This is a genomic window from Psychrobacter sp. 1Y11, from assembly GCF_052259045.1.
Taxonomy (GTDB): Bacteria; Pseudomonadota; Gammaproteobacteria; order Pseudomonadales; family Moraxellaceae; genus Psychrobacter.
Genome location: NZ_JBQQER010000008.1, coordinates 57,672 through 151,316, shown reverse-complemented (window position 1 = coordinate 151,316; position 93,645 = coordinate 57,672). Strand labels below are relative to the sequence as shown.

The window sequence follows — 93,645 nt, the reverse complement described above, 5'->3', positions numbered from 1 at the left end:
GAGGCGGCGGGCGCAAAATGTTTGGTCCAGTCTTTGCCCCAGTGCTCTAGGCTCTCGCTATCGGTTTTGATTTGGCTAGAATCATAACCATAATTTTCTTGTAGCGATTGTATAAGGACCTCAATGATGGCTTGAGATGGTTTTAAAAGTTTTTTCACTAGACATATTTCCTACTATGATTAACGAATAGAAAAAACTACCCAATTATAAAATATTGAATAGGTAGTTTTCATATTGATGTTATTCTACCTAATGATTTTCAAGCACTGTCCTGTATGATACAAAGTAAGTCCCAACTCGGTAAATCCAGATTTTATACCTGGTAGAGCAACTTTTGATTCTTCTAAGGTTCTAAAAGGTAGCGGAATACTGTTTCTATCTCCAGTAAGAATATAATCAGCAAAGCATTTACCCATTAGTGTTCCAGTGGTAATACCACGCCCATTATAGGCAGTAGCTGTTAAAATACCTTCATCTGGCTCCAGTACCCGAAAGATATGGTCTTGAGTAAAGCCAAAATTACCATACCACTCATACTGCCAGTTAAACTTAGGCAAATAAGGGTAATAGCTTTTTTGCACGCAATTTGCCCATGCTTGATAAAAAGATTTAGGCTTACAAGCACTGCCGCCTACTGTACCAAGTAACAGCCGGTCATCATGATCACGGCGAAAACTGGACAAGGCCAAACGAGTATCCCAAGCACCATTTTTATGAGGTAAGATTCGATCTGCGAGCTCGCCAGTTAAAGGCTCGGAGGCAATTTGATAGTAAGATACCGTGTAGAAAGTCTTAGTAACTTCAGTCCATTCCCCTTTAGTGTAGGCATTGGTAGCGATAATGACACGCTCTGCTTTTACATTAGCCTCAGGTGTTCTTACATACCATTGCCCATCGGATTTCTCTAAACTATCAACAGCAGACTGCTCATAAATACTCACTCCCAGATTAGTTGCTACTTTAGCTAGACCATTTACATAAGCTAAAGGATTCAATGTACCAGTACGGTGATCTAATAGCGCTTTATTAATACTAGTAGTGCCGCAATATTCATGACAGCGACTGCCTGTTAACACTTCAACATTTACCCCACGTCGCTGTAATTGTTCATACCTAATGTCAACGTCAGCTTCTCCTTTAGCGTTATGGGCCATATGAAGGTTACCGGCCTGAGTCGCTTGCGCATCGATATCATAACGCCTGATTAAATCAAACACTAAACTTGGCGCTTGTCCTAACGCCTTTGTTAAACGCTCACCTTCGACATCCCCTAACACCAAATTTAGATCATCAGGTCGTGCCCAAGTTCCTGCATTGACTAGTCCTACGCTTTTCCCTGAGCCTCCACTACCAATAGCTTGGCTCTCAAGGAGGATAACCTTTACACCTTTTTCAGCTAAATGTATTGCCGCTGATAACCCTGTATAGCCACCACCAATAATACAAACACTAGTTTGCATATCACTTGTAAGTTTATTGTAGCGATCGATCTTAGGAGCAGTGAGGCTCCACAAACATTGCTCTTGCAACATCTCATACTCCTTATATATTATAATTGTTGTACAGTAGAGATCATGCGCTCATTATTGATAGCAGTAGGCTCTTCGCGAGGGATAAACTTATTCAAGACGACCCATAACAAGCCAAATAGTGGAGATAGCCAGCAGGCAAAGGCAAATGGGGCGTAAGTTAAAGTCGCAATACCTAAAGTCGCAGCGACAAAGCTACCGCCCATATTCCAAGGAATAAGTGGCGACAAAAGCGTACCAGCATCTTCGATAGAGCGAGTCAAGGTCGTACGCTTATAGCCCATTTCTTTGTACTTATCTTGCAATAAACGTCCTGGTAAAACACAAGTGGTATAGACGTCACCAATAAGTGTACCGACCCCGAGCGTACTGGCATAAGTTGTTGAGACTAACCCCACTCTCGATTTAATCATCTTATTAATTTTAGCCATAATGGCCTTCAATGTACCGTAATGCTCGATTGAGCCAATAAAAGCTAAGGCAAAGATGGTCAAGGTCACAACCCAGGTCATTGACATAACGCCGCCTTTAGACAACAGTTGATCGACGACAGCAAAACCAGTTTCACTAACAAAACCATTTTGTAGAACATTAAATATGTCACTAACCCCTACGCCTTGCATCGTAAAAGCGATCAAACCTGCTACTACGACGCCTGATAGTACGGTTGGTATAGCTGGCATTTTCATAACGGCTGCAATGATTACGACAACAGCAGGTAATAAAGTAAGAATACTCAAATCGTAATTAGCTGCTAGAGAGGTTTGGATTTCTTTAATAGAGGATAAATCAACATTTTCTGCACCGTAGCTCATACCAAGCCAAGCGTAGATAATCAAAGCCGTAACCATGGCCGGTACAGTGGTAGGCAACATACCGCGGATATGATCCCAAAGTTCAATACCGGCAGCGGCTGGAGTCAAGTTAGTAGTGTCAGACAAAGGAGACATTTTATCTCCAAAGAAAGCTCCAGAGACGATAGCTCCACCCGTTAATGATGGTGGAATGCCTAATCCTAGACCAATACCCATCATAGCCAAACCGACCGTGCCAACCGTGCCCCACGAGGTGCCCGTTGCAACAGAAATGATGGCACAAATAATACAAACAGAGACTAAAAATGAAGAAGGAGAAAAGACACTAAAACCATAATATAAAATCGTTGGCACGGTACCTGCAATAATCCAAGCACCGATGAGCATCCCGACACCCATCAAGATGATCATGGCTGGCAGACCGATTTTAATGACCTTCAAGAAACGCTCTTCCATACCATCCCAACTGCGGCCACGCATCTTCATAAATAAACCAGTGATTAAGATGCCACAAGCTAGCGGAATATGCGGAGTAAAATCTTTAAAGACAAAGAATTGCACCATTAGAATAATGGCTGTTAATACAAGCGGAGCAATATCTAGCAGGAAGCTAGAAGAAGGGTCATAACCATCGATATCAGGGTCATGTGGCTTTTTTTGTTTATCTGCAATCATAATATATCTACCTATCCTTAGTAGTTACAACCAAATCCATTGGTATATTTTCATAGCATAGTGTTAATCATCGAACAGTTAAAAAGAACCTGACAAACGAAATCAGTTCTCCAAATGGACTACCTTAAAAATCAATCAAGACAATATCCAATTACTTCGTTAAAAGCACACTATGGCATTAGAAAAAATAGACTTTGAGAAAGGAATGAAATTTAAAAATGAAAGTTGAAAATTAATACTACTTCAGATGGCTATCCGCTATTTTTACAACCTAATTTACGTTCCGCAATTAGATTGCAAAAACGCTTAGATAGTGAACAGTTCAAGCCAAGGACAGTTAAGCGCATTTTAAGTGCGCTTAACCGAATGAAAGTATCCTTTACTCATCAACAATTAAAGTTTGAGTTAACCAAAACTGATACCTTGAGCCAGTGGCAACTCTTTTGAGTAATTAATAGTATTAGTCTGACGGCGCATATAGACTTTCCAAGCATCAGATCCTGACTCACGACCACCGCCAGTTTCTTTTTCACCACCAAACGCTCCACCAATTTCAGCGCCACTGGTACCAATGTTGACGTTAGCGATACCACAATCACTGCCGCGATCACTCAAAAAGGTTTCAGCCTCACGCAGATCATTGGTAAATACGCATGATGATAAGCCTTGAGGCACATCGTTTTGCATCTCAATCGCGTCATCAAATTCTTTGTAAGTCATAACATATAAAATGGGTGCAAAAGTCTCACTTCTAGCAACATCATTTTGCTCATCAAACTCTACAATAGCCGGCGTCACATAGTACGCATTAGGATATTTATCTTCGAGTACCCGCTCGCCGCCGGTGACTTTACCACCTGCTTCTCTTGCCTTCTTTAAGGTCTGTTGCATACTATTGAAGCTATCTTCATCAATAAGCGGACCTACCAGATTGCCTTCTAACGGATGACCAATAGTGACGGTTTCATAAGCGGATTTAATTCGTGGCAAAATCTCGTCTTTAACAGATTCATGCATGAATACACGGCGTAATGTCGTACAACGCTGACCTGCTGTACCAACCGCTGAGAATAAAATTCCACGTAACGCAAGATCCAAATCTGCACTTGGCGCCAAGATCATGGCATTGTTACCACCAAGCTCAAGCAAGCACTTACCAAAACGATTTGCAACTTTTGGTCCTACTTCTTTACCCATACGGGTACTACCCGTTGCACTAACTAAAGCAACATCTTTGCTTTCAACTAAGGCGTTACCAACATCTGTCTTACCTAATAATACTTGTGAGAGATGATCTGGCGCATCACCAAATTTGGCTAAGGCTTTTTCAAACATTGCCTGACAGGCTAAAGCGACTAAAGGGGATTTTTCTGATGGCTTCCAAATTACAGGGTTACCACAAACGATAGCGAGTGCTGTATTCCAAGACCAAACCGCAACTGGGAAGTTAAAGGCGGAGATAACGCCAATCACACCAAGAGGATGCCATGTCTCACGCATATGATGACCTGGACGCTCTGATGCAATCGTTAGACCATAGAGCTGACGTGAAACCCCAACTGCGAAGTCGCAGATATCAATCATTTCTTGTACTTCGCCTAGGCCTTCTTCTTTAATCTTGCCCGCCTCAAAGGACACTAGCATTCCTAAGTCTTCTTTATGCTCACGCAGCACCTCACCCAACAGGCGAACGAGCTCACCACGTCTTGGAGCAGGAACCACACGCCACTCTTTAAAGGCTTTTTTAGCGTTAGCAATCTTGGTATCGACATCACTAACACTGTCTAGGGTAATCTTACCAATAACAGAACCATCTATAGGGCTGTTAACCTCAAAGTCGCCATTTTGGTATTGTTCTTCTTTGACACCCATAGCGGACATATACTGCTTAATCATAACTAATCCTTTTATATTGATTTTACTTCCTTGGAAGACTTATTAAGTTACCTTGCAGCAAACTAAGTTGCAAAATAATTAATCTCCTACTAGCATTCCTTTTTGGAATGATGCTTAAATAACTCTCTTATCAATAGGATACTTCCATCTATTGCCACACTAAGCATGGCTATTTAATGCACTCAGACACTCTTCAAGACTTTGGGCTTGCATCGTTTGATATAGCTCAAGCTCATTATGTACACCTGCCCCCAATGCGCCCTCAAACTCTTGCTGGTTTGAGTTACCCTCATAACTGCTTTGTTTGTCATCATGAAGATTGGACTGAAAAATCCCTGCAGCACTTACTGGCAAAAAATCCTCATAGACGATAGGCTCAAGACGAATAGCGCCTTGTTCGATCAGCTCTATAATGGCGTTATTTGATATAGAATCTGCGTCCAAATTAGAGTCAGTACGACTCGTATCTGAGGTATCAGATACCGCTTGATAATAAAAATAAGCAAGTCTTTCATCATGCAGCGTTTGATAATCATCAGGAAAAGCTTTAAATGATTTTTCTAGCATTTGATAATACTCAGCGGCGTTTTCAGCATTCGGAGTTGCACCTAGCTGACTACGAGCTTGACTAAGTAATTTGTCATACAACTCTCTGCCTTTAGGGGTTAAAGCCACACCGCGCTGTTCAATCTCACCAAAGCGCGCGGTGTGATGACCGGTATCATAGCCGCCTGCTGAGTTCTCAAAACTAACCGCTTCTTCTAGTGCTTTAAAGCTGGTTTGTCTTAATAAAATAGGACAATCTCGTCTTGGTGGCCCCTCTATGATAGCTTTTGGCGGAATGCCTTTTGCCTGCATACCTGCCTGCACCGCATCTATATCTAAGGTTCTAGGGGTCAGATGATTGATATGAGGCCCTTTAAAACCAACGACATCGGCAATTAGTCCATGCTGCGATAATAGTCGTTGATATAGCGCTTTTGAGACTGGAGTCTTATCATGCCAGCGAAAGGTTTCTAGCGCTTCTTTGACGAACTGCTTTGCGTCATCAGCCGTTAGACCCCCCTGCTCCTCAAAGCGTTCAATCAGGCTGACCACATTATCAGTAAAGATACTGCGGTTATCCAAGGCTGCTATTGCTTCTTGCGTTAGGGCTTCATCACCAATCAAATCTAAACGCAAGAGAGAGGTAAACACGCGAAAGGGGCTCTTACTTAATGACTGGCTATCAATTGCTCTAAAAGCAGTAGAGTGCACAGGCACACCAGCGGGTGCCAAATCATAATAGCCAACAGGATGCATGCCCATCACTGCAAAAAGTCTACGCATCATGCTAAGCTCAGCAGCGGTACCTAATCTGATTGCTCCATGGCGCTCCAGATTAAGCCGTTCAATCTCTCCGGTATGTTCAAGCTGCCCTCTAATCTCAGGCTGCTTGCTTAGCACTTCTGTATTGACATCAGTTACTAAATCGATAAGGTCACCATATAATGGCACTTCTTTTTGGTACATCTCTGACATCGCTATAGAGAAATCATGGCGAATATCATCACTGCTTATAAATATATTTTTCACAGATAAGTATCCTTGTTGGGTAAAGCTTGCTTGATAGAGCGTTTTTAGTTGAATATATAATGTACTCGTATACGATGGTAATAATAATCAGGCCGTATTGAAGACTATGACTTCGGTGCTTCATTAGGGATAGCAGCGAGTACTTCTTTCAAAATATCGAGTCCAGAGGTTAAGGTGTCAGGTTCAATCGTCAGCGGTGGTAATAGGCGAATAATATGCCGATGCTTTCCACTTGGCATCAGTAGTAATCCCCGCTCTCTAGCTTGTTTTAGTACATAAGACATAACGCTTGGATGCGTGCCATAAGCAGGATGACGTAGCTCTATACCGCGCATAGCACCCACTCCAGTGAGTCCATGCAACCACGGGGAGATGCCTTGTTGCTGCCACTGACCTACTGTGTCTTCGATAGTCTTTGCATAATGATTAGCAGATTGCCATACCTCATCTTCTTGCATGATATCTATAGTCGCATTCGCAGCAGCACAGGCCACTGGATTACCTGAATAAGTACCACCCAAGCTCCCTTTTGGTAGACCGTTGATTACACTAGCTTTGCCTATCACCGCACCCAATGGCAAGCCTCCAGCAATGCTTTTACCCAGTAATATCATGTCAGGCTCAATCCCTAAATGTATAAAGGCAAAAGGTGTACCAGTGCGGCCGTACCCGGACTGAATCTCATCCATAATGAGTAAGATTCCATTGTCATCACAAAAGGCGCGCAGATATTTGGCAAATGTGGCTGACATTAACTGAAAACCACCCTCGCCTTGTACTGGCTCCACAATAATGGCACCGATGTTGTCAACATCTGTCTCTACAGAAAATAATCGATCCAAGGCATCGATAGCTTGTTGATCACTAATATCATTATCGGAGCTTGGGAAAGGAATATGGTAAACGCCACCCGATAAAGGACCTAACCCTCGCTTATACGGAGCGACCTTACCGTTTAGATTAACCGCTGCAAGCGTACGGCCATGAAAGCCGCCATCAAAAGCAATAACGCCAGTGCGACCTGTCTTCAGGCGAGTGATTTTTATGGCATTTTCGGTAGCTTCTGCACCGCAATTGGTTAGCATGCCTGAAAGCTCACCTTTGATAGGAATAAGCTCGCACAATCTGGGCATAAAGGTTTGGTACGGCATATGCGCCGCTGCATTGTAAGCATAATGAATGAGTGATTGTGCTTGCGTAATAATCGCACTGACAATATGAGGATGGCAATGGCCAAAGTTTAAGACACCGATACCGCCGACAAAATCAATGTAGCAGCGACCTTTATCGTCCCAAACTTTTGCGTTTTTACCTTTGACTAAAGTCAGCGGATGCACCATCGTAAAAGCATCAGTGACATTGTATAGCTGTTCCATGAGCATCTCTTACCTTCCTTGAATTAGACATTCATTTCAGCAAAACTCTATCTCATCAGCAAACGAATAATAGTTGTGACGCCATTCCTTTAATTCATTGCCACAAAAAACCGGCATATAGCCGGCTTGTTTAGGTGTCTATTAGCTGTATTTTCTAAAGTTCTTGATAGACAAAAAGTCAAAATTTAGCTTATATCACAATATAAAATCTAAGTCTTTTTTATGCTCGTTTGACTTTTCGAGATAAGCTGAGACCCATTCCAAAATAACCTTCACTTTATGTGAATTGCCCAAGGATAAGGGATAAGACATATAATACGCGCCCCTACCATTTGCAGCATAGCTCCATGCTGTCACCAGTGCGCCTGATCGCAGTTCTGGGGCTACTAAACGTAATGGTACTAAGGCGATACCATATCCAAGTAATGCCGCCGATATAGTGGTATGAAAAGTATCAAAGCGTGGACCCACAAAGGTACCATCAATGCTGATATCTTGCTGCCTAAAATATTCATACCAAGCGCTAGGACGTGAGCTGAGTTGTAACAAGGTGCAGTTATCTAAATTATGTGTGCATGGTGATTTGTCTGTTAAATACTCAGGGTGACAGACAGCCACACTATATTCGTCAAACAACTTGATAGATTCCATGCCTGCCCATATTCCGTCACCATATAAAAAAGCAACATCGACATTTTGATCTTCAGAAAAAAACGGCCCAGCTAGCTCTTTTATATTCAGGTTAATCAACGGATGCGCTTGGCTAAATCCACTTAATGCAGGCATCAACCAACGCGAGCAGAAGGTAGGGTGTGAGACAATTTTGAGTATTTCTGAGTTGTCACTGTTTGACATCAGGCTAGTAGTTGCCGCTTCGATATGTTTGAGAATGTCTAACACTTCAAGATAATAAGTCTTACCTGCTGGTGTTAACGATATTCGATGCGGTGTACGATAAAAAAGTGAAAGGTTTAACATCTCCTCTAGCTGAGCTACTTGCTTACTAATTGCGCTTTGTGTCATATGCATTTCTTGCGCAGCATTAGTAAAGCTTAAGTGCCTAGCAGCCGTCTCAAAACATTGCAAAGCAGTTGTTGAAGGGTATCTTCTAAAAGCAAGTGGGGTTTTCATTTCATTTTTCATAAATTATTCATTCTATTATGTCATATAAATAATGTTTACCAGTCTCATTAATAATCCTACTCAGCAAATAGCGACTTTGACTAAAAAAGGTAATGACCGACTAAATACTCCGCGCTAATACACTGTTTTTTATCTAGCTCAAAGCTTAAAACTCACATCCACTATTAGCAGAAGATGCATCACATACTTCATCAATGATGACGATGCACGGGTCGCTTCGTTACTAGTAGAGTTAATTATCTCATTCTCTTTTGGATTAACCACAGACAATGAATATCCGCTGTAATAGTCATTATTAGTGATGTTCTTTGATAATTGACGATAGTCAGATTTAAACTCCTTTGTAATTTCTAGCTGACCTCTGCTGTCAATCCCGTAAACATAAACTTGGGAGATTTTGATTACGCAGCCTGACGATAATAATCAAACCACACCTGTCTTGGCGATTTATATCCCAAGCTCTTTTGAATCCTAATCTGATTATAATATAACTCAATATAGCCAATAATATCGCTGATCGCTTCAAGCCTTGTTTTATAGTTTTGGTGATATACTAGCTCATTCTTCAATACGCCCCAGAAGCTCTCTATTGGCGCATTGTCAAATGAGCGAGGAAAAGTAAGTGTCTGGGAGACACTTACCCGAGTGCAAGGCGGAGAGCTATGCCCGTAGTGGTTGCCCTTAACACTCATAGACCCTAAGAGCTGATGCTGCTTGATGATCTTGTGGTAGGCATGGCTACAATACTGGCTACCTCTGTCAGAGTGAACGATTAGCCCTTTATCAGGTTGTTTGTTCTTGATCGCCATATTAAGGGCACGGAAGACCATATCTGCGGTCATACGTTTGTTGATGGCATAGCCGACCAGCTCTTTGGTGTATAAGTCTTTAACGCCTGCTAAGTACAGACAGCCCTCGGTTGTCCAGATATAGATAATATCACTGACCCATGCTTCGTTAGGGCGGTTGACGTCAAACTGCTGATCCAACACATTGTCATAGATGAGCTTATTATGATTAGAGTCAGTGGTGACCTTAAAGCGCTTGTGGCGACGACATTTGATGCCATGCTCTTCTTTGATGCTTCTGACCATGTATCGACTGATATCATAGCCTTGCTCGATCAGCTTTACATGTAGTCGCTCAACACCATAACGCTCTTTACTTTCACTATGAGCGGCTTTAACTAGTAGCTCGCACTGATTGCGGTATACCTGTGCTGTTCGCTGATGTCACAACTCAGCCAGTCGTAGTAGCTTGAGGGCTTAACGCTTAATACACGGCACATAGTGGTAATGCTAAATATCTACTGGTTGTCTTTGATAAAGACATACTTCACTAACTGCTTTTCGCGAAGTACACTGTCGCCTCACTCGAGCATAGCTCTCCCCTTTCGTCGGGGCGAAGCAGTGCTTCGCTTTATCCCTCCTCATTTAGAATTTCTCGTTCCTCCCCGGCAACTTTGAGTTGCCGTTTAAGGCGTTTATTCTCTTCTAGTACTGCTACGAGCTCAGGATCGTATTGCTCAGACCCTTTAAGCTTGCCTTGATTCGCTTTATTTTGCCAGTTAGATAAGGATTACATGGCTATACCGAGCTGTTTTTCAGTAGCTGAAATATTGCCACTGTTATCCGCTATCTTCTTGACGGCTTCAGCTTTAAATTCGTCACTGTAAGTTCTTACTTTCTTGGTTATGGTAAACTCCGGTTAAGACGCTTAGTTTACCAAGTTTAGGTGTACGGTTTCTTCAGCATAGCTCAACACTATCAGATTATAGATTATAAAGTGAAATTAAAAAAACACTCACTCATCTATATCTCCTAGCAGTGTGTTACCTACTACAATGGTTTTAAGCAACTATAGAGACAATGTGTAGTGGCATAATGGATCTGATTAGGCATTAGATAACTAGAAACTATTTGCAGGTCTCTACCATCTCTGATGTCGATATCAGGCGCCTGGTAATGATCCTTTAAAGAGTAGTATCTTACATCATATACCCTTAAAAATTTGCTTATGAACGGCTATAACCATTATCATATCAACGCAGCATTCTAAAACAAAAAGACAATAACCTAAATCGGAGTAAATAATGATTACCCATGTCCCTGATGTGACTTTCAAAACTCGTGTTCGTGATGAATCTATCGGCGGAGACAACCCATTCACATGGTATGACCTAACCACAGATGAGTTGTTTGCCAATAAAAAAGTGGTGGTGTTCTCACTACCGGGCGCTTTTACGCCGACGTGTTCGACCAGCCATCTGCCCCGTTATGAAGAGCTGTATGATGAGTTTAAGGCGCTAGGCGTAGATGAGATCGTTTGCGTTTCTGTCAATGATGCCTTTGTCATGTATCAATGGGGCCTCAAGCAAAACCGTGAACACGTATTCTTGCTCCCTGACGGTAATGGTGAGTTCACGCGTAAAATGGGCATGCTGGTTGATAAGAGCAATCTTGGCTTTGGTATGCGCTCATGGCGTTATTCGATGTATGTCGACAATAAAGCAGTCAAAAAGGTGTTTAAGGAACCTAATTTTGGCGACAACTGCCCAATAGACCCATTTGAAGTATCAGATGCAGACACTATGCTAGAGTATTTGAAGAGTAATGCTTAACTACTTTGACGCTTAACCACTATCATTATATTTTGATAGATGCTCAAATACTTAAAAAGCCTCACTGCTCATATACGAGTGTGAACTGACCCCCATAAGTTGGATACAACTTATGGGGTATTTTTATGCGTTTTCTTAAATTATTTCGTCTTAAATGGTCTGAACAATATACAACCCTTTCTCATTTAGAGGAGCGCCTAGACCCTCGTCCCTTTGCAGGACGCTTGCCATTTGCCGCAGGTTTGCCCTTGCCGCCAGAGCTTTTACCACGTCCAGAAGGACGCCCCACTTTAGAACCCGCTGGATTTTTAGCGCTATCCTTCGAGTATTTATTACTACTTTTTGCACCCTGAGATCTTGACGCTTTTGACTTTGATGAGGGGTTGTTACCAGATTTTTTTCGTCGAGTATTAGTAGATTTCTTGGAGGCGTTACTATCTTGCGAAGAAGAGTCTTCTATCGACTTAAGCAAAACGGACATCTCTTTTTGGGTCAAGTCTCGCCAGTCTCCAGTGGCAAGACCCTTGAGGTTGACATTCATAATCCGCGTACGCTCAAGCTTGACAACTTCATAGCCAAAATGCTCACACATACGGCGAATTTGACGGTTTAGACCTTGCACTAAGGTAATATTAAATACAGTGGGCGCCACTTTAGTCACTGGACATTTTTTTGTCATCTGCCCCAAAATAGGCACACCGCCTGCCATACCCTCAATAAAACTTTCGGTTATCGGTTTATTCACCGTCACTAGATACTCTTTTTCATGGTTATTGCCAGCACGTAACACCTTATTGACCAAATCACCGTTGCTGGTCAAAAAAATCAAACCTTGAGAGTCTTTATCCAAACGGCCAATCGGAAAAATACGCACGCTATGTCTCACAAAATCGACAATGTTGTTTTTCTCAGATTTTTCCGTAGTGCTGACAATACCGACTGGCTTATTGAGTACAATAAATACGAAATCATCAGCGTCTTGCGGCTCAATGAGCTGTCCGTTAACCTTTACCGTATCTCCAGCAACCACTTGATCGCCAACTTGAGCACGCTTACCATTGACGTAAACGTTTCCTTGTTCGATAAAGCGGTCAGCGTCGCGCCGAGAGCAGATGCCACTTTCTCTGATGTATTTATTTAACCGAGTCGAATTGTTAAACATAAAGCACCGTTTTAGCTAATTAAAAGCCCTTTCTTACTAAAAAAAGCTTAAATTGAATGGATTTGCAATAGGATATGTTAAATATTCACAAATGAGATGAGTCCCATTATATAGGAAGTTTAGTACCGGTTTTAAAAGAGATGAGCAGGCACAAGCGTATGCAAAGTCGTATCAATGAGACTAAAACCATCCCTCTTCTAACAGTTGCTCTGTATTACTCACTCTAAAGCCATCACATAGATCATAAAACGCTATCGGGTCTTCTATGTTATCGAGTAGGTCTCGTTTATTTAGCGCCACAAATAATGCTAGCGCATAAGCGGAGCTGTGAATAGATTTTTTAGGATTAAAGGTAATATCGGTAACCGCTTGATACTGCATCACATCGCTATGTAGCTGTGTATTTTGCTTGAGAGCATTGACGTATAGCCAGTCATAAAACATAGTCAACGGCTCTAAATTCCATTCCATACCGAAATCATTGTAGCCAATAAGATGACCTGAGCTGTGCAAGCGCTCATCTTTTTTGGCTTGTCTTGGTGGCGTATCGAGTAGGTCAGTAAAAGGACCGCCGCGCTCAAAAACTTTACTCGCCTGAAAGATATTCTCGACACTATACTGACCGCCACTATGCTCATCAGTGAGCTGTAAACTGAGTGGACTAAGTAAAAAACTGAGCTTATTACCAGATTTACTCGACATCTCCAAGACGTTATTAAAGCCATATTTTTTGCGAATGACTTGATGCAGATCGTTGATAGATTTTTTCTTTTGTCTGCTAGCAAATCCCACATGCCGTTCAAAACGAACCATATCCGTTTTGACCAAGTTGTCACTATTGACTCTGGGCATAAATACCGGTCTTTGTTCTACAGCGTTTTGATTTTGTGGCATAGTTTATAGTCTTTATTCGATTTCGATAGGCATTATAGCAAGAGTTTGCAATGATTAGGCTTTGATAACGACTTGTGTGTCACATAATCTTCAGCATCGCTATTAAGTAGGGTCTATTATTGTTATCGTCAGACTGATACTCTCTCCCAAATATATTTAATGACAGTTACTGAAACTATCGTAAGCCAAATTCCTTATTGAGTTAACGGCGTTTCTGGCTTATGCTTTTTGATGGTTTATTGCTAAGAGAAAGTATTATGTTTGCACATATCGACTATTACGCTGGCGATCCTATCTTAGGTCTTATGGATAAGTTCGTCGCTGATAGTAATCCGCATAAAGTAAATTTAGGTATTGGCATTTATTACGATGAGGCAGGCAAGCTACCGGTGCTTGAATGCGTCAAGACTGCTGAGCACATGATTGCCGACCCTATTACCCCTCGCCCTTACCTACCTATGGCAGGCTTACTTGGGCATCGTGTCGCTTGTCAGAACTTATTATTTGGTCAAGACTCTCAAGTTTTGGCAGAGAAGCGCGTGGCTACTATCGCCACCCTTGGGGGATCTGGCGCTTTAAAAGTAGGGGCAGAATTTATCCATCAGTTCTTTCCAAACTCTAAATGCTATGTCAGTGACCCAACTTGGAGTAATCATATTGCTATTTTTGCCGGTTGTGATATCGAAGTCGGCAGCTACCCTTATTATGATAACGCCACTAGTAGCCTTAAGTTCGAAGAAATGCTCGATTTTATTGATCAGTTAAACCTGTATGACGTGGTACTCTTGCACCCTTGTTGTCATAACCCAACAGGTATGGATCTGACTATTGAGCAATGGGATCAACTGCTGACGGTTATGAAGCAGCGCAAGCTTATTCCCTTTATGGATATTGCTTATCAAGGCTTTGGCGAAGATATGGAGCAAGACGCTTATGCTATACGCAAAGCAGTTGAAATGGGTCTACCCGTATTCGTCAGTAATTCGTTTTCTAAAAATTTATCGCTATATGGCGAGCGCGTTGGCGGTCTCTCTGTGGTCTGTCCAACTAGCGATGAGGCGGAGCGCGTGTTCGGACAGCTCAATTATACCGTGCGCCGTATCTACACGAGTCCGCCCTCTCACGGTGGTCATGTGGTCGATATCGTGATGAATGATGACGCTCTGCAGCAGCAGTGGGTAAGCGAGGTTTATGGGATGCGCGATCGTATCCAAACGATGCGCTTAAAGCTCAAGTCAGTATTGGAAGCTAAGCTGCCTGAGCATGATTTTGACTATTTGACTCGGCAAAAAGGCATGTTTAGCTTTACTGGTCTCACACCTGAGCAGATTGGGCGCCTACAAAGCGAGTTTGGTGTCTATCTAGTGTCCAACTCGCGGATGTGTATGGCGGGTCTCAACGTCAATAATGTAGAGTATGTCGGTGAAGCTATGGCATCAGTGTTGCAGAATTAAAAGGTTGAAGGCGCTTGTGCTTAGACGCACCGTTAGCACTAAAAGAAGGACAGAATATGGATTATTCTGTCCTTTTCTTTGATAATTTATGCATTCAACACTTTAAGTTATAAAAGACATAAAGTTAAGCAAGCATACCACCATCGACAAGCACACAAGCGCCAGTGGTATAGCTTGAAGCGTCTGACACTAGATATAGTACCGTACCTGCCATCTCATCAGGATCGGCGACGCGCCCTAGCGGAATCGCATGTAGCGCCATGTTCAATACTTTATCGTTTGACGTCAGTGCTGAGGCAAACTTAGTATCAGTTAGGCCTGGCAATAAGGCATTGACACGAATATTGAGCGGGCCACATTCTTTAGCAAAGGATTTTGTCATACTAATGACAGCTGCCTTGGTAATGGAGTAAATCCCTTGCTTGTCGCCAGCGACTATGCCGTTGACTGAAGCGGTATTCAAAATAACGCCGCCGCCCTGCTCTTTCATCATCTTACCGGCAGCAATAGACATAAAGAAGTAACCGCGGATATTCACATCGACCGTCTTCTCAAAAGCGCCCAAATCAGTATCCAAGATATGACCGTAATAAGGGTTGGCCGCCGCGTTATTGACTAAGATATCGATTTGACCAAATTCGCTTTTAATATGCGCAAAGATAGCGTCGATCTGATCCATCTCACCGACGTGACAGGCATAAGCGCTGGCTTTGTCGCCGTTCTCTACGATGCTATCGGCTACCGCTTGGCAAGCATCAATCTTACGACTTGACACGATAACATGGGCTCCGCGTGACGCCAGCAAGCGTGCAATAGATTCGCCAATCCCGCGACTAGCACCAGTGACTAAAGCAATCTTGCCTGTTAAATCAAATAAATCTTTCATAAGTTTTCCTTATAGTTATAAATTTTATACACCTAAGCCAACATACCACCATCAAGGGTAAAGGCGTGACCATTCATAAAGCTGCTCTCATCGCTGGCAAGCCAAGCGATAGCGCCTGATACTTCTTCCACTTTACCGAGACGGCGTAACGGACTGGCTTTAATGGTCGCTTGCTGAGCGCGTTCATCCATTTTTGCCATCGTGTTTTGGACCATCGGCGTGTCGATAAAGCTTGGGCAAACCGCATTGAAGCGAATATTAACGCGGGCATACTCGTGAGCCGCTGATTTAGTCAAACCCATCACTCCATGTTTAGCAGCACTATAAGCGGATAATAATGGTGCTGAACGCAAGCCTGCAATAGAAGCCACATTGATCACATGACCGCCGCCATTAGGCGCTAAGCAAGCAACCGCTGCTCGCATACAGTGCCAAACGCCCTTGAGATTCACCGCGATATTGCGATCAAAATCCTCATCAGTCAGCTCATGCATAGGTTTTGGCGCATGGTCAATACCAGCATTATTAATGACCACATCAAGTCCTCCAAGCTCGCTCATAGCGAACTTAAATAGCTCACGAACGTCATCACCATCGGTGACATCGACTCGTCTAAAGGTAATGCTATGATTGGCCTCTAGCGCTTCTTTATAGACACTATCACCAAGCTCTTCATTCATATCGCCGATCACGACTTTAGCGCCGCGACTGGCTAACAACTTAGCACTAGCCGCGCCAATACCAGAGGCGCCGCCGGTGATAAGAATACGTTTGCCCTCAACATTGGAGGCGGGTAAATTACTTAGGGTGTTTGCTGCAAGTCCGTTTGTCGTCATCAGTTATTCCTTTACTTGTAGGATAAGTTTGCCGAAGTTTTCACCTTTAAATAGCATCATTAGAGTCTCTGGGAAAGTCTCAATACCTTTGACAATATGATCTTTTACCGTGATATCCCCTGCCTGAATCCAGCCGGCGATATCTTTCATCGCTACCGGATACTCTTTGATATTATCAAACACGACGATGCCTTCCATCCGCGCGCGATTGACTAGTAATGATAGATAATTAGCAGGGCCTTTGACCGCCGTTGTATTGTTATACTGACTAATGGCGCCGCAAATCACAATACGCGCATGGACATTTATCTGAGTTAAGACATCATCTAAAATCTCGCCGCCGACATTATCAAAGTAAACGTCTACACCGTCTGGACAAGCTTGCTTAAGCGCTTTTTTGACGTTTTCATTTTTGTAGTCTACTGCTGCATCGAAACCTAATTCGTCAACTAAGAACTGACATTTCTCAGGACCACCTGCGATACCGACAACGCGGCAGCCTTTGATTTTGGCGATTTGCCCGACTAGACCACCGACCGCACCCGCCGCTCCTGAGACTACAACGGTCTCGCCAGATTTGGGCTCGCCAGTCTTGAGCAGACCAAAATAACCTGTCATCCCTGGCATGCCTAATACACCAAGATAATAAGGCAGCGGCGCTAGATTAGGGTCGACTTTATGCAGACCTTTGCCATCACTGACCGCATAGGATTGCACGCCATTATGACCAGAAACGAAGTCGCCTACTGCAAATTTGTCGTTGTTACTTTCGATGACTTCACCGACGGTACCAGCGCGCATAACATCGCCCACTTGCACCGGTTCGATGTAGGATTTGGCATCGTTTAACCAGCCACGCATCGCAGGATCGATAGAGATGTAATCGATTCTGATCAACAGCTCGCCATCGCTAATACTGGGGACTTCGGTCTCGGTATAGTCCCAAGTATCGCGGCTAGGCTGACCTGTAGGTCGCTGTTTGAGTCGCCACTGCTTATTGGGCTGTTTATTGTCAGCTATCATCGGTTATTCCTTTAAATTAGTTTTGTGTAAAAGTTATTCAGCGAGTCTAAAACCACTCTGCTTCCATATCGGTACAGACTGAGTTGTCGTTGTTCAATAATTGAATATCACGTTGAATGGTGGGTAATTCCCAATCGATAAAGTACTTCGCCGCTTGAATTTTGCCATGGTAGAAGTTTTGCTTATCGCGCGCTTGTTCTTGAGCCAGCAGCTGCTCGGCTTTACTGGCTTGGCGAATCCACATCCAGCTGACCACGATTGAGGCAAAGATATTCATCAAGGCTTGCGCATTGCCGGTCAAAGTCAGCGCTTTTTCAGTCGGTAGTATCTTACTCAAATGCACAAGTACTTCATGTAAATGTTCTGTATAAGGCATCAGCTTACCCGCAAGCTTTGCGGACTCAGGTGTAGTAATACTTTGCAAATCATTAGTGATTTCGCGCTTAAGAATTTGCATTCCTAAGCCTTTATTTTGCCAAATTTTGCGAAATGACAAATCTAATGCCTGTACGCCATTCGTGCCTTCGTGAATAGGATTAAGACGGTTGTCACGCCAAAACTGCTCAGCATGATACTCGCGCGTATATCCCGCGCCGCCTAACACTTGAATACCTAAATCATTAGCTTTGGGGCCATACTCTGACGGCCAAGCTTTGATCACGGGAGTCAATAAATCTAGCAATTCTGATAGCTCATTCTTAAGCGTCTCATCATCGCTAGTATTGATACGATCGATTAGGTTTGAGCCGTATAAACACAATGCCATACCACCCTCGCTATAAGCTTTTTGCGCAAGCAGCATACGCTTAACGTCGCCATGGTTGATAATAGCAGTAGCGGCATGCTCAGGCTTATTATTCGGGGCGATACGGCCTTGGGTTCTATCTTTGGCATAATCTAAGGAATACTGATAGCCGCGATAACCGATCATCGCCGCGCCAAAGCCCACACCGATACGCGCCTCGTTCATCATCTTAAACATATAACGCAGGCCGAAATGCGGCTCGCCGATTAAGTAGCCGTAACACTCGCCTTTATCACCGAAGCTCAGCGCCGTAGAAGTGGTACCGCGATAACCAAGCTTATGCAGTAGTCCTGTTAAATGCACATCGTTGCGCTCGCCTATTGAACCATCTTCAAGCAAACGATACTTAGGTACCACAAATAGCGAGATACCTTTAACGCCGCCAGGGCCGCCCGGAATTTTGGCAAGTACTAAATGTATAATGTTATCAGACAGTTCATGATCGCCGCCTGAGATGTAGATTTTGCTACCTTTAATGCGATAAGAGCCGTCTTCTTGCTCGGTCGCAGTCGTTTTGATATCCGCAAGTGATGAGCCAGCGTGCGGTTCGGTCAAAGCCATCGTGCCGGTGAATTCACCTGTCAGCATACGCGGCATAAAGGCGTCTTTGACTTCCTCGCTCGCGAAATGAGAGATGACATTAATCGCTGCTGTCGTCAAAAAAGGATAGGCCGTAGTTGAGGGATTGGCCGCCATAAAATAACCAGCCACCGCGGTCATTACCGTCTCAGGTAGCTGCATACCGCCATCTTCAAAGCTATAGCGACCCGCGATAAAGCCAGAGTCTCGAAAAGCATCAAAGGCGACTTTGACATCGTCAATCATGCTGACGGTTTTACCATCGAATTGCGGCTCGTCCTTATCCGCTAAGTGGTTATGCGGTAAAAACAAATCTGTCGCTATCTTATCAGCGGTCTCTAATACCGCATCAAAGGTTTCGCGGTTGTGCTCAGAAAACTTAGTATGCTCGGTTAAACGCTCAACATCTAAGACATTGTAGAGTTGGAAAGGTAATTCATATTCGTTAATCAAAGTATCGGCCGCCATAATATTCCCTTGTTATTAAAGCTCATAAATTAGCATTAGAGTAATCATAAGCTAAATTTTAGCTTTACCGTATTGTCATTTATGACATAATTAAGGTGAAAAACGACACTGATATAAAGAGTGCATGAAAAGTAATAGTCATTAAGGAGAGTAACCAATGCCGCGAACAAAGCCCTATGAAGTGATTATCCTCGGATTTGATGGCGTGCTCGGTAGCGTGCTTTCAGGAGCGCTGGACTTATTTTCCTTTACAGGAGTTAGTTGGCAGCGTTTTTTGAATTTAGAAGTAAAGCCAAAGTTCAAGGTGCAAATTGCGAGCCTTGGCGGCGTCGATATCACTGCCAGTAATCGGCTGGTCATTCAAGCGCATTGCGACATCAACACCGTACGCGAGTGTGATTTACTGCTCATCCCAACCATCGGCGACTCGATAGATAAGGTGCTTAAACAAAACGCAAAGCTGCTACCGCATTTACAGCGCCTGTCAGCAACCGAGGCCGATATCGCAAGTAACTGTAGCGGCGCTTTTTTTCTGGCTGAGGCAGGATTGCTTAATGGTAAAACCGCGACTACCCATTGGGGCTATGCCGATAAATTTAAAAGTGATTATCCCTTAGTTGACTTACAAGACAATCAGTTCGTCACCCAATCAGGGAATATATTTTGCGCCGCAGGTGGCAGCGCTTTTTATGATTTAGCGCTACTGCTCATTGAGCGTTACTGCGGACGTGAAGTCTCAACGCAAGTGGCAAAGACCCAGATTATCGATAGCAAGAGAGGCAGTCAAAACAGCTATACCAATGTCACCCTACATAAGCCGCACGGCGATGCACTAGTCAAGCAAGTACAAGAATATATCGAAAACAACTTCGATCAACCGCTGCAAGTCAGTGATTTGGCTACTATTGTCAATGTGACACCGCGTACGCTAAATAGACGCTTTCAAACCAGTATCGATATGCGCCCTATTGAATATATTCAAGCGGTGCGGATTGAGCAGGCTAAAAGACTACTGGAGTCGCAAGCGGTCACTATCAAGTCGCTTGCCTATCAGGTTGGCTATAGCGATCTATCCTCTTTTACTCGGCTTTTTAAGCGAGCGACCGAGCTGACCCCAAAGGAATATCGTGATAAATTTTCGCGGCTAGCGATTTAAAGACTGGTACTTTAAAGCGTCAAAACTCAATTCTAAAACTTTATTCATTATAATTTGCCGAAAGATTAACGCACTAAAATCACCGGCGAGACCGTGCTCGCTAAAATCTCAGTCGTCGTACTACCTAGGAACATCTGCTGCCATTTAGAATGACCGTAAGCGCCAATCACCATAATATCGATATGATTTTCCAGTTGAAAATTAAGTAGGCCATTGACCGCATCCCCTTGCGGTAAGTGATGACAGTCAATACTATAGCCTGCATTTAGTAACTCTGCAGCTGCCGCGGATAGGCTATTTTTTGAAGTGTTATCATGATTACCCACCATCACTAAATGGCCTTGTAGCTTTTTTAACACTTCGCTCTTCGCAATACGCTTGATGACTTTGATAGCGGTTTTACTAGCATCAAAAGCAATCATATAATTAATTGGCTCTTGAAACGGCTCTGAGCAAATCAGAATGGGTACGTTCGATGCGCGCGCGACGGTTTCGATTTGGCTACCGATATTGATGCGGCTGTTTTTGTGATCTTCACCGCGGCGTCCCATGACGATAGCACGGTTCATATCGCTGAAATGCTCGATAGCAGGCAATAACTTGCTATGACGCTGATAGATGTCAACGGCGACATCGAAGTGGCTATTGATATAGCTTTTTGCATCCTGTACTAATGCGTCGCTATAATTATTAGCAACCTTGGCTCGGCGTTCATCTATTTCCGATAACTCTTGTAATAGAATCTGACGACTATCAACGCCAATGGTTCCTGAGAGATCACGCCTGACTGAGGCAGGCACGTCAATCGTATTCAATAAGGCAACCGGTAAGCTCAGCCGATTAGCATACCATGCCGCGTAACCACAAATGGACTCGGTGACAGTAGAGCCATCGATACAAGCTAAAATATGTTGAGTCGCCATAATTCATCCTTAAATGCGCTAGACGCAATATTGTAGTATCGGTACTCATATTTATAGCAGATTATTGACCTGCGTTGACAGTTTTTATAAAATTTATTGCAAATTTTTATCGACTACTCTATGGCTGTTGCCAGTCTTTTTGGCTCATTTTATAGAGTACGTGCGCTGCAAGCGGGTGATCGGAATTTAACATAGGATGGTCAAAGACCTGATTAGTATTAGTCATACCTAAGCGCTGCATCAGGCGCTGTGACGGCTGATTGCTTACGGCGGTAAAGGCGACTACTTCCTCAAGTGCTAAAACATTAAAAGCATATTTTAGCGCGGCCTGTGCTGCCTCCAGCGCGTAGCCGTTACGCCAATAGTCTTTATGCAAGCGCCATGCAATCTCAATATTAGGGGCAAACGGCATATCTTGATGCACTTGATTTAGACCCACCATACCTATGAAATTATCATTCGTATCCTCTTTAAGACTGACCGCCCAAAAGCCCCAACCGTTATCTTCAATGAGCTGCTGACATTTATGAGCAATGATATCGCTAGTCTTTGCAGTCAAGGTTTTCGGAAAGTAACGCATGACCTCAGTATCAGCATTCATTTGCGCAAATATTGAATAATCGGCTGGTTGCCATTGTCTGAGCGTTAGACGTTGGGTTTCTAATTTAGAGATAGCCATACGTATTGTCATGATTTAAATAGCCTTTAGAATGTAAAAAAGCATCAAACGTTAATCCTATAACTCAAATCACCCGCCTCATCGCCAGTTATTCCGCGAAAGCCCCAACAATGTGCTGGCTGCTCTTTGATAGTAATTTCGATATCTATAGGTTTAATACCAATCTTAGCGTCAATTTGTTGAAATAAGGTTTTAATTAACGTTTTTTGCGTCGCCATCGTCCGCCCTGCCATCATATTAATTTCTATAACCGTATAAGCCGCTGACCTATCGCTAGGATAATAAAAATCCTCCGCATTCAAAGGAATAAACCGCTGTACTTTTTTGCCCTCTGGTAGTCCTAATACCGACTGCATACAACTGTGGATGACCTCCGAGAGCTGCGCCTTGATAGGGTTGAGATTTTCTTTAATACCGTAGATGACGATCATAATTTTTGAGTGTAGCAAAATTCGCTCTCAGAAACCAAAAAAGACTCCATTTAATGAAGTCTTTGATGTTTCTATTAGTTAGCAAGAGTTATCTATTACCAATAGATAATGGCTGCACGCGTGAATACATCAGTAGAGATATGCCGTTAGAGATCAGCTCAACCGCCAATAACACCCCGAGAATATAAGTGGATGATTGTGGATAGCCACTAAATATTAGGACCGCTAAAGCTATGGAGATTAGGCCTGAGAGTAGTACTGGTATAAAAGCAGCGCTTCCTCGTAGCCCAAAAGCAACAACGACTCTAACGATACCGGTCGCCATAAATAAAATAGCGATAACCATCGTTAAAGTCAAAATACCTTGCAGTGGGTTTTGTAATAGCTCAATACCAATCAAAATCCCAAGCACACCGCCGATAGCTGCTAGTAGCTTGCCAGCCGTACTATGAGCACGAAATAACGCTATAAACTGCAGAACACCGACCAAAAGAAAAATAAAGCCCGCTAACTGCTCTGCCGCAAAGCTTGCACTTAAGGGATTAAATAAAGCAAATATACCACCAAGAATACTGATGATACCCACTACTAACCATAGCTTACGACTCATAAAACACCTTTACTTAATACTCAATAAGCAGGAAATTATACGCTAGAAAATAAATTAGCCTGTACCTTAGTAGTAATAGCTTTAAGCAGTCCTGTTACTAGTCAGGTGTTAATATTGTTTTAAGCGCCTAACTCTGCTAACTGTTTGCCAATAAATACAAAGTGGTTTTTAATAAGAAGACTCCTAAAAAATCTACATAAAGCGCGAAGCCAGCTCTTTCATAATCTCATTAGTACCGCCGTAGATTTTCTGCACGCGAGCATCAGCATAAAGGCGTGCGATAGGATATTCCATCATATAGCCATAGCCGCCAAATAGCTGCACGCACTCATCCATGACGATACATTGCTTTTCAGTGACCCAATATTTGATTAAAGCGGCATGCTGAACCGTAAGCTCTTTTTTCAGCAGCGCTTCGATTGCAGCATCGCATAAAGCGCTTGAGGCGATATAATGCGTGTTACATTCAGCAAGTTTAAAGCGAGTATTTTGGAAGCTCCAAACCGACTTACCAAAAGCGGTTCGCTCTTTGGTGTAGTCAATGGTCAAATCTAGCGCTAGCTTCATCGCGCCCACACCAGCTAAGGCGACAATCAGTCGCTCTTGTGGCAGCTCTTGCATCAGTTGCATAAAGCCCATACCCTCGGCTGTACCCAAAAGATTAGCTTGCGGCACGCGCATATTATTAAAAAACAGCTCTGAGGTATCCTGTGACGCCATGCCAAGTTTTTTGAGTTTTTTACCGCGCTCAAACCCCGGCGCATTATCGGTTTCGACCACGATTAACGAGACACCTTTTGCGCCTTGCTCTCTATCGGTCTTACAAGCGACAATAATCAAATTACCCAATTGACCATTAGTAATAAAGGTTTTAGAACCATTTATAACATAATCATCGCCGTCTTTTACTGCATAGGTTTTGATGTTTTGCAGATCTGAGCCAGTGCCCGGCTCGGTCATGGCGATGGCACCAATCATCTCGCCGCTTGCCATCTTAGGTAGCCACTTTTGCTTTTGTTCTTCTGTACCGTGATGCAAAATATAAGGCGCAACTATACCAGAGTGCAAAAAGCCGCCAAAGCCTGCCTGATTGGCCTCAGACTGCGCATAAATAAGCGCCGCTTCATGACGGAAATCGCCACCAGCGCCGCCATACTCCTCTGGCATTGAGGCGCACAAAAACCCCATCTCGCCGGCCTCTAACCAAGCCTCGCGATCGAGCATACCATCGTCACGCCATTTTTCGTCATGCTGCTCCCAATTTCTAAAGAGCTTATAGGCGCTCTCATAAAGCATGTCGATTTCTTCATTCATCCAACTGGGTTTGAAGGTAGCAATAGTCATAAAATCATCCTTGATAATGGTTTGTTAACGGTTAAAAAGAGAGATCATTAAACTTGTCATCCGCTCTTTACTACAAATAACTTCTTTAGCTAAAAATAAAGCAGACAAATATAGTTGCAAAAATAGCTTGGTTAAGCAATAACGATCTATACAACCTTAAGGTCACATTAAGTTCAATAAAACTCTAAAACGTTAAGCTCATTATATGCCGCAGGCGATGGCCAGTCGCTTGCCAGCTTAGGTATAGGCTGGTGGTCGGCTAGCATTTTGGCTGCATTAATCCAGCCTGCGTGACCAATAGCTAAGACAACTTCTTCTTGATTCGCTTGTAACTGCAACCACTCCTCTACTCGAACAAATAACTGCATTAAGCTTTCGCCTGTCTCAAAGTTGTAATCAGCAAAATTTTCACACCAGTCGTCAATCTTTGCTTTGCCAATTTGCGGCCAAGCTTGACTCTCCCAAGTGCCGAAATTCAGCTCAGATAGTTTATCGGACTGCTGTATCTTAAAGCCTCGCTGTGCCAAAATCTCGCCTACTTTTAGCGAACGCTGAAGCGGACTGACCCAAATGACTTTAGCAAGCTTATGTTTACGGGCGAAACGCTGAATCTGATTAGCCAGACGTTTAAGTTTGCGCGGATCAACCGCCATATCGGCCTGCCCCAGACAAATGCCACTCGCTGCAATAGGTTTAGGATGACGCCAGATATAGAGCTTCATTAGAAGAAATTTCCATTTTTATAACTTGAATAAGTTAACGTATTTAAAAAGGCATAGTCGCGGCTAGCCCTGCATAAATCGCCACTTCACTTAATTGTTGGGTCGCGCCAAGCCCATCACCAGTATAACCCTGCAAACGACGACGTAATAATCGGCGCATATAGTCCGTCGCTATTAAGGCTAGCGCCAATGCCAACACTCCCTGCCAAATACTGATTTGACTCATTGCATTTGGAAATACTAACCACACTATAGCGAACGCTAACAAAACCCAGCCGCTAGCAAATAACGCTTGCATCTTTGTCAACTGCTGCGCCATCGGTTTGGCTTTGGCGTGTTCAATCTCGCCGCCATAAGGAAGTAGAGCTATCAAGCTGATACAAAGCAGCCGTGATGCACTATGCGCGATAATTAGAGCCACAATAGCGACAGCGATAGGCATGGAAGCCAGCAAGGTGATTTTAATCAACAGCGCTGAGACTAAACCTAAGACGCCATAAGTACCTAAGCGCGAGTCCTTCATAATGGTCAACGTGCGCTCGCGAGTCAGGCCGCCACCGAGTCCATCACAAGTATCAGCAAGCCCATCTTCGTGAAAGGCTCCTGTCAGCCGAACCCCAAAAACGCTGCTGATGACCGCAGCAACTAACGGGTTGAACGCGAGACTGACTAGCCAAAATACTAACGCGCATATTGAACCAACAAGTAGGCCCACCGCTGGGAAATGACGGCTACTTTGGTGCAGCCACTCTGGCTGATAGTGTTTAAATGTCGGCACCGGCAAGCGCGTCAAAAACTGAATCGCCACTAATAGCAGTGTCCATTCGTGGTTAATACGCTGCCAAATTGAGAGCTTTTTATTGCTAACCTCTGGCGTTTTAGTCGCCTTTGCTAGTTTGGATTCGGACATTAGAGACTCTTTTCACTGCTGTTTTTTTCACTACTACTTTTTTTACTGATGCCAGCATCGCTAAAGCTTGCCATCTCATTAATAATAGCACAGGCCGATTGCAGTATAGGATAAGCGAGTGCCGCACCACTACCCTCGCCCAAGCGCATTTGCATATCTAGCAGCGGCTCAGCATTGAGTAGTTTTAATAACTGCGCATGACCAGGTTCGAGCGAATGATGGGCGAATACTGCGTATTGACTAACTCCAGGCGCTAAACGCTCTGCGACTAATAAAGCCACACTCGCAATAAAGCCATCAATTAATAATATTCGTCTATCATTAGCCGCTTGTATCAAAGCTCCTGCCATCATTGCAATCTCTAACCCGCCAAGTGCCGCGAGCGCTGCAAAAGGTGACTTAGTCGCGCTATGAAACAGCAAAACTTGGCTGAGTATCTGCTGTTTTTTCTGAAGACCTGCATCATCAAGTCCTGTACCGCGTCCGATACAATCTACTATCGGTAAATCGCCTAAACGCGCGAGCAATAAACTGGCCGCCGAGGTATTACCGATACCCATCTCGCCTACGATCAATACATTACCCGTTAATGCTTTGGCTACCTTCATGCCATTATTGAGGGCGAGTAAACATTCCTCATCAGTCATCGCAGGCTCAGTTAACGCATCACGACTGCTGTTACGGACTTTATATTGAGTCAAGAGCTGCGGGTGCGATTCAAAATCAGTTGCCACGCCGGCATCAACCACTTTAAGCTCGATATCATGTTGATGCGCCAACACATTAATCGCGGCGCCACCGTTTAAAAAGTTATGTACCATTTGCGCGGTCACCGCACTTGGGAAAGCCGACGTGCCATGTTTAGTTAAACCATGATCGGCGGCAAATACTCGAATCTGCGGCTGCTCAATCTGCGGCTGAGTGCTACCTTGTATCATGCCCAGTTGCAGTCCGAGCGACTCTAAACGGCCCAGGGCACCAATTGGCTTAGTCTTATTATCAATAACGTGCTGGAGCTGTTGCTGTAAGTCGCTGTGTTTTATACTAGGAATAGAAGGGGCGATAAAAGAAGTCAAAATAGTATCCTGCAATTAAAAAAACTAAAAGAAAGTAAGTTAAATAAAACGTTATGGTAGCAGATACTATATCGATAATGTGCCAAATAATATGGCGAGAGGTCAGCTATGAATAGCTTAATTGCGCCCGACTCTTTTAAACAAAGTCTTGATGCTATAGAGGTTTGTCGCGCTATCCAATCTGGATTCAGGCAAGGATTTACGGATGCCACCTATACACTACTACCTATGGCCGATGGCGGCGAAGGTACTGCTGCAGCTCTGTCCTACGCGCTTGAGGGACGCTGGATAACAACAACCGTTCACGATCCGTTAATGCGACCTATTACCGCTAAATACCTACTGCTAGCAGACAACACCGCTGTGATAGAAATCGCACAAGCTTGCGGTTTAGCCTTGTTAACGAGTACAGAGCAAAATCCTTTAATGACGAGTAGCTACGGCGTAGGTGAGCTTATTTTAGATGCCTTAGATCACGGTGCACAGCGTTTTATTATAGGTTTAGGCGGTAGTGCTACTAATGACGCTGGCCTTGGTATGCTCATGGCTTTAGGCATAACGTTCTACGATAAAAACAATGAACTATTGACTCATGGTGGCGCGCAATTAGCCAATTTACAGCATATAGATACCTCCACCTTGCATGCAAAAGTTAAAGAAATACTGCCGCAAGTGAGTCCCCCTTTTACAGTCGCCTGTGATGTCACCAACCCTCTATGCGGCATCAATGGAGCCAGTGCCGTCTTCGGTCCGCAAAAAGGAGCGACTAGCGAGCAAGTCGATATTTTAGACAAAGCATTAGCCAATTTTGCTCATATTTATGCTCAGCAACACAGTCAATACGATAATCAAGACTATTCACAGCTAGCAGGTGCAGGCGCGGCAGGTGGACTAGGATTTGCACTGATGGCTTTTCTTGATAGCAATTTGCAATCCGGCTTTGATCTTATTGCTAAATCCGTGGATCTAACCATGCATATTGCTGAGGCAGATTTGGTCATTACTGGAGAAGGTAAATTAGATGTTCAGACGATGATGGGGAAAGTCGTTAATGGCGTTGGACTAATGGCAAAAGCACAAAACAAACCTGTGATCGCCATCTGCGGCGCGGTTGATAATGACGACTATCATCAAAGCATTAAAAGTAACTCTGCTATGGACGATCTGTTTGCTGTGGTGCTGCCTAGCATTCAACAGCTTGCGCCTATCGATGAGGTGTTTGCCAGTGCTTATACTAATATTGAAACTACTGCTCTAAACCTTGCCGCAGCGATGCGCTTAGGACAAAAGCTTAATTAAAGCACTGGTAACACCCTCTTTAACATCATCTCTAAAAACAGTCTTTTATGAAAATACCCCTTAGCTAAATAATAACTAAGGGGTATTTTTACTAAGTCTTATAATGTTACAAAGACTACTTAATACGCATATCACCAGTCTCTACAAAACGCTGATGCCAAGACAAGGACTCTTCAAGAATATGCGGCGTTTGCATACCAGCATTTTCAGAAGCAGAGGCACGATCGAAGTAGTCTTGCAGCATCGGACGATAGTCTGGATGCGCACAATTATCGATAATGGCTTGTGCACGCTGACGCGGAGCTAAGCCGCGTAGATCCGCCAGTCCTTGTTCAGTAACGATTACCATGACATCATGCTCAGTGTGATCATGATGCGAGACCATCGGCGTAATACAAGAGATAGCGCCATCTTTAGCCGTTGATGGGCTAACAAAGAATGAGGTATAAGCATTACGAGCAAAATCACCGGAACCGCCTAGGCCGTTCATCATGCTAGTACCCATGACGTGGGTTGAGTTGACATTGCCGTACAGATCGCACTCGATCATCGCATTGATAGCCAATACACCCAAACGACGCGAGACCTCAGGATGGTTAGTAATCTCTTGTGGACGTAGCACAATGCGCGCGCGCAGCTCTTCAATATTGGCATTGAAAGTCTCTAGTGCCACAGGACTCAGTGATAACGCCGTCGCAGAAGCCATGGTCATTTTGCCAGACATAATCAGATCAAGCATACCGTCTTGTAGTACTTCAGTGTAGCCGGTTAAATTCTCAAACGGGCTATTATCTAACCCTGCCAATACCGCATTAGCAACATTACCGACGCCAGATTGGATCGGTAGTAAATTCTTTGGCATGCGGCCTTTTTTGACTTCCTCATGGAAAAAATCAATGATATGGCTAGCGATTTTGTTTGATTTTTCATCCGGATCAGCGAACTTACTGTTACGATCTGGTGAGTCAGTTAACACCACAGCCACTACTTTATCTAAATCACAATGCAAGTACGGCACGCCAATACGGCCACCTGGAGTCACTAGCGGAATCGGCTTGCGATTAGGCGGCATACCGATATCATTAAAGACATCATGCATGCCCTCAAGCATCAAGCTTTGCTGAGCGTTAACCTCTAAAATGATCTTATCCGCATTTTCAAGCCATGCATTACTGGTACCAATTGAGGTCGATGGAATCAAGCGGCCATCGGGCAAGATACCAGCCACTTCGACAACGGCCATATGCATATCGCCATAAAAGCCTATAGTGCTTTGCTGGGCGACGTGTGATAAGTGCATGTCAAAATAAAAGGCTTTACCCGCGTTGATCTGCTTACGCAAGGCCGGCTCTGATTGATACGGCGTACGCCATTTGATACCGTTAGCATCTGCTAATACGCCGTCACACTCAGTGGCGGTAGAGGCACCCGTTAATAAACCAATTTGAAAGTCTTCACCGCGAGCGTGCGCCGCTTCCATGTGCTTAGCAAGGGCAGCTGGAATAGCTTTTGGATAGCCTGCCCCTGTAAATCCGCTCATACCAACATTCATATCGTTTTTGATAAAGCGAGCTGCTTCCTCAGCCGACATGATTTTTTTGTTTAGTCCTTCGTGCAGTACGCGACCTTCATGATTTATTGAACTCATATTATTTTCCTTTAACTTCCTTATTAAATTAAACTCTTAATACAGTGATAAGAGCGTGTAAAAACGACGCCGTAAGTGCAGCGTCCGTTTAGTATTGAAAAACTAAGCCTCTGTTAAATATCAATCTTACTCAGCTAATAATGTCGCTAGCAATTCATCGATTTCAACTTTAAATTCTTTATCTTCGCTTTTATTAGCAGCGATCTTAGCATTTTGCAGATTTTCGATAGCTTTATCGGTTTGATTTAATTCAAGTTGCAACACTGCCATCGAAAAAGCTATCGAAGCTAAGTGATCTTTTGCATTGATAGCTTTCGCTTTACCTAGGGCTTTATCATAAATAACAAGTGCTGCATCGAGATCTTCGGTAAAATCCGCTAATGTCTCCCACTGCTCGGGATGATCTTTATCCGTGTTTTCATTGTCCACACAGATCGCTTTTAGATCAGTATAAAACCCGTCAAAGGCGGCTTGATCGCCTATCCGGTCTGCTTCTAATAGCTCCTCGGCTAACAGATAAATAGCCTTATAAATCTTCGTATTGATTTTAGTATTATTCATCAGCAGGACTCTTAACTCTTTTGAAATCAGGATGGCTCAGGGGTAGATGGCTTAAAGGTGGATAGCAATTAGCAGTCGCTTAAATCATCTTTTACTAAAAAAAGACATGATAGTCTATACCATGCCTTTTTAATTTAGACCGCTCCCTACTCTGCCGCGATAGCGATCATCTCAACGAGTAACTCAGGGCGCGCAAGAGCGGACTCACCGCAAGCACGGGCTGGCGGCTGCACACCTTCAAACCACTTATCATAGACCTCATTCATCGCCGCAAAATCTGACATACTCTTAACCCAAACCGTCATTGAGAGCAGTTTGGATTTGTCGCTACCGACTTCGTTGAGCAAGCTCTCAATTTTCTCTAAACACGTGAGGGTTTGCGCTTTGATATCGTCATCGCTGTTACCGACTTGGCCACATAGGTAAATAGTCTGATTATGAATGACCGTTCTGCTCATACGCTGAGTGCTATGGAGCTTCTTAATCATGGTTTATCCTTAATTTATTGAGCGGATGATTAAAATACAAATCATCAACATTGCTAACTAGATGGCGGCTAAAATTATAGTGTTATTTTTTTTCGAAACGCTGAGCATTAAACGGCTCAACATCGACGGTCAGCGGCTTGTCATGGATCATCTCTTCAACTAACCGACCGGTGATAGGCCCTAACGTGAAGCCTTGATGACTGTGCCCAAAAGCAAACCACAACTTATCATGCTTGTCCGCAGGTCCGATGACAGGTTTCATATCTGGCATACAAGGACGCGAGCCGGCCCATGCTTCACTTTCTACCGCGTCTTCTAAAGGTAGAATCTTGCGAGCCAGCTTAAGTACGGTCTTTAACTGCCCAAAGTTCTTTGGTGCATTCATCGTCGTCATCTCAGCGCCCGTTGTGATACGGATGCCTTGCTGCATTGGCCCCATAACAAAGCCTTTGTCCATATCGAACATACTATGATGAATGGTGTTTTTTTCATGAAGTTTGAAATGCTGATGATAGCCACGCATCGGGAATAATGGCAGATTATAGCCAAGTGGTTTTATGAGCTCATTGGACCAGGGACCCGCAGCGATGACTAAGTTATCACTATAATAAGTATCGGTATCGGTAACGACTTTCCAACCCTGAGCCTCATTACTGTTGTCAGGCTGAATCTCAGTAACATTACTCTCAAGTATCGAGCCATTCATCTGCTCAAAACTCTTAGCGTAAGCTTTGACTAGAAAGCTTGGGTTAGAAACCTGCCAAGAGTTTAACCAATGAATAGCGCCGACAAAACCGTCAAAATTGGCATTTGGCTCTAGCGCTTTTAATTCTTCTAGGCTTAGCACCTTGTGCTCAACGCCTTGGGCGCGGTCGACCTCTGCAGTGTCAGCAGCAGCCTTTAGCGTCTCTTTTGAGCGATGCAATTGTAGCCAACCATCACGAGTGATGAGTTCGTCAGCATTCGAGGCTTCAATCATAGTTTGATGCTCGCTAGTACAATGAGCAATCAAAGTCTGCCACTCACTTTCAATCTGTTTGACTGAAGCAGGTGACGAGTACTTCCAGTACTGTAATAGCGCTTGATGATAGCGCAGAATAGCCGGAACTCGGTAGCGTATATCAGTGCCTTGATTCGGCAATACCCGAAACATCTCCGTGATCTGACGCGGAAAAGGATGGGTATGGATAGCTTCGCGTTGAATAAGACCAGCATTACCATAAGAGGTCTCAAGACCCGGCAGCTTTCTGTCGAGCATTAGCACTTTAGAATTGTTTTTTTGTAGATGCCAAGCAATTGAGGTGCCGACCATGCCCGCACCAATAACAATAACGTCATAACGCATAACATACCCTTCAAATAGTAAAAACTATATAGTAGTAGGAGTTTTAAGATAAATAAGACAGAAAATTTAAAGTGGTTATGGTAACGCATTATAGCGAATATTAAAGCATTTATTAACAATAAATTTTTCGATAAATTACTTTTAGTTATATATGCCCTAGATTCTAATAACTTAAAGGTATTCCACCTATCATTATGTCTATATTTCGGTGTTATCAGCATTATGAGACGGGAGGTTGGGTTACTACAAGAAATACAGCTGAGCTCATAGAGCACAGCACAGAAAACACCATCCTACTACCACCAAACTGGATCCTCACTCGCCAGCGTCTCTAATAGTTTCTTTGAGCGCTTAATCTCGACCTTATCCGCAGGCAACTCCGCGATAAACCTTGAGGGCTTATCAAAATATCCTGAATAGCTAGCGAAATAATCCGGTGCAGTAAGGTAGAGCTTGTTTTTAGCGCGGCTACAGGCCACATAAAACAGCTTACGCTCCTCTTCTAGCTCCTCAAAATCATCTAAAGATCGATAATGCGGGGTCATGCCATCGACGAGTGAATTGACAAAAACTATCGGCCATTCAAGCCCTTTGGCACTATGAATAGTTGAGATGGTAACTTTGTCATTGTCGTCCTCTTCTGAGCTATCTGTAGCAGCGACCGAATCATTAGGTGGATCGAGGGCTAAACTCTCTAAAAAGTCATCGAGACTATTATGCTCATTGGCTAGGTTTTTAAGTACGCGAAAATCCTCACTGCGCTCACGCCAGTTCTCCTCAACCGTTTTTAGAATAGGAATATAAAAATCAAGGATCAGCTCAATGATGGTCTCAACGGACTCCGCTTGTTGCGCCTTAGTCAAGGCAATATATAGCGGCTCAAGCTGCGGACTTTTTTTACTAAATTTTGGTAATAGCAGCGGCTCAAACGAGTTGTCATCACTGTTGATAGCTTGCGTTAAGCGCGTGGCAGTGACCGCTCCCACTCCTTTAAACAAGGTCAATATGCGGTGCCAAGCAATGGTATCGTTAGGGTTATACAGGATCTTGATAAAGGCAAGTACGTCTTTGACATGACGGCGCTCAACAAACTTGATGCCACCGACGACGATGAACGGAATACGGCGCTCCATAAATTCGAGCTGCACGTAGTTGGATTGAAAAGAGGTACGGCACAGTACCGCACAATCGCTATAATCATAGTCCGCTTTATGCGTGGCGATTTTATCGGCGATATATTTAGCCTCTTTTGTCTCATCACTAGCGCGGCTAAAGATAGGCTTATCACCGGTTATGCTAGCGTTTGAATAAAGCTGCTTTTGATAGCCCAAAGTAATTTGCGCAGATAGTGCATTGACATAGTCGAGCACGGCTGGGGTACTGCGATAATTTTGCTCAAGCTTAATCAGCTTAGCTTCAGGGTAAGTCTCGCCGAAGAGTAGGATATTCTCATAATTTGCACCGCGAAAGGCGTAGATGCTTTGATTGTCATCACCGACGACCATCAGCGATACTGACGCGGGAGCGCAAATCAGATCGATCAGCTGCTTTTGAGGAATGTTGGTATCTTGATACTCATCGACCATTACGTAGCGATAACTCTCTTGTAGTAACTGGCGGAATTTGTCATTGGTTTTTAGGTGGCGCACCACTTGGCTGATAATATCATCAAAATCATATAAGTGATTGGCGCGCTTATACTCATGAAAATCAATCGCCAATTGCTCAATGATAGGGATATGGATAGCGATATCGGGATAATTTTCCTCAACTAGCTTAGAGATAGGAATACGTCTATTTCTAGAAGTAGAAAACAGGTTTTGTAGGGTACGTTTACGCGGAAAAGCTTGTTTCTTAGTTTGCGCCGGGTACTTTTTTTCTTTATATATCAGATCTATAGCGTCCTCGGCGTCACCAGTATCTAAGATAGTAAAGCGTGGATTGATACCAAGCAGACCTGAATACTGGCGCAGCAGCCGATTACAAAACGAGTGAAACGTGCCGCTAGTGATATCGTTAAGCGCTTTGCTAGTAGGTAAGATGTCTTCTGCTAACTCCTCGTCTGACAAGCTATTCGTCAGTAAGGTTTTGGCGCGGGTCTTTATTTCATTGGCTGCTTTGCGGGTAAAAGTCAGTAACAAGATTTGCTTAGGTGCGACGCCATTTTCTAATAAATAACTGGTACGATAAGTGAGGGTTTTGGTCTTACCAGAGCCTGCCCCCGCGATCACTAATACTTTACCTTGGGTAGTCGTTGCCGCCAACAGCTGATTGGGGTTAAGCTCGCTGGCATAATCAACTTTCAAACCTAAATCAGCCCGCAAACGCTTCTTTAGCATTTTCTCATCAGCGTCAATCAGATTGGCTTCCAGCTTTTTTATCGCTTGCTGTAGCTGCTCGAGTTTGGGCTTGATATCAGCGAAGTTTTGCGGATAGTTATAAGATTCGGTACTAAAGACAGTGGTTTGCATAATTGGCAATAACCTTTGGCTTGGTAGTTTTGGCTTTACAGCTTGACTATACAATTTAGCTCTAAGCTATAGCACATTCGATATAAAAAGCTGATCATCAATATTATCAATGACCAGCTCCAGAACCAATAAATAGCAATAATAAATAGAAACATTCAACAAAAGCAATCAAAACCACACTTATGCTAACGCCCTAGTACCGCACGCGGGTCGATAGGATTACCGTTGAGACGGACTTGAAACTCTAGGCCAACTTGATTGGTCTGCCCGCTACTACCCATCGTTGCGATACGTTGACCGCTTTGAACTTGCTCGCCCTCGCGCACCAACAGCTGACTGTTATGAGCATAAGCAGTAATGTAATTATCGCTATGGCGAATCATAATCAAGTTGCCATATTCTTCTAAGCCATTACCTGAATAGAGTACCGTACCACTTTGGCTTGCCAGTACCGGATCCCCTTCTCGGCCCGCAAACCACATGCCCATATTACCGCCAGCCGCATCAAAATTACGGACGACTTGGTTTTGGCTAGGATATTGGTAGCCTGAGGTAGAAGTGGCTGTGTTCTCATAAGCAGGCACTACAGAAGGCGTTGGCGTTGGCGCAGGATTAGGATTGTACGTTGGACGAGGGCTGACCGGCTGGCGGTTATTCGCGTTATAAGTGTTATTGGTAGCCGCTTGATTACCTTGCCAGAGCTTGAGCCACTGACCGCTATAGATGGTGTATTTGCTATCTAGATTATTAATCGCACCGATTTGACGATAGTTTAAACGATAGCGCTGTGCAATTTGGCTGACAGTATCGCCGCGTTTGACCAGATGATAATTGGGCACGCCTTGGCTATTGGTGACAATGGTGGGGCCGGCAGCATTGCTGTTTTGATAAGTCGGTTTCGTCGCGCAACCTGTCATGGCAAGCGTCGCTACGCTCAATGAGCTGACAAGAGCGGTGGTTAGTGTTGACTTACGAGTGAGCTTTTTCATACAAAATTCCCTATAGTTCATGTACGCCATGCTCTTGATGGACAGGCTATAAATTAATAATTAAGCTGGCAGCTAAACTGACAAATGCTGATGATAATTGATACTTATGGTTACTGATATTTGTTGTAGCTGTTGATGAGACACAAGTACGGCCAAGCTTTTATAGTGCTAAAGCCGATAAGTTCTCTAGGCTCGTAAGCGGCGTATGGTGCAATCTGACCGGCGACAAACTAACAAAACGATCTGCCAGCGCCTGAGCATCGGTAACATTATTGGTAATGTCGTGATTATTGTGACGCTGATTCACTGCGGTTGATCGTGCTAGGCTGGCCTCTGGCTTCGGGTTAGTTTGGCTTAACGCAGTCTCTAGCGGCGAATGCGTCGACTTACGCAAGCACAGCCAATATGCATCGCGACCTCGTGGATCGACGATATGATGTACCGGTTTGGCAATTTGGCTATGAGTCAAACAAGTCAGTTTACGCCCTTGAATATTACTGGCGCTTTTAACGTCAGGAATGTTGACGTTTAGCACATGATAAGGCAGTTCTTTGAGCGCAATTAGGATATCAGTTTCAGTGATGAGTTTGACGATCTCTGCAGCTGCTATGGTATAGTAACTTGCTTCGTCATCGAGACTGTCCCTATTAACTTTGCTAGCGCCGCCTACCAGTGAGGTAGCAATAGCAGGTACGCCGAAAATCTGAGCCGTCAATGCTGCGCCAAAGGTACCAGAAAACAAAACATCTTGACCAAGATTAGCGCCAGAATTAATCCCAGTAATGACGCAGTCGAAGCTAACATCGCAGTAGAGCTCATGCAACGCTAAGTATATACAGTCTGCCGGCGTGCCATTAACAGCGATAAACCCTAAAGCGGTTTTTTGGGTATACAAAGGTTGCGAGATGCGTAAGGCACTAGCAGAGCCGCTTTGCTCGGTGTCAGGCGCGACCACGTACACCTCTCCGATCGCAGAGAGCGCACGATATAACGCTAATAACCCTGGAGCATGTACCCCGTCATCATTACTAATTAAAAACTTCATATTGGCTAAACATACCTAATAGGGTTTGGTGAGTCATAACTTGCACTATTTATTTTTATAAAATAAAGCTATCCTTGCCGCATAAAACCAATAGTTGAATAAAGCAAAGAGTCAAAAAAACAAGCTATTATAATATAAAATGACAAACTAAGGCTTTATCCTTGAGATGTCAAATAGATTGAGCTAGTAAATTTTCAGATATGACAAGTCATGATTTTTGACTGTTATATCAGCTATAATGGTTGTCGCTGTTTTTCACTCTATTAGTGGAATAAAGCTCGATAACGAGTATGTAAGATAACAATAATAAGCTATCGGTTAAGGTTAGGGTAACGTACTTAAATATACTACGGCTATGTTGCTACAAAACGCCTTTAGCTCACAATACATCTACACATCGACTCATATTTTATGTGACTTTTTATGCTTTTACTATTACCATAATACCACTCAATAATGTTAAGCGAGCGTGATACCGGATGACTAATAAATTGATATTTTCTACTCTTTTTGTTGCCAAAAAAATGGCTTCTAAAGTTGGCATTGCCAGTCTCATCATGTCCGCTGCGATGTTGTCTCAAGTTAGCCAAGCAGCAGATAATGTAGCCACTACTATTCCTCTAGATATGTCTGGCATGAGTATTACCAAGCATGAAATTGCGGTTATGCAAGTACTATCAGAGATCTGCCCTTCTATGCTCAATGGTAAGCAAAAACAGCGATTTTATAAGTCTTATAATGTACAGTTACAGGAGCTGATGCCCACCTTAGAAGACCCTAAAGCGGCTATCCAATACCTGTCTACTCAGCAAGACTACCGCCAAATCCTACAAGGTATTCGCAGTTGGACGATGGGTTTTTCAAAAAGCGAAAATAAGGCGCTTTGCCAAGATTTAGCCGATGCCCCTTATTAATGACTTTAACGCAATGATTCTAAGATAAACTTCATTTTGTGCTAGTGACGATTTGTATTTTTAGTAACCCTATTAGTGATTACTAAATTGACGAGTACGAAACGAAAGCTTGCTGGCGCTACCCTCAAACTTTTGAGTGGCGCTGCAAGCTTTTTTTATTTTGTAGCGGACTGATCTTTTTTAGATTAAACACGATAGATAAAAAGTTATTTTTAGCTCAACAAAATATCGACAGTACTTTGACCTCAGTGATTAAACCTTATAAATTTAATCAATACTGCTATCTGCTATTGCTGCTTGTGGGTTTTTAGATTATTCTTGCTAGCGTCAGTCGCTCTCACTGCTACTACTAAGGTAGTTATGGAGCTATGATGGCTCTGATAAGACTTTTTTAGGACTCCCTAGCAATAAGTCAATCCTCTTTGCTTTATCGACCTTATTATGCTGAATTTTGTGTTTTTTATGCTCATTTCATCTTTATGATAAGGGTTCATTTAATGTCTATTGAAAGCAGCCTGCAGAAAGTTGTGCTGTTTTGCTAACGATAGATACTTTTGGTTTTATGATGTGGTGTAACAATTTATGACAGTTAAGCGTGTAAAACAACAGCTTGTACAATTAGTAATCGGTGTCAGTGTTTCGCTTGGGGCAGTAGCCGCCAATGCAGCTATCCAACCACCGACAATGGACAATACAGCCTATGTATTGATGGATTACAATACTGGTGAGATATTGGCGCAGAAAAACGCCAACCAGCCATTGCCACCCGCTTCATTGACCAAAATGATGACCAGTTATATCATTGAGCAGCGTCTGGCTTCAGGCGACTTGAGCAAAGATGAGCAAGTGCTTATGAGCAAAAATGCTTGGTGCCGCGGCAGTAGCAGTCAGTCTTGTATGTATGTGCCGGTGAATCAAAAAGCTAGCGTTATCGATATGCTCCGCGGCATCATCATCCAATCAGGTAATGATGCCTCAAAGGCTATGGCAGAGCACATCGCTGGAAGTGAAGCTTCGTTTGCGATTTTGATGAATGAGCAAGCGCAAAAATTAGGTATGGAAAACACTAACTTTGTGAACTCTACTGGTATGCCAGATGAAGGTCACGAAGCTTCTGCTTTGGACTTAGCTAAGCTTGCCCGCGCTATCATAAAAAACAGCGGTGATTACTATGATATCTACGCTGAAAAAGAGTTTACTTATAATGGCATCACTCAAGGCAACCGTAACGCCCTACTCGCTACAGACTCCACTGTCGATGGCCTAAAAACCGGTCATACCGATGCTGCAGGTTATTGCTTAGTTGCGTCAAGCAATCGTGATGGTATGCGCCTAATCTCGGTGATTATGGGTACAGAAAGTCAACAGGCCCGTGCTGATCAGTCGCGTGAGTTACTCAATTGGGGCTATGGTCACTTTACTACCGTCACCAAAGCTCCTGCTGGTCAATTCGTCAGCAAGATACCTGTTTGGTTCGGTGAAGCAGAAGAAGTCGAATTGGCTATCAGTGATAACCTAAAAATACTAACGACTAAAACGCAAAAAAATAAAATCACTACGGTGGTTGATATTCCAGAAAGTCTAGAAGCGCCTATCACCAAAGGTCAGGAAGTTGGTAAGATGATGGCAGTCATTGAAGGAAAAGCCGTGGCTTCGGTTCCTATTATCGCTACGAATGATGTAGAGCAATCGGGCTTCTTTAGTCGTATGTGGCAGCATGTGGTACGCTGGGCGCAAAACTTGTTCTAGTCAATAACTGCTAATTTTAATCAAACATTCGACTGCGATATTAGAAAACGATAGACGCTATACTGTTATTTTTTAGAGGCTTGTCTTTATAAGCTTGGTCTCTATAAATCAGTATCTAGCATCTTTTTTGATCAGCTTATAAAGTGCTTTACTGTCTTCAGTAGCGGGGTAACAGAAGTCTACCCCCGCAGCTTTCAATGAGTATTCAAAATTATCTAAGATATCTTGCTTATGCGGCGGATACCAATAAATAATCAATACCCGATAGCGATTTTCCTCAGCACGAATCAACCGTGCCATCTGTATAGCTTTTTCTGGCAGCACCTCTTGGGCAATCATTACCATATCAACTTTCATTTTATTGAGTTTTTGTATGACTGATAACTCATGCTGCTTGCCACTGACCACCGCACCAAAACCGCGCAGCTGCTCGGCTAACACACCCATCTCCTCATTATAATAATAAAGGATGCTTAATCCTGCTAATGGCTTTTGCGAATACCGCGACTGACTTTGATAAGCGCTTTGTAAAGGGAGTATAACCGTAAATTGACTGCCTACTTTTGGCTCACTTGCGACGTCAATAGATCCGCCAAGTAGCTGTACAATCTGTGTGAGCACCGGCAAGCCTACGCCTACGCCCTCGTAGTGCCGAGTACGACTAGGATCAACCTGAAAAAATGGCGTAAAAATATCCTCGAAATACTTTTTATCAATACCAATACCCGTATCTTTGACCTTAATCTCCCAGCGAACGCTAGTATTAAAATGCGTCAGCTGCGACTCAACGCTGATCTCTCCACTGTCGGTAAATTTAATAGCGTTTTCAAGCAAAGTTGCTAATATTTGCTTAATTTTATTGGTATCGCCCTCAAGTTTATAATCAATGTGATGAATGCGACTGGTAAGCTCAAGTCCTTTTTGTTTTGCAACTTCCTCAAATTCAGTAAATAAATCTGATAGCAGCTGCAAGGGATTGAACTCACTAACATTGATACTCATCTGACCTTTTTCTATCTTATTGAGCTGGATAATTTGCTCAATCGTCGCCTCCAAATGCTGACTGCCTTTGTGAATAATTGATAAAGTATCTTTTTGCTCTGCACTCGCGTACTGGCTCTCTAATAGCTGTAAGCCACCCGCAATAGCATTCAGCGAGGTTTTAAGTTCATGGGTAATCATGCTTTGAAAATTATTGCGCTGAGTATTGAGAGAAAGGTCTTTATTATGTAACTGCTGCTCAAAAGCCGCTAAAGAATCGAGTTTATTTTTTAGCGCTTTTGAGCGATTAAATAAACTCACTAACGCCAACCTAATATCTCTAGTTTCTTTAAGGCACAAACGTTGCTGGATCACTGGTAGCTGCTCAACGTCCGGGTTACTGACAATGATTTGACACACTTTAGCCAGCTCCGTTACGCTATCAGCTACCCATGTTAAACGGCGCAGTAATAACAACAGACTGATAATCGTCGCTCCAATAATAATAAATAAAAGCCAAGCGTTTTGATACAGCCATTCCATGCGCAATTTATGGATATCTAAAGTGATATTAAGGTAGCCAATCAACACATCCTGCGCCCCCAGAGGATTATTATCTTCTATGCCTGTATTCTCTATTCCATCGTCAGTATTTTCATTGCCGTTTGTGGCTGAGGGTATATAATAGTTGCTCGTGCTCAGGTAGCGACTGGTAACTGGCTCATTAAAGCTAATACTATCGGCAAACCAAGCGTTATACCAATCACGATTTTGCTGTTGGATATCGATTTTATCGAGCGCTAATATGGGTGAGTCAGAAGAATAAAACACTATACTGCTTAGTGCAGGATCGCCGGCTAGTAAGATATCAACTTGCCGTGCCACTAAGCGTGCGCCATCTACTGTTGAGGCACTATTCACGAGTAGCTCTGATAACTGCTGCACTTGCAGACGTTGCTGCTTATAGTGTTGCACAAAGCCATAATAAAAGGACAAAATGCACATCACGATAAAAATCAGCAAAACAGCCTGAAAAACCGCGCGCCGAATAAGGGAAGAAACATTTGCAGAGGAGGGGTTACTCATATTACCCACTTGAGTTAAAAGAGCGTGGAGGTCTAATCGCTGACCATACAGCGCTTAGTTATGACTCTGTTATAACGCTCTATCGTAAAATAAAAAGGCAAGGAATACGCATTACTCCCTGCCTTAACGAACGCTTTTTATTTATCAACACCCTATCGGCAATGATTAACGCTTGTTATGGTTTCTTTTATCGCTTTTTTTGTCGCGCGAGGTGTACTTATGAGCGCGATTACGCTCTCGCTGTTTAAGCTGCTGAGCTTTGGCCTTGGTAGGCGTGTCGCTCTTATTAGCGTAAGGGTTTTCGTTGAGCTTGAAGACAACATTCAATGGGGTCCCTTCAAGCTTAAACACTTGGCGAAACTGGTTTTCTAAATAGCGCTGATAGCTCTTAGATAATGAGCCGGTTTGATTACCATGGATCACAATCACAGGCGGATTATGTCCGCCTATATGAGCATAACGCAGCTTAATACGGCGACCTGACACGGTAGGCGGCGGATTAGCCGCCACAGCATCTTGCAGTATCTGTGTTAAGCGGTTGGTAGACACCTCAAACATGGAGGATTTATAGGCTTTCAAGATAGACGGATAAAGATTGCCAACACCCGTACCATGCAGAGCTGATATCAGATGCACTTTTACATAAGGAATAAAGCTGAAGCGTCGATCCATCTCAATCTTAATATAGTCTTTTTGCTCAACGCTCAAACCATCCCACTTGTTAATCGCTACTACCAACGCGCGTCCAGCATCAAGTGCATAACCAATCATGTGCAAGTCTTGATCGACGATGCCTTCTTGCGCATCAATGACAATCACGGTCACGTTTGAATCTTCGATAGCTTGCAAAGTCTTAATAACTGAGAACTTTTCTACTTTTTCATCGATTCTGCCGCGGCGACGCACGCCAGCAGTATCGATAAGCACATAATTTTTGCCATCGCGCTGATAAGGGATATAAATACTGTCGCGCGTGGTTCCTGGCATATCATAGACCACTACTCTATCCTCACCGAGCAGTCTATTGACTAGCGTGGATTTACCGACATTAGGTCGACCAATAATCGCCAGCTTTAGACCATTTGGCTCTTGTAGGGTTTCTTGCTCTGGCATGTCAGCGGTAATGACCTCTAACAAGTTACCGACTCCGCGTCCGTGACTGGCAGCCATAGGGAAAGGCTCCCCTAAGCCTAAGGCATAAAACTCTGCCGGCGCAGAATCGTGCACGCCATCGACTTTGTTCGCGACCACGTAGACAGGTTTACCTAAGGTATGTAAAAACTTACCAATCTCGGCGTCAGCGCCAATCATGCCCGCTCTAGCATCAACGACAAAAACGATAATATCGGCTTCATGAATAGCGGTATGCGACTGCTCAGACATGTAGTCATCAATGTTGCCACTGCCGTCGTCCGCCTCCCCAATACCGCCAGTATCTACTACAATAAAAGCTTTGTTTTCATACACCGCATCACCGTATTGACGATCACGAGTAAGTCCTGACAAGTCAGCGACCAACGCTTGGCGACTTTTAGTGAACTGGTTAAATAAGGTAGATTTACCTACGTTTGGGCGACCGATTAAAGCCACTACAGGCTTGATGCTCATGGGTTACTCTCGATAATAGTCAGTAGCAGATAATAACAGCAGCAATAGACTACCCACTATCTTAGACTTAAATAAATGATGATAATGATAAATAATATACAATAACTAGATTAAAATTGGCCCTAACGACTCCATCCACCCTGCAAACCACTCAGGATTTGCTGTCATTACTCCGCTGCAGTCCATCAACAGGGCGCAAGAGTACGTCAAATCGCGTCTTTAAACAAGCTTTAATAAAAAGCACTAAACGCTGAACGAGCAGCGTTTATAAGGTACAAGGTTTTATGGCTTAGCTTATATTAGCTCATAGCTACTGAACGAGTCAGCGAAGACTTATCTTGATCTTGGTAGCTGCCATATCGCCACTTGACCCGTTTTACTTTGAATCATTAAGCGCGTGCCATCCACTTGTAAGCTACTTAGCGCGCCTTTAGTCTCAACCCGGCTTACAATAGTACCTGTCGCTGGATCAAACAAATGGACAATGCCATCCAAGTCGCCGACAGCGATGTAATCACCAATCATTACTGGATTGGTAAGCTTGCGATAGGCAAGCTCCTCGCTCTCCCACAATACCTCACCGCTGCGACGATCATAAGCCACTACTTTGCCCTCTAAGCTCGTCGCAATAACCTGCTGACTATTGACCGCAAGTGACTTAAGACTAGCAAGCTCTTTGACAAACATGACCTCTCTAGAAGCCAAATCGATAGCTAATAACTGCCCACTATAGCTGATAGCAAATAGCTGATCATTATCAATGACAGGCTGACCATCGACATCGCTCATACGTTCCACTTCACTGCTACCTGTACCGATACCGATACGGCGCGACCATTTTGGCAAGCCATTATCCAGAGTGATCGCATGCAGACGACCATCAGCAGTAGCGAGTAAAGCAGTTTTATCATCTAATAAGGTTGGCGCAGCAGCACCGCGAACGCTAATGGTAGGAAGTCTAGTCGCAAACTGCCAGACCGATTGACCACTCTGTAGCGACAAACCATGCAGAAAACCATCGTTCGCCGATAAGATAACGCGATTATTGGTAATCAATGCAGTTGTCAACACCGATCCTGACAGCTGTTTTTGCCAGCGTTTTGCACCAGTAGCACTATCGACCGCTATAATCTGGCCACCGCGAGTACTGACAACAGCGGTTTGACTAAATGCATCCAAAGCGACCCCGCCAGTAATCTCTTCACCGACGTTAATCGACCATAAGCGCTGACCGTTACTATTATAGCCCGTTAGATCACCACCACGCCCTGCAACGACTATCTGACCATTTTCATAGCCAACTTGTAGATCTAGCGGGTCTTTTTTGCTAGCGTTCTTGCCTGCATCAACACTGAATACTGGTTGCAAGACGCTGATTGGCTGCGCAATTTGCACTAGCTTGACAGGATCATTGACCACCGGCTTTATACCGCGATTACAGCCCACAGCAGCAGTAGCCATCAAAGCCACTACTGCCATTTGCATAGCAGTCTTTTTTAAGGTACTGCTTTTTATAGTCTGGCTTGCACGAACAGATCGGGTCATTGTATTCTCACTACAAAAAATTAACGGTCAATAAGAAGCTGTAGCTAAAGATAATATCAGTCTTTATTACACAGCCACTACTATAATTAGGGTTAAAACTAAACTTTGTAAACGTCTAAAGCGCAGATAATATAACTTATTTACTGCATCTATTATTCAGGCTCGTTACTATTATTACTCTCATTACTGCTATTAACTTCGTTGTTAGCACTGCCATTGTCAGTCATTACAGCATTATCTACCGTCAATCCTTGCGGTGCCGCTGTCTGCTGAATAAGACTATCTTGAGCTTCAATGGGCTCAGGGTAGATACCTAAGCTCTCCATTTTTAGCGCCAGTACCGCCCGCGCTTCATTACGCTCGCTAATCAGATTCCAGGCATTATTATAAGCTTTAACAGCAGCCTCTTTATTGTTCTGGGCTTGATAAATATCACCTAGTAGCTCTTGTTGGCTCGCTTCAAAGGAGATTGGCACATCGCTTTTCGCTTCAGATAATGCCGCTTCTAAGTCATCAGCCGCTAAGAGCACTTGCGCGTAACGCAGACGCGTAATGGCTTTGAGGCCAGCGTCATCTAAATCAATAGCTAACGCTTGCTTAAGGCTAGCTGTCGCGCCTGCAAAATCGTCATTATCCACTTGCATCCGCGCTTTCATCATCAATGCTTGCCAAGCGTACACTGAATCGCCATGAGCGCCAACTAAACTATCAATATCACTATTGAGCTGATCCCGGCTTTCGCTCAGTGCCGCTAGGGCGTCGTCTTCTAGGTCTGGATTTTGCGCTGCTAAGCTGACTTGCTCATTTAATAGCTGTATATCAGCATATTGATCGGCAGCTACGGTATCCACACGGGCATGATTATTTTGCCAATAAGTCCAACCAAAATAGCCAGCCAACGCCAATAATATAATGGTAACGATATTGCCGCCATACTGTTTTAGCGCCTGCATCGAGTTGTCTGAGTTTGGCGAACTAGGATTCAAAGCCATGGGTATTTACCTGATGAAATTTATAATGAATACTTTATTAGAAGTGGTGTTATATGAATGTCTGAGTGAAGACTACTGGCCCAAAAAGTTGGCGCTATCAGCCAACCAATCTTCAGGAACGCTTTTTTGCTCACCATGGCGCATATCTTTAATACTAATCGTTTGCTGATCGAGCTCTTGCTGCGCAATAATCACCGTTAGCGCGGCACCTGACTTATCGGCTTTTTTCATTTGCGACTTTAAACTTGTGGCGCTAGCCATTTTTACGCGCAGATCTGAGCGAGTATAGCGCAGGTTTTGTGCATAAGCGATACCGGCACTATACACCTCTGGATGCGCTACGACAAAGACATCACAAGCAGAGTCTTCTGCAAAAGGTGCTACCGCTTCTATCAATAACAATAAGCGCTCAAGCCCCATCGCAAAACCAACAGCGGGCTCAGACTTTACCGGCTTACTATCTTGACTATCGCCTTTATTATCCATTGATTTTAACTGACCGATCAAACCATCGTAGCGGCCGCCGGCACAAACCGTAGCTTGGCTGCCAAGTTTGTCGGTTACCCACTCAAAGACTGTTTTGTTATAATAATCAAGACCACGTACTAGATGCGGGTTAATTTCAAAATCAATGCCAAGCTCAGTCAAATACGTTTGTACTTGTTCAAAGTGCGCCACACTCTCCGTACCCAAAAAGTCAGCTAACTTCGGTGCATCGGCCAATAGCGCTTGTGTACTCGCCTCTTTGCTATCCAAAATGCGCAGCGGATTAGTTGTTAAACGGCGTTTGCTGTCTTCATCGAGCTGCTCTTGCTTATTGGTCAAATAACGCACCAGCGCATCGCGATAAGCATGACGCTCCTCGCTCTCGCCTAGACTATTGAGCTGTAAACGCATCTCGTCTTTAAGACCCAGCTCTTGCCACATAAGATGGGTCATCGCAATCAGTTCAGCATCAGCGTCTGGCAAGGCACTACCAAAGCTCTCGACTCCAAGCTGATGAAACTGACGGTAACGCCCCTTTTGCGGACGCTCATAGCGAAACATCGGACCGATATACCAAAGTTTGGGCGTATCGCCGCGCAGTAAATTATGCTCGATAACCGCACGCACCGCTCCGGCAGTGCCTTCAGGGCGCAACGTTAAAGGCGTTGGCGGCTCTGACTTATCGGTAAAACTATACATCTCTTTTTCGACAATATCGGTTGCGCCGCCGATAGCGCGAGCAAATAGATCCGTCTGCTCAACGATAGGTAAGCGGATATTCTCATAGCCATAACGGCTCAGTACGTTTTGTAAAACGGCTTCTAGGCGTAACCACTTTGCCGATTGCTGTGGCAAAATATCATTGAACCCTTTAATAGCTTTAATCATGGTGCGGTTATACCCTTAAACTTTAATACGGTTGTTTTTATTTTTTAAATATAGAATATCAATACTTTTGAGTAGCAGCTCTTTATCAGTCACTGCTTTATAAGTTACTATTTCATAAGTAACTAGCCGACGCGAATAATCTCATTTTCGCGTGACTTAGCGAGCTCTGCCGCGTGGGCACGTACCATATCTTCGATTTCGTCCACTAAGTTATTGGTGTCGATAAGGTGGCTCTTGTCGCCCATGCGGTAGACCAGGGACTTAGGAGCGGCGCCAACGATACCAATATCAGCTTCTTTGGCTTCACCTGGACCATTTACTTTGCAGCCAATCACTGATAGGTTCATTGGTTCGCGAATATCTTCTAGACGCGACTCTAATGCCGTCATCACCTTGATGACATCGAACTCTTGTCGCGAGCAGCTCGGGCAAGCGATGAAATTCACGCCATTGGAGCGAATATTTAGTGATTTTAGAATATCAAAGCCAATTTTGATCTCCTCCTCCGGTTCAGCAGCCAAAGAAATACGGATAGTATCGCCAATACCATCAAGTAACAGCCCGCCCAAAGCAATAGCCGACTTGACCGCACCAGTACGATAGACCCCCGCCTCTGTCACCCCTAAGTGTAGCGGATTATCTATCTGCGCCGATATCAAGCGATAGGCGTCCATCGTCAAAAATACATTGCTGGCTTTGACTGAGACTTTATATTGATCAAAATTGAGACGTTCAAGAATATCGATATGCCGCATAGCAGACTCAAGCATCGCCTCGCCGGTTGGCTCTGTGTACTTACGCTGAATATCCTTTTCTAAGGAGCCGGCATTGACGCCAATGCGAATCGGAATATTATGATGCTTAGCACAAGCCACAACTTCGCGCACCTTGGCATCACTGCCGATATTACCCGGGTTGATACGCAAGCAATCAGCACCGGCTTCAGCTACGGCCAGCGCAATCTTATGATCAAAATGCACATCGGCAATCAGCGGTACGCTGACCTGTTTACGAATCTCGCCAAAGGCTTTGACCGTATCCATCGTAGGAGTAGAAACGCGCATCATATCCGCGCCCGCCTCCACGCAGCGCTCAATCTGTGCCACTGTAGCTGCCACATCACAAGTATCGGTATTGGTCATACTCTGCACACTGATCGGTGCATCGCCGCCAATTGCTACGCTACCGACATGTATTTTTTTGGTAGGGCGGCGATGAATAGGCGTTGACGTTGACATACAAATTCCTTTACTTAAAGTAGATAGAATAAACTTCTAAATATCAGGGACTATACCCTTATGGCGCAAGCTCAAATATAGCGCGATTACCAGTCGCATACTGCTCAAGGGCAATCGCTTGTTGATCGAGCACTAAGCTGGCATTATCGACATCGTCGATCTGAATACTAAACGGCGGCATCCCTATCAAAGTATAATTGCCTCTGGTCTGCTCACCATTCATCAGACTATTGCCTGAAGCATCTGTGATATTGACATCGACGGCATCGGTCAGCTTGACCTCTAAAGTGGCATTGCTTTGGCTATCACCGCCTAGATTAAGCGCTGATCCTGAAGCGCCAACGCCATCGTCCTCAGTCACTATTGCAGCGCCCTGAGCTTGCTCCGTAGCCGTGATGTCATCAGTCACGGGCGCAGCTGTTTCACTATCGCGGCTAGCGTTACTCACCATACGAAACAAAAAGAAAGCCAAAATAATGAGCGCAACAACCCCTATTATCAATAACGGGTTGAAACGAATACGGCTGCTAGTATCGCGCTGTAGCGTCCCCATCGGCTGTAGTAACGATTCGGCGTTGGTAGCTGAGCGGTCTTTTAGCTCATTAGGGTAAGCGGCATCGAAGGCGCTAGCGACCGTATTAGGATCTAAACTTAGATATTTGGCATAGTTAATCGCAAAGCCACGCGCAAATGCAACTTGCGGCAGCTCAGAGAAGTTTTCGTTTTCAAGCGCTTGCAAGTGACGTTTTAAAATAAACAGCTCAGCCGCTGCCGTCTCCAAGCTTATTTGCTGAGTGTTGCGAGCTTGTTGCAGCATGACACCAAATGAGTTTTGCGCATTGAGTTGAGTATTTAGTGATGATTCGGTCATTGCCATGGTGCCTCTGGATTGTTGAGCCAAGTCTTAAGTTGTTTTGCTTCATCGCTTAACGGATAAGCAGATAATAGTTGACGCGATAACTGTTGACGCTGGTTGCTATCACCCTGCGCTTTGGCCAATTTGACCCCTTGCAATAGCAGACGCGGACTGACGCCCTGCCCTTGTACCAGTATTAGCGTCTCATTATACAAGCGCTGAGCTTGCTGAACGCGGTTTTGGGCTAATAATAAATCAACCAGCTCAATATGAGCAACTAAGCTGTTACGGTTGCCATCTAAAGCCCGCAAAAATGCTTTTGCCGCGGCAGCACTATCGTTGAGCTGTAAATAAGTGCGTCCTAAGTTCTCTAGAGCGCTAATACGGCCTTCATAACCTAGTGCAGAGCCTGCAATTTCAAACTGCTGAGCCGCCTCGCTATAGCGCTTCATCTGCGAGAGATAAACTCCGTAATTATTACGGGCTTGTTCAAAATCTGCGTCAAGGGCAATCGCTTTTTTGAAGTATTCATCCGCCTTTTCAAGGTTAAGACGGCTACCTTCTTGCTGTAATAAAACGCCCATCATATCATAGGCTGGCGCGTATCGGCTATTGGCAGCAAAAGCTTTTTCGAGTTGGCGCTGGGCAGCATCTAGCTCGTTTTTATGGATATATTGGGCAGCAAGTGAGGTACGAACGCGGGCAATCTCTTGTTTATCAAGGTTTTTGTTATTACTTGTTGGCGCTGAACCTTGATAACGGGTACTGCCTGACAAATCGGGAGAGGTTGTACTTTGACAAGCGCTTAGCAGCATCGCTAATAAGGCACTAATTATTATTCCGCGTCCTTTAGATAGCGATCTCGATAGTATGTGTGGTTCGACTTTCATGGACAAACACCGTGGTTGACTAACATCCGCATCACTCATAGCACCTAAATCCTTGGTCTTACTAGCAATTATTAACACCTTTATACCTTGTTACCTTGTTACTTTAAAAAAATAATAAGTACTAAGGTATCGAATCTATACGACTTTATACCGATAAAAACCGTTAGTCTACCTCTTATCTACCTTAACGACTCAATAATCATTCACACTATTTGTTAAGGTTTATTGCACTATCATTGCTCTGTTATTGCCCTATCACTATATTGAGGTTTGTCTAAGCCTTAGCATCGCGCTTCGAGCGGCTGTCTTTAATAGTAACAGCTTGCGCGCTTCTGTCTTTGATGCTTTGCTGCCACTTCTCTGAACGGCGCGTACGGTCAGCGACCTGCCCAACTAGCTGACCACAAGCGGCATCGATATCATCACCACGAGTTTGGCGAATCGTACAAACAAAACCCGCTTGGCTGAGAATATCACTAAAAGCATGAATACGGTTATTACTCGATTTACCATAATCGGCATGCGGAAACGGATTAAAGGGTATTAAGTTGATCTTGCTTGGTAAATCCCCTAATAGCGCTACTAGCTGCCGAGCATGTACATCGCTATCATTGACACCATCTAGCATCACATACTCGATAGTGACGTGTTTTTTGTGGCGCGGATTGGCGTCGAACACATAGTTGCGAGCGGCGGCCATTAGCTCTGCTAGCGGATACTTCTTATTGATAGGTACTAGCTCATTACGTAGCTCATCGTTAGGCGCATGTAAAGAGATGGCTAAAGCAACATCGATATCCTGTGCCAGCTGATACATTTTAGGTACTACACCAGAGGTAGACAGCGTCACCCGGCGCTTCGACAAACCATAAGCATGATCGCTGAGCATCAGCTGCATAGCGCTGACGACAGGCTTATAATTGAGTAACGGCTCACCCATGCCCATCATCACCACGTTAGTGACTTTGTTTTCCCAAAGGCTAGGATCAACGTGCTCTAAGCTGTCATTCTCATCGCTCATATAAGAGGCATTAGCGACCCACAGCTGACCCAAGATCTCAGCAGCAGTTAAATCGCGCTCAAAGCCTTGCTTACCGGTACTACAAAAGCTGCAATCGAGCGCGCAGCCCACTTGTGATGAGATACACAAAGTCTTACGTCCATCGACTTTACTATCATCAGCGGGTATTAACACTGTCTCAACGAGTGAGCCGCCGGTGACTTCAAACACCCATTTACGGGTGCCATCATCGCTATATTGACGGTGAATAACCTTAGGCGCAGTCACGCAGGCATGCTGCGCTAACTTCTCGCGCAGCGACTTACTCAAATTAGTCATCTGCTCAAAATCGGTGACGCCGTGTTGATATATCCACTTAATCACTTGGGTGGCGCGAAAAGGCTTCTCACCGATACTCTTAAAATAATTGGCAAGCTGATCTTGCGACAGCCCTAAGAGGTTAGTCTTACTCTGAGTGTCAGCTGACGGCGTGGAAGTGTGTACCATGGACATAATAAATACCTTTTTGCCTGAGCTAAAAAGCTTGGGCAATATTGTGGAGCATGAGCAATCCGTTATGAGCGCTGTTCAATGGAATGCTACCAATAAACAATACTGATAAAGGATTGCTAACGCTATTAACCTTATATTTTTAAAGCCAGATGTTTTAAGCTGCAATAACACAATTATAAAGCAATAATGAATATTAGGGCAATTACTGGCTATTTCAATATAAGACAAGAAGCTTTATATTAATCAGTCTAGAGTAGAAACGGCCTACACCCCATAGAGTATAAGCCGTTTTGCGTTAATAATAATCAAGCTATTGAGGTCTAATTTTGAGTCTTTGACTACTAGTCTCCCAACAGCAAAGATTAATAGCAACGCTTATATACTGATAAATACTAAGCCGTTTAGGTAGTATTAACGAGTACGAGCACAAACTTCATTATCATTGAAGAAGTAGCTGATTTCGCGCTCAGCTGATTCCGCAGAATCTGAACCATGAACGGCGTTTTCATCAATACTGCTAGCAAAATCTGCACGGATAGTGCCTTCAGCCGCTTCTTTAGGGTTAGTAGCACCCATGATTTCGCGATGCTTAGCGATAGCGTTTTCGCCTTCTAGTACTGATACTAATACTGGGCCTGAGGTCATGAATGACTTTAGATCGTTATAGAATGGACGCTCAGCGTGTTCAGCGTAAAAGCCGCCCGCTTTTTCGTCATCAAGTTGCATCATTTTAGCGGCAACGATTTTTAGACCAGCTTGCTCAAAGCGATCATAGATAGCGCCGATATGATTGCCAGCGACTGCGTCAGGTTTGATAATAGATAGAGTACGTTCGTTAGCCATGAAAAGCTCCTATAAAATGGATTAAGTTAGCCGTAAAAATAAATGGGTAAGTTATCTGTGATCATCACACTCAATCAGCTAAATAAACCGATGGACTGATGCGTTATCAATGCGAGCGCATTGTCCTCAGTGGAAGATTGCTGCCTATTATAATGATTAACACTACAAATGATAGGGTTAATTTATGATTGTGTCTTACTAAACCGTAAATATCTTTAGTTATAGTCATTCAGCGATTATGACTAGAGCGTGTTGAACTCCCTATCATCTATAGACAGGTTTTAAATACAAAAATCCCAATGTCTAGTATGATTTAGACACTGGGACTTCGTTATCTATTTAGCATTTTTATAGACTAAGCATCATACGGATCACGTAGGACAATAGTCTCTTCGCGGTCAGGGCCGGTTGAGATGATATCGACTGGGCAATTTATGAGCTGCTCGATGCGTTTGATATATATCTTGGCATTTTCTGGTAGATCCTCATAGTTAGTGATACCTACGGTCGACTCGCTCCAGCCTTGTAGAGTTTCATATTTAGGCGTAACCGACTCATAGAACTCGGCATCATGGGCGCCTGCACATTCAGTCTCAGGCAAGTTATAGCCGACACCGATCAGTAGCTCTTCTAAACCATCTAAAACATCAAGCTTAGTCAAGCAAATGCCTGACAGCGAGTTCAGTACTACTGCACGGCGTAGCGCCTCAGCATCAAACCAACCACAACGGCGTGCACGGCCAGTGGTCGCGCCAAACTCATGGCCGACTTTGGCCAAATGCGCCCCAACATCATCGAATAGCTCGGTTGGGAATGGACCGCTACCAACACGCGTGGTATAAGCTTTAGTGATACCCAACACATAGTCCAAATATAATGGACCGATACCCGTACCGGTGGAGACGCCGCCTGCAGTCACGCTTGAGCTGGTCACAAATGGATAAGTGCCGTGATCGATATCAAGCAAAGTGCCTTGGGCACCCTCGAACATTAAGTTCTTGCCCGCTAGACGCAGCTGGTTAAGATCTTCGGTCACATCAGTAACCATACCTTTGATCTCTTCGCGCCATTCTTGGCACAGCTTAAAGGTTTCATCAAAATCAATAGCTTCGACTTTATAGTACTGCGTCAACTGGAAGTTATGATATTCGATAAGATTACGTAGTTTTTCTTCTAAGTCATCGCGGAATAAGTCAGCAAGCTTAATCGCTCGGCGTGCGACTTTGTCCTCGTATGCAGGACCGATGCCGCGGCCAGTAGTACCGATTTTACCAGAGCCGCGTTTGGCTTCACGCGCTTGGTCAAGCGCCACATGATACGGCATGATAAGCGGACAATTCGGTGAGATACGTAGGCGCTCGCGTACTGGCACATCGTTATCCTCTAGCTCTTTCATCTCTTTGAGCAGAGCGTCAGGAGCCAAGACCACACCGTTACCGATGAAGCAAGTGACATCGTCACGCAAAATACCTGAAGGAATGAGATGCAGTACGGTAGTTTTGCCATCGACGACTAGCGTATGCCCTGCGTTGTGACCACCTTGAAAACGCGCCACCGCTGAGGCTTTTTCGGTAAGCAAGTCGACGATTTTGCCTTTACCTTCATCGCCCCATTGGCTCCCTAAAACTACGACATTCTTACCCATGATAGATCCTTACAGTAATGTATTTGAGTAGGTTAATAAACGACTATTAAATTAAAAAGCTAAGCTTAACATCAGACTTAGCTATGGATTAAATCAGATATTTAGATAAAGATTAGAGCGCGTTGCCCTACCACTATATGCGTTGCCCTACCAATATATGTTGGTACTATATAGTAGTTAATTGATATTAGTTAATTGCCAGTGCTCATCGACTAGGCTTAAACGATGGGTGACATCCGCTGGATAGTCGTCTTTGCTTAAGGGCACTATTACCCGGTACCCTTGCTGACGCCATTTTTCGATTTGCTGCTGTAACGCTTGCTTGCACGCACTATCGGCCTCAGTCATATCGGTATAATCAACAATGACTACCGCTGGCGCTTCAAGCTCAATATGTGCCAGTAATCGACTAACATCCATACTAAAACCAGTCGCGGCTCGCGGCGCTTGAGCATCAGTCAATTGACTGTCCTGACTTTGCATCCCATCGAAGCGTCCACCGCGTACTAATGGCTGAGTCTCACTATTGATATAGCCGTTGAAGACAATACCCGTATGGTAATGATAGCCTGATAGCTCAGTGACATCGATACTCACTTCACAGTGCCATTGCTGCTGCAGATGAACGGTCAAGCGCTGTAATTCGTCGACTGCTTGCGCGATTTCGCTATCTTGCTTAGCAGTAGCAGATAGCTTCGTTAGCAACCCGGTCATATCATGACCAAAACGCGCCAACGCATAAAAATCGTTCCCCATCGGCAGGGCTTTACTTATTCGTTTAAGCTCTGGTAGGTTTTTATTGGCGTACAGCGTCATCAGCTGATCGGTGTCACTGGCAGACAACTGTGCCAGCTCAGCTAAGCGTTTGAATATCGCCACGTGACCTAAGTCGATATGAAGACTCGCTTTTAGATTCAGGCCATTGACCATAGTAAATAATACATCTATCAGCTCAATGTCGGCCTTTAAATCATCACAGCCAAAAATCTCAGCACCCAATTGCAGCGGTGTGCGTGAGCCAAATAATCCTGACGGTAGCGTATGAATGACATGGCCCACATAACAATAGCGCGCTATACCCTTACCATGATGTGCGTCAATACGCAGAATTTGCGGCGTGATATCGGCCCGCAGACCCATCAATCGGCCCGTCAGCTGATCGATAATCTTGAACGTTTGACGCTTAAGATCTTCTGAGGCTTCACTCAATAATGACTCAGTATATTCGATCAACGGAGGGCTGACTGGCTGATAACCATGAGTAATCAACTGCTGGATGAGCTGATAACGCAGGACTTCCTGCTTTTGGGCAGCAGAAAAAAGCACATCACCAACCCCATCAGGTAGCAGCCAATTATTAGCCACTTCGGCGGCATGATTACTCAAGTAAGAAAGGCCGTTGCTAGCCCCTGTAGGTGCCGTGTGGGTACTCTGCTGAGTCGCCGAAGAGGAGTGAGCAAAGCTAGTAGAATCAGAACTGACAGACACAATGAATCCTTGTTTGGCTTATCACGCAAACGCGATATGATAAGTTTATGAGCGGTTTGTATTTTTAGCACGCACTATCACTGACCCAATTCGTATAAAGCAACTAGGTCATCTCAATACCAAATCATTTTCAGTTTAGGTTATTTAAAATCTAGATCGTTATATATTAGACCGATTTAAGTATAGTCGTTTTTAATTATGATAATGAATAGATGAGGATGATAAAAGCTATCGCTATGCTCTTCAAACATTTGACATACTATATTAGACATATAACATAAAGCGTTTGAACACACTCACGCGAAATGCTCACAGCACTTGAGGATTTAGTTTAGCATAGCCGTTGAGATTCGACTAGTCACAATTCTCTTTAATCATCTATCACTTTTTAACTGATATAGAGATAAGCCGTTGAGAATAGCGACGGATACCCGTTGTGTGCTGATAGCGTAGTAAGACCGCGATAATCAATCACTAATAATAGAGCGGTTTTTGGTTTATTGACTTATCCCTACGCCCTAGACCCGTGTTACACTAACCCATATTTTTTTTGGAATTTTTATGTCCACAGATTACCATCCAAACCCCGACATCAATCAAACCAATGTACTAGGCACCGCGCTTGCTAGCTGCTGCTTTGATCCTATCACAGGGTATTATCGTAACGGTTTTTGTCATACTGGCAACCAAGACGTTGGCCAACATACTGTCTGCGCTAAAATGACCAGTGAATTTTTGAACTTTTCGTCTAGCCGCGGTAATGATCTGATCACGCCTTTACCTGAGTATAATTTTGCCGGTCTAAAGCCCGGTGACTATTGGTGTATTTGTGCGCTGCGCTGGGTCGAAGCATTAGACTTTGACATAGCGCCGCCTATCAAGCTCGAAGCTTGCCATGAGAGCTTACTGACGCTCGTCGATATTGACACCTTAAAGCGTTATGCTTTATAAACTGCCGCTTGATATTTAATACTTGATAGGTGATATTCGACATCTCGTTATTTTTAGAGCAAGCACTTTCTAAAATGCGGCAGGTCTTATGTTATAGCGATACCTTTAGATAAATAAAGGTTTTATTTTAAAGACTTAACTTTAACGACTAAGGCTTTAACGACGAGGAAGAGCGTCTATGCACCGTGATGATGAGCCGTCAGCCCAGACGATACGTATCGCCCCTGATTCCAATATCGAACGTATCTACTCTAACAGCGTTGAGGCGCCGCTAAACTTAGTCGATTACGATAGTTATATTTATGGTGATGCGGACGCGACGGCAGAAGATACGCTTGAGACCATGACCGTCTATGACCCGGACTCAGAACGCTATGAGGATATCGTCGTCTCAAGCGACGCTGAAGTGGTCAACTGCTACTCTTACTCGCGTAAGACCGGTAAACAAATCAGCCAGTTGGCGCTCAGCGACGTAAGTAAAGCCTTGACCAATAATAATCAATTTATTTGGCTAGGACTTTATGAGCCAAGCTTACAGACCATCGCCGAAGTACAAAATGCTTTTGATCTGCATGAGCTGGCTATAGAAGACGCTTTTGCTGATAATCAACGTGCCAAAGTTGAAGCCTATAATAACAATACGATATTCTTAGTCGTTCGAACTGCCAAGCTCGAAGACAATTATATTCGCTATGGCACGACCGCAATATTTATGGGTAAGAACTACCTGATCACTATCCGTACTGGCCCCTCAAACGCCTATGCACCAGTACGTGAACATTGTCATCTGCGCCCCGAAAAATTAAGAATGGGGCCTATCTTTATCTTGCATGCTGTTCTTGATTTTATTGTTGATAATTATCTACCAATCACCGATAGACTGGGTAGCTATTTACGCGAGCAAGAGCGCAATATCTTTACCTATGAATTCAATAAAGACACCCTAAAGAATCTCTATGAGATTAAGTCACAACTGGTACACATGCGCGCGGTGATACTGCCGGTACAAGATATCTGCAACTTCTTTATTAATCATCAAAAAAGCGATTTAGTGCCTGCTTTCCCTAATGCCGCTAAGCCTTATTTTCGCGATATAAACGACCATCTGCTGCGCTCATTAGATGCGGTCAACGGTCTTAATGAGATGCTAAGCTTAGCTATGGACACTTATATGGCTATGGTCAATATGGGGCAGAATGAGGTGGTACGTAAGCTTGCCGCTTGGGCAGGTATATTGGCAGTGCCGACTGCTGTCGCCGGTCTCTATGGCATGAACTTCGATTTTATGCCTGAGCTGCATTGGGAGTACTCTTATTTTGTTATTTTATTTTTGATCGCTGCGACTTGTAGCTACTTATACTATAAGTTTAAAAAAGTGAAATGGCTCTAATTAGCAATAGCCTAATTATGAATAAAACGTTTTAAGCTAAAAAAAAGAGCTCATCAATGAGCTCTTTTTTATCTATTTGAAGTTATTTCAGATAAAAGAACCTGACTCACAACCAAACTTACTACCGGCGTTTTCTGATATTAAAGCTGGGCAGATGGTGCTCAGTATTAGGGCTTTGGTGATCGTCGTAATAGTCTTCAGGACGACCGAACATTTTTGCCGTCCAAGTCAGAATCACAATAGAGAAGCTCAATATCATCACCGCTACCGAAATAGTCGCTAATAGCCAGAGGTGATAATACTCTGATACCGCCTGCACATCGACGACTAAATGCCGTGATAAAGCAGTAATCGCAATGAATATCAAAAACTGCACGGGCAAACGGTGGGTTTTAAAATAAATGCCGATCATCGCAAGCAACTCAAGATAAATGAACAGTAATAAAATATCTTTTAAGTCTGCTGAGCCTTTTTGGAAAATATAAAAAAACTCTTTGCCCGCTGTCCACACCACCACTAAGCTGATAAAAAACAAAATTACATAGTGGCAAATATCGACAAAGTCGCGACCGAGGTATTGTAAGCGCTCATAAATACTGACTTCGCTCTTGGAGTGCTGCGCCCTGTCAATACGGCTCGTCTCAATGCTATCTTGCTTGACGTTATTACTTTTATCAACTTTATGTATGCTAGCTTCACTGGTGCCAGATTCATTAATACCAGGTTTATTACTATTAGTTTCGTTTGTAGACTTCGATGACTTATCTGATAACGTAGTCATCAGCCTGTCGCACCAGTTGTTAGATCTGCATCTAATCTAGCTGACTTTTCCGCGGCTTCAACCGTTTGGCGAATCAAGGTATTGATAGTCATCGGCCCGACCCCGCCTGGCACTGGGGTATAAGCACTAGCAATATCAGCCACACCGCTCATCTCAATATCACCAACGCCGCCGTTATCTGTAGGATGGAAGCCGGCATCCACCACTACCGCGCCGGGTTTAACCCAAGCCGCTTTGATCAGCTCAGGTACGCCGACAGCACCAACGATAATATCTGCACGCTCAACATGAGCTTGCAAATCTTCGGTTCTTGAATGGCAGATCGTCACGGTGCAGTTGGCATTTAATAGCATCATCGCCATGGGCTTACCTAAGATCGGACTACGCCCGACTACCACCGCCTGCTTACCCGATAGCTCGATATCGTAGTGCGCTAGCAGATGCATGATACCCTGCGGCGTACAAGAGCCGTAAGCTGACTCTCCCATACTCATACGACCAAAACCTAAGCAAGTGACGCCATCGACATCTTTTGCCAAGTCAATTTGCTCAAAACAAGCGCGCTCATCGATATGATCAGGCACAGGGTGCTGCAATAAAATGCCGTGCACATCTGGATTATTATTAAGCTCGTCAATTTTTGCTTTGAGCTGCTCGGTGGTGGTTTCAGAAGGCAACTCGACCTTAATAGAGTCCATACCGACGCGCTTGCAAGCATTGCCTTTCATACGCACATAGGTCGCAGAAGCAGGATCAGCACCGACCAATATCGTCGCAAGGCTTGGGGTACGTCCCGTCTTCTCTTTAAGCGTAGCCACACGCTGGCTCAGTGAGTGCTCTATCTGTTTAGCGAGCGCTTTGCCATCTAACAGCGTGACAGATTTTTGCTCAGTTGATGGTTCAGTAGTGTTTGACGCGCTTGACATGATAACTCCAAAATTTTGGCGATGAACAGAAAGGAAACCCGTGTAATTCACGCGTGATATTGTACCTCTGTTACCGGTAAAAACCTACCCACTTACGTCTATTAAAACATTCTTCCTGAGCTTAGTTGTTCTTTATATCAAAGCTTATTAGATCTTTTTTATCACTTATTTCGTTGCTATTCATAATATACGTAACAACACTTGTATTAGACCTTACAGTAAGATCTAGGCTGGAGATTATTAGGTATTTGTAAATAAAAACAACTTAAAGCTAACTGGACGGTCAATAGATTTGAAGTTACATCTGTGTTAGGTTATTGACACAAAAATTAAATACTAAGGGGATTTACTTTAGTATTCGCTTTATTTTGATTCCTAATTATAGATATAGTGAGGTGCAAATTTGCAAAACGAGTCACTGTTTCAATTCTCGGCGCTAACCGTTATTTTACTGTTAGTTGCTTTTTATGGGGGTACTTACTTACTCTCTTTACTGATTAAAAAGGACAAAGAATCGACCAGTGGTTTTATGGTCGCAGGACACGGTGTTGGCTTCGGTATGGGCGCCGCTAGTATGACCGCTACTTGGATTTGGGCGGCTTCCTTCTATGCAGCGGCTACCTCCGGTTATAAATACGGTGTGTCCGGTCCGATTCATTACGGCTTTTGGGGCGCATTGATGATTTTATTCATCTACCCGTTCGGTATGCGCTTTCGCGAATTGGCCCCCAACGGTCATACTTTAGGCGAGCTTATCCACGCCCGCCACGGCTCATCAAGCCAATTGATTTTAGCCATATCTAATCTTATGGGCAGCTTAATTAGCTTGATGGTCAACTTCACTGCTGCTGGTGCGCTAGTGTCAGTATTATCACCCTTATCCTTTCAGACTGGTGTACTCATCGCCGGTATCGGCGTCTTAAGTTATACTTTGACTTCAGGCTTTAGAGCTTCAGTCTTTACCGATTTTGCTCAGCTGGTGGCTTTAATGGCTATCGGTGTGGTGATCATTCCTGCCGTGCTATTCTCCATGGGCGGTCCTACCGTCATGGTAGAAGGATTATCTAATCTAACTCTTGAGCAGCAAGACTTCTTCTCATCAGAAGCCTTCTTAATGCAAGGAGCGCCTTTCTTTGTCGCGGTACTAGCTTATGCGATTGGTAATCAAACGATTACCCAAAGGCTGTTTGCTATTGATCAAGACAAAATTAAAGCTACCTTTGTCACCGCTACTGTCGGTTACGCAGGCATCGTTATCGGTCTAGGTATGATAGGTCTGATGGCGCTGACTATAGGTATTGAGCCGCTAAATGGCGATATGAATAACCTGATTCCACAAATGGTTAGCACCTATTTACATCCTATATTTATTGCGCTGTTCTTTATTCTAGTTATCGGCTCATTATCTTCGACGGCGGATTCTGATTTGTCCGCACTATCGACGATTATGATGGCGGATGTCTACGGCAAAAATATCGCCAAAAAAGGCAATGTCAAACCAAAAACGATGATGCTTGTGGGCCGTGGTACGATGATCGTCGCCACTGCTGCTGGTCTAATATTTGCCAGCTTCAAACTCGACATCTTAGTGATGCTAGTATTCGTTGGCGCGTTATGGGGCGCGGTCGTCTTCCCCGTTATCGCTAGTGTGTTTTGGAACCGCGTCACCAATGTTGCGTTTACCTCTGCGGTCATTGTCGCGTTGATATTCTTCTGTATCGCCCGTTTTGAGTTGATCCCGATTACCGGTATCACTGCCCTCTTCTTTGAGGTCATGGCGAGCGTTGGCGCAGCTGTGGTTATTGGGCTTATGGTCTTTGGTTTCTTAGGACGTAAAGCGGGTATGGGCGCGGCTGTGATAACGCTTATATTGATGTTGATATTTGCAACGGGTTTCTTACGCGATTACATGGTGTTAGTCGCCTCTTTAACCGCTTATGGTGTTAGTACTATCGTCTGTACACTCGTGAGCTTAATGGGTAATGAGCGCTTTGATTTTGATTTAATCAAACAACGCGTTGGCGACTATGATAAAAAAGCTAAGGTAACTCCTACTCCCAAGCGTTAAGATAAAGTTGGTTGACACGGATGAAAGTCAGCCAACCTTTGCTAAATACAGTAGTGAGCCTATAGCCGCTAACAAGTACTTATTTAGTGGCTATTGCTCAGACCCTATTAAACAGCCATAAAAAGGAGACAATATGGATAACACTTTTATTTACGGCCTGTATATCTTGATCTGGCCTGCTATTACTTTAGCGGTGCTAGTCTTGATTTGCACCGCAACCTATCGCGATATTCAAAAAGCCAAACGCAACAATAAAGATATCGTCTAACTTGCTCCATTAAAGTAAGCTAACTGCTTGTATTAGCTCTATTAATTAATATTTGTAGGAGTCCGACGATAAATAAGCAAAGTTTAACCAAAAAATAGCTTGTATTTTGAATTAATTTTGCTAATATAGTGACCCTTGGCTGGATAGCACAGTGGTTATGCAGCGGATTGCAAATCCGTAGACGCCGGTTCGATTCCGACTCCAGCCTCCAATTATATCGCTCAACTATTCAAGTTTTTATTGATAGTTTTATATATAAAAATTATCTCAATTTTGACTTGCATTATTGAGATAACGGCTTATAATAGCGAGCACTTATCTAGTAACTAGACAGTCTATCAGCTAGTTGATCAATTAGATAAAATAAGTTTTGCCCGGGTGGTGAAATTGGTAGACACAAGGGATTTAAAATCCCTCGCTAGAAATAGCGTGCCGGTTCAAGTCCGGCTCCGGGTACCATTATAGTAGTAGAAAAAACCGCAAATCATGACGATTTGCGGTTTTTTTTGTTGTTAATATTCTGTACTTTCCTACTTTATTTACCTCAATCTATGCACTAATAAGTATACTTAATTTTTAATGATGACTCTTTGCATAGAATAAGCGGTTATATTTACTAAACACCTTACTCAATGTTTCTATATAAAAAAATTATTGAACGCCATCTGCCGGTGTTTGATCTAGGTTTGAATTGTTCTCATTAATATAGACCGTATCATCAACTTCTTGCCCACCTTCTGTACTAGAATAATATGATGTCCCTCCTTCATCTTCTGCATCCTCAGTAGAATTGTTTGTGTTACCTTCCATACCCTCTTCGGTTTGTCCAGCGGTTATGTCGCTAGACTCTGCATTTACAGGCGTTACTTCGCTAGACTCTATCTGATTAGTATCAGTACTTTCTTCTGTTTCAGTACTGCAGCCACTTAGGGCAAGAACACTTGCTAATAAGGTCATCTTTAGCTTATTTTGAAATAATTGATCCAATAGTAAATTTTTCATAAGGGTACCTTCTTTATAGGCAAGATAAGATATCAACAATACTCATAGATTCAAGATCAAGTTGAATGTACTTTTAATTTTAATAATAAATACTTTAACTAGTAGGAGGGTTTTGTTTGCTTTCATTAACGGTTTGCTAATGTTTTGGCGCTGCAAGTGACAAATGCAACTATATATGCTTCAGAGAACTATAGACTTGTTGAGTATGGAAGTATTTGCAGGGTTTTACCAGTTAAAACTAATGTACTGCTTAGATGCTAGCAATCAAGCCCACAGCCCTTGAACATGAAGAGCCCTTGTGCCAATAGTGGGGTAATCTGAAAAGCTCAGCTGATAACCGCCGCTAGTGTTTGGTTGAATCTCACAAGTCGCTCCTAATGGGAAGCTCGCTTTTTGCGCGATATGCCCAAAGCGCATACCACTATAAATAGGTAGCCTTGTCAATTTGTGCAACTGACGAACGACAGTAGCAACATCATAACGCTTATCGTAGCTATCCTCGCCAGTTCCAGAAAATGCACCGAATACAATAGCTTGTTGGTTTTTGAATACGCCCGCTAGATATAGTTCATATAGCATGCGCTCGATACGATAAGTCTGCTCGCCGACATCTTCTAAGAATATAATACCGCCATCGATACGCGGTAGATACTCGCTTCCTGTCAGTGCCGATACCACACTGAGATTGCCGCCCCAAATCGTGCCTGTTATTGAGCGGCTGTCATTAGTTGCCAAAATAGCCGGCAGCTTTGGGCTAGTAAGCTCGGCGTTATTGACTTCGATAGTGAGCTTAGGATTAGTTAAAGCTTCTACAAATTGCTGACAACTGATCCGATCAGGCGCGGTTTTACCAAACTCGCTATAGAGCATAGGGCCAGCTAGCGAGCTCATGTTACTTTTGGCGAGCAGCGCACACTGAATAGCGGTGACGTCACTGAATCCGGTCAAAATAGTGCCGCGCTCCTGCATTAGACGACCTAGCGTTGCCCAATCAACCATCGGTAATAGACGAGAGGCGCCATAACCACCGCGCACGCCAAGCAATAAATTGGGTGCGCTAATCGCTCCAGTCGCGATGTTCTGCAAGTCACTGGCACGCTGCGAATCAGTGCCAGCGAAGCGTAGATACTGACGGCTGACGATCTCAGGGTTTTGCACTTGCAAGCCAGCACAGGCCACGCGCTGCAACGCCAACTGGTTGCGAGCGTCACGACTGCCGACGTTGGAGCTTGCAAATAACCGCGTTTCAATGGTCGGTTTAATACACTGGCTTATCTGAGCGACCTGCCAAGAATGCGCCTCAGACCCAGATAACGCCGTCGGTAGCTCATCTTTTGTGAGCGCGGTAAGGCTATCAACCGTCAATAACTCATCATTTGCCATAGCATTAACCACACTTTGGCTCGCTAATAAACTGGCACTTACCCCTACGCCCATATGACGCAAAAACTGCCGACGGTTGATCTTAGATACTATTTTAGTCATCACTATCCTGCAAACTGTAATCAGACTTAATAAAACGATACATAATACCCTATCTAGTCATTTGGTGCTCAAGCTTACCCTTGCTATAGTAACTATCAGCTAGTAACCATCAATTAGTAAGAATAATGACAATCGACAACCAATAAAAAACAAGGATTTTATTTATGAGTGATAAAAATAAAGAAAAAGATGAGAAAGGACTGCTAGAGAGCATCAAGCTGATTGTCAGTAAAGAAGATAAAATAAAGGACCAAGTCGAAAGCGATCGCGGACTTGAACGTTACGCCAAAGATTTACTGCTGCTTATGAGCTTAGTCAAAGACTATTATCAGGGGAACTACCGTAATATTCCTTACAAAACTATTTCAGCGGCAGTGGTTGGGCTTCTTTATGTCCTCAACCCTATTGATATTATCCCAGATTTCATCCCTTTTATCGGTCATATCGATGACGCCTTAGTGTTAGGGTTTTGTTTAAAGCTGATGGAAAAAGACTTATTAAAATATAAAAAATGGAAAAAAGAGCGGTCAGCACCTGATGATAAAGATGCTGATCAAGACACCGCCAATAGAAAAGACAAAGAAATTAAAGCGAAAGATAAAGAAAATAAGAAGGATAAGAAATCAGCTGAAAAAGATAAGGATGGCGATACTGATAAAAAGTCATAAGCTGATTAACTATTAGTCTCTTAATGTTATTTACCCCTGCATGATAAAACCACGGTCAACGAGGCATTCTCGTTGACCGTGGTTTCGTTTGTCTATTCACTATTATTCTAGCGGCAGTTACCCTAGTAGCAATCAGTCAGGCACATCATAGTTGGACTTTTCTGGATTGAGCCCAAAAGAGAACACAAAGGTCGCAACGAGGCTATTAACGATGATAAAAGGCAGGTCAATATGGATATGACCTAGCATGTAACGGCCAATCAACCAAGATACGATCAGCATAATGATAAAAAACCCACCCATATACCCTAAGATAGCGGGATGCTTTAGATTGTAAGGCTGCTCTGGTGCTTCTTTATCTAAGACTTTAGTGCGAATCATCCAACCTGCGGCATAAGAGAGACCGCCTAACACTACATAACTCAAAAAATTCATAATATCTGACTCAATTCTTGACCATTTACTTATTGGATGTTGTTATCGGCAATACAAAAGGTATTGGCAGCGCTATCGACACTATTATCAGTACTGGCACTGGCACTGGCACTGGCACTGGCACTGGCACTGGCACTGGCATAAAGACTAAATACTTTCATTGACATTATCAATGACGATATTGGCATGCGGATTAGCTAAAATATCGGTATTGACCTCATCGCACTCTACGCGGTAGATGGTATTAGCGCCGCGGTAAATATAAGACAAATACTCACTATCGAGTAAAGGGTCAATATTGGCATAAGCAGGTTTAACATGTGCTAACACCAGCACTCTATCAGGGCGCGCGATGACCGCATCGACATTATCGGGATCAATCGAGAAGAATTTAGGAATCTCTTCGTGATTCACCACTTCTAATATTTCAGGATCATCCCAGACTCGCCCGCTACTGGCAGGCTCTTTCATTTGCATAATCCACTCGTCGGCCTGTTCGCTGACCTTTATTTGTGCCGGCTCGTCAAAGCTTACGGTATAACATCCTGCGAATATAGAAACATCTGGCTGAGATACTGTAGACTCAACGCTTGTAGCTTTAGGATCAGTCTCACTACAGCCTGCTAGCCATAATACGCTACAGACAGTTATACTAGCGAGCAAGGTCGTAAAAGGTTTGCCAATAACATCTGCGCCTTTAGCCATCGTCAAGTCTTCCTAAGTTTGGGTTTTGGGTTGGGATTTAATGTTAGCCGTTATCATTCTAACAGAAAATGTGAGCGCTGCTTTTTGGATCTGTGAGGATAGCGTTTTGTGTCTCCAGTCGCCTTATCGGTTATAGATTTGCTATAATCAAACTCTCTATTTTAGCTCTTATCCAACCGCCGAGTTTTTATGTCAGATAATCGTTCCGCCGCCCATACTACTTCTACGCAGACGGCTTCGCTAAATAAAGCGGACCCCTTAGCCGCCAAAGCCGATACCACTATCGCTTACACCGATGGCGCTTGTAAAGGTAATCCCGGCGCTGGTGGCTGGGGGGCGCATCTTATCTTTAGTGATGGAGGTACTCAGGACCTATACGGCGGTGAAGAGGCTACTACCAATAACCGTATGGAGCTGATGGGAGCTATACAAGCCTTGCAGCACAGCGCAAGCGATATCACTTTAGAGATCTGGACCGATTCAAGCTATGTCAAAAACGGCATTACTGACTGGATTGACGGCTGGAAAAAGCGCGGTTGGAAAACAGCAGGCAAAAAGCCGGTGGCAAATAAAGACTTATGGCAACAGCTTGACGCGCTGCGCCAAGATCGTAAGGTAGAGTGGCACTGGGTAAAAGGTCACGCCGGACATGCGGGTAATGAAAAAGCCGATGAGCTTGCCAATATTGGCGTCACTGCTAGTAGCGCGCATAATCTTGCTAGCCCCTCTGTCGGTAGCATAATAGATAACACTGACGCTAGTAGTAAAAAAAAAGTCGCCATTAACGAGCCGATGCTCAGTGAAAATGACTGTTTGAATTTTGACCCTTTAGGGCTCGATGACTTTGATACTATTGACGACATGGATAATATCGATAACATGGATGATGAGCTTGAAGAAGAGACACAAAGCGAGCTAAACCACGATATAAATAGCCCTATTGGGCTGCAGTCGACTAGCCAGCCTTATCAAGCTTTAGATACTCATTTAGATGCCACTTTAAATACTACCTTAAATACTGCAAATAACGCGAGCGTCCTGCCCTCTACTATGACTGATACTGCGAGTACAGATATGACTGCCGATACTGATTTACAGCACTCTGATACACAAGCGGCCGAGTTACCAGCATTCGATGGCGATACGAGCCGCGCTAATCCTCATTTTCAGCCGTTACTGCCCGAGCCTACACACCGTGGTGAGAGCAATCGTCAGCTGATAATGGATACTGAGACGACTGGGCTTGATGCGTTAAAAGGCGATAGAGTCATCGAAGTGGGTATCGTTGAGATGGTCGGCCGAAAATTCACCGGCGAAAAGCTCCATGTCTATATCAACCCGCAGCGCGGTATGGATGAAGAGGTGATACGTATTCATGGTATCTCTGAGGCTTTCTTACAAGATAAGCCTACCTTTGATAAAGTCGCACAAAAGCTTTATGACTTTATGGATGGCGCAGAAATCATCGCTCATAACGCTTCGTTCGATATGAACTTTTTAACTATGGAATTTAACAAAGTCGGTCTATCAGACTTTGCAGAGCGGGTACAAGTCACTGACTCGCTGCTGATGGCTAAACAGCAATATCCAGGACAAAAAAATACTCTAGATGCTCTGGTGCGCCGCTTAGATGTCGGCAAACAAGACCGTACCTTTCATGGCGCTTTACTAGATTCGGAGATTTTGGCGGAAGTCTATCTAGCGATGACCGGCGGTCAGGTATCATTAGCGATTGAAGAAGATATTACTAGCGAAGGAGGCCAGACAGCTCATGCTACCTTTGCCAATTTAGCGTCGCTATTACTCGACTCCAGCCAAGATGATAAGGCGAATCGCGATTGGTTTATGAATTTGGCTGAAGACTATCCGGTAATGAATGATAGCTTAGCGAATTGGTAAGCTGTGCCAAGAAGTACTATGGAATTTAAACACTATACGCTATCATTCGTTTACGGCTATTAATTATAATTGATAAGGGAACACTATGAGTCAGTCTGAGCAAACCACTTTGAGCGCTCCTACGCTTAGTATCACCAACTTTGACTTACCCTCTTTGCACTTATTGCATAGCGAAATCATAGTTACCCTAAAAAATGCTGAGATCCATTTGAGCGACTTTAATGACAATCAAACACAAGCGCCTTTATTGCTCGACTCAGTAGAAGTTTTGACGCAGTTATCGCGTATTTTTGAGCTGATATCGCTCAAAGGCGGTCAAGTTTTAAGCCTAGCTATCGCGCAGGGCTTGCAGCAGCTTCATGATAGTCAAGATAATACTAATATCGCGCTGATTATGGATCTCTCAGAGGCCATAATGACCTTAGATCGCTATGTCGAATTTGTGCTATTGACTGAGACTGTAGAGCCAAGCTTATTATTACCTATTATTCACAAGCTACAAACATATGCCGATGAAACGCCTATCGATAACGATTATTTTGCCGACTTTGGTCGCAGCAGCGTGATTATCGCTAACCCTGAAGCCAACTTTCAATCCTTAGACACGCTTGGGCTTGATAGTCATCTATTAACCAACGTCTATCGCAACGGTCTTGGCGTTTTATTGACCAATACAGACGGCAACATCTCGACTAGTGAAGCTGAGAAGCTCAAAGCAATGAGCGCCGCCTGTGCTTATATCGCTGGCCACAGTAGTAGCCTGTTTTGGCAAGCCGCTGCAGCAGCGATAATCGATATCGAAACCCTGCTTCCTTTATCTCTAAGCCAAAAACACACCCTGATCTACTTAGAGCAGCAGTTTAATAGCTATCTGCCAGTGATGGATATTCGTTTTGCGGATCTGGTCAGCTTTGCTTGTAGCCGCGACAATGAGCAGGCGCAAAAGCTGCGTGAGCAGTACGCAAACAACCAGCTTGAGTCATCACAGCGCGAACAGATGAAACGCTTTTTGTTTGGTCCTAACCGCGCCATTACTGACATCTCAAATGAGCTAATCCAAGAAAAAATAAATCTCATCAAGGAGCAAGTGGATAGTTACGCACGCGCCAATACCGTCACCGCTACTCCTATCCAACCGGCTGATATCGCTACTAAAATAGCTAAGCTGCGCTCTAGTCTGAGCCTATTAGGTCTAAGCGATACTGCAGCTCTACTCACGAGTGCAGCTAACGCGGTCGCCAAATGGGACAACCCAAAACCTGAGGATTTTGATGAGTTATTATTAGCGCTGATGGCTGCCGAAAACGCTTCGATTGCTATGGCAAAAATGCATACGCCTGGCGCGATTAACTTATCGCTGAATAATCAGCAAATCTCTTTGCATCAGCTTGATACTGCTTATGATGCTTTAGTACAAGAAAGCCGTAGTAATATCATAAAAGCCGAGCACGCTATCACTAATTATATAACTGCAGATGATGCGCAGCTATCTATGCTAGAAGAAATACCAGAGATGATTCGGCAAGTGGCAGGAGCGCTACGCTTCTTAGAATTACCCGCTTTAGCAAATATGTTTAGTCAATTGGCAAGCTTCACCCAAACCTCTCTATCAAGCCCGCAGCCTCTCAGCGAGCAAACCCTCAGTCACATGGCTGATGTGCTGATGTCCGTGGATTATCGCTTAGATGGTTTTGAGAGTAATCGTCCGGTAAATAAACGCTCGCTAGATGTCGGTCAACATAGCTTAAGCCAACTACTGGCTGCCTAGTCGCTTAAATACTGTGGACGGATGTGAATGAGTACTGCTTTTATAATCGAAAAAGATACTGTCTTATGTCGCCAGACATCTACAGGTTGGCAGCCCTTATCTATCGACTTATCGGCTGAGTCAGATCGCAACCTACCCCCTTATCAGTTAGGCCGTGTTGAGCTGTTAGAGAGCTTAGCGCCAAGCCACTGGCAACAAAGTGGACATTGGCAAATAAAGAATAGCGATAACGGCATAAGCGCCAAAACCACTAGTCTGACAGCGAATAATGCTCCGGCCGCGTATGCTATCAGCTATCACTATGCAAAAATCAATCAACTCACGCTACCGACTATCCGCGATGATATTGACTCCATCTCAGCGCCAATCGACCAAACTGACATTCAAGCAAATGATGCTGATGACAATGGCGCTATAAACGCTTTTATCTCTTATCGGCAGTTGCTCACTCAGATTCCAGTAGCGCTCGCCGATCAGATCAGTCAGGCCATGCAGCTGCTGCGCTGGCAAGCGGATACTCAGTTTTGTAGTCGCTGTAGTGCGGCGGTTAGCGCGGCGGACTCTGGTGAGCGGGCGATGGTATGCAGCGTTTGCCGCTTACGTCAGTATCCGCGTGTACAGCCGTGCGTGATTACGGCTATTACTCGCCCAAACCCTAAGACCGGCGAGATGCAAATATTATTAGCCCATCATCACCGCTATGGTCAGACAAGCTTACCGTTACAGTATGGCTTGATTGCAGGGTTTGTAGAAGCTGGTGAGAGCTTAGAGCATGCGGTGGTGCGAGAAGTATTTGAAGAAGTAGGCATTCGCTTATCAGACATTCGCTACGTTAGTAGTCAACCTTGGCCATTTCCTTCTAACTTAATGCTCGGCTTTCGGGCCAGTTATGACAGTGGCGATCTCGTGCTGCAAGAAGATGAGCTGTCGCACGCAGACTTTTTTGATTTATCAAACCTGCCAAAGATACCTTTTAAAGGCAGCATCGCTTATGAGTTAATCGCTCAAATCGCTGCAGAACAAGGCGTTACGCTTTCTTAAAAGTCTATTCTAACTGGTAGTCAATACCTTTATTATTTATTATATGCCCGCTTTAAGGCCAGTATTCCATGTCTGATAACCATACTCACCCCTTACCGATTCGCTTAGCTGATCTGCCGCTATTGTTCGATTCTCAAGCGTTAGAGTCGCTGCCAAGGGCAACACAAACTAAGATCGCCCAGATCGATGCTTGCTTACCACAGACCCAATGCGGACTGTGTGACCACCCTGATGGCTGCTTGCCTTATGCGACAGCGATCGCTGTCGATGGCGAACCTTATAATAAATGCGTGCCTGGTGGACAGCCGGTTACCGAAGCTATTGCCCAAATCCTTGCAGATAGCGATAATGATAGCCCTATTAGTATTGATGATGGTGATATTCCTGTCATTGCCGAGCCTTCCAAGTGGCCGATAGATGCTGCCACTCAGCGTCCAACCGAAGTACGCGCGATCATCCGTGAGGACGACTGTATTGGCTGCACTAAGTGTATCCCTGCCTGTCCGGTCGATGCCATCGTCGGTACCGGTAAGCATATGCATACGATTTTTACCGATCTTTGCACCGGCTGCGAGCTATGCCTTGCGCCCTGCCCGGTAGATTGCATCGATCTAGTGACGGTGCATCGTGATCTAACCACTAGCGCGCGCGAACAAGAACAAGACGATCTGCGTCAGCGTTATCATACCCATCTAAGGCGAGTCACCAAGCAGCTCGCCGATAGCAGTAATGCCAAGCCAGTCGTCAGTATGGTCGAGGCCAAGCTCAATAATGCCGCTAGCCAGTCTCTCGAAATTAGCGAGCAACAAGCCAAAAATACAATTGCTGCAGCAAAACTACGGAGCAAAATCAAAAAGCTAGAAAAGCAGTTAAGCGTGCGTCCCAATGACAACAAGCAAAGCGAGCTTATCGCATTACAAGAAGAGCTAGCCGCGTTATAACGAAACACGCTATAAAAAGTAATACAACTAAGACGTCATCCTATGAGTAAAACCGTTAAAAATAAAACTGCTGATACGCCGCCATCGAGACTGATGCCCAAGCGCAATATCAGGCCGTTCTTTGAAAAGCTCGCTGCCACTATAGATGAGCCCGTCACTGAGCTGCACTTTAAAAGCAACTTTGAGCTGCTCATCGCCGTTATCCTCTCTGCGCAAGCAACTGACGTCAGCGTTAATATTGCTACTAATCAGCTTTATCCTGTCGCTAATACGCCCGAAGCCATTTATGCATTGGGTGAGGAAGGGCTCAAACCCTATATCCAAAACATTGGCCTCTATAATTCAAAAGCCAAAAACGTGATAAAGACTTGCCGCGACTTGATCGATAAGTTTGACAGCCAAGTGCCTGATAACCGTAAAGACCTTGAGTCATTAGCAGGTGTGGGCCGCAAGACTGCTAATGTGGTGCTTAATACAGCTTTCGGTCAGCCGACTATGGCAGTCGACACCCATATCTTTCGCGTTGGTAATCGTACCGGCCTTGCGACGGGTAAAAACGTCTTAATCGTTGAGCAGAAGCTAGTCGCGCGTATTCCAGAAGATCTACTACTCGATGCGCATCATTATCTGATCTTACATGGGCGTTATACTTGTCAGGCGCGCACACCGAAATGTGGCGCTTGTCCGGTGTATGAAGAATGTATGTTTAAGGATAAAGCTAAATTTTTAGAATTATAATCTTGCAAACCGAGTCAATACTATGCAAACCCTGACCGCCCTACTTTTTGATAATTTTGAAACCTTGGACCTATTTGGTCCTATTCAAATGTTTGGAAGCTTGCCTGAGCATTACCGGATTCAATATGGCTCATTGTTAGGCGGGGTTGTTAGCAATAAACATGGTGCTGCTTTGCAGACAACGGCCATAGCTGATTTGAACCATTCGACTGATATTTTATTAATCGTCGGCGGCATGGGCACGTGGCAAGTCGTTAAAGCCACTGATTTTTCACAGGCTTTAGTCTCATTGAGTACCCAAGCCGATTGGGTACTCAGTGTCTGTACGGGTAGCGCTCTATTAGCCAAAGCCGGAATATTGGACGGTAAGAGAGCTACTTCTAATAAATTATCTTGGCAATGGGCTACCGCGCAGTCCGAGCAAGTGCAATGGATAAAACAAGCGCGTTGGGTGGTCGATGACAAGTATTACACTTCTTCAGGAGTTAGTGCCGGCATGGATATGGCGCTAGGGTTTATTGCTGATAGACACGGTATAGCTACTGCTTATCAGGTGGCTAATTACACTGAATATCAATGGCAGCAAGACGCTGAGCACGATAGCTTCTATAACTCTTGATACCCAAAGTTAAACTTAATTTGGTTTATCTCAATTCGCTTCCCTGATTCGTAAAGTCACCCTAGAGTTTTGAGCTAAATCACGGTAAGATATGGTAATTTTTTTGACCTATTTTTATAACATTTAATAAATAATGACTAGTTTTTAAAACAGTCCCTGCCATTAAGCGATCCCATTATGCGTGAATACAGTTTATTTACCTCAGAGTCTGTCAGCGAAGGCCATCCTGATAAAATGGCTGACCAAATCTCTGATGCCCTACTCGACGCCATTTTGCGTGAAGATCTGCATGCCCGAGTCGCTTGTGAGACTTTAGTTAAAACAGGCGCTGTCGTATTAGCCGGTGAAATCTCTACCACGGCTAATATCGATATCGAGCGTATCGTTCGTGATACTGTTAATGGTATCGGCTATCATCATTCGGACTTAGGTTTTGATGGCGAGACTTGCGCGGTTATCAACATGATCGGCAAGCAGTCGCCTGAGATTGCCCAAGGCGTCGATCGTAGTAGCCCAGAAGAGCAAGGTGCTGGCGATCAAGGTTTAATGTTCGGTTATGCCAGTAACGAGACTGATGTGTTAATGCCCGCTCCTATTGAATACGCCCACCGCTTGATGCAGCGTCAGTCTGAGCTGCGCCGTGCAGGCGAGCTACCTTGGCTGCGTCCCGATGCCAAAGCACAAGTAACACTCAACTATGATGGCAATCGCCCTGTCGCTATCGATGCGGTAGTACTATCTACCCAGCATGATCCCAGTATCTCACAAGCGGACTTGCAAGAGGCCATCATGGAAAACATCATCAAGCATGTACTACCAGCCGATCTGTTGCATAAAGGCACGCGCTATCATATCAATCCAACCGGTAAGTTTGTGATTGGCGGCCCTGTCGGGGATGCTGGTTTGACAGGCCGCAAAATCATCGTTGACACTTATGGCGGTATGGCTCGTCATGGCGGTGGTGCTTTTAGTGGTAAAGACCCCTCCAAGGTCGATCGTAGTGCCGCTTATGCGGTGCGTTATGTCGCGAAAAACATCGTTGCTGCTGGTATTGCCGATCGCTGTGAAGTACAAGTGAGCTATGCTATTGGAGTAGCCGAGCCGACTTCTATTTCTATCAACACCTTTGGCACGAACAAAATTGATAATGACGAGATTATTCGCCTAATTCGTAAGCATTTCGACTTACGTCCTTATGGTATTACGCGTATGCTCAACCTACTACAGCCTATGTATCAGCAGACCTCAACCTTCGGTCACTTTGGTCGTCCTGGATCTGAGACCGCATTTACTTGGGAAAAAACCGACAAAGCTGAAATCCTGAAAGCTGATGCCGGCTTGTAGTCTTTAAAAAGAAGCTATATCTACTCTGCAAAATACAAACTATTTAAATAACATACGATTTAACTCATTTACTTAACGGAGTCTTTTATGTCTGACGCCAATATGCCAAACGCTACCACTACAGACAATACTGAAAACAAGGTCGAAATCACTCCTGAGATGCAGTCTTTTTATCAGCGCGCTGATGAGATCATTGGCGTTGCTAATAGCCAATTAGGCGAAAATGCGCACTCAGGCCAAGTCGGTGCTTCACTACTTTATGCCGCCGCGCGTTATAGCGCTTCAGTTGCTTCTATTGGCTTTGTGAAAGGTGAAGATTTTGCCAAAGAAAAAGACGATATCGTCGAGTTTTATGTCAAACAGTATCGTCAAATGCTCAGCGACAATCTCACTGACTACGCACAAAACTTCGATAAATACATCAACATCGAAAAGCAGTCCTAGTCTATAAACATCAGACCTTGCGTTGAAGCCTTGGCTTTAGCAATAGCGTCCTTGAACTATTAGCCTATCCACAAGATAGGCTATTTTTATGGATGACAGTTATCTTTATCAAAACAGTTACCGGTTGCGAATAATAAACAATAAAAAGCCCCAACTTAGCTAATAAGTTGAGGCTTTTGCTATTAAAAAGAAACCGTTACTGAACTGACTTTTAATTTACCGATTAATCAGTTTTTTCACGAGCAGGTGGACCTGTCAACAGGTCTTCATCACGAAACTCATTGGCTGAGTTATGATCCGCTGATTCCTCAGTCGTAAACCATTGCTGATTACGATACAGAATCAAATGATCTCGGCTCAAACCACGCAGCAATGAATACATCATAATCATAATCACGATAGCAAATGGGAAGCCTGAGACAATCGATGCCGCTTGCAAAGCGCCTAAACCACCAGCTGCTAAAAGCACCGCTGCGATAACGCCTTCAGTACCTGCCCAGAATAAACGCTGGATCTTAGGCGGATTGGTATCACCACCAGAGGTCAACATATCAATGACGAAACTAGCAGAATCTGATGAGGTCACAAACCATAATACAATCATGATTACAATGAGTAGATTAACCGCTGCAGTTAATGGATATGACTCCATTAGCTTAAAGATAGCGCTACCGGTATCAGCTTTGACTGCCTCGATTAGGCCAGGGCTAGCCATATTTGGATCAGCTGCTGCCATCAATTCCATATGAACTGCTGAGCCACCAAAAGCGGTGAACCATAAGAAAAGAATAGTAATAGGAATTAATAACACGCCCAAAATAAACTCGCGTATGGTACGGCCACGTGAGATACGAGCGACAAATACGCCAACGAAAGGTGACCAACTGATCCACCATGCCCAGTAGAAGATAGTCCAAGATGACTGCCAGTTTTCTTGACCTTCATAAGACTCCGTCCAAAGACCTAAAGGAATCACTTGATGCAAGTAATTACCAACGTTTTCAACGAAACTATTAAAGATAAACTGCGTCGGACCTAAGATAATCACAAAGCTAAGCAAGATAATTGTAAATAGGATATTAATATCACTTAAGCGCTTGATACCCTTATCTAAGCCCAAAAATAGCGACATGCCTGCCAATACGGTAATAACAGCAATCAGAATAATTTGCACAGTAATATTATTGGGAATACCAAATAGCGTGTCTAGACCTGAGTTGATCTGCAACACTCCTAGGCCAAGCGTAGTCACAACCCCAAACATCGTTCCAAATACTGCTAGCGTATCTACCGTATGTCCCATAGGTCCATAGATTTTTTTACCGAGTAAAGGATAAAGCGTTGAGCGAATAGCTAAAGGTAGGCCAACACGGTAGTGAAAATAGGCCAAAGCCAAAGCGACAATACCGTAAATGGCCCAAACATGAAACCCATAATGCAAAAACGAGATATTCATCGCAAGCTTAGCAGCTTCAACACTCTCAGGCGTTCCTAAAGGCGGTGCCATAAAGTGATATAGCGGCTCAGCAGTACCCCAATATAGCAGGCCAATACCGATACCCGCCGAAAATAGCATGCCAATCCATGAGACTAGGTTATACTCGGGCCTCTCAGTCTGGTGGCCTAGTCTGATATCGCCGTAACGGCTAAATATCATATAGATACTCATGACTAAGGCCAAATTCACCACGACGATAAAAAACCAGCCAAAGCGCAACGAGACAAAAGCTTTTGCATCGTTAAAGACCACTTCAGCTTGTTCATTGAACAAAGCGCCGAAAATAATAAAGACTAAAATCAAAATAGCTGAGGTTAAAAACACAGGTTTACTTACCCGTGGAAAAGGGCCTAAGCGGCCAACTTTTACATGGTCCATAGCGTTTCCAAAATTTAAAATTGCGTCACCTTACCAAGATATAAGGCATTTATCAAATGCAATACTAAAAATACAGTTAATAATATACAAAAATAATTTAGAAATAATCAAGGATACTTTGTTATAGCTTATCAAGTTTTGAGACTTAAAAACTAGGGTTAATACAAGTACTTAGGCTATTTTGGCTTTTGTTATGGACATAAAAAAGTCTCAACCTTCTTAAAGATTGAGACTGATAACCTGTTTATAGTACTAAGCTAAAGATTAATCGCCTTTGACAATCTTTGGCGGTCCTTTGAGTAAGTGCTCATCGGTAAACTCATCCGCAGTGTTATGATCGATAGACTCATCAGTAATAAAACGCTGCTGAGCGCGGTAGAGAATTAAGCGATCACGGCCAAGACCACGCCATAAAGCGTACATCATCGTAAACACCACCAAAGCAAAAGGTAATCCTGCGACGATAGCCGCAGCTTGCAATGCACCTAAGCCACCCGCTGCAAGTAATATCGCAGCGATAAGGCCTTGCATAATCGCCCAAAACAGACGCTGAATCTTCGGTGGATTGGTATCGCCGCCCGCTGTGAGCATATCAATGACAAAACTTGCTGAGTCTGATGAAGTCACAAACCATAAGACAATCATAATTACAATTAAAAAAGTAATCGGCTGAGTTAATGGGTAGTACTCAACGAGCTTAAAGATAGCGCTACCAGTATCAGCTTGTACCGCTTCCACCAAGCCTGGGCTGGCTACGGCGGGATCTAAACCGGCTAATAGCTCCATGTTGATAGCCACGCCGCCAAAGGTAGTAAACCAGAAAAACAAGATCGTCATAGGGATCAGTAGTACCCCTAATACAAATTCGCGTATGGTACGACCACGGCTAATACGAGCGATAAACACCCCTACAAATGGTGCCCAGCTCACCCACCATGCCCAATAAAATATCGTCCAACCTGCCTGCCAATCGGTGCCGCTGTAAGCTTCGCCCCAAAAACTAAGGGGCACTACAGCTGCTAGATAGTTACCAATATTTTCAAAAAAACTATCAAAGATAAATAGCGTCGGACCCAAAATTACCATAAAAGCGAGGAGCACACCGGTGAAGCCCATATTGATATCGCTTAAGCGCTTGATGCCTTTATCAAGCCCTAGCATCAGTGATCCGCAAGCAAGCGCCGTCACCGCTGCAATAATAACGAACTGGACAGTGATAGAGTTTGGTACACCGAATAACCCTTCAAGGCCTGAGTTAATTTGCATAACCCCTAGACCTAGTGAGGTTACAACACCGAACATCGTACCAAATACCGCTAAGATATCGACCGTATGACCCCAGCGCCCATAAATCTTTTGACCGAGAATAGGATATAAAGTTGAGCGAATAGAGAGTGGCAGACCGCGTCTAAAATGAAAATACGCCAACGCTAGCGCGACGATAGTATAGATAGCCCAAGCATGTAAGCCCCAATGCAAAAACGAGATATTCATCGCTTGTTTGGCTGACTCTATAGTCTCCGCTTCTCCTACTGGTGGCGCCATATAGTGATACAAGGGCTCTGCAGTTCCCCAGTAGACTAGTCCAATACCGATCCCTGCCGAAAATAGCATCGCAATCCATGAAAATAGCGGATACTGCGCACGCTCCGTTTGATTGCCTAACCGGATATCGCCATAACGGCTCGCTATAAGATAAATACAAAATGCTAAAGCGACGTTCATTAGCAGGATAAAGAACCAGCCAAAATTGGTAGTAATAAAGCTTTGTAAAAAGGTAAAGAGCGCTCCTGCTGTTTCAGTAAAAAATGCCCCAAAAATGATAAAACCAACGATTAAAATACCTGACGTGATGAAGACAGGTTTATTAACCCTCGGAAAAGGGCCTAACCTTTCAACCTTAACATGATCCATTGTTTTCATAACCTTAGTTTTTTAGAAGCATTACTTTAACAAAACAACTCTTTATTATCAATAAATTACATAGTACGTCCTAGTTGTAATACGCTAGAATCATTGTCAGTTAGCCTTACCAAGGAGTGCTTTAGACTTGAGTTAAGCCTTAATCAGGTACCAGTTTCAACAGCTTACTACTGTTGCCATCCTCTAACAGATACACTTCGCCATCGACGCTCAATACGCTACGAATGCGCGCGCCCATATCATAGCGATAGCGCTCCGCCGCTTGCTCCTTATCCATCGCTACTACTATTAACGCTTTTGAAGACAAGCCACTGATTAAAGCGTTACCCTGCCAAGCCGGGAAATCATTGTGACTGCCAGAAGCGTAAAGGCTCATCGATGACGGTGAGATGACAGGCGTCCAGCTGACTTTCGGCGCAGTAAAATCAGGACGCGTGTCATGATCAGGAATGTCAGTCCCTGAATAATTGCGGCCATTAGACACTAGCGGCCAGCCGTAGTTATCCCCCTTTTCGATCAAATTAAACTCATCACCGCCTCTTGGCCCCATTTCATGCTGCCAAAGTCGGCCTTTATCATCAAAGGCTATGCCAAGCACATTGCGATGACCGGTAGTCCAGAACTGTTGACTGATACCCGTATTATCAGCATAAGGATTATCTGTAGGGACTGAGCCGTCAGGATGTAGACGGATAATCTTGCCCAAATTCATCATCATATCTTGTGCTGGATCCTTTTTTTGCCGATCCCCTGAGCTGATATATAGATAGCGTCCATCGGGGGAGAACAATAAACGATGACTATAATGGCCTTGCCCTTCAACTTTTGGCACTTGCTGCCAGATCGATGTGATCGCTTGTAAGCTTGGCTTAGCGGTGTCCAGTCCGGTCAGCTTAGCCTTGATAACCTTTGCACCATAGGTATTGCTCTCACTACCTGTGCCCGCTTCAACATAGCTGATATACACATCATCAGTGGTCGCAAAATCTGGCGCTAGGATAATATCACCAAGTCCGCCTTGCCCGCCATAACCGACTTTTGGCACGCCTGTGACTTGCGTCTTCTTGCCTGTCGCAGTATCGACAATAAATAGCTCACCTGTTTTTTGCGTGACAAGTAATTTTGGCTCAGTGCTATTTGAGTTTTTAGGTAACGCTGTCATCGCCCAAGGCTCATCAAAAGTCGCTATCGCTTGGGTGGTAAAGCTGGGTTTGCTGTCCTCTGCTCGCTCGCCAGTACTGGCTTTTTCTGTATTTGCTGTCGCAGTCGTTGGTTCTGAACAAGCGGCAGTGCTAAATAGTAATACGGTTATAGTCAGCGGTAAGCTAATTAGGCCGCGTTTATTTCTTAGGCTATCCATTAACATAGTCTTTATCCTTTGAATATTTTTAGTCTAATTTTTATAGCTGACGTCTGTCTTCTAATATAGCAAGCTTCAGGTCGCTCCGAACAGAAATTATGCAATAAAAAACCCTTTATCTACTATGGCAGATAAAGGGTTAGTTTTGCTTAGAAATCAACTCTCAATTTAAAATGGCTATTAGCTCATTCTAAGCTTATCAAAAGTCAATTTATCATCTTGGCCGACATCGACTTTAATAATGTCGCCGGCGACAAAGTCACCTGCTAATAGTCGCAACGACAATGGGTTTTCGATCTCTTGCTGGATAGCACGTTTCAGCGGACGTGCACCATACACTGGATCATAGCCGACCGCTACTAGTTGACTCATCGCTTCATCAGATAAAGTAATATCTAGCTCGCGCTCTTGCAAGCGATCGCGTAGACGCTCCATCTGAATATCAGCGATACCCGCCATTTGCGCCTGCCCTAACGCATGGAAGACCACAATCTCATCGATACGGTTAACGAACTCTGGACGGAAATGCTCGCCGACTGAATCCATCACCTCCGACTTGATATCGTCATAGCTCTCGCCGACCATCTCTTGAATCTTGTGCGAGCCTAAGTTACTAGTCATGATGATCACCGTGTTTTTGAAATCCACTACTCGGCCTTGCGAGTCGGTCAAGCGACCATCATCGAGCACTTGCAACAAAATGTTAAACACATCGGGATGGGCTTTTTCGACTTCATCGAATAGCACGACGCTATAAGGCTTACGGCGTACTGCTTCAGTCAAAGTACCGCCTTCTTCATAACCGACATAACCAGGAGGCGCACCAACTAAACGGCTGACGCTATGCTTCTCCATATACTCACTCATATCGATACGAACCAGTGCATCTTCACTATCAAATAAGAAATTCGCTAGCGATTTAGTCAGCTCCGTTTTACCAACCCCCGTTGGCCCAAGGAACAAAAACGAGCCTGAAGGACGATTTGGGTCAGACAACCCCGCTCGGCTACGACGCACCGCATTAGCGACCGACTCTACCGCTTCATCTTGACCGATCACACGCTCATGCAGTTTATCTTCCATCGCTAGCAGTTTATCGCGCTCGCCTTGCATCATTTTACTGACCGGGATACCCGTAGCCGCGCTGACCACTTCGGCAATCTCATTATCGGTAACCTTTGTGCGCAGCAGCTTGCCACCTATCGCGTCATCTGCTTGCTCTTCTTGTTCCGCTAAATCCGACTCGGTAATACGGCGTTCTAGCTGCGGAATGGTCTCATACTGTAAGCGACTCATGGTCTCATAATCGCCTTCTCGGCTCGCTTTATCATAAGCGATACGCGCTTTGTCCAGCTCGTCTTTGAGCTGCTGACTACCTTTAACCAGCGCTTTTTCGGCTTGCCAAATTTCGTTGAGATCAGCGTACTCTTTCTCAAGCTCTTCAATCTGCTGATTGAGCACTTTACGCTCCGCTTGCGCGCCAGCATCTTCTTCGTTTTTGAGTACTTCGCGCTGCATCTTGAGCTGAATCAGACGGCTATCAAGCTTACCTAAAGCCTCAGGCTTACTATCCATCTCCATGCGCAGACGGCTTGCCGCCTCGTCAACTAAGTCAATGGCTTTATCTGGCAGTTTGCGATCGGTAATATAACGATGACTCATGCGCGCCGCGGCAATAATAGCACTGTCTTGAATATCGACCCCGTGATGCAGCTCATAACGCTCTTTGAGACCACGTAGAATGGCAATGGTATCTTCAACGCTTGGCTCATCAACGAGCACTTTTTGGAAACGGCGCTCCAATGCCGCATCTTTTTCGATGTATTGGCGGTACTCATCTAGCGTCGTTGCGCCAACGCAGTGTAGCTCACCGCGGGCGAGCGCAGGCTTGAGCATATTGCCAGCGTCCATCGCGCCGTCGGCTTTACCGGCGCCAACCATAGTATGCAGCTCATCGATAAATAAGATGACATTACCTTCTTGCTTGGCCAAATCGCTAAGCACGCCTTTGAGGCGCTCTTCGAACTCACCGCGGAACTTAGCACCGGCAATAAGCGCGCCCAAATCTAGCGATAATACTTCTTTACGACGCAGACCTTCTGGCACATCGCCATTGATAATTTTTTGCGCGAGGCCCTCTACGATAGCAGTTTTACCAACGCCTGGCTCACCGATCAGCACCGGGTTATTTTTGGTCCGGCGCGAGAGCACTTGAATGGTACGGCGTATCTCTTCATCACGGCCGATGACCGGATCGAGTTTCCCCATCTCGGCTTGTTCAGTTAGATTGATAGTATATTTATTGAGCGCGTCGCGTTGATCTTCAGCGTTTTGGTTATTGACAGTTTCATCACCGCGTAGCTGTTCAATCACTGTCTTTAGCCTATCCGCGGTAACCCCGGCACTCTCAAATATCTTCTTAGTCTCGCCTTGCTCAGCCAGTGCCAAAAGCACCCATTCAGTCGCAATAAAATCATCGCCTTCTTTTTGCGCTTGGCGATCGGCTAAGTTCAAAATCTTCACCGAGTTTGGGTTTAGATTGACATCGCCTGTTGGATCGCTGATGGTAGCCTGATTATCAAGCGCTTTAGCCACGCCGTTCTTGAGCGCCGGAATAGATGCGCCCGCCTGCTGACAAATCGCTATATTTGACTCATCTTGCAATAACACTGCTAATAAATGCACCGGATCAATACCGGTATTATCACGGCCTAACGCCAGACTTTGCGCTTCTTGAATGGCAGATTGCAGTTTCTGCGTAAACTTCTCAAATCTCATATTTTAATCCTTCGATAATTTATTATGGCAACAGGCTTTTATAAGTATTAGGTTAGCCTATTTGCCTTTGGTTGCTATCTATATAAGGTATAGTGGCCGTCATTTCAAGCGATAAAACGATAAAAACCTTACTAATAGCAATGATATAAACGTTTATTCATTAATAAGTGTTTATGTGCTCTATTTCAAGAAATTTTAGAGAAAAAATCAGTACCTAAATAAAAATTTATTGCTAATAAAAAAGCGCTTGCTCTATCAAGAACAAACGCTATAGATAGCTAATGAGATGATAAAGCTACTCTACAATTTCAATCGGCATTCCTGCTTTATAAATACTCATAATCTCATCCATCTCATCATCAGTCACGGCAATGCAGCCATCCGTCCAATCGCGCTGCTGCGTAATAGTAGCCAAATGACCAAGACCATTTTTTTGTCCATGAATCATAATATCACCGCCTGCACTGACCCCGCGTTTTTTGGCTTGTGCTTTGTCCGTACTATTGGGATAGCTCACATGAATGGAGCGATAGTAGCTAGAGTTTTCATTTTTATAATCGAGCTTATAATTACCTGTCGGCGTACGCTCGTCGCCCTCTTGGCGCTTATGACCCGCTGGGCTGTCGCCTAAAGCAATATGATAGCTTTTCACGACTTTATCCTCACTCAATAGCTTTAATACCCGCTCGGACTTATCGACATAGACTTTATCGATAGTGACATCACTGGGTATAGGCTGGCTAAGTTTTGCAGAATCTTTTGCAAAGACTATAGCACTTAAGCCAATCAGGGTTATAAGGATAAGGGTCATAACAGCCAATAACGGCAAGCGTTTGTTATGAGTAGTTGGAAATAAAAATGACATAGACTTTGTTCTCTTAAAACTAAAAATTAGTCATAAGATAACAACAATCTATGCCAAGGTTTGTGCAAGAATTATGAATTAAGTTGAGATACGACTTAACCCTTTATACCATACGTATCGCACCATCGATGCGAATCACTTCGCCATTCAGATAAGGGTTGTCGATGATATGAGTAACCAGCTTAGCAAACTCATCAGGCGCGCCCAAACGCTTAGGATAAGGTACGGCAGCCTCAAGCTGGGTACGTGCTTTCTCAGGTAAGCTCTGCATCATTGGGGTCGCAAACACGCCTGGTGCAATCGTCATGACGCGGATACCATGACGAGTCAGCTCACGCGCTAGCGGCAACATCATGCCGACCACGCCTGCTTTAGAAGACGCGTAACTTGCCTGTCCTACTTGACCGTCGAAAGCGGCGATAGAAGCAGTATTGATAATGATACCGTTATCAGCATTTTGTTCACTATCAAGGCTGGCGTTAGCTGCTACGCGCTTAGCAATACTCGCCGCGACTAAGCGTGCCACATTAAATGAGCCGACTTGATTAATCGTGACGCCGCGCGTGAACTCATCAAGATCGGCTGGATTATTCTCACGATCCAATAGCTTTTGGACAACTCCAATGCCTGCACAGTTGATTGAACCTTCAATACTGCCAAATTCCTTTTCAGCCCTTTCAACAGCCGCTTGGACGTCATCGCCACTAGTGATATCACAGCGCACAAAGCGCGCCTTGTCACCCAGCTCACCAGCCAGTGCTTGCCCAGCGTCTTCGTTGAGATCCGCTATGATGACGTTACCGCCTTGATTAACAATCGCGTGTACAGCCGCTTTGCCTAATCCTGATGCGCCGCCGGTGACTAAAAAGCTATTACCTTGTATTTGCATAGATCTTCCTTAATTATTTTTGAATTTTATTCTCAGTGAGTTTACCTAGTCGCTCGTTCAGCTGTCGGCTAAGCTACGTAATAAAAAACGCTGTATTTTGCCACTCGGCGTTTTAGGCAGGAAATCCACAAATTCGACCTGACGAGGATAAGCATGAGCGGATAGGCGCTCTTTTACCAAGGCTTTGATCTGCTCTGCAAGCTCATCATTACCTTCGACACCTTCTTTTAGTACCACAAAAGATTTAATGATATGACCTCGTGCCTCATCAGCGATGCCGACTGCCGCTGACTCAGCAACGGCATCGTGTTCTAATACCGTGTTTTCGACATCCGTTGGTCCTACGCGATAACCGGCGGTGACGATAATATCATCGTCACGCCCAGAGAACCAATAAGTACCATCACTATGGCGTTCAACCACATCGCCAGTGAGATAGTAATCATCAACGAAAGCTTGCTTCTCATTCCAACTATAACCTCGAAAATAAAAGGCCGGCGACTGACTGACTACTACAGCCAGTTGTCCTTGCTCGCCATCAGGGAGCACTTGCATATCCTCATCTAATACGACTAAGCGGTGACCAGGCAGCGCCATACCCATCGAACCTACTGGACACTTATGATGTAGGGCATGATGCTCGCAGCAAGTCATGCCAGTCTCCGTCTGTCCGTACTGATCACAAACCTTGCAGCCTAGATGGCTCTCAACCCAACTAACTACCTCGGTATTCAAAGTCTCGCCTGCGGAGTTGGCAACGCGTAATGAAGGTTGCTCATCGTTATCATCATCAGACGTTCTTTTAAAAACACCACTCGACTTCATCATGCGAAAAGCAGTCGGTGATGAGGCTAAATTAGTAATGTTGTGACGCAGCATAAAGTCGCGGGTATCAGTAGCATCGAAGCCTGCTTCATTAAAATGAGTGGTCATACCCAATAATAATGGCCCAGTAATCGCATAATAAAGACCATAAGCCCAGCCCGGATCGGCCATGTTCCAATAATTATCAGACTCTTGTAAGTCAATCGCATAACGCATATAAAGATAAAATGCTGGCAGCGCGGCTAACGGTACGCTGACGCCTTTAGACTTACCTACTGTGCCGGAGGTAAACATTTGCAGAAAGGGCGCGTCAGTATCTAAGACTACTGGCTCAAAGCTTTGCGCTTGCTGAGCGACACTCTCATTATAATCATCTTCAGGCCACTTTTGAGCTTCATCCCTATTCCCAACTAATACCATCTTTGCCTGCTGCGCTAAGTCGGCAAACTTACTACGGTTGTCGCTGTTGGTAAATACGACTTTGGTTTTTGCTTTATCCATTCGATACTTAATCGAATCATAGCCAAAGGCGGTAAATAACGGCTGATAGACTGCCCCAATGCGCCAAGTAGCAAGCACAATAATCAGTAGCTCGGGTGTGCGAGGCAACATAGTAGCGACTTGATCACCTACTTTTACGCCATAAGACTGTAATAGATTGGCCACTTGCGCACTGGCTTTATCGAGCTCATCGAAGCTGATACGAGTAATGTTATTAGCAGTATCTTCTTGTACTAGCGCTATCTTGTTGCCTTGTCCTGCTCGAATATGACGACCACAACAAGCCATGTAGGCATTGAGACGATCCTCCGGATAATCGCCAAATATTTCTGTCAGCAGTGACGACATATTGAAGGTATTATAATACTCGTAATAGTCTTTTGAAGAAGAGGTGATTGAGGTCATAGGCTAATCCTTTAGCAGTAGCCGGCAAGCGCGTAGGCTTGAGCGATCATTATTAAAAGTTATAAGCTACGAAGTACTTTGACATACTTTGATAACTTGCTCTATTAGTAACGCATTTCTAGTTTTATTTCAACAAGCCCTACTTTAAGCCATGTAAAAACCCGAGTAAGGCTTTTTCCTCGCTGCTTTGATGCTTTTTTCTGCGTCCGCGCCGAGCGTGTTTATAATCCTCATAGAATTCTCCTGCTAAGAACTTCTCAATGATAATAGGATTAATATAGGAGCTACGACAGACGCTTGGCGTATTACCTAATTCTTCAGCGACATCCTTGACCATCTCGGTAACTAACTCTTGCCGCAGCTTACTATCAGGCGCGCTCGCTAGAATCTCTTCGCCGTTATCGTTTTGTAGCTCATCATATAAATAACTAGCTGCCAGTACACTGGCCATCCAAGTGCGAAAGTCTTTAGCGCTATAAAGTCTGCTCACGCAGTCCGAGGCGGCCTCGCTATCCTCACACAGATGCTGACGCAGATACTCATTAATATCAGAGCTATCCACAACGCGTTTGTCGCCATTATCATCTAAGTATTTAAATATCTGATACCCGGGCAGCTCAGAGCAGGCCTGCACAATGTCGATTAGGCGCTCATCTTGCAGCTCGATATGATGCGCTTTGGCACTTTTGCCGACGAAATCGAAGGCCAAGCCATTCTCTGTTTCACTCACATGCTTACTGCGCAAAGTACTAAGACCATAGCTTTTGTTTAGCTTAGCATAGCGACTATTGCCAATGCGGATCAAAGTAGTCTCTAGCAATTTGACTACCGCAGCGAGAACATTATCATGTGATAAAGTCTCAGTTTCTAGATCCTTTTCAACTTGCGCGCGCAGATTAGGTAAGGCGGTCGCAAAGCCTCTCATCGCCTCAAATTTGGCTTGATCGCGTACATTATCCCACAGCTCATGATACAGATACTGCTTACGCGCCTTATCATCACGCCCTGTTGATTGTAGATGACCGTTTTCATGTTGGCATATCCAAACCTCAGACCACATAGGCGGAATGACCAAAGCCTCAAAACGTTGGCGCAATTTTTTGTCTTTAACCGTTTTGCCTGTTGCATCACGATAAGTAAAGCCGCGTCCGTGACGGCGACGCTCAAATCCTGGCTCCTCATCACTGACATAGCGTAGTTTAGCTTGCTTAGCTAAGCGCTCATAATCATGACGAAGATTTAGAGCCGCCTGTACTTGAGCCTTATTTGCCATAAACCAAAACCCTTATCATTCATTATTTTTAAAGTTGAATACCAATAATTTAGAATAATGAATTCAAGCGCTTTTTACTGTTAAATTGACACAGAGAATATGTAGTGCTGTGTAAATAGTGGACCATAAAAAAAACGCCAAGCATGAACTTGGCGTTTTTGATAGTAATAGAGGTTTTGCTAAAAGCGCTTATTTACTCACTATTTGCCATAAACACATAAATAAGCCGTTTCCACTTCAACTTTTACATTAAATTTTTGATTGGCTTCAACGGTGAATTGCTCGCCAGCGTTAAAGGTTTGCCACTCCTCGCTATCTGGCAGCTTAACGGTTAAAGCACCACTGACCACGCTCATCGTTTCAAATTCGCTAGTGCCAAATTCGTACTCGCCTACCTCCATTACCCCGACAGTCGCAGGTAGAGTGGACGTTTGAAAGGCGATAGAGGTCACTTTATTATCAAAATAGTTATTCACGCTTGGCATTATTTTTCCTTAAGGTTTATCAAACGATTAATATTAAAATCTCATTAAAAATATTTCAAAATAAAAATTATAATCCCGCTTTGAGACTAGCCTCAATAAATTGATCGAGATCGCCATCGAGTACCGCGCCGGTATTGAAAGTCTCAACCCCAGTACGCAAATCTTTGATACGCGAATCATCAAGTACATAAGAACGAATTTGACTGCCCCAACCGACATCAGACTTATTGTCTTCCACCGCTTGCTGCGATTCCATGCGCTTTTGCATTTCAAGCTCATAAAGCTTGGCGCGTAGCATCTTCATCGCGGTGGCTTTATTACCATGTTGGCTACGCTCGTTCTGACAAGTGACCACCACGCCGCTTGGCTCATGAGTGATACGTACTGCCGAGTCTGTGGTATTGACGTGCTGACCACCGGCGCCCGATGAGCGATAAGTGTCGATACGCAAGTCAGCAGGATTGATATCGATCTCAATATCATCATCAATCTCAGGCGACACAAATACGGCAGCAAAGGAAGTATGACGACCATTATTACTATCAAAGGGTGACTTACGCACCAAACGATGCACGCCAATCTCAGTGCGTAGCCAGCCAAAAGCATAATCCCCTTTGATCTCAATAGTGGCAGACTTAATACCGGCGACACTACCTGAAGATACTTCGATCACTTCAACTTTAAAACCGTGTGCTTCCGCCCAGCGCGTGTACATGCGCAGTAGCATCTCCGCCCAATCTTGCGCCTCGGTGCCGCCACTACCCGATTGAATATCTAGATAGCAGTTGTTCGGGTCCATCTCGCCACTGAACATCCGGCGAAACTCCAAATCAGCCACACGCTTTTCAGCGTCGTCTAGCTCGCTTTGCACGTCTTTAAGTAGCGACTCATCTTCGGCTTCGACCGCGAGCTCTAGCATCGCTGCTGCATCCTCAAGCGTAGTTTCAAGCGATACCACTATCTCAATGACACTATCGAGCTGACTTTTTTCTTTGCTAATTTTGGTGGCGCGTTCTGGATCATTCCACAGCTCCGGACTCTCCATCTCTAAATTGACTTCCTCTAAGCGCTCTTGCTTGCCATCGAAGTCAAAGATACCTCCGAAGGTCCTGTCCACGCGTCGATAAGTCTTTGATTTGCTCTTGGTACGGATTAATTTCCATTAGTTTTCCTATAGTCTTGATTTTTATAGAGTTTTACTTTTATTAAGTGAAGACTGCCTATGTATAACTTGTAATATAGAAGTTAAGCCGTGAATTATGACTTAAACGACCTATAAAAAATTAAACTTTTAATCAACGCTAAATACTCCAGTCTTCAACCGCCCAACGATGCGCTAATGCATGCGCGTGTAAAGCTTTATCAGGCGATACGCAGACAGCAATATCGGCCCATTCTAATAGTGGAATGTCATTCTTAGAATCAGAGTAAGCATAAGTCTTTTCAAACTCGATGCCCGCTAATTGCTTTTTATCAAGCCACTTATCGAGATGATAGATCTTACCTTCTTGAAAGTTGGGCTTATCGGCCAATTTACCGGTATAGCGCTCATCGACAACCTCCAACGGCGTCGATAACACGTTAGCCTCTTCGATGCCGAAACGCTGAGCGATAGCCGATACCACAAAGTTATTGGTCGCTGAGATAATCACTACTTCATGACCTTGCTCGATGTGTTCACACAAGACTTCCATCGCTTTTGGACGAATATGCGGCTCAATCTCTGACTTGATATAGTCTTCACGTAACTCATCAAGCCTGTCCATCGGTAAACTACTCAAAAACTGCGCGACAAACTCATTGTACTCAGTCGCATCTAAAGTACCTTCTATATAGTCATTATAAAACTTCTGATTAGCGGTACGATACTCGGCCTCATCCACCAAACCATGTTTAACGATATACTCTCCCCATAAATAGTCGCTATCGACATCAAGCAAAGTATGATCTAAATCAAACAAAGCTAATGTCCGATTGGTCGAAGAGATTGGGGTAGAAGGTTTATTCATAATACATACTCACTGAGGATAAAGAGTTACGCTCTAAAATAAGAGCGCTTGCTTACTATTAAGACTATTAAATTTTATGATTTTAAATAGATGTAGAGCTTATTCAGGCGCCTGAATCTCAGTCAGACCCGTTCTGAACTTTTGACAGCGATCTGCGTAGTGCATGGCTGAGAGTTTGAGCATCGCAGCTTGCTCGTCAGTCAAAGTCTTGACCACTTTGGCCGGCGCGCCCATCACTAGTGAGTTGTCCGGGATCTCTTTACCTTCGGTGACCAAAGCCTTAGCGCCGATAATACAGTTTTTGCCAATCTTGGCTTTATTTAATACCACCGCGCCGATACCAATCAAGCTGTTATCGCCGATCTCACAGCCATGTAACATCGCTAAATGCCCGATAGTGACATAATCGCCGATTTTGACTTCGATACCGGCATCAGTGTGAATCACGCTATTTTCTTGCACATTGCTATAGTCACCGATATGAATGCGCTCGTTGTCACCGCGAATCACCGCACCAAACCAAACGCTGGCTTGATGACCTAAATAAACATCGCCAATGACTCGCGCCGTATCGGCAACCCAACCATTAAAAGGGGCAGCAAACTCGGGGGTTTTTTCTAAATACTGATAAATCATAACTTATCCTTGTTTATAATATGATTGTGTTATCGTCCGTACAAAATAGTTGTTATAAGCTTATTATAGGCAGCAAACCTTCGGCCTGTTAGCATTGACTTGTTTTAAGGCGGCTTTTGCAAGGCGAAATCATTTGGAGCAGTAGGCAGTAAAAACACCCACTGCAAAAGCAATCCATTGTGGCAAAGCTATCGCTGAAAATCCAGCCGTTTTATAAGTATATTATTTGTCGTTTTGCATAATGGGTTTATAAATTAATAATATTCTGAATTAGAGCACTCTTATTTTTGCTTAGGCTATTTTACAACTTTAGAAGTCGTCACTGTTAAATTTTATAGTTTAAACCTCTATTTATCTGCACTTTTTATCTACACTTTGAATCACTTATTAAACTCTAGTATCACGAATTAAACTGTAATCTAGAGAATACTCATGATTACCTATCGTTAATTGTAAATGAGTCTAGCTATCTGCCTGGTTTTTTTATATAATGCTCAAAATCTGTGCCTAAGCGAGTGGACATGATGTAAGTTACTCTTCACCAACATGTGAATTAAGTATCTTTTCATCTATCTGTCTTCTCGCTTTTTTGTGGAAAAATTTTGGCTGCAAGCGGTTTTATAACTCTTTGAATCAGTATAAATTATCAATTGTCCGCTGAAATAATACCCACAGATATAGTAGCGCATTCATCATCAATAGCGGAGGCAAATCCTTGAATTCATCGACGACAACACAAGCAATTTTGGCATTAGCAGATGGGACGATTTTTCGAGGTGTCAGTATTGGTAGTTCTGGTCACAGGGTCGGTGAAGTGGTCTTCAATACCGCGATGACGGGCTACCAAGAAATCCTAACCGATCCCAGCTATGCGCGTCAATTAGTCACCCTCACCTATCCTCATATCGGCAATACTGGTACCAACTCTGAAGACAGCGAATCTGGCAATACCAATACTAAAGTCTGGGCAGAAGGCCTGATCATTCGTGATGCCACTTTGTCCACCTCAAACTTCCGTAGCTCTGAATCATTAAGCGACTATCTAAAACGCAACGATACCGTCGCTATTGCTGAGATTGATACCCGTCAGCTGACGCGTCTATTACGTGAACAAGGCGCGCAAAACGGCTGTATCATGACGGCTTCTAACGGCCTTGAGATCAGCGCTAATGATGAGCAACAAGCAGTACAACTCGCAAAAGAATTCGCCGGTCTAAAAGGCATGGATTTGGCAAAAGAAGCCAGTCATCCCCAAGGTTTTGAATGGACGGCGGGTACTTGGGAGTTATCCGACACCTTGCTCAATCGTGATGCACCTGGTAGCCATGACAGCGGTACTGGTGGTTTTTTCAAACAACTGGGCACGCATATCGAGCACAAATATGACGTGGTCGCTTATGACTTCGGCACGAAGACCAATATCCTACGCATGCTCGTCGATCGCGGCTGCAAGGTCACCGTCGTGCCAGCGCAAACCCCTATCGAAGAGGTGCTGGCGATGAATCCAGATGGTATCTTTTTATCGAACGGCCCTGGCGATCCAGCGGCCTGTAGCTATGCTATCGATAGCGTCCGTCATATCATTGAAGAGACCGACATTCCAACCTTTGGCATCTGCTTAGGTCATCAGCTTGTCGGCCTTGCCAGCGGCGCCGATACGGTTAAGATGAAGTTCGGTCATCACGGTGCCAATCATCCGGTGCAAGATTTGGACACCGGCGCAGTGATGATTACCAGTCAAAACCACGGATTTGCCGTTGATGAAGACACCCTGCCGGATAATATCAAAGTCACCCATCGTTCACTTTTTGACGGCACCAACCAAGGCATTGAGCTGATCAACAAGCCGGTGTTTAGCTTTCAAGGTCATCCCGAGGCCAGCCCCGGCCCGCATGACGCCGCTGAGTTGTTTGCTAAGTTTGCGCAGATGATGGATAAGGCTAAAAATGTTTAAACTTTATGCCAAAGCTTTAATAGCGATAGCCTTTATCCTAAGTCTTTGGCTTCCAATTTCGGCACAAGCTAGCAATCATAGTTATAAAAACTCAAGCGAGGAGCAAATGCGACTTCAACAGCTTGCTCGGGAAGAGCAAGCTCAGTTGCAAAGTTCAAATAGAGAACGTTTAAAACAACAGAACGAAAAAACTAATTCATCTAATTTAGTTACTACCTCAGGATTAGATAAAGAGAAA

79 protein-coding genes, 2 tRNA genes and 1 pseudogene (1 of these 82 cut by a window edge) are annotated in these 93,645 nt (G+C 44.1%); 23 read left to right on the top strand and 59 right to left on the bottom strand.

Annotated elements, in window-relative coordinates; translation table 11 throughout:
• Positions 1-245: 245 nt before the first annotated feature.
• From amaA to ACTXGJ_RS09030, 7 genes and pseudogenes are all read right to left on the bottom strand, one after another.
• On the bottom strand, positions 246-1,532 hold the full coding sequence (gene amaA / locus ACTXGJ_RS09060; RefSeq protein WP_439244021.1) for an L-pipecolate oxidase: 1,287 nt from the start codon (positions 1,530-1,532) through the stop codon (positions 246-248).
• A 17-nt stretch (positions 1,533-1,549) separates the two neighbouring features.
• Positions 1,550-3,019, bottom strand: coding sequence for a Na+/H+ antiporter NhaC (nhaC, locus tag ACTXGJ_RS09055; protein WP_439244019.1), 1,470 nt, complete (start codon positions 3,017-3,019; stop codon positions 1,550-1,552).
• 405 nt (positions 3,020-3,424) lie between these two features.
• The gene (gene amaB, locus ACTXGJ_RS09050) at positions 3,425-4,915 is read right to left on the bottom strand and encodes an L-piperidine-6-carboxylate dehydrogenase (RefSeq protein WP_443565687.1); all 1,491 of its coding nucleotides are present in this window, start codon (positions 4,913-4,915) and stop codon (positions 3,425-3,427) included.
• A gap of 159 nt (positions 4,916-5,074) precedes the next feature.
• Positions 5,075-6,490 (bottom strand): 2-oxoadipate dioxygenase/decarboxylase HglS, encoded by a 1,416-nt coding sequence (gene hglS / locus ACTXGJ_RS09045; protein WP_439244015.1) that lies wholly within the window; start codon positions 6,488-6,490, stop codon positions 5,075-5,077.
• Positions 6,491-6,594: 104 nt separating this feature from the next.
• The gene (locus ACTXGJ_RS09040) at positions 6,595-7,866 is read right to left on the bottom strand and encodes a 2-aminoadipate transaminase (RefSeq protein ID WP_439244013.1); all 1,272 of its coding nucleotides are present in this window, start codon (positions 7,864-7,866) and stop codon (positions 6,595-6,597) included.
• 195 nt (positions 7,867-8,061) lie between these two features.
• Positions 8,062-9,009, bottom strand: a complete 948-nt coding sequence (locus ACTXGJ_RS09035) for a LysR substrate-binding domain-containing protein (RefSeq protein ID WP_439244012.1) — start codon at positions 9,007-9,009, stop codon at positions 8,062-8,064.
• Positions 9,010-9,410: 401 nt separating this feature from the next.
• Positions 9,411-10,704 (bottom strand): annotated as a pseudogene (locus ACTXGJ_RS09030) (IS3 family transposase).
• Positions 10,705-11,101: 397 nt separating this feature from the next.
• On the opposite strand from ACTXGJ_RS09030, the gene ACTXGJ_RS09025 reads away from it, so the two are divergent.
• Complete coding sequence (locus ACTXGJ_RS09025; RefSeq protein WP_439244011.1) at positions 11,102-11,629, top strand: peroxiredoxin; 528 nt, start codon at positions 11,102-11,104, stop codon at positions 11,627-11,629.
• Between the two features lie 181 nt (positions 11,630-11,810).
• Here ACTXGJ_RS09025 and rluF read toward each other — a convergent pair whose 3' ends face one another.
• The gene (gene rluF, locus ACTXGJ_RS09020; RefSeq protein WP_439244009.1) at positions 11,811-12,791 is read right to left on the bottom strand and encodes a 23S rRNA pseudouridine(2604) synthase RluF; all 981 of its coding nucleotides are present in this window, start codon (positions 12,789-12,791) and stop codon (positions 11,811-11,813) included.
• A gap of 180 nt (positions 12,792-12,971) precedes the next feature.
• Complete coding sequence (locus ACTXGJ_RS09015) at positions 12,972-13,685, bottom strand: DarT1-associated NADAR antitoxin family protein (protein WP_439244007.1); 714 nt, start codon at positions 13,683-13,685, stop codon at positions 12,972-12,974.
• 257 nt (positions 13,686-13,942) lie between these two features.
• On the opposite strand from ACTXGJ_RS09015, the gene ACTXGJ_RS09010 reads away from it, so the two are divergent.
• Positions 13,943-15,139, top strand: a complete 1,197-nt coding sequence (locus ACTXGJ_RS09010; protein ID WP_439244006.1) for an amino acid aminotransferase — start codon at positions 13,943-13,945, stop codon at positions 15,137-15,139.
• Positions 15,140-15,263: 124 nt separating this feature from the next.
• On the opposite strand, the gene ACTXGJ_RS09005 is transcribed toward ACTXGJ_RS09010, so the two are convergent.
• From ACTXGJ_RS09005 to ACTXGJ_RS08990, 4 genes are read right to left on the bottom strand one after another with little or no spacing between them, the layout of a single operon-like run.
• Positions 15,264-16,025 carry an SDR family oxidoreductase gene (locus ACTXGJ_RS09005; RefSeq protein ID WP_439244004.1) on the bottom strand — a complete coding sequence of 254 codons (762 nt, stop codon included), beginning with the start codon at positions 16,023-16,025 and terminating at the stop codon, positions 15,264-15,266.
• A 32-nt stretch (positions 16,026-16,057) separates the two neighbouring features.
• Positions 16,058-16,861 carry an SDR family NAD(P)-dependent oxidoreductase gene (locus ACTXGJ_RS09000; RefSeq protein ID WP_439244003.1) on the bottom strand — a complete coding sequence of 268 codons (804 nt, stop codon included), beginning with the start codon at positions 16,859-16,861 and terminating at the stop codon, positions 16,058-16,060.
• Positions 16,862-16,864: 3 nt separating this feature from the next.
• On the bottom strand, positions 16,865-17,884 hold the full coding sequence (locus ACTXGJ_RS08995) for an NADP-dependent oxidoreductase (protein ID WP_439244002.1): 1,020 nt from the start codon (positions 17,882-17,884) through the stop codon (positions 16,865-16,867).
• Positions 17,885-17,930: 46 nt separating this feature from the next.
• Positions 17,931-19,736, bottom strand: coding sequence for an acyl-CoA dehydrogenase (locus tag ACTXGJ_RS08990; RefSeq protein ID WP_439244000.1), 1,806 nt, complete (start codon positions 19,734-19,736; stop codon positions 17,931-17,933).
• A gap of 157 nt (positions 19,737-19,893) precedes the next feature.
• Between ACTXGJ_RS08990 and ACTXGJ_RS08985 the strand changes: the two genes are divergently transcribed.
• A complete protein-coding gene (locus tag ACTXGJ_RS08985; protein WP_439243998.1) occupies positions 19,894-20,892 on the top strand; it encodes a GlxA family transcriptional regulator in 999 nt (332 codons plus the stop codon).
• Between the two features lie 65 nt (positions 20,893-20,957).
• On the opposite strand, the gene ACTXGJ_RS08980 is transcribed toward ACTXGJ_RS08985, so the two are convergent.
• The 8 genes from ACTXGJ_RS08980 to cobT all read right to left on the bottom strand — a co-directional run bounded on the left by ACTXGJ_RS08980 (position 20,958) and on the right by cobT (position 27,587).
• Entirely contained in the window at positions 20,958-21,815 is an 858-nt protein-coding gene (locus tag ACTXGJ_RS08980) for a universal stress protein (RefSeq protein ID WP_439243995.1), read from the bottom strand.
• 118 nt (positions 21,816-21,933) lie between these two features.
• Entirely contained in the window at positions 21,934-22,506 is a 573-nt protein-coding gene (locus ACTXGJ_RS08975; RefSeq protein WP_439243993.1) for a GNAT family N-acetyltransferase, read from the bottom strand.
• Positions 22,507-22,538: 32 nt separating this feature from the next.
• Complete coding sequence (locus ACTXGJ_RS08970) at positions 22,539-22,943, bottom strand: tautomerase family protein (protein ID WP_439243991.1); 405 nt, start codon at positions 22,941-22,943, stop codon at positions 22,539-22,541.
• Between the two features lie 70 nt (positions 22,944-23,013).
• Positions 23,014-23,535 (bottom strand): HdeD family acid-resistance protein, encoded by a 522-nt coding sequence (locus ACTXGJ_RS08965; RefSeq protein ID WP_439243989.1) that lies wholly within the window; start codon positions 23,533-23,535, stop codon positions 23,014-23,016.
• Positions 23,536-23,727: 192 nt separating this feature from the next.
• On the bottom strand, positions 23,728-24,879 hold the full coding sequence (locus ACTXGJ_RS08960) for an acyl-CoA dehydrogenase family protein (RefSeq protein ID WP_439243987.1): 1,152 nt from the start codon (positions 24,877-24,879) through the stop codon (positions 23,728-23,730).
• 173 nt (positions 24,880-25,052) lie between these two features.
• A complete protein-coding gene (locus tag ACTXGJ_RS08955) occupies positions 25,053-25,601 on the bottom strand; it encodes a histidine phosphatase family protein (RefSeq protein WP_439243985.1) in 549 nt (182 codons plus the stop codon).
• A 43-nt stretch (positions 25,602-25,644) separates the two neighbouring features.
• Positions 25,645-26,511, bottom strand: coding sequence for an adenosylcobinamide-GDP ribazoletransferase (gene cobS / locus ACTXGJ_RS08950; protein WP_439243983.1), 867 nt, complete (start codon positions 26,509-26,511; stop codon positions 25,645-25,647).
• Positions 26,511-27,587, bottom strand: a complete 1,077-nt coding sequence (cobT, locus tag ACTXGJ_RS08945) for a nicotinate-nucleotide--dimethylbenzimidazole phosphoribosyltransferase (RefSeq protein ID WP_439243981.1) — start codon at positions 27,585-27,587, stop codon at positions 26,511-26,513. Before cobT ends, cobS begins: the two co-directional genes overlap by 1 nt.
• 108 nt (positions 27,588-27,695) lie before the next feature.
• Between cobT and ACTXGJ_RS08940 the strand changes: the two genes are divergently transcribed.
• A complete protein-coding gene (locus tag ACTXGJ_RS08940; RefSeq protein ID WP_439243979.1) occupies positions 27,696-28,886 on the top strand; it encodes a glycerate kinase family protein in 1,191 nt (396 codons plus the stop codon).
• A gap of 115 nt (positions 28,887-29,001) precedes the next feature.
• Here the strand turns inward: ACTXGJ_RS08940 and ACTXGJ_RS08935 are convergent, their stop codons facing one another.
• The 7 genes from ACTXGJ_RS08935 to surE all read right to left on the bottom strand — a co-directional run bounded on the left by ACTXGJ_RS08935 (position 29,002) and on the right by surE (position 37,433).
• On the bottom strand, positions 29,002-30,534 hold the full coding sequence (locus ACTXGJ_RS08935; RefSeq protein ID WP_439243977.1) for an acetyl-CoA hydrolase/transferase family protein: 1,533 nt from the start codon (positions 30,532-30,534) through the stop codon (positions 29,002-29,004).
• Positions 30,535-30,660: 126 nt separating this feature from the next.
• Positions 30,661-31,095 carry a tetratricopeptide repeat protein gene (locus tag ACTXGJ_RS08930; RefSeq protein WP_443565684.1) on the bottom strand — a complete coding sequence of 145 codons (435 nt, stop codon included), beginning with the start codon at positions 31,093-31,095 and terminating at the stop codon, positions 30,661-30,663.
• Between the two features lie 146 nt (positions 31,096-31,241).
• Positions 31,242-31,580 carry a RidA family protein gene (locus ACTXGJ_RS08925; RefSeq protein WP_439244031.1) on the bottom strand — a complete coding sequence of 113 codons (339 nt, stop codon included), beginning with the start codon at positions 31,578-31,580 and terminating at the stop codon, positions 31,242-31,244.
• Between the two features lie 85 nt (positions 31,581-31,665).
• Positions 31,666-32,928 carry an NAD(P)/FAD-dependent oxidoreductase gene (locus ACTXGJ_RS08920; RefSeq protein WP_439243973.1) on the bottom strand — a complete coding sequence of 421 codons (1,263 nt, stop codon included), beginning with the start codon at positions 32,926-32,928 and terminating at the stop codon, positions 31,666-31,668.
• A gap of 296 nt (positions 32,929-33,224) precedes the next feature.
• Positions 33,225-35,399: an ATP-dependent helicase gene (locus ACTXGJ_RS08915; RefSeq protein WP_439243972.1), complete on the bottom strand. Its 2,175-nt coding sequence runs from the start codon at positions 35,397-35,399 to the stop codon at positions 33,225-33,227.
• 185 nt (positions 35,400-35,584) lie between these two features.
• Entirely contained in the window at positions 35,585-36,388 is an 804-nt protein-coding gene (locus ACTXGJ_RS08910; protein ID WP_439243971.1) for a peptidoglycan DD-metalloendopeptidase family protein, read from the bottom strand.
• A 160-nt stretch (positions 36,389-36,548) separates the two neighbouring features.
• Complete coding sequence (gene surE / locus ACTXGJ_RS08905; RefSeq protein WP_439243969.1) at positions 36,549-37,433, bottom strand: 5'/3'-nucleotidase SurE; 885 nt, start codon at positions 37,431-37,433, stop codon at positions 36,549-36,551.
• 479 nt (positions 37,434-37,912) lie between these two features.
• Here surE and ACTXGJ_RS08900 point away from each other — a divergent pair, with 479 nt between their 5' ends.
• Positions 37,913-38,347: an MCR_0457 family protein gene (locus tag ACTXGJ_RS08900; protein ID WP_439243967.1), complete on the top strand. Its 435-nt coding sequence runs from the start codon at positions 37,913-37,915 to the stop codon at positions 38,345-38,347.
• A 582-nt stretch (positions 38,348-38,929) separates the two neighbouring features.
• Positions 38,930-40,096 carry a D-alanyl-D-alanine carboxypeptidase family protein gene (locus ACTXGJ_RS08895; RefSeq protein ID WP_439243965.1) on the top strand — a complete coding sequence of 389 codons (1,167 nt, stop codon included), beginning with the start codon at positions 38,930-38,932 and terminating at the stop codon, positions 40,094-40,096.
• A gap of 108 nt (positions 40,097-40,204) precedes the next feature.
• Here the strand turns inward: ACTXGJ_RS08895 and ACTXGJ_RS08890 are convergent, their stop codons facing one another.
• From ACTXGJ_RS08890 to ACTXGJ_RS08835, 12 genes are all read right to left on the bottom strand, one after another.
• Entirely contained in the window at positions 40,205-42,163 is a 1,959-nt protein-coding gene (locus ACTXGJ_RS08890) for a sensor histidine kinase (RefSeq protein WP_439243963.1), read from the bottom strand.
• A 165-nt stretch (positions 42,164-42,328) separates the two neighbouring features.
• Positions 42,329-43,771: a ribosome biogenesis GTPase Der gene (der, locus tag ACTXGJ_RS08885; RefSeq protein WP_439243962.1), complete on the bottom strand. Its 1,443-nt coding sequence runs from the start codon at positions 43,769-43,771 to the stop codon at positions 42,329-42,331.
• Positions 43,772-44,104: 333 nt separating this feature from the next.
• On the bottom strand, positions 44,105-45,316 hold the full coding sequence (gene bamB / locus ACTXGJ_RS08880) for an outer membrane protein assembly factor BamB (RefSeq protein WP_439243960.1): 1,212 nt from the start codon (positions 45,314-45,316) through the stop codon (positions 44,105-44,107).
• A gap of 152 nt (positions 45,317-45,468) precedes the next feature.
• Positions 45,469-46,308, bottom strand: coding sequence for a YfgM family protein (locus ACTXGJ_RS08875; protein ID WP_439243959.1), 840 nt, complete (start codon positions 46,306-46,308; stop codon positions 45,469-45,471).
• Between the two features lie 72 nt (positions 46,309-46,380).
• On the bottom strand, positions 46,381-47,682 hold the full coding sequence (gene hisS / locus ACTXGJ_RS08870; RefSeq protein ID WP_439243958.1) for a histidine--tRNA ligase: 1,302 nt from the start codon (positions 47,680-47,682) through the stop codon (positions 46,381-46,383).
• Between the two features lie 122 nt (positions 47,683-47,804).
• A complete protein-coding gene (gene ispG, locus ACTXGJ_RS08865; RefSeq protein WP_439243957.1) occupies positions 47,805-48,920 on the bottom strand; it encodes a flavodoxin-dependent (E)-4-hydroxy-3-methylbut-2-enyl-diphosphate synthase in 1,116 nt (371 codons plus the stop codon).
• A gap of 58 nt (positions 48,921-48,978) precedes the next feature.
• Positions 48,979-49,797, bottom strand: a complete 819-nt coding sequence (locus ACTXGJ_RS08860; RefSeq protein ID WP_439257467.1) for a helix-turn-helix domain-containing protein — start codon at positions 49,795-49,797, stop codon at positions 48,979-48,981.
• Entirely contained in the window at positions 49,788-50,705 is a 918-nt protein-coding gene (pilW, locus tag ACTXGJ_RS08855) for a type IV pilus biogenesis/stability protein PilW (protein ID WP_439243955.1), read from the bottom strand. The genes ACTXGJ_RS08860 and pilW overlap by 10 nt, the downstream gene beginning before the upstream one ends.
• A gap of 235 nt (positions 50,706-50,940) precedes the next feature.
• Complete coding sequence (gene rlmN / locus ACTXGJ_RS08850) at positions 50,941-52,179, bottom strand: dual-specificity RNA methyltransferase RlmN (protein ID WP_439243953.1); 1,239 nt, start codon at positions 52,177-52,179, stop codon at positions 50,941-50,943.
• 411 nt (positions 52,180-52,590) lie between these two features.
• Entirely contained in the window at positions 52,591-53,022 is a 432-nt protein-coding gene (gene ndk, locus ACTXGJ_RS08845; protein ID WP_439243951.1) for a nucleoside-diphosphate kinase, read from the bottom strand.
• A 355-nt stretch (positions 53,023-53,377) separates the two neighbouring features.
• Entirely contained in the window at positions 53,378-54,667 is a 1,290-nt protein-coding gene (locus tag ACTXGJ_RS08840; protein WP_439243949.1) for an adenylosuccinate synthase, read from the bottom strand.
• A 177-nt stretch (positions 54,668-54,844) separates the two neighbouring features.
• A complete protein-coding gene (locus ACTXGJ_RS08835; RefSeq protein WP_439244029.1) occupies positions 54,845-56,053 on the bottom strand; it encodes an ATP phosphoribosyltransferase regulatory subunit in 1,209 nt (402 codons plus the stop codon).
• A 663-nt stretch (positions 56,054-56,716) separates the two neighbouring features.
• On the opposite strand from ACTXGJ_RS08835, the gene ACTXGJ_RS08830 reads away from it, so the two are divergent.
• Both ACTXGJ_RS08830 and corA read left to right on the top strand, forming a co-directional pair.
• A complete protein-coding gene (locus tag ACTXGJ_RS08830) occupies positions 56,717-57,106 on the top strand; it encodes a DUF2237 family protein (protein WP_439243948.1) in 390 nt (129 codons plus the stop codon).
• Positions 57,107-57,284: 178 nt separating this feature from the next.
• Positions 57,285-58,496: a magnesium/cobalt transporter CorA gene (gene corA, locus ACTXGJ_RS08825; protein WP_439243947.1), complete on the top strand. Its 1,212-nt coding sequence runs from the start codon at positions 57,285-57,287 to the stop codon at positions 58,494-58,496.
• A gap of 121 nt (positions 58,497-58,617) precedes the next feature.
• On the opposite strand, the gene ACTXGJ_RS08820 is transcribed toward corA, so the two are convergent.
• Complete coding sequence (locus ACTXGJ_RS08820; protein WP_439243945.1) at positions 58,618-59,277, bottom strand: phosphate-starvation-inducible protein PsiE; 660 nt, start codon at positions 59,275-59,277, stop codon at positions 58,618-58,620.
• Positions 59,277-60,203: a bifunctional methylenetetrahydrofolate dehydrogenase/methenyltetrahydrofolate cyclohydrolase FolD gene (gene folD, locus ACTXGJ_RS08815; protein ID WP_439243943.1), complete on the bottom strand. Its 927-nt coding sequence runs from the start codon at positions 60,201-60,203 to the stop codon at positions 59,277-59,279. Before folD ends, ACTXGJ_RS08820 begins: the two co-directional genes overlap by 1 nt.
• 418 nt (positions 60,204-60,621) lie before the next feature.
• Here folD and ACTXGJ_RS08810 point away from each other — a divergent pair, with 418 nt between their 5' ends.
• The 4 genes from ACTXGJ_RS08810 to ACTXGJ_RS08795 all read left to right on the top strand — a co-directional run bounded on the left by ACTXGJ_RS08810 (position 60,622) and on the right by ACTXGJ_RS08795 (position 62,998).
• A complete protein-coding gene (locus tag ACTXGJ_RS08810; protein WP_439244027.1) occupies positions 60,622-62,271 on the top strand; it encodes a sodium:solute symporter family protein in 1,650 nt (549 codons plus the stop codon).
• 133 nt (positions 62,272-62,404) lie between these two features.
• Positions 62,405-62,539 (top strand): putative transporter small subunit, encoded by a 135-nt coding sequence (locus tag ACTXGJ_RS08805; protein ID WP_439243941.1) that lies wholly within the window; start codon positions 62,405-62,407, stop codon positions 62,537-62,539.
• Between the two features lie 137 nt (positions 62,540-62,676).
• Positions 62,677-62,750 (top strand) — tRNA-Cys (locus ACTXGJ_RS08800).
• Between the two features lie 161 nt (positions 62,751-62,911).
• Positions 62,912-62,998: transfer RNA gene (locus ACTXGJ_RS08795), tRNA-Leu, on the top strand.
• A 192-nt stretch (positions 62,999-63,190) separates the two neighbouring features.
• Here ACTXGJ_RS08795 and ACTXGJ_RS08790 read toward each other — a convergent pair.
• Positions 63,191-63,541 carry a hypothetical protein gene (locus tag ACTXGJ_RS08790; RefSeq protein ID WP_439243939.1) on the bottom strand — a complete coding sequence of 117 codons (351 nt, stop codon included), beginning with the start codon at positions 63,539-63,541 and terminating at the stop codon, positions 63,191-63,193.
• A 264-nt stretch (positions 63,542-63,805) separates the two neighbouring features.
• Complete coding sequence (locus ACTXGJ_RS08785) at positions 63,806-65,026, bottom strand: LD-carboxypeptidase (RefSeq protein ID WP_443565680.1); 1,221 nt, start codon at positions 65,024-65,026, stop codon at positions 63,806-63,808.
• Between the two features lie 164 nt (positions 65,027-65,190).
• Here ACTXGJ_RS08785 and ACTXGJ_RS08780 point away from each other — a divergent pair, with 164 nt between their 5' ends.
• Positions 65,191-65,694, top strand: coding sequence for a YkvA family protein (locus ACTXGJ_RS08780; protein ID WP_439243935.1), 504 nt, complete (start codon positions 65,191-65,193; stop codon positions 65,692-65,694).
• 132 nt (positions 65,695-65,826) lie between these two features.
• Here ACTXGJ_RS08780 and ACTXGJ_RS08775 read toward each other — a convergent pair whose 3' ends face one another.
• From ACTXGJ_RS08775 to ACTXGJ_RS08765, 3 genes are read right to left on the bottom strand one after another with little or no spacing between them, the layout of a single operon-like run.
• Complete coding sequence (locus tag ACTXGJ_RS08775; RefSeq protein WP_439243933.1) at positions 65,827-66,129, bottom strand: hypothetical protein; 303 nt, start codon at positions 66,127-66,129, stop codon at positions 65,827-65,829.
• 29 nt (positions 66,130-66,158) lie between these two features.
• Positions 66,159-66,290, bottom strand: coding sequence for a hypothetical protein (locus ACTXGJ_RS08770; protein ID WP_443565679.1), 132 nt, complete (start codon positions 66,288-66,290; stop codon positions 66,159-66,161).
• Positions 66,277-66,834 carry a hypothetical protein gene (locus tag ACTXGJ_RS08765; protein ID WP_439243931.1) on the bottom strand — a complete coding sequence of 186 codons (558 nt, stop codon included), beginning with the start codon at positions 66,832-66,834 and terminating at the stop codon, positions 66,277-66,279. The genes ACTXGJ_RS08770 and ACTXGJ_RS08765 overlap by 14 nt, the downstream gene beginning before the upstream one ends.
• 189 nt (positions 66,835-67,023) lie before the next feature.
• Between ACTXGJ_RS08765 and dnaQ the strand changes: the two genes are divergently transcribed.
• From dnaQ to ACTXGJ_RS08725, 8 genes are all read left to right on the top strand, one after another.
• On the top strand, positions 67,024-68,733 hold the full coding sequence (gene dnaQ, locus ACTXGJ_RS08760; RefSeq protein WP_443565678.1) for a DNA polymerase III subunit epsilon: 1,710 nt from the start codon (positions 67,024-67,026) through the stop codon (positions 68,731-68,733).
• An 85-nt stretch (positions 68,734-68,818) separates the two neighbouring features.
• The gene (locus ACTXGJ_RS08755) at positions 68,819-70,501 is read left to right on the top strand and encodes a hypothetical protein (RefSeq protein ID WP_439243929.1); all 1,683 of its coding nucleotides are present in this window, start codon (positions 68,819-68,821) and stop codon (positions 70,499-70,501) included.
• A 27-nt stretch (positions 70,502-70,528) separates the two neighbouring features.
• Positions 70,529-71,542, top strand: coding sequence for an NAD(+) diphosphatase (nudC, locus tag ACTXGJ_RS08750; RefSeq protein WP_443565677.1), 1,014 nt, complete (start codon positions 70,529-70,531; stop codon positions 71,540-71,542).
• Between the two features lie 68 nt (positions 71,543-71,610).
• A complete protein-coding gene (locus ACTXGJ_RS08745) occupies positions 71,611-72,483 on the top strand; it encodes an RnfABCDGE type electron transport complex subunit B (RefSeq protein WP_439243925.1) in 873 nt (290 codons plus the stop codon).
• A 42-nt stretch (positions 72,484-72,525) separates the two neighbouring features.
• Positions 72,526-73,221 carry an endonuclease III gene (gene nth / locus ACTXGJ_RS08740; protein WP_439243923.1) on the top strand — a complete coding sequence of 232 codons (696 nt, stop codon included), beginning with the start codon at positions 72,526-72,528 and terminating at the stop codon, positions 73,219-73,221.
• Positions 73,222-73,243: 22 nt separating this feature from the next.
• On the top strand, positions 73,244-73,840 hold the full coding sequence (locus ACTXGJ_RS08735) for a DJ-1/PfpI family protein (RefSeq protein ID WP_443565675.1): 597 nt from the start codon (positions 73,244-73,246) through the stop codon (positions 73,838-73,840).
• 177 nt (positions 73,841-74,017) lie between these two features.
• Positions 74,018-75,184, top strand: a complete 1,167-nt coding sequence (gene metK, locus ACTXGJ_RS08730) for a methionine adenosyltransferase (protein WP_025645793.1) — start codon at positions 74,018-74,020, stop codon at positions 75,182-75,184.
• Between the two features lie 87 nt (positions 75,185-75,271).
• Entirely contained in the window at positions 75,272-75,628 is a 357-nt protein-coding gene (locus tag ACTXGJ_RS08725; RefSeq protein ID WP_439243920.1) for a DUF3144 domain-containing protein, read from the top strand.
• A 223-nt stretch (positions 75,629-75,851) separates the two neighbouring features.
• Here ACTXGJ_RS08725 and ACTXGJ_RS08720 read toward each other — a convergent pair whose 3' ends face one another.
• From ACTXGJ_RS08720 to ACTXGJ_RS08665, 12 genes are all read right to left on the bottom strand, one after another.
• On the bottom strand, positions 75,852-77,504 hold the full coding sequence (locus tag ACTXGJ_RS08720) for a BCCT family transporter (protein ID WP_439243919.1): 1,653 nt from the start codon (positions 77,502-77,504) through the stop codon (positions 75,852-75,854).
• A gap of 264 nt (positions 77,505-77,768) precedes the next feature.
• Complete coding sequence (locus ACTXGJ_RS08715; protein WP_439243917.1) at positions 77,769-79,418, bottom strand: BCCT family transporter; 1,650 nt, start codon at positions 79,416-79,418, stop codon at positions 77,769-77,771.
• A gap of 148 nt (positions 79,419-79,566) precedes the next feature.
• Positions 79,567-80,787: a PQQ-dependent sugar dehydrogenase gene (locus ACTXGJ_RS08710; RefSeq protein WP_439244025.1), complete on the bottom strand. Its 1,221-nt coding sequence runs from the start codon at positions 80,785-80,787 to the stop codon at positions 79,567-79,569.
• Positions 80,788-80,967: 180 nt separating this feature from the next.
• Positions 80,968-83,565 (bottom strand): ATP-dependent chaperone ClpB, encoded by a 2,598-nt coding sequence (gene clpB / locus ACTXGJ_RS08705; protein ID WP_439243916.1) that lies wholly within the window; start codon positions 83,563-83,565, stop codon positions 80,968-80,970.
• Positions 83,566-83,860: 295 nt separating this feature from the next.
• Entirely contained in the window at positions 83,861-84,430 is a 570-nt protein-coding gene (locus ACTXGJ_RS08700) for a L,D-transpeptidase family protein (RefSeq protein ID WP_439243914.1), read from the bottom strand.
• Positions 84,431-84,533: 103 nt separating this feature from the next.
• The gene (locus tag ACTXGJ_RS08695) at positions 84,534-85,319 is read right to left on the bottom strand and encodes an SDR family NAD(P)-dependent oxidoreductase (RefSeq protein ID WP_443565673.1); all 786 of its coding nucleotides are present in this window, start codon (positions 85,317-85,319) and stop codon (positions 84,534-84,536) included.
• A 57-nt stretch (positions 85,320-85,376) separates the two neighbouring features.
• Complete coding sequence (locus ACTXGJ_RS08690) at positions 85,377-87,050, bottom strand: AMP-binding protein (protein WP_443565672.1); 1,674 nt, start codon at positions 87,048-87,050, stop codon at positions 85,377-85,379.
• Between the two features lie 139 nt (positions 87,051-87,189).
• Positions 87,190-88,323, bottom strand: a complete 1,134-nt coding sequence (locus ACTXGJ_RS08685) for a DNA topoisomerase IB (RefSeq protein ID WP_439243908.1) — start codon at positions 88,321-88,323, stop codon at positions 87,190-87,192.
• Between the two features lie 200 nt (positions 88,324-88,523).
• Positions 88,524-88,808, bottom strand: a complete 285-nt coding sequence (gene ppnP, locus ACTXGJ_RS08680) for a pyrimidine/purine nucleoside phosphorylase (RefSeq protein WP_439243907.1) — start codon at positions 88,806-88,808, stop codon at positions 88,524-88,526.
• A 67-nt stretch (positions 88,809-88,875) separates the two neighbouring features.
• Positions 88,876-89,971, bottom strand: a protein-coding gene (gene prfB / locus ACTXGJ_RS08675; protein ID WP_439243906.1) for a peptide chain release factor 2 whose coding sequence is annotated in 2 segments (ribosomal slippage) — positions 88,876-89,898 and positions 89,900-89,971 — 1,095 coding nt in all. Because the reading frame shifts where the segments join, the coding sequence is not laid out codon by codon here.
• Positions 89,972-90,109: 138 nt separating this feature from the next.
• On the bottom strand, positions 90,110-90,817 hold the full coding sequence (locus tag ACTXGJ_RS08670; RefSeq protein ID WP_439243905.1) for an HAD family hydrolase: 708 nt from the start codon (positions 90,815-90,817) through the stop codon (positions 90,110-90,112).
• A 99-nt stretch (positions 90,818-90,916) separates the two neighbouring features.
• Positions 90,917-91,453: a gamma carbonic anhydrase family protein gene (locus ACTXGJ_RS08665; RefSeq protein WP_439243904.1), complete on the bottom strand. Its 537-nt coding sequence runs from the start codon at positions 91,451-91,453 to the stop codon at positions 90,917-90,919.
• Positions 91,454-92,168: 715 nt separating this feature from the next.
• On the opposite strand from ACTXGJ_RS08665, the gene carA reads away from it, so the two are divergent.
• A complete protein-coding gene (gene carA, locus ACTXGJ_RS08660) occupies positions 92,169-93,407 on the top strand; it encodes a glutamine-hydrolyzing carbamoyl-phosphate synthase small subunit (RefSeq protein ID WP_439243902.1) in 1,239 nt (412 codons plus the stop codon).
• Positions 93,400-93,645, top strand: the start of a protein-coding gene (locus ACTXGJ_RS08655; RefSeq protein WP_439243901.1) for a hypothetical protein. 498 nt of this gene lie beyond the right edge of the window; 246 of the gene's 744 nt are visible here — the first part of the coding sequence; it begins with the start codon at positions 93,400-93,402; its stop codon lies beyond the right edge, outside the window. The genes carA and ACTXGJ_RS08655 overlap by 8 nt, the downstream gene beginning before the upstream one ends.

Excerpts from the sequence above, each read along its gene's own strand:
- amaA (WP_439244021.1), bottom strand. The coding sequence starts at position 1,532 with ATGTTGCAAGAGCAATGTTTGTGGAGCCTCACTGCTCCTAAGATCGAT.
- nhaC (WP_439244019.1), bottom strand. The coding sequence starts at position 3,019 with ATGATTGCAGATAAACAAAAAAAGCCACATGACCCTGATATCGATGGT.
- amaB (WP_443565687.1), bottom strand. The coding sequence starts at position 4,915 with ATGATTAAGCAGTATATGTCCGCTATGGGTGTCAAAGAAGAACAATAC.
- ACTXGJ_RS09040 (WP_439244013.1), bottom strand. The coding sequence starts at position 7,866 with ATGGAACAGCTATACAATGTCACTGATGCTTTTACGATGGTGCATCCG.
- ACTXGJ_RS09035 (WP_439244012.1), bottom strand. The coding sequence starts at position 9,009 with ATGAAAAATGAAATGAAAACCCCACTTGCTTTTAGAAGATACCCTTCA.
- ACTXGJ_RS09025 (WP_439244011.1), top strand. The coding sequence starts at position 11,102 with ATGATTACCCATGTCCCTGATGTGACTTTCAAAACTCGTGTTCGTGAT.
- rluF (WP_439244009.1), bottom strand. The coding sequence starts at position 12,791 with ATGTTTAACAATTCGACTCGGTTAAATAAATACATCAGAGAAAGTGGC.
- ACTXGJ_RS09015 (WP_439244007.1), bottom strand. The coding sequence starts at position 13,685 with ATGCCACAAAATCAAAACGCTGTAGAACAAAGACCGGTATTTATGCCC.
- ACTXGJ_RS09010 (WP_439244006.1), top strand. The coding sequence starts at position 13,943 with ATGTTTGCACATATCGACTATTACGCTGGCGATCCTATCTTAGGTCTT.
- ACTXGJ_RS09005 (WP_439244004.1), bottom strand. The coding sequence starts at position 16,025 with ATGAAAGATTTATTTGATTTAACAGGCAAGATTGCTTTAGTCACTGGT.
- ACTXGJ_RS09000 (WP_439244003.1), bottom strand. The coding sequence starts at position 16,861 with ATGACGACAAACGGACTTGCAGCAAACACCCTAAGTAATTTACCCGCC.
- ACTXGJ_RS08995 (WP_439244002.1), bottom strand. The coding sequence starts at position 17,884 with ATGATAGCTGACAATAAACAGCCCAATAAGCAGTGGCGACTCAAACAG.
- ACTXGJ_RS08990 (WP_439244000.1), bottom strand. The coding sequence starts at position 19,736 with ATGGCGGCCGATACTTTGATTAACGAATATGAATTACCTTTCCAACTC.
- ACTXGJ_RS08985 (WP_439243998.1), top strand. The coding sequence starts at position 19,894 with ATGCCGCGAACAAAGCCCTATGAAGTGATTATCCTCGGATTTGATGGC.
- ACTXGJ_RS08980 (WP_439243995.1), bottom strand. The coding sequence starts at position 21,815 with ATGGCGACTCAACATATTTTAGCTTGTATCGATGGCTCTACTGTCACC.
- ACTXGJ_RS08975 (WP_439243993.1), bottom strand. The coding sequence starts at position 22,506 with ATGACAATACGTATGGCTATCTCTAAATTAGAAACCCAACGTCTAACG.
- ACTXGJ_RS08965 (WP_439243989.1), bottom strand. The coding sequence starts at position 23,535 with ATGAGTCGTAAGCTATGGTTAGTAGTGGGTATCATCAGTATTCTTGGT.
- ACTXGJ_RS08960 (WP_439243987.1), bottom strand. The coding sequence starts at position 24,879 with ATGACTATTGCTACCTTCAAACCCAGTTGGATGAATGAAGAAATCGAC.
- ACTXGJ_RS08955 (WP_439243985.1), bottom strand. The coding sequence starts at position 25,601 with ATGAAGCTCTATATCTGGCGTCATCCTAAACCTATTGCAGCGAGTGGC.
- cobS (WP_439243983.1), bottom strand. The coding sequence starts at position 26,511 with ATGTCCGAATCCAAACTAGCAAAGGCGACTAAAACGCCAGAGGTTAGC.
- ACTXGJ_RS08940 (WP_439243979.1), top strand. The coding sequence starts at position 27,696 with ATGAATAGCTTAATTGCGCCCGACTCTTTTAAACAAAGTCTTGATGCT.
- ACTXGJ_RS08935 (WP_439243977.1), bottom strand. The coding sequence starts at position 30,534 with ATGAGTTCAATAAATCATGAAGGTCGCGTACTGCACGAAGGACTAAAC.
- ACTXGJ_RS08930 (WP_443565684.1), bottom strand. The coding sequence starts at position 31,095 with ATGAATAATACTAAAATCAATACGAAGATTTATAAGGCTATTTATCTG.
- ACTXGJ_RS08920 (WP_439243973.1), bottom strand. The coding sequence starts at position 32,928 with ATGCGTTATGACGTTATTGTTATTGGTGCGGGCATGGTCGGCACCTCA.
- ACTXGJ_RS08915 (WP_439243972.1), bottom strand. The coding sequence starts at position 35,399 with ATGCAAACCACTGTCTTTAGTACCGAATCTTATAACTATCCGCAAAAC.
- ACTXGJ_RS08910 (WP_439243971.1), bottom strand. The coding sequence starts at position 36,388 with ATGAAAAAGCTCACTCGTAAGTCAACACTAACCACCGCTCTTGTCAGC.
- surE (WP_439243969.1), bottom strand. The coding sequence starts at position 37,433 with ATGAAGTTTTTAATTAGTAATGATGACGGGGTACATGCTCCAGGGTTA.
- ACTXGJ_RS08900 (WP_439243967.1), top strand. The coding sequence starts at position 37,913 with ATGACTAATAAATTGATATTTTCTACTCTTTTTGTTGCCAAAAAAATG.
- ACTXGJ_RS08895 (WP_439243965.1), top strand. The coding sequence starts at position 38,930 with ATGACAGTTAAGCGTGTAAAACAACAGCTTGTACAATTAGTAATCGGT.
- ACTXGJ_RS08890 (WP_439243963.1), bottom strand. The coding sequence starts at position 42,163 with ATGAGTAACCCCTCCTCTGCAAATGTTTCTTCCCTTATTCGGCGCGCG.
- der (WP_439243962.1), bottom strand. The coding sequence starts at position 43,771 with ATGAGCATCAAGCCTGTAGTGGCTTTAATCGGTCGCCCAAACGTAGGT.
- bamB (WP_439243960.1), bottom strand. The coding sequence starts at position 45,316 with ATGACCCGATCTGTTCGTGCAAGCCAGACTATAAAAAGCAGTACCTTA.
- ACTXGJ_RS08875 (WP_439243959.1), bottom strand. The coding sequence starts at position 46,308 with ATGGCTTTGAATCCTAGTTCGCCAAACTCAGACAACTCGATGCAGGCG.
- hisS (WP_439243958.1), bottom strand. The coding sequence starts at position 47,682 with ATGATTAAAGCTATTAAAGGGTTCAATGATATTTTGCCACAGCAATCG.
- ispG (WP_439243957.1), bottom strand. The coding sequence starts at position 48,920 with ATGTCAACGTCAACGCCTATTCATCGCCGCCCTACCAAAAAAATACAT.
- ACTXGJ_RS08860 (WP_439257467.1), bottom strand. The coding sequence starts at position 49,797 with ATGGCAATGACCGAATCATCACTAAATACTCAACTCAATGCGCAAAAC.
- pilW (WP_439243955.1), bottom strand. The coding sequence starts at position 50,705 with ATGAGTGATGCGGATGTTAGTCAACCACGGTGTTTGTCCATGAAAGTC.
- rlmN (WP_439243953.1), bottom strand. The coding sequence starts at position 52,179 with ATGTCCATGGTACACACTTCCACGCCGTCAGCTGACACTCAGAGTAAG.
- ndk (WP_439243951.1), bottom strand. The coding sequence starts at position 53,022 with ATGGCTAACGAACGTACTCTATCTATTATCAAACCTGACGCAGTCGCT.
- ACTXGJ_RS08840 (WP_439243949.1), bottom strand. The coding sequence starts at position 54,667 with ATGGGTAAGAATGTCGTAGTTTTAGGGAGCCAATGGGGCGATGAAGGT.
- ACTXGJ_RS08830 (WP_439243948.1), top strand. The coding sequence starts at position 56,717 with ATGTCCACAGATTACCATCCAAACCCCGACATCAATCAAACCAATGTA.
- corA (WP_439243947.1), top strand. The coding sequence starts at position 57,285 with ATGCACCGTGATGATGAGCCGTCAGCCCAGACGATACGTATCGCCCCT.
- ACTXGJ_RS08820 (WP_439243945.1), bottom strand. The coding sequence starts at position 59,277 with ATGACTACGTTATCAGATAAGTCATCGAAGTCTACAAACGAAACTAAT.
- folD (WP_439243943.1), bottom strand. The coding sequence starts at position 60,203 with ATGTCAAGCGCGTCAAACACTACTGAACCATCAACTGAGCAAAAATCT.
- ACTXGJ_RS08805 (WP_439243941.1), top strand. The coding sequence starts at position 62,405 with ATGGATAACACTTTTATTTACGGCCTGTATATCTTGATCTGGCCTGCT.
- ACTXGJ_RS08790 (WP_439243939.1), bottom strand. The coding sequence starts at position 63,541 with ATGAAAAATTTACTATTGGATCAATTATTTCAAAATAAGCTAAAGATG.
- ACTXGJ_RS08785 (WP_443565680.1), bottom strand. The coding sequence starts at position 65,026 with ATGACTAAAATAGTATCTAAGATCAACCGTCGGCAGTTTTTGCGTCAT.
- ACTXGJ_RS08780 (WP_439243935.1), top strand. The coding sequence starts at position 65,191 with ATGAGTGATAAAAATAAAGAAAAAGATGAGAAAGGACTGCTAGAGAGC.
- ACTXGJ_RS08775 (WP_439243933.1), bottom strand. The coding sequence starts at position 66,129 with ATGAATTTTTTGAGTTATGTAGTGTTAGGCGGTCTCTCTTATGCCGCA.
- ACTXGJ_RS08770 (WP_443565679.1), bottom strand. The coding sequence starts at position 66,290 with ATGAAAGTATTTAGTCTTTATGCCAGTGCCAGTGCCAGTGCCAGTGCC.
- ACTXGJ_RS08765 (WP_439243931.1), bottom strand. The coding sequence starts at position 66,834 with ATGGCTAAAGGCGCAGATGTTATTGGCAAACCTTTTACGACCTTGCTC.
- dnaQ (WP_443565678.1), top strand. The coding sequence starts at position 67,024 with ATGTCAGATAATCGTTCCGCCGCCCATACTACTTCTACGCAGACGGCT.
- ACTXGJ_RS08755 (WP_439243929.1), top strand. The coding sequence starts at position 68,819 with ATGAGTCAGTCTGAGCAAACCACTTTGAGCGCTCCTACGCTTAGTATC.
- nudC (WP_443565677.1), top strand. The coding sequence starts at position 70,529 with ATGAGTACTGCTTTTATAATCGAAAAAGATACTGTCTTATGTCGCCAG.
- ACTXGJ_RS08745 (WP_439243925.1), top strand. The coding sequence starts at position 71,611 with ATGTCTGATAACCATACTCACCCCTTACCGATTCGCTTAGCTGATCTG.
- nth (WP_439243923.1), top strand. The coding sequence starts at position 72,526 with ATGAGTAAAACCGTTAAAAATAAAACTGCTGATACGCCGCCATCGAGA.
- ACTXGJ_RS08735 (WP_443565675.1), top strand. The coding sequence starts at position 73,244 with ATGCAAACCCTGACCGCCCTACTTTTTGATAATTTTGAAACCTTGGAC.
- metK (WP_025645793.1), top strand. The coding sequence starts at position 74,018 with ATGCGTGAATACAGTTTATTTACCTCAGAGTCTGTCAGCGAAGGCCAT.
- ACTXGJ_RS08725 (WP_439243920.1), top strand. The coding sequence starts at position 75,272 with ATGTCTGACGCCAATATGCCAAACGCTACCACTACAGACAATACTGAA.
- ACTXGJ_RS08720 (WP_439243919.1), bottom strand. The coding sequence starts at position 77,504 with ATGGACCATGTAAAAGTTGGCCGCTTAGGCCCTTTTCCACGGGTAAGT.
- ACTXGJ_RS08715 (WP_439243917.1), bottom strand. The coding sequence starts at position 79,418 with ATGGATCATGTTAAGGTTGAAAGGTTAGGCCCTTTTCCGAGGGTTAAT.
- ACTXGJ_RS08710 (WP_439244025.1), bottom strand. The coding sequence starts at position 80,787 with ATGGATAGCCTAAGAAATAAACGCGGCCTAATTAGCTTACCGCTGACT.
- clpB (WP_439243916.1), bottom strand. The coding sequence starts at position 83,565 with ATGAGATTTGAGAAGTTTACGCAGAAACTGCAATCTGCCATTCAAGAA.
- ACTXGJ_RS08700 (WP_439243914.1), bottom strand. The coding sequence starts at position 84,430 with ATGTCATTTTTATTTCCAACTACTCATAACAAACGCTTGCCGTTATTG.
- ACTXGJ_RS08695 (WP_443565673.1), bottom strand. The coding sequence starts at position 85,319 with ATGCAAATACAAGGTAATAGCTTTTTAGTCACCGGCGGCGCATCAGGA.
- ACTXGJ_RS08690 (WP_443565672.1), bottom strand. The coding sequence starts at position 87,050 with ATGACCTCAATCACCTCTTCTTCAAAAGACTATTACGAGTATTATAAT.
- ACTXGJ_RS08685 (WP_439243908.1), bottom strand. The coding sequence starts at position 88,323 with ATGGCAAATAAGGCTCAAGTACAGGCGGCTCTAAATCTTCGTCATGAT.
- ppnP (WP_439243907.1), bottom strand. The coding sequence starts at position 88,808 with ATGCCAAGCGTGAATAACTATTTTGATAATAAAGTGACCTCTATCGCC.
- ACTXGJ_RS08670 (WP_439243905.1), bottom strand. The coding sequence starts at position 90,817 with ATGAATAAACCTTCTACCCCAATCTCTTCGACCAATCGGACATTAGCT.
- ACTXGJ_RS08665 (WP_439243904.1), bottom strand. The coding sequence starts at position 91,453 with ATGATTTATCAGTATTTAGAAAAAACCCCCGAGTTTGCTGCCCCTTTT.